99 protein-coding genes, 1 tRNA gene and 1 pseudogene (1 of these 101 running past the window's edge) are annotated in these 115,343 nt (G+C 32.7%); 21 read left to right on the top strand and 80 right to left on the bottom strand.

Annotated elements, in window-relative coordinates; translation table 11 throughout:
• Positions 1-227: 227 nt before the first annotated feature.
• The 7 genes from J5Y03_RS14635 to J5Y03_RS20120 all read left to right on the top strand — a co-directional run bounded on the left by J5Y03_RS14635 (position 228) and on the right by J5Y03_RS20120 (position 8,934).
• Positions 228-926: a class I SAM-dependent methyltransferase gene (locus J5Y03_RS14635; RefSeq protein WP_209406741.1), complete on the top strand. Its 699-nt coding sequence runs from the start codon at positions 228-230 to the stop codon at positions 924-926.
• Between the two features lie 86 nt (positions 927-1,012).
• Positions 1,013-1,750: a hypothetical protein gene (locus J5Y03_RS14640; RefSeq protein ID WP_209406742.1), complete on the top strand. Its 738-nt coding sequence runs from the start codon at positions 1,013-1,015 to the stop codon at positions 1,748-1,750.
• A 303-nt stretch (positions 1,751-2,053) separates the two neighbouring features.
• Complete coding sequence (locus J5Y03_RS14645; protein WP_209406743.1) at positions 2,054-5,194, top strand: serine/threonine-protein kinase; 3,141 nt, start codon at positions 2,054-2,056, stop codon at positions 5,192-5,194.
• Positions 5,191-6,930 carry a hypothetical protein gene (locus tag J5Y03_RS14650; protein WP_209406744.1) on the top strand — a complete coding sequence of 580 codons (1,740 nt, stop codon included), beginning with the start codon at positions 5,191-5,193 and terminating at the stop codon, positions 6,928-6,930. The genes J5Y03_RS14645 and J5Y03_RS14650 overlap by 4 nt, the downstream gene beginning before the upstream one ends.
• A 270-nt stretch (positions 6,931-7,200) precedes the next feature.
• On the top strand, positions 7,201-7,848 hold the full coding sequence (locus tag J5Y03_RS14655; RefSeq protein WP_209406745.1) for a DUF6037 family protein: 648 nt from the start codon (positions 7,201-7,203) through the stop codon (positions 7,846-7,848).
• A 521-nt stretch (positions 7,849-8,369) separates the two neighbouring features.
• Positions 8,370-8,663 carry a tyrosine-type recombinase/integrase gene (locus tag J5Y03_RS20115; protein ID WP_322099588.1) on the top strand — a complete coding sequence of 98 codons (294 nt, stop codon included), beginning with the start codon at positions 8,370-8,372 and terminating at the stop codon, positions 8,661-8,663.
• Positions 8,664-8,730: 67 nt separating this feature from the next.
• Complete coding sequence (locus J5Y03_RS20120) at positions 8,731-8,934, top strand: hypothetical protein (RefSeq protein ID WP_322099589.1); 204 nt, start codon at positions 8,731-8,733, stop codon at positions 8,932-8,934.
• A 1,570-nt stretch (positions 8,935-10,504) separates the two neighbouring features.
• Here J5Y03_RS20120 and J5Y03_RS14665 read toward each other — a convergent pair.
• The 4 genes from J5Y03_RS14665 to J5Y03_RS14680 form a co-directional block, all read right to left on the bottom strand.
• A complete protein-coding gene (locus J5Y03_RS14665; RefSeq protein ID WP_209406746.1) occupies positions 10,505-10,873 on the bottom strand; it encodes a DoxX family protein in 369 nt (122 codons plus the stop codon).
• Positions 10,874-11,214: 341 nt separating this feature from the next.
• Positions 11,215-11,388, bottom strand: a complete 174-nt coding sequence (locus J5Y03_RS14670) for a hypothetical protein (RefSeq protein ID WP_209406747.1) — start codon at positions 11,386-11,388, stop codon at positions 11,215-11,217.
• A gap of 249 nt (positions 11,389-11,637) precedes the next feature.
• Positions 11,638-12,036 (bottom strand): DUF4359 domain-containing protein, encoded by a 399-nt coding sequence (locus J5Y03_RS14675; RefSeq protein WP_209406748.1) that lies wholly within the window; start codon positions 12,034-12,036, stop codon positions 11,638-11,640.
• Between the two features lie 62 nt (positions 12,037-12,098).
• A complete protein-coding gene (locus J5Y03_RS14680; RefSeq protein WP_209406749.1) occupies positions 12,099-12,878 on the bottom strand; it encodes an undecaprenyl-diphosphate phosphatase in 780 nt (259 codons plus the stop codon).
• 124 nt (positions 12,879-13,002) lie between these two features.
• Here J5Y03_RS14680 and J5Y03_RS14685 point away from each other — a divergent pair, with 124 nt between their 5' ends.
• Positions 13,003-14,049, top strand: a complete 1,047-nt coding sequence (locus tag J5Y03_RS14685) for a class I SAM-dependent methyltransferase (RefSeq protein WP_209406750.1) — start codon at positions 13,003-13,005, stop codon at positions 14,047-14,049.
• Positions 14,050-14,200: 151 nt separating this feature from the next.
• Here the strand turns inward: J5Y03_RS14685 and J5Y03_RS14690 are convergent, their stop codons facing one another.
• Both J5Y03_RS14690 and J5Y03_RS14695 read right to left on the bottom strand, forming a co-directional pair.
• Positions 14,201-14,782: a DUF1700 domain-containing protein gene (locus tag J5Y03_RS14690; RefSeq protein WP_209406751.1), complete on the bottom strand. Its 582-nt coding sequence runs from the start codon at positions 14,780-14,782 to the stop codon at positions 14,201-14,203.
• Positions 14,779-15,126 (bottom strand): PadR family transcriptional regulator, encoded by a 348-nt coding sequence (locus J5Y03_RS14695; protein ID WP_209406752.1) that lies wholly within the window; start codon positions 15,124-15,126, stop codon positions 14,779-14,781. The genes J5Y03_RS14690 and J5Y03_RS14695 overlap by 4 nt, the downstream gene beginning before the upstream one ends.
• Before the next feature lie 311 nt (positions 15,127-15,437).
• Here J5Y03_RS14695 and J5Y03_RS14700 point away from each other — a divergent pair, with 311 nt between their 5' ends.
• A complete protein-coding gene (locus J5Y03_RS14700; protein ID WP_209406753.1) occupies positions 15,438-15,842 on the top strand; it encodes a hypothetical protein in 405 nt (134 codons plus the stop codon).
• A gap of 175 nt (positions 15,843-16,017) precedes the next feature.
• Here J5Y03_RS14700 and J5Y03_RS14705 read toward each other — a convergent pair whose 3' ends face one another.
• The 9 genes from J5Y03_RS14705 to J5Y03_RS14745 form a co-directional block, all read right to left on the bottom strand.
• A complete protein-coding gene (locus J5Y03_RS14705) occupies positions 16,018-17,553 on the bottom strand; it encodes an acyl-CoA carboxylase subunit beta (RefSeq protein ID WP_209406754.1) in 1,536 nt (511 codons plus the stop codon).
• A gap of 3 nt (positions 17,554-17,556) precedes the next feature.
• Positions 17,557-18,336 carry an enoyl-CoA hydratase-related protein gene (locus J5Y03_RS14710; RefSeq protein ID WP_209406755.1) on the bottom strand — a complete coding sequence of 260 codons (780 nt, stop codon included), beginning with the start codon at positions 18,334-18,336 and terminating at the stop codon, positions 17,557-17,559.
• A 3-nt stretch (positions 18,337-18,339) separates the two neighbouring features.
• The gene (locus tag J5Y03_RS14715) at positions 18,340-19,248 is read right to left on the bottom strand and encodes a hydroxymethylglutaryl-CoA lyase (RefSeq protein WP_209406756.1); all 909 of its coding nucleotides are present in this window, start codon (positions 19,246-19,248) and stop codon (positions 18,340-18,342) included.
• A 13-nt stretch (positions 19,249-19,261) separates the two neighbouring features.
• Complete coding sequence (locus tag J5Y03_RS14720; protein WP_209406757.1) at positions 19,262-19,480, bottom strand: acetyl-CoA carboxylase biotin carboxyl carrier protein subunit; 219 nt, start codon at positions 19,478-19,480, stop codon at positions 19,262-19,264.
• Between the two features lie 10 nt (positions 19,481-19,490).
• Positions 19,491-20,831, bottom strand: a complete 1,341-nt coding sequence (locus tag J5Y03_RS14725; protein WP_209406758.1) for an acetyl-CoA carboxylase biotin carboxylase subunit — start codon at positions 20,829-20,831, stop codon at positions 19,491-19,493.
• A gap of 12 nt (positions 20,832-20,843) precedes the next feature.
• The gene (locus J5Y03_RS14730; protein WP_209406759.1) at positions 20,844-21,989 is read right to left on the bottom strand and encodes an acyl-CoA dehydrogenase family protein; all 1,146 of its coding nucleotides are present in this window, start codon (positions 21,987-21,989) and stop codon (positions 20,844-20,846) included.
• A 148-nt stretch (positions 21,990-22,137) separates the two neighbouring features.
• Positions 22,138-22,860 carry an amino acid ABC transporter ATP-binding protein gene (locus J5Y03_RS14735; RefSeq protein ID WP_209406760.1) on the bottom strand — a complete coding sequence of 241 codons (723 nt, stop codon included), beginning with the start codon at positions 22,858-22,860 and terminating at the stop codon, positions 22,138-22,140.
• On the bottom strand, positions 22,857-23,513 hold the full coding sequence (locus tag J5Y03_RS14740) for an amino acid ABC transporter permease (protein ID WP_209406761.1): 657 nt from the start codon (positions 23,511-23,513) through the stop codon (positions 22,857-22,859). Before J5Y03_RS14740 ends, J5Y03_RS14735 begins: the two co-directional genes overlap by 4 nt.
• A 71-nt stretch (positions 23,514-23,584) precedes the next feature.
• Positions 23,585-24,397: a basic amino acid ABC transporter substrate-binding protein gene (locus J5Y03_RS14745; protein WP_209406762.1), complete on the bottom strand. Its 813-nt coding sequence runs from the start codon at positions 24,395-24,397 to the stop codon at positions 23,585-23,587.
• Between the two features lie 526 nt (positions 24,398-24,923).
• On the opposite strand from J5Y03_RS14745, the gene J5Y03_RS14750 reads away from it, so the two are divergent.
• Positions 24,924-24,996: transfer RNA gene (locus tag J5Y03_RS14750), tRNA-Ala, on the top strand.
• A 611-nt stretch (positions 24,997-25,607) separates the two neighbouring features.
• Here J5Y03_RS14750 and J5Y03_RS14755 read toward each other — a convergent pair.
• Positions 25,608-26,636 (bottom strand): WG repeat-containing protein, encoded by a 1,029-nt coding sequence (locus J5Y03_RS14755; RefSeq protein WP_209406763.1) that lies wholly within the window; start codon positions 26,634-26,636, stop codon positions 25,608-25,610.
• A 176-nt stretch (positions 26,637-26,812) separates the two neighbouring features.
• On the opposite strand from J5Y03_RS14755, the gene J5Y03_RS14760 reads away from it, so the two are divergent.
• Positions 26,813-27,505: a helix-turn-helix domain-containing protein gene (locus J5Y03_RS14760; protein WP_245208910.1), complete on the top strand. Its 693-nt coding sequence runs from the start codon at positions 26,813-26,815 to the stop codon at positions 27,503-27,505.
• Positions 27,506-27,991: 486 nt separating this feature from the next.
• On the opposite strand, the gene J5Y03_RS14765 is transcribed toward J5Y03_RS14760, so the two are convergent.
• Positions 27,992-29,704, bottom strand: a complete 1,713-nt coding sequence (locus tag J5Y03_RS14765; protein ID WP_209406764.1) for a peptide-N4-asparagine amidase — start codon at positions 29,702-29,704, stop codon at positions 27,992-27,994.
• A 633-nt stretch (positions 29,705-30,337) separates the two neighbouring features.
• Here J5Y03_RS14765 and J5Y03_RS14770 point away from each other — a divergent pair.
• A complete protein-coding gene (locus tag J5Y03_RS14770) occupies positions 30,338-30,658 on the top strand; it encodes a hypothetical protein (RefSeq protein ID WP_209406765.1) in 321 nt (106 codons plus the stop codon).
• A 50-nt stretch (positions 30,659-30,708) separates the two neighbouring features.
• On the opposite strand, the gene J5Y03_RS14775 is transcribed toward J5Y03_RS14770, so the two are convergent.
• From J5Y03_RS14775 to J5Y03_RS14785, 3 genes are all read right to left on the bottom strand, one after another.
• Entirely contained in the window at positions 30,709-31,362 is a 654-nt protein-coding gene (locus J5Y03_RS14775; protein ID WP_209406766.1) for a thermonuclease family protein, read from the bottom strand.
• Positions 31,363-31,815: 453 nt separating this feature from the next.
• Positions 31,816-32,028, bottom strand: coding sequence for a hypothetical protein (locus J5Y03_RS14780; RefSeq protein WP_209406767.1), 213 nt, complete (start codon positions 32,026-32,028; stop codon positions 31,816-31,818).
• 25 nt (positions 32,029-32,053) lie between these two features.
• Entirely contained in the window at positions 32,054-32,554 is a 501-nt protein-coding gene (locus J5Y03_RS14785) for a GNAT family N-acetyltransferase (RefSeq protein WP_209406768.1), read from the bottom strand.
• A 363-nt stretch (positions 32,555-32,917) separates the two neighbouring features.
• Here J5Y03_RS14785 and J5Y03_RS14790 point away from each other — a divergent pair, with 363 nt between their 5' ends.
• Both J5Y03_RS14790 and J5Y03_RS14795 read left to right on the top strand, forming a co-directional pair.
• The gene (locus tag J5Y03_RS14790; RefSeq protein ID WP_209406769.1) at positions 32,918-33,337 is read left to right on the top strand and encodes a MarR family transcriptional regulator; all 420 of its coding nucleotides are present in this window, start codon (positions 32,918-32,920) and stop codon (positions 33,335-33,337) included.
• A 14-nt stretch (positions 33,338-33,351) separates the two neighbouring features.
• On the top strand, positions 33,352-34,866 hold the full coding sequence (locus J5Y03_RS14795) for an MDR family MFS transporter (RefSeq protein ID WP_209406770.1): 1,515 nt from the start codon (positions 33,352-33,354) through the stop codon (positions 34,864-34,866).
• Positions 34,867-34,974: 108 nt separating this feature from the next.
• Here the strand turns inward: J5Y03_RS14795 and J5Y03_RS14800 are convergent, their stop codons facing one another.
• The 9 genes from J5Y03_RS14800 to J5Y03_RS14840 form a co-directional block, all read right to left on the bottom strand.
• Positions 34,975-35,313, bottom strand: coding sequence for a YmaF family protein (locus tag J5Y03_RS14800; protein ID WP_209406771.1), 339 nt, complete (start codon positions 35,311-35,313; stop codon positions 34,975-34,977).
• A gap of 203 nt (positions 35,314-35,516) precedes the next feature.
• Complete coding sequence (gene rbsB / locus J5Y03_RS14805) at positions 35,517-36,431, bottom strand: ribose ABC transporter substrate-binding protein RbsB (RefSeq protein WP_209406772.1); 915 nt, start codon at positions 36,429-36,431, stop codon at positions 35,517-35,519.
• Between the two features lie 12 nt (positions 36,432-36,443).
• Positions 36,444-37,418 (bottom strand): ABC transporter permease, encoded by a 975-nt coding sequence (rbsC, locus tag J5Y03_RS14810; protein WP_209406773.1) that lies wholly within the window; start codon positions 37,416-37,418, stop codon positions 36,444-36,446.
• Between the two features lies 1 nt (position 37,419).
• A complete protein-coding gene (locus tag J5Y03_RS14815) occupies positions 37,420-38,901 on the bottom strand; it encodes a sugar ABC transporter ATP-binding protein (protein ID WP_209406774.1) in 1,482 nt (493 codons plus the stop codon).
• Between the two features lie 18 nt (positions 38,902-38,919).
• The gene (gene rbsD / locus J5Y03_RS14820) at positions 38,920-39,315 is read right to left on the bottom strand and encodes a D-ribose pyranase (RefSeq protein WP_209406775.1); all 396 of its coding nucleotides are present in this window, start codon (positions 39,313-39,315) and stop codon (positions 38,920-38,922) included.
• Positions 39,312-40,196: a ribokinase gene (gene rbsK / locus J5Y03_RS14825; RefSeq protein WP_209406776.1), complete on the bottom strand. Its 885-nt coding sequence runs from the start codon at positions 40,194-40,196 to the stop codon at positions 39,312-39,314. The genes rbsD and rbsK overlap by 4 nt, the downstream gene beginning before the upstream one ends.
• On the bottom strand, positions 40,189-41,178 hold the full coding sequence (locus J5Y03_RS14830) for a LacI family DNA-binding transcriptional regulator (protein WP_209406854.1): 990 nt from the start codon (positions 41,176-41,178) through the stop codon (positions 40,189-40,191). The genes rbsK and J5Y03_RS14830 overlap by 8 nt, the downstream gene beginning before the upstream one ends.
• 351 nt (positions 41,179-41,529) lie before the next feature.
• Entirely contained in the window at positions 41,530-42,129 is a 600-nt protein-coding gene (locus J5Y03_RS14835; RefSeq protein WP_209406777.1) for a response regulator transcription factor, read from the bottom strand.
• Positions 42,130-42,149: 20 nt separating this feature from the next.
• Positions 42,150-43,244 (bottom strand): sensor histidine kinase, encoded by a 1,095-nt coding sequence (locus J5Y03_RS14840; RefSeq protein ID WP_209406778.1) that lies wholly within the window; start codon positions 43,242-43,244, stop codon positions 42,150-42,152.
• A gap of 201 nt (positions 43,245-43,445) precedes the next feature.
• On the opposite strand from J5Y03_RS14840, the gene J5Y03_RS14845 reads away from it, so the two are divergent.
• On the top strand, positions 43,446-44,126 hold the full coding sequence (locus tag J5Y03_RS14845) for a formylglycine-generating enzyme family protein (protein ID WP_209406779.1): 681 nt from the start codon (positions 43,446-43,448) through the stop codon (positions 44,124-44,126).
• A gap of 145 nt (positions 44,127-44,271) precedes the next feature.
• Here J5Y03_RS14845 and J5Y03_RS14850 read toward each other — a convergent pair whose 3' ends face one another.
• From J5Y03_RS14850 to J5Y03_RS14870, 5 genes are all read right to left on the bottom strand, one after another.
• Positions 44,272-45,012, bottom strand: coding sequence for an ABC transporter permease (locus tag J5Y03_RS14850; RefSeq protein WP_209406780.1), 741 nt, complete (start codon positions 45,010-45,012; stop codon positions 44,272-44,274).
• Entirely contained in the window at positions 44,987-45,919 is a 933-nt protein-coding gene (locus J5Y03_RS14855; protein ID WP_209406781.1) for an ABC transporter ATP-binding protein, read from the bottom strand. Before J5Y03_RS14855 ends, J5Y03_RS14850 begins: the two co-directional genes overlap by 26 nt.
• Positions 45,920-46,134: 215 nt before the next feature.
• Entirely contained in the window at positions 46,135-47,004 is an 870-nt protein-coding gene (locus J5Y03_RS14860; RefSeq protein ID WP_407648450.1) for a pentapeptide repeat-containing protein, read from the bottom strand.
• Between the two features lie 162 nt (positions 47,005-47,166).
• On the bottom strand, positions 47,167-48,051 hold the full coding sequence (locus J5Y03_RS14865; RefSeq protein ID WP_209406783.1) for a GNAT family N-acetyltransferase: 885 nt from the start codon (positions 48,049-48,051) through the stop codon (positions 47,167-47,169).
• A gap of 375 nt (positions 48,052-48,426) precedes the next feature.
• Positions 48,427-48,636: a hypothetical protein gene (locus J5Y03_RS14870; protein ID WP_209406784.1), complete on the bottom strand. Its 210-nt coding sequence runs from the start codon at positions 48,634-48,636 to the stop codon at positions 48,427-48,429.
• A gap of 247 nt (positions 48,637-48,883) precedes the next feature.
• Between J5Y03_RS14870 and J5Y03_RS14875 the strand changes: the two genes are divergently transcribed.
• Positions 48,884-49,786: an alkaline phosphatase family protein gene (locus tag J5Y03_RS14875; protein ID WP_209406785.1), complete on the top strand. Its 903-nt coding sequence runs from the start codon at positions 48,884-48,886 to the stop codon at positions 49,784-49,786.
• A 111-nt stretch (positions 49,787-49,897) separates the two neighbouring features.
• On the opposite strand, the gene J5Y03_RS14880 is transcribed toward J5Y03_RS14875, so the two are convergent.
• From J5Y03_RS14880 to J5Y03_RS14965, 18 genes are all read right to left on the bottom strand, one after another.
• Positions 49,898-50,419 carry an HXXEE domain-containing protein gene (locus J5Y03_RS14880; RefSeq protein WP_209406786.1) on the bottom strand — a complete coding sequence of 174 codons (522 nt, stop codon included), beginning with the start codon at positions 50,417-50,419 and terminating at the stop codon, positions 49,898-49,900.
• Between the two features lie 82 nt (positions 50,420-50,501).
• The gene (locus J5Y03_RS14885) at positions 50,502-51,980 is read right to left on the bottom strand and encodes an amidase family protein (RefSeq protein ID WP_209406787.1); all 1,479 of its coding nucleotides are present in this window, start codon (positions 51,978-51,980) and stop codon (positions 50,502-50,504) included.
• Positions 51,981-52,105: 125 nt separating this feature from the next.
• Positions 52,106-52,366: a hypothetical protein gene (locus tag J5Y03_RS14890; RefSeq protein ID WP_209406788.1), complete on the bottom strand. Its 261-nt coding sequence runs from the start codon at positions 52,364-52,366 to the stop codon at positions 52,106-52,108.
• Between the two features lie 299 nt (positions 52,367-52,665).
• Positions 52,666-53,439, bottom strand: coding sequence for a DUF4931 domain-containing protein (locus J5Y03_RS14895; protein ID WP_209406789.1), 774 nt, complete (start codon positions 53,437-53,439; stop codon positions 52,666-52,668).
• Entirely contained in the window at positions 53,440-53,721 is a 282-nt protein-coding gene (locus J5Y03_RS14900) for a DUF2087 domain-containing protein (protein ID WP_209406790.1), read from the bottom strand.
• A gap of 362 nt (positions 53,722-54,083) precedes the next feature.
• A complete protein-coding gene (locus J5Y03_RS14905) occupies positions 54,084-54,731 on the bottom strand; it encodes a hemerythrin domain-containing protein (RefSeq protein WP_209406791.1) in 648 nt (215 codons plus the stop codon).
• A gap of 168 nt (positions 54,732-54,899) precedes the next feature.
• Positions 54,900-55,172 (bottom strand): YokU family protein, encoded by a 273-nt coding sequence (locus tag J5Y03_RS14910; protein WP_209406792.1) that lies wholly within the window; start codon positions 55,170-55,172, stop codon positions 54,900-54,902.
• Positions 55,172-56,617: a lysine 2,3-aminomutase gene (gene kamA, locus J5Y03_RS14915; protein ID WP_209406793.1), complete on the bottom strand. Its 1,446-nt coding sequence runs from the start codon at positions 56,615-56,617 to the stop codon at positions 55,172-55,174. Before kamA ends, J5Y03_RS14910 begins: the two co-directional genes overlap by 1 nt.
• A gap of 52 nt (positions 56,618-56,669) precedes the next feature.
• The gene (gene ablB, locus J5Y03_RS14920; RefSeq protein ID WP_209406794.1) at positions 56,670-57,524 is read right to left on the bottom strand and encodes a putative beta-lysine N-acetyltransferase; all 855 of its coding nucleotides are present in this window, start codon (positions 57,522-57,524) and stop codon (positions 56,670-56,672) included.
• Positions 57,517-58,785, bottom strand: coding sequence for a peptidase (locus J5Y03_RS14925; RefSeq protein WP_209406795.1), 1,269 nt, complete (start codon positions 58,783-58,785; stop codon positions 57,517-57,519). Before J5Y03_RS14925 ends, ablB begins: the two co-directional genes overlap by 8 nt.
• 4 nt (positions 58,786-58,789) lie before the next feature.
• Positions 58,790-59,467, bottom strand: coding sequence for a 3-oxoacid CoA-transferase subunit B (locus tag J5Y03_RS14930; RefSeq protein WP_209406796.1), 678 nt, complete (start codon positions 59,465-59,467; stop codon positions 58,790-58,792).
• Positions 59,449-60,138 (bottom strand): CoA transferase subunit A, encoded by a 690-nt coding sequence (locus tag J5Y03_RS14935; RefSeq protein WP_209406797.1) that lies wholly within the window; start codon positions 60,136-60,138, stop codon positions 59,449-59,451. Before J5Y03_RS14935 ends, J5Y03_RS14930 begins: the two co-directional genes overlap by 19 nt.
• Positions 60,139-61,470 carry an aspartate aminotransferase family protein gene (locus J5Y03_RS14940; protein WP_209406798.1) on the bottom strand — a complete coding sequence of 444 codons (1,332 nt, stop codon included), beginning with the start codon at positions 61,468-61,470 and terminating at the stop codon, positions 60,139-60,141.
• 948 nt (positions 61,471-62,418) lie between these two features.
• Positions 62,419-63,528 (bottom strand): o-succinylbenzoate synthase, encoded by a 1,110-nt coding sequence (gene menC / locus J5Y03_RS14945; protein ID WP_209406799.1) that lies wholly within the window; start codon positions 63,526-63,528, stop codon positions 62,419-62,421.
• Between the two features lie 52 nt (positions 63,529-63,580).
• Positions 63,581-64,408 carry a GNAT family N-acetyltransferase gene (locus J5Y03_RS14950; RefSeq protein WP_209406800.1) on the bottom strand — a complete coding sequence of 276 codons (828 nt, stop codon included), beginning with the start codon at positions 64,406-64,408 and terminating at the stop codon, positions 63,581-63,583.
• A gap of 23 nt (positions 64,409-64,431) precedes the next feature.
• The gene (locus J5Y03_RS14955) at positions 64,432-65,913 is read right to left on the bottom strand and encodes an amino acid permease (protein WP_209406801.1); all 1,482 of its coding nucleotides are present in this window, start codon (positions 65,911-65,913) and stop codon (positions 64,432-64,434) included.
• Between the two features lie 38 nt (positions 65,914-65,951).
• Positions 65,952-67,091, bottom strand: a complete 1,140-nt coding sequence (locus tag J5Y03_RS14960) for an amidohydrolase (RefSeq protein ID WP_322099590.1) — start codon at positions 67,089-67,091, stop codon at positions 65,952-65,954.
• A 35-nt stretch (positions 67,092-67,126) separates the two neighbouring features.
• A complete protein-coding gene (locus J5Y03_RS14965) occupies positions 67,127-67,981 on the bottom strand; it encodes a MurR/RpiR family transcriptional regulator (protein WP_209406803.1) in 855 nt (284 codons plus the stop codon).
• 351 nt (positions 67,982-68,332) lie between these two features.
• On the opposite strand from J5Y03_RS14965, the gene J5Y03_RS14970 reads away from it, so the two are divergent.
• Positions 68,333-68,683, top strand: a complete 351-nt coding sequence (locus J5Y03_RS14970) for an ASCH domain-containing protein (RefSeq protein WP_209406804.1) — start codon at positions 68,333-68,335, stop codon at positions 68,681-68,683.
• A 12-nt stretch (positions 68,684-68,695) separates the two neighbouring features.
• Positions 68,696-69,136, top strand: a complete 441-nt coding sequence (locus J5Y03_RS14975; RefSeq protein ID WP_209406805.1) for a hypothetical protein — start codon at positions 68,696-68,698, stop codon at positions 69,134-69,136.
• Positions 69,137-69,511: 375 nt separating this feature from the next.
• Here the strand turns inward: J5Y03_RS14975 and J5Y03_RS14980 are convergent, their stop codons facing one another.
• From J5Y03_RS14980 to J5Y03_RS15000, 5 genes are all read right to left on the bottom strand, one after another.
• Positions 69,512-71,248, bottom strand: coding sequence for an aromatic amino acid hydroxylase (locus J5Y03_RS14980; RefSeq protein ID WP_209406806.1), 1,737 nt, complete (start codon positions 71,246-71,248; stop codon positions 69,512-69,514).
• A gap of 78 nt (positions 71,249-71,326) precedes the next feature.
• The gene (locus J5Y03_RS14985) at positions 71,327-72,679 is read right to left on the bottom strand and encodes a L,D-transpeptidase family protein (RefSeq protein ID WP_209406807.1); all 1,353 of its coding nucleotides are present in this window, start codon (positions 72,677-72,679) and stop codon (positions 71,327-71,329) included.
• A gap of 163 nt (positions 72,680-72,842) precedes the next feature.
• Positions 72,843-74,045 (bottom strand): hypothetical protein, encoded by a 1,203-nt coding sequence (locus tag J5Y03_RS14990; RefSeq protein WP_209406808.1) that lies wholly within the window; start codon positions 74,043-74,045, stop codon positions 72,843-72,845.
• Between the two features lie 34 nt (positions 74,046-74,079).
• Entirely contained in the window at positions 74,080-75,270 is a 1,191-nt protein-coding gene (locus J5Y03_RS14995) for a DUF58 domain-containing protein (protein WP_209406809.1), read from the bottom strand.
• A complete protein-coding gene (locus J5Y03_RS15000; RefSeq protein WP_209406810.1) occupies positions 75,271-76,221 on the bottom strand; it encodes an AAA family ATPase in 951 nt (316 codons plus the stop codon). It abuts the gene before it with no gap.
• Between the two features lie 285 nt (positions 76,222-76,506).
• On the opposite strand from J5Y03_RS15000, the gene J5Y03_RS15005 reads away from it, so the two are divergent.
• Complete coding sequence (locus J5Y03_RS15005; RefSeq protein ID WP_209406811.1) at positions 76,507-76,932, top strand: SRPBCC family protein; 426 nt, start codon at positions 76,507-76,509, stop codon at positions 76,930-76,932.
• Between the two features lie 263 nt (positions 76,933-77,195).
• Here the strand turns inward: J5Y03_RS15005 and J5Y03_RS15010 are convergent, their stop codons facing one another.
• The 10 genes from J5Y03_RS15010 to J5Y03_RS15055 form a co-directional block, all read right to left on the bottom strand.
• Positions 77,196-78,866 carry an immunoglobulin-like domain-containing protein gene (locus tag J5Y03_RS15010; protein WP_209406812.1) on the bottom strand — a complete coding sequence of 557 codons (1,671 nt, stop codon included), beginning with the start codon at positions 78,864-78,866 and terminating at the stop codon, positions 77,196-77,198.
• Positions 78,867-79,106: 240 nt separating this feature from the next.
• Entirely contained in the window at positions 79,107-80,834 is a 1,728-nt protein-coding gene (locus J5Y03_RS15015; protein WP_209406813.1) for a glycosyltransferase family 2 protein, read from the bottom strand.
• 2 nt (positions 80,835-80,836) lie between these two features.
• Positions 80,837-81,136, bottom strand: a complete 300-nt coding sequence (locus J5Y03_RS15020) for a hypothetical protein (RefSeq protein ID WP_209406814.1) — start codon at positions 81,134-81,136, stop codon at positions 80,837-80,839.
• 252 nt (positions 81,137-81,388) lie between these two features.
• A complete protein-coding gene (gene truA, locus J5Y03_RS15025) occupies positions 81,389-82,126 on the bottom strand; it encodes a tRNA pseudouridine(38-40) synthase TruA (protein WP_209406815.1) in 738 nt (245 codons plus the stop codon).
• Positions 82,127-82,181: 55 nt separating this feature from the next.
• Positions 82,182-82,790, bottom strand: coding sequence for a methyltransferase (locus J5Y03_RS15030; protein ID WP_209406816.1), 609 nt, complete (start codon positions 82,788-82,790; stop codon positions 82,182-82,184).
• 98 nt (positions 82,791-82,888) lie between these two features.
• Positions 82,889-83,785 (bottom strand): carbohydrate kinase family protein, encoded by an 897-nt coding sequence (locus J5Y03_RS15035; RefSeq protein WP_209406817.1) that lies wholly within the window; start codon positions 83,783-83,785, stop codon positions 82,889-82,891.
• A 90-nt stretch (positions 83,786-83,875) separates the two neighbouring features.
• Positions 83,876-84,340, bottom strand: a complete 465-nt coding sequence (locus J5Y03_RS15040; RefSeq protein WP_209406818.1) for a hypothetical protein — start codon at positions 84,338-84,340, stop codon at positions 83,876-83,878.
• Between the two features lie 453 nt (positions 84,341-84,793).
• Positions 84,794-85,126 carry a hypothetical protein gene (locus J5Y03_RS15045; RefSeq protein ID WP_209406819.1) on the bottom strand — a complete coding sequence of 111 codons (333 nt, stop codon included), beginning with the start codon at positions 85,124-85,126 and terminating at the stop codon, positions 84,794-84,796.
• 56 nt (positions 85,127-85,182) lie between these two features.
• Entirely contained in the window at positions 85,183-85,458 is a 276-nt protein-coding gene (locus J5Y03_RS15050) for a hypothetical protein (protein ID WP_209406820.1), read from the bottom strand.
• A gap of 65 nt (positions 85,459-85,523) precedes the next feature.
• On the bottom strand, positions 85,524-85,802 hold the full coding sequence (locus J5Y03_RS15055) for a hypothetical protein (protein WP_209406821.1): 279 nt from the start codon (positions 85,800-85,802) through the stop codon (positions 85,524-85,526).
• A 188-nt stretch (positions 85,803-85,990) separates the two neighbouring features.
• Here J5Y03_RS15055 and J5Y03_RS15060 point away from each other — a divergent pair, with 188 nt between their 5' ends.
• Positions 85,991-88,219 (top strand): alpha-galactosidase, encoded by a 2,229-nt coding sequence (locus tag J5Y03_RS15060; RefSeq protein WP_209406822.1) that lies wholly within the window; start codon positions 85,991-85,993, stop codon positions 88,217-88,219.
• 340 nt (positions 88,220-88,559) lie between these two features.
• On the opposite strand, the gene J5Y03_RS15065 is transcribed toward J5Y03_RS15060, so the two are convergent.
• The 4 genes from J5Y03_RS15065 to galU all read right to left on the bottom strand — a co-directional run bounded on the left by J5Y03_RS15065 (position 88,560) and on the right by galU (position 92,663).
• On the bottom strand, positions 88,560-88,988 hold the full coding sequence (locus J5Y03_RS15065) for a GtrA family protein (protein ID WP_209406823.1): 429 nt from the start codon (positions 88,986-88,988) through the stop codon (positions 88,560-88,562).
• Entirely contained in the window at positions 88,989-89,996 is a 1,008-nt protein-coding gene (locus tag J5Y03_RS15070) for a glycosyltransferase family 2 protein (RefSeq protein WP_209406855.1), read from the bottom strand.
• Between the two features lie 18 nt (positions 89,997-90,014).
• On the bottom strand, positions 90,015-91,703 hold the full coding sequence (locus J5Y03_RS15075) for a DUF6044 family protein (protein ID WP_209406824.1): 1,689 nt from the start codon (positions 91,701-91,703) through the stop codon (positions 90,015-90,017).
• A gap of 72 nt (positions 91,704-91,775) precedes the next feature.
• Positions 91,776-92,663, bottom strand: a complete 888-nt coding sequence (gene galU / locus J5Y03_RS15080; RefSeq protein ID WP_209406825.1) for a UTP--glucose-1-phosphate uridylyltransferase GalU — start codon at positions 92,661-92,663, stop codon at positions 91,776-91,778.
• A gap of 906 nt (positions 92,664-93,569) precedes the next feature.
• On the opposite strand from galU, the gene J5Y03_RS15085 reads away from it, so the two are divergent.
• Positions 93,570-94,709, top strand: a complete 1,140-nt coding sequence (locus tag J5Y03_RS15085) for an NAD(P)/FAD-dependent oxidoreductase (RefSeq protein ID WP_209406826.1) — start codon at positions 93,570-93,572, stop codon at positions 94,707-94,709.
• A gap of 132 nt (positions 94,710-94,841) precedes the next feature.
• On the opposite strand, the gene J5Y03_RS15090 is transcribed toward J5Y03_RS15085, so the two are convergent.
• The 9 genes and pseudogenes from J5Y03_RS15090 to J5Y03_RS15130 form a co-directional block, all read right to left on the bottom strand.
• On the bottom strand, positions 94,842-96,554 hold the full coding sequence (locus J5Y03_RS15090) for a methyl-accepting chemotaxis protein (protein ID WP_209406827.1): 1,713 nt from the start codon (positions 96,552-96,554) through the stop codon (positions 94,842-94,844).
• 443 nt (positions 96,555-96,997) lie between these two features.
• Positions 96,998-97,975, bottom strand: a complete 978-nt coding sequence (locus J5Y03_RS15095; protein ID WP_209406828.1) for an L-threonine 3-dehydrogenase — start codon at positions 97,973-97,975, stop codon at positions 96,998-97,000.
• Positions 97,976-98,024: 49 nt separating this feature from the next.
• On the bottom strand, positions 98,025-99,215 hold the full coding sequence (locus J5Y03_RS15100; RefSeq protein WP_209406829.1) for a glycine C-acetyltransferase: 1,191 nt from the start codon (positions 99,213-99,215) through the stop codon (positions 98,025-98,027).
• Between the two features lie 754 nt (positions 99,216-99,969).
• Positions 99,970-100,175, bottom strand: a pseudogene (locus tag J5Y03_RS15105) (type I-C CRISPR-associated protein Cas8c/Csd1); the annotation flags it as partial.
• Positions 100,176-100,319: 144 nt separating this feature from the next.
• Positions 100,320-109,706, bottom strand: coding sequence for an InlB B-repeat-containing protein (locus J5Y03_RS20020; protein WP_209406830.1), 9,387 nt, complete (start codon positions 109,704-109,706; stop codon positions 100,320-100,322).
• A gap of 569 nt (positions 109,707-110,275) precedes the next feature.
• Complete coding sequence (locus tag J5Y03_RS15115) at positions 110,276-110,791, bottom strand: DUF6933 domain-containing protein (RefSeq protein ID WP_209406831.1); 516 nt, start codon at positions 110,789-110,791, stop codon at positions 110,276-110,278.
• A gap of 23 nt (positions 110,792-110,814) precedes the next feature.
• Positions 110,815-111,783: a YbgA family protein gene (locus J5Y03_RS15120; protein ID WP_209406832.1), complete on the bottom strand. Its 969-nt coding sequence runs from the start codon at positions 111,781-111,783 to the stop codon at positions 110,815-110,817.
• A gap of 63 nt (positions 111,784-111,846) precedes the next feature.
• On the bottom strand, positions 111,847-114,927 hold the full coding sequence (locus J5Y03_RS15125; RefSeq protein ID WP_209406833.1) for an AAA family ATPase: 3,081 nt from the start codon (positions 114,925-114,927) through the stop codon (positions 111,847-111,849).
• 3 nt (positions 114,928-114,930) lie between these two features.
• Positions 114,931-115,343, bottom strand: partial view of an exonuclease SbcCD subunit D gene (locus tag J5Y03_RS15130; RefSeq protein WP_209406834.1) — the final stretch only. The gene runs 745 nt beyond the window's last position; 413 of the gene's 1,158 nt are visible here — the last part of the coding sequence; the start codon falls outside the window, past its right edge; the stop codon is at positions 114,931-114,933.

Raw genomic sequence — 115,343 nt, forward strand, 5'->3', positions numbered from 1 at the left:
CTTAAAAGTCTATATCAAAGATATGAATTTCTGCGTCAGACTTAATTTGAACCGCCGTATACGGAACCGTACGTACGGTGGTGTGAGAGGTCGGGAGTTAGTCGCTCCCTCCTACTCGATTTAATAAACTAAAATATGTTGAACAAGGATTATTGAATAACACTGTCTAATATCTACTTATATAAACTTATCTTAAAAATTTAGAAGAAAGTATAAAGGAGAATTTTATGAGTGCAACAATAAAAAATTATAATGATGTATTGGATATGCTAGATGATTTATTAAGAGAACCAAAAGAATTTTGGGAGAATTTCTATGAAAATAGAGATAAAGATATTCCTTTTTTTAAAGTAAAAGGTCCTGATGAAAATCTAGTTGAATTCTTTGATATTCTAAATGCTCCAAAAAAGGTATTAGAAATTGGATGTGGACCTGGAAGAAATGCTATTTATATGTCTAAAAAAGGTTGTAACATCGATGCTTTGGATATTTCAGAAAATGCAATTGAATGGGCTAAAGATAGAGCTGAAGTAGAGAAAGTAAAAATAAACTTTCACTGTAAATCTTTATTTGATTTTTCATATGAACCAAATTCTTATGATTTTATTTATGATTGTGGCATGTTACATCATCTAGCTCCACACCGAAGATTAACTTATCTAGAAATTGTAAAAAATGCCCTTAAGCCAAATGGACATTTTGGTTTAGTTTGTTTTAATACTAATGGCGCGCTGGATACAACTGATTGGGAAGTGTACAAATCTGGGAGTTTAAAAAGAGGAATTGGTTATTCAGAGGAACGACTAAAAGACATTTTTAAGGATGACTTTAACTTCATAAATTTTAGAGAGATGAAAAAAATCGAACAGCCAAGTGATGTTTTTGGTGAAGATTTCTTATGGGTAAGTTTATTGCAATTAAAATAGTTATGAAACAAATTATATGATAGTTGCATAACTAATTGCCGATTTTTTTGCTAATTTTTATTTGGATAAAGGGAGACAATAGTATAATGAAGACCTTAGATATGAATATAGATAATCAACTTAAACAAATTTTAAACTTAATTACTACCTTAAAAACTCCAGAAATAGATCTATATAAAAAGGGACTATTAGAAAGGATTGAACAAAATGTTAGAGCTACTAAATGTCTAATAGAAAATTCTTTTTTGTTAGACTCTTGTGCATTAATCCGTACAACAGTAGAGCATGCTTGTCGTTTATATCAATACATAAAAGATCCCGAGTCTATTTCAGTTGGAAGAAATAAATCAGCATTTCAAATGTTGGGAAGAGGACCTGGAACTACTTATACTTTTAAAGCATTAGGATCACAAGGTGATTTAGGTTTAATTTACGGGATACTATGCGCATTCGTTCATCCAGATATTATGAGTTTAATACTATCTTTAACAAAAGATGATAAAAATAATATGCTATTAAAAGTTGTAACTTCTATGGGGATATTATCAAGTACTCTTATTTTGTTAGAGTGTTATCCTGAAAGTAGAAGTGAAGAAATGGAAAAAGAAATAATAAATGAAGCTGAAAGTATAATGGGAATTTTTCAATCAGCTATAATAGCTTTTTCCACTCCTGAAAATATTTTAGGTATGACCCAGATTCCAGGTATCTGCCAATTATTTGCAAACAAAGAAATTAATCAGAATGTCCAAGAGTTCATTAAGATTGCCAATACTGATCCAAGGATGATAGAGATAGTATTAAAAGAGTTATTGAGGATTTAATATATGCTCTCTCTTTTAAAAATAAGTTCTATTAAAAAAAATGTACACTAGGTGTATATTTTTTTTGCCTCAAATATATGTACTTTCATTTTTCAGTATGTTGTTGGCAAATTTATTTCGGGTCTAATTTTGGGTTAAATAATAGGATTAATGAAATTAAGGATTTTTAGAAACATCCAAATTATTTACATAATAATACAATTTTAAAATTTTTATAGTTAATCATGGTAAAATATACCAAGATAAGAAAAATAAACAGATTAGTTTTTTCTAGCATTTTATTTTGAAGGGAGTATTGCTCGTATGATTCTGGCAAATAAATATGAATTAAAGGAAAAAATGTTGGGTAATTACCAAAGTACTATTTATAGTGGAATTACAATTAAAGGGAAAACGCCAATTGTCGCAAAAATATTAAATCAAAATTATAGTAATTTAGAGTTTCGTGACCTGCAAGAAATTTTTCATAGAGATTCTAAAGCTCTTTCGATGATAAACCATTCAAACATTATAGAGTACAAAGACTCAGGTATTGAGGGAGATAATTTTTATATAGTAATGGAGCATTTTCAAGGGGAAACCCTTGAAATGATTATTCAAAAAAATAATTTATCAAAAATAGAAAAATTACACATTATGTTTCAAATTTTAAATGGAGTTCAAGCAGCTCATGATAAGAGGATAATTCATAGAGATATAAAACCCTCTAATGTGTTAGTAAATTCACAAATGGAAGTAAAAGTTATAGACTTTGGGATTAGTAAAATTATGGATATGTATTCGTTCAGAACTGGTCATACATTAAAAGATCACATAACTAAACGCTATTCCTCTCCAGAACATTTACTGGGACAACAAATAGATTTTAGAAGCGATATTTTTTCTCTTGGAGCAACTTTTTATTATCTGATTACCGGAATTGAACCACCCGAAGATAAAGTAGAGTTAATTAATTCAGTAGATTTTCTACCTCTGTCTCAAAATTTAAAGGATATACTTAAAAAGGCTCTAGGGCATAGTAAGGAAGATAGATATAGAAGTTTAATTTCTTTTATTGAAGATTTGAAGCAAGAAATTAGTCTTAATGTCGTTGATGGTAATATTAAATTGTTTATCCCTCAGATTATTAATAGGAATCTACAGGATTTAGGGAAAGTGACTAATACACATTTTAATGTCGTCAAAGATTTTATTGAGCAGAGTTTAATTGATTCTACAATATACAAGACTGAAAATCATTATTATTTAATAGGTAATGGAATTAAGTACCATTTATTACCGGATAAAAAAAATGGGTACCTAAAAGTTATTAAGGTTTACTCTATTGATAAATATCATGAAAACGAGTTAGAAAAGTCAAAAGGTATCGAGATTAAATTGAATTTAGATATAACTCAAGAAAGATCGAGTGGCAATGAATCTTCCGATCTAAATAAGTTGTTAAATGATATCGATATGAGCTTTGATGCATTTAAACAAAAGATTAAAAAAACAGAACAAAAAAATAAGCTAATAGCTGATTGGGAGGAAGTATTAAAAATACTTAAACAAATCAACTTCAACAGGGAACGGATAGGAAATTATGAAGGTTTTGAATATGAAGTTTCTAATAACTTTCTAACAATAACAATGGATTCTAACTACGACTCCTCAATGTTACAAGATGGAGATTATATAAAACTACAAACAAAAACAAATAAGTTTGTAAGTGTGGGACCAATTAAAAGTATAAAAGAAAATAAGCTAAAGGTAGCACTACTTTCTGATGTGGAAGTTGAAAATCTAAGTAAACGTGGAGAAACAAGAGTTGATTTATCAATGAGTAACAAAATGTTAAAAAGATATAGTAATGCACTATATTCACTAAAAAATAACGAATCGGTCAATAGAAATTTAATAGACTTTCTTATTAATCCCGAGCAATTAACGATGAAAAAAATTGAGTTGAATTTAGACTTTGTAAATCAAAATATAGATGAAACTAATAAAGCTGTTGTTCAAAAAACTTTGAAGACAAATGACATTTTTATAATTCAAGGTCCACCTGGCACTGGGAAGTCTACAGTAATAACAGAATTAATAAATCAAATATTTTTACAGGATTCAAAGTCAACAGTTTTAATAACATCTCCTTCTCATGTCGCGGTAGATCATTTGCTAAAAAATGTGCATCAAACTCATGCAGATAAGAAAATTATTCGTATAGGAACGAGTGATAAAATATCTAAGGATGCAAAGAATTTACTAGCCACTGAACAAATTAAAGCTTGGGCTGAGAATGTAAAATCAAATTCTATCAGTAATACGATAGAATTTATTAATCAATTAAATGGCAAAGATAAAACTCTAAGTAAGTACATGCAGTTTCATTTAAATAAAAACACTTTCATCAAACCTGAAGAAATTGATTCTAGGTTATTTGATTCAAAAGTCGTAGATACAATAAATATTATCAAAGACTGGACAAATAGATTAGATTTATTGGATGAATTTGATGATATCTTCGCCAGAGAAGCATCAATTGTAGCTGCTACATGTGTAGGTATTGCATCAAGACATACTTTAAGAAACTTAACTTATGATTGGGTCATAATTGATGAGGCTGCTAGGGCAACAGCACCCGAGCTTATTCTACCTATGCTATTAGGGAAAAAAATAATTTTAGTAGGCGATCATAAGCAATTACCTCCAATAGTTAACTTAGTGCAAGACAAAGGTTTAGAGACTGAAATTAACGTAAAAAAATTAGAAAAAAGTCTGTTTGAAGATATTTTTGAATCTTGTTCACCTGATGCAAAGGAAACATTGACTTCACAATTTCGTATGCACCCCGAGATATCCAAATTAGTTAATACAAGCTTTTATCCAACATACAGGATAAATACAAAGGTTAAGGTGGAGGATCGGAAACATAACTTGGACTTTAATGAAGTTATTAGATGGATTGACACAGCAAATTTATCTGATAATATGGAAGAAAAATTTAACGACTCTTATAGAAATAATTTAGAAGTACGTGTAATAAAAAATGAACTCGAAAAAATTAACAAAATTTATAATGAAAAGAATTTACAAGCTAGTGTGGCAATAATTTCAGGATATAATGCTCAAAAACAGTTGTTAATTAATAAAATTGAACCGAAAAATCCAAAATGGACAAATATTGAAATTCAAATTGATAATATTGATGCATTTCAAGGGTCAGAATGTGAAATAGTTTTTTATAGTGTAGTTCGTTCAAATGAAGAAAATAAATTAGGATTTTTAAAGGATCAAAGAAGAATAAATGTTGCTCTATCTAGAGGGAAGAACTGTTTGTTTATAGTTGGAAACAAAGAGTGTGTGCTAAACAGCGATGTTAAATACAAAGAGGGAATTGGAAAGGTAGTTCAATATATTACTCGAAATCCAAATAGTAGTAGCGTAAAGGGGGCAGAGCTATGAAATTAGTCCTTGATGCAGTCAAGTCAGACTTTCCAGATTATAGAATTATTAATATTAAAGAAGTAGGTTTCCCAATCCTAAAAAAAACAGTCATATGCTTAGCAACATTGTATAAAGGGTTGCCTGTGGTAATGGACTTTACTTTAAAATTACTAAATCAAAGTTATGACACAAAACAAATCTCAGAAATGTTGTCTATTGATGAAGAGTTAATAAAGAATGCAGTGTTTGATTTAGAATTAAATAACATGTATGATTTAAAAACACAAAAATTAACAGACGATGGGAGAAAGTATATTAGTAATAATAAATATGAGCAATTACACAGAGTGGAATTACCAATTTCTGTTGATGGTTTTACAGGATTTATTAAAAAGTCAAGAAGTTATATTACTAATAAAAATGCAAAGTCTATAAACTTAAATACGTTAGAACCTATTATTGATAAAAAGAATAATAGTATTATTCATGGGCAAATAATAAAAAAAATACTGGAAGAGTACATAAAAGAAAGCAACTCTGAATATGAGGGGCAACTAGTAGAAATGGTTTCGGTAAATGAAAAGCCAACTGAATATAAAAAATATTATATTGTAGTAATTGAAGATCTGGATAGTAATAGTAGGTTAGTAGTTTATGACAGAAATACTAAGGTAAACTATTTCGATTCTGAATTGATAAATGCTGATGAAATTGGAATAAAAATATTTTCTGATAATACAATTAATAGCTTTATTGAAAATGTAAATGATATGGAAAATAAAGAATTAGAGCCTTATGATGAAATATATAATATATTAGATTATGATTACTATAACAGAGACTTCAGTAGTGTATATTTTAGCATACCAATGATTGAAGCTTACGAATTAAACGAAGTATGGATAAATAATTTAGAGAGATATTTAAAAAGAAAAAGAAATGTGATGATTAAATTCACGGGTAGTTGCTATCCAACAACTAATATTAAAAACAAGATTTTTAAGATAATAGAACTTAGTAATAAATATAATAACTTGAAATTACATCATAATATTGACTATGAGTATGCCATAGTGATTTTAAATAATAACTTTGGATATATTGATAGGATAGCTAAATATGATTTGAATTTTAGAAATAATCCTACATGTGTTAGTCATAATATTTTTAAATTAAATAACTTTAAGACAATAGAAGAAACACTTGGTTTGGAAACAGGTAACGAACTAATAAAACCTTTAAATAATCTCAATGAATTAAAAGGATTAATTAAGAATATTGTGGACGCTGCTAAAAGTCTTGACTCTGAAATGGAAGACTACTATGGGATGGGATGGCTCGATAATGGTCAATTCCTAAATGAATATAATTTTGAAAATATAAAATTAGCAAATAATGAAAAAAGTTATAGCAATTTTTCAAAAGATTTAAATGCTTCTATGGTTGAGTTAATAGATAGACGAGGTAAAGAACTTGGTATTATCCAATATTTTCATAGAGATTTTAAGAATAATTTTCCTAAATTACAATATGCATTAGATAGGCTGAGGGTATACCGTAATTCTATGCAACACAATAATTTAGACTCCCAAAATTTAAATAGGTATATAAACTATCTAAAAAGTGATTTAAATGGTTCATTCCCAGAGTTTTGTGCTAATGGTTATCTAATACTCCAGACAGTAATATTAAAAGAAATCTTTGATGCTATAATTGAAACTTCCAAAGATTTAAGAATGGTTTCCAATACATAATTTCTCTAAAATTTGATGGTAATGATTTGTAAAATAGCATTGAATTTTTAGTTATATCCGTTATCTGATGAAGATATAGTAGTTTGCAAAGTGTTTAGATAAATATTAAATCCTAATAAATACTAGATGAAATTTTTATAGGTATTAAAATAGATAAAAAATTAAACTGTTATCCAATATCTAATTTAACTCAACTTTTTAAAAATATTATCATTTAATAAGAAGATATAAATGAAATATATCTTCTGATAAATAATAAAGGGGTTATTTATGGCTATGGAAAAGAATAAAACAGAAATACGGTTTAAAAAATTGCCATTATTAATAAGCGATATGAAGAAAAAAGAGTGGATAATAGAGTCGTTTCCATTCAAGTATAAAGAAGTAGAATATATCGTAATACTTACATTATTTAAATTAAATGAGATCAAACCAAATAATTTTGCTATAGCTAAAGTAGAATTTATTTTAAGTAGTAATATAAAACAGTCAATCATGGCATATGTTGATTTTTACAATGTTCATTTTTATAGTACGAAAGATTTTTGTTATTTCTTTGGTGTAGAGTTAAAGAATATAAATAGAGATATATTTAATTACTTTTCTGAGGTATTCGCTCCTTTTATTCCCAAAGAAAAATTATTAATTAAAAGCAACGTAGAGCGTAGGCTAATTGGTAGTCGTGTAGAGGGGAATAATCCTAATGCAATATATTGCTATGATGTACGTCGTAATGGAACGAATAAGGATGGCTCTCCAAATAAACGAAGCATAGAAAACAGTAATAAGGCACGAATACTACGTCCATATCTATATGAACATTATTTTAAGGACTCAAACTTAAGTTTTTTCTTTTCTGATAAACAAGAAGATGAAAGAACGGATCCAGTAATTATGAAAATCTTTTCTAAACGATAGCATAAAATAAATGATCCATTAGTAAGAACTTCAAGAACTACTTTAAATTTGATAGAGGAATATAAAAATTAAAAATTTGTTAGTCTTAATAAAGTGATTGTGCTGTTCGTATATTTCATACACACGTTGCAAATCAAATGACAATAGAGAAAAAAAATCAACTTTTAAGCATTGTTGAATCAATAGGAAAAAAAACGAGTTGTTTTTCATATTTACAATAATATTCAGGATGGAGATTTACATCTAGTTTATTACTTAAATGGAATAGAACAGCGACAAACAATTGCTGAAACAGACGGACATGGTAAGTGGTTTAATATAGAATGAATTACAGCTAAAATAATTAGATTTTGAAAATTCCTTATTCAACTAACGCATGCGTTAGTTCAACAACAACAGGAGCTGAATGATCAGCTCCTGTTTTAATATCTGGCAGTTATTATATCCTGCATATAAAGTACTTCTATTAAAAAACAAACTTCTAATTCAAGTGTCTTAAAGCATATATAAATAGAAATGTAATGGCTAAAGTTGATTTGAATTTAATTAAAGAAGATCAGGAAACACAAGCTAATAGAATGGAAGGGAAAATTTTACGTGGAGATGAATTTGAGCAATTTAGGAACTTTGTAGCACATGAATATGGACTAAGAAATCAATCAAATAAAAAGGCTTTTAATTTTCATAAGTTGAAACAAGAAAGAGATACAGCGATTATTTCACTGATTCTTGGATCAGGTCTTAGGTTATCTGAAATAGTTGGTTTAGATTGTGATGATATTGATTGGAATAAGAATACAGTGCGAGTAATATGAAAAGGTAACAAAGAGCAATACGTTTACTTTAGTGATCTAGCAATGTTAGACATAAAAGAATATGTAAATGTTCGAAATGATAAGTATAAAGTATCAAATAACGATACAGCATTATTCATTGCTTCAAAAAATGGGACCAAAGGCATCTTCTAGAAGGCTAACAGAGCGGGCTATAGAAAAAATGGTTGAAAAATATGCCATATCTTTTGGAAAACCAGCATTATCAGTCCATAAACTTCGTCATAGCTTTGCTACAGAATACCACTTTTAAAACAATGATGTACCAAAACTTCGAAGACAATTAGGTCATTCATCAGTACAAACTACAATGATTTATACACATTTATCAAACGATGAATTAAAATCAGCGGTTAATCAAATTTATTTTTATATACTTGTTTAAATAACCACGCAGGATTTAGATTTTCATGTACTAGTTCTCGATGAAGCGCATTCAAAGATGTAGTTTCACAAATAATACTGTCGCAAAAGAATGTCGAAGTTTCTGAGGTGTTAATCCTTTTATGCCAAACACCTCAGAATATTTATTTATAATGATTTGAACTGATTTAGCGGAAATATTAGAATATGCTTTTTTATGTTTAGTTAAAAAACATATGAGGATGTAGTATCTAAATGTTCTCGAATTATCATATAATTTTTCAAATCAATTAATGCGTAATCATTTAAAGAAACTTTTCGTTCATATACTCAACAATAAACCAAGGAAAATCTAAATTATTCGACAGGGAATTATGGTTCTTCATAAATGATCCACCTTTCTGTAAAAAATAATATATTACTTCATATTATTTTACGCAGAGAAGTAGTGGTATTGAATACATTAAAAAATACCAAATATAAAAAAAAATTTTAGATTATGTATCACATTGGGTTCACAGTATCAAAGCAATGTAGGTTATGTATCATGTTTGGTTCAAAAAAAGGAGGAATTTAGGAGCGGGATAAAACTTTAAAACATTATGTACCACATTGGGTTCCAATATGTATACAAGTTTGGTTCAACGTATAGGAAGTGAGTACCTTTAGTTATTATTACGCATGGATTTTTTCTAGTTTACATAATATATATTATAGGAAGTTATTGAGAAATCGAATAATCTGTATCAATTGAAAAGTATTCTTTAAGTTTTGAGATGAAACAAGAAATTTTTAGAGCAAAACACTTTTTATATAAATTCCAATTAACCATAAATTTTTGAGCTGGATCAATTACAAATTTATTTATTTTAATCATTTGATCTTAATTAACTTTGTAATCATTAATTTAACCCCAGGAATTCTTTATCATTTACAGTCACATTTACTCAATCTATACTTGTCCACTTTATTAACATTTTATATATGATCATTTCTAATTAATTTTCATTTCAATTTCTATTATCAGAATTCTTTCACACTTCGTTAAAACTTTTCTTTGATATTTTAAGTTAATCAGCTATTAAAATGTCCTATTTGATCTTATAACATGATTTATTAATTTCTACTTTTTTTATTATTCCAAATTTCTAACTCTTAATTTCGTTATGTATCAATATTCATAAACAGATATACAAACCCCGTATTTTTTGGAAGAATATACATTTTTGTCTATATTTTTACAAAAACTCCCTTCTATTCTCATTATTTAACTCCAAATGTTTTTCGGTTACAAAAATAAATACGCGTGTATTACACAATAAATCGTGTAAACATGCGTATTTATTAAGCTATGCTTTTTTCTATACTATTTCGATTCATAATCCTTGAACTTAATTTAGGGATTCACCTTTTATCTGATTTTTTGTCCAGGTACGATAAAACAAATATGAATCTTCTTTTTATGAAAAAGGATGCATCATATCCTTTGTATTAATAATGATTAGTATGATATTAATTATTAAAAAAAATAATGAGGGTGCATTTTTGCTGAATGGATCTTTGACCCTAAGATGCACAATAAGCGCTATTAGCATCGAAATTCCTAGCCATATAGCACCCCAAGCGATTAACCCTGTATACCAGTATCCTATTATGAGTACTATTGCTCCTACTAATTGAAAGAAACCTGTGAAAACACGAAACCCTTGCGATAATTTAAGATGATCGAACATTTCGGTCCAATATTTGGCGCCTGCAATCTTTGCTACGCCTGAAACAATATAATATAAGACCAGCAAACTTTGAAGAACAATGGAAAGTACTGACATTTCAATTCCCTCCCTATAATTCAAATAATTCGCGTTTACTCAACTTACATTTTTTGAGTAGAATTCTGACTTCCTAAGATTGATTTGGCCTTTCATTATTAGCCAGGACCTTATGCAATCTTTATAGGTCAAATATATGCTTTGATATTTCCATTTAAGAACCTGTAAAATAACTAAATTTTGAATCCATTCCAACTATGCGAGAACAAAAAAAGAAAACCAGATTTACTCGGTTTTCTTTTTTTTTTCTATAAATTAACGCCTTTATCTTTAAATTGGTTTATTTTATTTTGGAAATCCTTCAAACTAATATTTTTTGGAATGTGTATTCACTTTAGTTTTTATCGTCCATATCCCAAAGCATAATAAATAACATAAAACCAACTAAATATTCCATGAATAATTGCCCATAATATAGACTTGTTTATACTCCATGAAATAACCATTGCAAGTGCTGAACCAAAACCTAATCCTTTTGATACTGCGCTTTTTGTTGCTTTTTTGTTTTCCGCCATTGATTTTCCCCTTCTCTATCTTTATTTTGAATGCAAAATATTCTTAGTAACATATATTCACTTTTACCAGGTTTATGTGTATATCATTAAGATTGGTGTTCTTTAATCTTGGACCTCCATAAAGATAGTATTACATCTTATTTCATTCTCCTTATTCATCAATTTTCCTGCTAGTCTAAAAATGGATTACAACTTTAAGAACGCAAAAAAAAGAAAACCTCAATTACTGGTTTTCTTAACTCATTTATTTTATAAACTAACACCTTTATCTTTATATTGGAGAATTTCATTTTGTAAATCTTTCAAATTAATATTCTTTGGAATGTGTATTGGTATATAGTGATTTAAGATTCCTATTGCTTTAACAGAATCTCCAGTTCCTGGTATCTCAGTGTTATATGTACTGAATAAATAAAAGTTTGTTCGTGATGTATTATGATTTACGAAAGTCGGTCCAATTGATGATACGATTCCATGCAAAAATTCTTTTGTAAAATTTGTTAAAATTGATTGATCAGCGGTTTCATTTATTTTTTTATCCATTAATACAATTACTTTATCAGTTAGCCAAACGCTATATTTTTCTTTAGTTGGATTAGTACCTATAAGTGCTAACACAACTATGATAAGTAAGATATATTTTTTCATCATTTCTCCTTATTTAGCCTGTTCGATTTTACAATTAGTATATCATGCATTTGGCGTTATTTCTAAAATATACCAACTTTCTGCAGCGCAATAATCGCCCCACCTAATATCCAGACATAATATGCAAATAAGGTTAGTGATTGCTTTTTTAGCAAGTCAATCATCCATTTGATTGCTATATACCCACATAGAGCTGCTGCAATTGTTCCTATTAATAAAGGCATCAATGTAATTTGCTCCACTTTTCCAGTCAAAACATCTTTCATTTGAAATACTATTCCGCCAAGTATTGCTGGTGTTGAAAGCAAGAACGAAAAATAAGCTGCACTCTTTCTCTCCATTCCTTTAAATAAAGCTGCCGCAATGGTTAATCCTGAACGAGAAATAGCTGGAAATATTGCTAAAGCTTGAAAACATCCAATAAACAATGCATCTTTCCAAGTTAAATCTTCCATTGATTTCTTTCCTAATTTTCGTTTGTCCGCAACGTATAATATAACCCCTGTGATCAAAAATTCCCAACCAATTGTCTTTCCTGATACAGAGATCGCATCGAAAAAATCTTTGAATAGTAATCCCACTACTACTGCTGGAATTGTACCTACAATTAATAACATTGTTAACTTTGAAAATGGTCTTCGTAATAGTTTTTTCCATTCATCTTGATAAAAAACAAATACAGCTAATAATGTTCCAATGTGCATTAAAGTATCTAATAATAACCCTGCCTCATCTAATCCGAATAAATGACGTCCTATGTATAAATGACCAGTACTACTTATTGGTAAAAATTCTGTTAATCCTTGAAGGATTCCGAGAATTAAAGCTTGAATAGTAGTCATATAGACTGTCCCCCCTTATTCATATGTATATGAATAAGATTCGAAAACTTGTCCATATTTGAAAAAATGAACTATTTTAAAAGCGCTTTCATAACACTTTATTGTAATAAAGGAGTGAAAAGTTATGTTTAAAATCAATTTACACGAATACAGTTTATTTGAAAGTTTCCCCGCTGATGAAACAGAGTTATTCCCCTCTTATCGTAAAGATACTCGGCAATATTCAGAAAGAGAATATAATAAATTTGTAAAATTAAATACAGTGAGTGATTGGTCTCAGCTTTCATGGAAAGATATTGGAAAGCCTTTTGAAGTTAAAAATTTAGCAAAGTCTCGTTTAGATTGGGAAAATGAGAATGGCCGCTCTATGGATCCTAAGACTTCTTGGCGGTTTTTTAATGAATCTTTTCATGAATGGTTTCAAAAAGACGTTCCTAAAGAAATAAAAGAAATACGAAAAGCATTTTTAAAGTCATTAGCATCTTTTAAAGCCTCTCAAGTAAAGCAGACATTGAAAGAACTAGGTCAAATTCATATATGGAATTATGCTCACCGGATTCAAGATGGAATTTGGGATCCACGAGGAAAAAGAGCGCTTTTTGAAGGATTAGATGTAAAGAAGCCTCGAATTTTATTTTTAGGTGCCGCTGAAGGCTATGAAGCTTTGCAGTTAGCTGCTATGTATCCTGATGGTGAAGTAATTCTTGTAGATTATGATGAATATTGTAAAACGCATCGTTTTAAGGATTTTCCTGAAAGCTATCCGTTTCTAGGTTCTAATCCACAAACTGGTTCTTCTAAAGTTTGGTATAAGGATCAAATGAATATTGAATATGTAATAAGTGACATACGTGATCTTCCTTACGGTAAAGAATTTGATATTGTGTTAAGTGTCGGTCTTCTAGAGCATTTTCCAGATGAAATTAAACCGGAAGTAATGGAATGGCATCGAAAGTTTTGTAAAGACAGCGGTTATGTTATTATGACTACCCCTCGTGCTCAGTTACATTCTAAATTGTATTATGAAATAATGGCAGATGTAATGAATCATACTTATCGAGAATTAATGACAATTGAACAAATGGGATTGTATGTATATGAAAATGGATTTGATATTATAAGGCACGGTTTCTTAAAGGTTCATAATGGGATTATTGCTAAAGTGAAATAAAGTCTTATATAGAATTAACAAACGAGTCCTCTTTATCTTGAGCACTCGTTTATCTTTTTATCTAGTTTTTTGAAATAAATTCTAAAATTTTATGCGAGTTCTTGAAGAATCTAAGGAGATAAATGGTAGTTTAAGTAGTATTAATATGTAGTTAGTAATTTTCATGATGGTGTGAAGTTGTGCTTTTTACTGGAATTACTTTACGATAACTAGCTGAAAGGAAATTTAAATAAACTCGAAGATACTTCCTACTAATATATGCGATACCTCCGATAATTCCGCCAACTATTAAAGAGTAGACCATGCTCCATTGCGTTGGTACAGATATATTAGGACCTATGTCCATATTGATCCAAGGAACACCAAAAGTACGAAGAATGCCTGCAATGAAGATTAGAACTGCACAGAAACCGAATCCGTACGCAATGGTTGCCAAGACTGGAACGATCATCACGCTAAGCAATCCGGTTGTACAATAAAAACCAAGTATGGCAAAAACGTCTTTAAAGGAACGAATCGATTTTCGGTGCATGATATACTCACTTCTATATGCTTTCGCGAGTATTTGTGGATCTCCAAGCTTTTTCAAAATTTCATCTTCTGACTGACCGTTAAGCACTCCATCCATAATATGACTTTCAATTTCAAGAACTGCATCTCGTCGTTCATCCTCTGGTAATTTATTTAAATGTTGATAAAACGTATCTAAATAGTTTTTCCCTTTAGGGCTCATAACTGTTCCTCTCCTTTGTAAGATTGAATTTGATGCACTGCTCCGCTAACTTTCCCCCACTCTAAAAACATCATCTCTAACAAATGATGTCCAGATGGTGTTAAGTTATAGTATTTACGTGGCGGCCCAGATTCTGATTCTCTCCAGAAGGATTCGATGTAATTTTCTTTGAGTAGCCTACGTAAAAGTGGATATAATGTTCCCTCTGTAATTGCGAATGGCTCCCATTTGTCTAACAAGGTCACTAATTCATACCCGTAACGCGGTTCCTTGCTAATCAATAACATAATACAATATTCCAGGATTCCTCGGCGAACCTGGGAAGTCCATTCTGACATTTCCATAAGATCTCCCCTTTGACTACATGTTACCACACAGTAGTGTGTGCAACAAGGTACTTTGTTGTATTTTTCCGAAAATTCCGTATCTAAAGAGGAACTATGCACTTTTAACACCTCGCATTTTAAGGAGATTTCTTGAAAACAATCCGCTCTCAACTATCTCCTTTTATTATTCGAAAACACTACATTATAAGAAATTGTCGATTTTTATGTATTCTCTACTATTTTTCCATATGATAGTCTAAAATTAATAAATTCTTCAAACTCTAAACAAATCACTTTTAAATCTTCAATTTAGGAGGTGTGATATTTAAATGATAAGACCTATTGGAGTAAATTTAATTAGCTGTTTTTATATATTTGGTTCTATCATATTACTGCTTTCCGCTCTTTTCTATGACCCTACTACCGCTGATGAAATTAGTATAGCTACTAGAATTGGATTATCAAATGCATACGTTCCTGAGCAATTAGTAAGGGTTTTAGTCGCTCTCTTTTCGTTAGTTCTTATCTATGGATATATAAGACTTAAAAAATGGGGATTTTGGTTGATGATTGGTTATTCTTTGATTTTCGGGCTAATAAGTTTTACGTTAGCAATTTCACATAAACAACAGCCTTTTATTGGGAATACGATATGGTCAATCATAGTTCTACTCTATACACGCTATGCATATAAATACTTTGATCAAAATAAAGCAATTGAAACGCATATTTAATTTATTTAGTTACCATTCAGAATTAACCGTGTTATTGAGGACTGCCTTTTCATATTAAGGTAGTCCTCATTTTAATTTGATAAACGATAAACATTTCATTCGCATTTAGTGGAGAACTTAAAAAGTCCCTCAAATAGACGAAATGCCTATCTAAGGGACTAATTTGAGTTGTGATTTATACTGGATAAACCCCGTGTTTCTTACCTTTTGATTTTAACTGATAAGATTGGTTGTAATAATTCATACGCTTAATTAGCTCAATGCGTAATTCCTCTGGATCAATGACTGCATCGACTACTAATTCTGAAGCAAGTCTATACAAGTCAATATCCTCAGCATACTCTTTTCTCTTCTCCTGGATAAAGGCTGCTTGGTCTTCTTTTGGAAGACTAGCAATCTTCTTCGCATATACCGCATTAACCGCTGCTTCTGGACCCATTACGGCAATTTGAGCAGAAGGTAAAGCTAATACGCAATCACTTTCAAATGCAGGGCCTGCCATCGCATATAAGCCCGCTCCATACGCTTTTCTCACGATAACAGAAATTTTTGGAACAGAAGCATCACTCATGCTAAATAACATTTTAGCTCCGTGACGGATAATTCCTGCACGTTCGACTTTTGTACCAATCATGAATCCAGGTACATCCGTTAGGAATATTAATGGGATATGGAAAGAATCACATAAGTTAATGAATTTTGCTGCTTTATCAGCGGAGTCGTGGAATAAAACGCCACCTTTTACTCTTGGTTGGTTTGCAATGATTCCAACGCTTTTTCCATCTAATCGTGCAAAACCAGTTACGATCTCTTGAGCAAATAGTTTTTTGATTTCAAAGAATGAACCTTCATCTACTAAGTAGTCAATGCACTCATGCATATGGAAAGGTGCATTTTGATTTGCAGGTATAAAATCTGTTAACGATTTTTCTTTCTTTATTGGCTGTTTTGCTTCATATGTAGGCGGTGCTTCATTTGCTGAGTTTGGAAGATATGATAAGTAATCTTTTGCTCTTAAGATAGCTTCTTCCTCAGATCCACATAAAATGTCTCCACACCCAGATACTGAGCAATGCATTCTTGCGCCACCCATTTCTTCTAATGTTACCTTTTCCCCAATTACCATTTCTGCCATACGAGGAGAACCAAGGTACATTGATGCATTTCCTTCAACCATGAAGACAACATCACAAAAAGCAGGAATATAAGCTCCACCTGCAGCAGATGGACCAAATAATAAACAAACTTGTGGAACTTGACCAGACAATTTGATTTGATTATTAAAAATTCTTCCTGCTCCTCGTCTACCTGGGAACATAAATACTTGATCAGTAATTCGTGCCCCAGCAGAATCAACTAAATAGAACAATGGGCATTGTAATCTTTCACAAGTTTCTTGGATACGAATAATTTTTTCAACTGTTTTTTCTCCCCAAGATCCAGCTTTTACTGTTGAATCATTCGCCATTACACAGACAGTTCGCCCATTGATTGTTCCAATACCTGTTATAACACCATCAGATGGAAACTCATCATTTACACAATTAGCAAATAGACCATCTTCAACAAAACTACCTTCATCTAAAAGTAATGCTAATCGATCTCTAGCAAATAGTTTACCTAGTTCAGCATTACTTTCATGATATTTTGATTTTCCACCTTTTTTAATTTCTTCTATACGTTCTTGATATGATAGCTTTGTATCGTTCATCGACTAGACCCCCTTATATTGCGGCTTTCTTTTTTCTTTAAACGCTTGTAATCCTTCTAAACGATCATTTGTATGTAAAATACTTCCATATGCTTCATTTTCAAATGAGAGTCCTTCTTCAATTGAGACTGAATAACCATCTTGAATAGCAGACTTAGCTGCCCTGATTGCCAGTGGGCCGTTTTGATTGATTACTTCACAAATCGAAAGTGCTACATTAAGAGCATCTTCGCTATTTGTTAATCGTTCTACAATCCCAATTGCAACAGCTTCATCAGAATCAATTTTACGACCTGTATAAATTAACTCTTTAGCCTTTCCAACCCCAATTAATCGTGCTAATCGTTGTGTTCCACCTGCTCCAGGAATAATACCAAGAGATGTCTCTGGTAATCCAAAAATAGCATTATGCTGAGCCACACGAATATCACAAGCTAGTGCTAATTCAAATCCACCACCAAGTGCGATTCCATTTACAGCAGCTATAACTGGCATTGGTAGTTTTTCAATTTTATAGAATAACATTCCAATCTTTCCAACAGTCTCTTCTACTTGTTCAATTGACATGTCTCTACGTTCTTTTAAATCCGCTCCACTACAAAAGTAAGATGATCCAACTCCTGTAATGATGACTGAGCGGACAGTTTTATCAGTTGATAGTTCATCAATTTCTTTATGTAAGGCATCAAGAAGTGATAGTGAAAGGGAATTGGCTTGATTAGTACGGTTTAATTTTAAAATTTTCGTGTATCCACTTTTTTCAATTAGCAACGTTTCTTCCATTCTCTAAAACTCCTTTGTCGTTTGAATGACGTTCCATAATTTACTTGTAGGTTGTTTATGCAATTTATCAGAAATAAATGTTGCAGCCCGTACGACGTCTTCTAAACGGACATTCGTTTCAATTCCTAGACTATGTAACAATGAAACAACATCTTCTGTTGCTACATTTCCACTAGCTCCTGGAGCATATGGGCATCCACCAAACCCACCAGTCGAAGCATCAAATACAGAGATTCCCTGTCTTAAAGATTCATAAATGTTACTGATGCCTCTTCCATACGTGTCATGAAAATGCATCGCACATTTCTCTACAGGAATAACTTGTAATAAATGTTCTAAAAAATGTCCAACTTGATATGGATTTGCAATCCCAATCGTGTCTCCAAATGAAATTTCATCAATTTCTAAAGCTAGTAAACTTTCAGCTAACGAAATAACTTTCTTTTCATCTACATTTCCTTCGTATGGACATCCGAATACAGTAGAAATGTATACTCTTGTAGTTTTTCCATAATCTTTACATTCGTTTACCATTTTTTTGATTTCATTTAAAGAGTCTTCGATTGAAACATTCTTATTTTTACGGTTATGTGTTTCACTCGCTGATAGAAAAAAGTTCACTTCATCAGCATCAACAACAAAAGCACGTGTTAGACCACGTTTATTCGGAACTAATGCAGCATACGTAATATCTTTCTTCTTGTTAAGAGCCATGAAAAGCTCTGATGAATCACTTAATTGTGGGATCCAATCTGGACGAACAAATGAAGAAACTTCAATATAACTAAGTCCGCTTTGTTCTAACAATTGAATCCATTTTAATTTGTCATTTGTTGAAACAAATTTCTTTTCATTCTGTAAACCATCTCTTGGGCCAACTTCTTTGATTGTTACCTTTTTAGGAAGCCTCAATAGTGTTCACCCCTTATAGTTTTTCAACTTCAATTAAAGGATCTCCTTCGTTTACAAAATCTCCTTCATTAACATATGTTTTTACTACTCTACAACTATATGTAGATGTGTGAGGAATCTCCATTTTCATCGATTCCAAAATAACAAAATCTTGATCACTATTTAATTGATCGCCTTCACTAACTAATAGTTTCCAAACACTACCTGCCATCATTGCTGTTAATTTTTCCATATCCATTACCTCATTTCACTTTTTGATATTCATTAATAAAATTAGTAGTATAGTTACCTTCTCTAAAACTATCTGTTTCTAATACTCTTTGTAAAAATGGTAGATTTGTTTTAATTCCTGTGATTTCAATTTCTTTTAAATAAGTTTCAAGAACTTGAATTGCTTCAAATCGATTATTTTTTGTAACAATAATCTTTGCTAATAATGGGTCATAGAATGGAGAGACACTCCAGCCATTATAAATATGTGTATCAATTCTTATATTTTCGTGTTCTGGGAATAGGCAAGATGTTATTTTACCTGGTGAAGGGAAGAATGTTGTTGGGTCTTCTGCATATAGACGTAGTTCGATTGAATGTCCTTCACTTGTTACTTCACTTTCATGAACTGGTAACCGCTCCCCAAAAGCCACTCGAAATTGCCATTCTACTAAGTCAATTCCTGTAATACCTTCTGTTACACCATGTTCTACTTGAAGTCTTGTATTCATTTCTAAAAAATAAATGTTTTCTTGTTCATCCATTAGAAACTCAATGGTTCCAACATTACAATAGTTCAATGATTTAGCAATATGAAGTGAATAATCTTTTAATTTTTTACGTCCTACTGATGATAAAAATGGAGATGGCGCTTCTTCAATAACTTTTTGGTTTCTTCTTTGAATTGAACAATCACGTTCAAATAAAAAGACTGAATGGCCATGTTGATCTCCAACAATTTGTGTTTCAATATGTCTTGGAGAAAGAATTGCTTTTTCAAGAAATACATCACCGTTTCCAAAGAATTGAGCAGCTCTTTGCTGAGTCGGTAAAAATTCTTTTTCTAATTGATCAGGATCAGAGATTAGCTTCATTCCGATTCCACCGCCACCACTTGATGCTTTTAGCATAACTGGATAGCCAATCTCTTCGGCAAGTCTAATAGCCTGGTCAATTGAAGTTAACGGATTTGAATCTCCCTTAATAACAGGAATGTTTAAGCTTTCCATCAGTTGTCTTGCACGGATTTTTTCACCCATTAATTCAATATGCTCTGGAGATGGTCCGATAAAGATAATTCCTTCTTCTTTACACCGTCTTGCAAACTCGGTATTTTCGGATAAAAAGCCGTATCCAGGATGAATTGCAGTAACGTTACTTGATTTTGCGATTTGAATAATCTTCTCTATATTTAAATACGTGTCTTTTGTTTGATTTCCTTCTAAAGGATATGCTTCGTCACTTAATGAAACATGTAAGCTTTCTTTATCAACATCAGAATAGACTGCAACTGTTTGATAGTGTAATTTTTTACAAGTTTTTAAGATTCGAACAGCAATTTCACCACGATTTGCAATTAATACCTTGATCATAAAGTCAACTCCTTATCGACAGCCTAATTGTCTTGCTATAACCATTCTTTGAATTTCAGAAGTTCCTTCACCAATTTCAAGAAGTTTCGCATCTCGTACTAATCGCTCAATACCGTATTCTTTCATATAGCCATATCCACCATGAATTTGTAGTGCTTCATTTGCAACTTTAGAAGCCATTTCAGATGCATACAACTTTGCAAAAGCCGCTTCTTTTGAAAAAGGTTTGTTATTGTCTTTTAACCAAGCCGCTTTATGTACCATATTCCTTGCTAATTCAACACCCATAGCCATATCAGCTAGCTTAAATTGAATTGCTTGGAAATTAGAAATCGATTTACCAAACTGCTTTCTTTCTTTTGCATATGCAAGAGCTTTTTCAAATGCTGATTGAGCAATACCTACAGCAAGAGCGGCAATTGAAATACGTCCACCATCAAGTGTATATAAAAATTGGCCAAACCCTTTTGTAGAATCTCCCAATATATTTTCTTTAGGGATTTCAACATCATTTAATACGATTTGGGTTGTATTCGAAGCGCGAACGCCCATTTTGTCATAAGGTTCAGAGATGCTTAAGCCAGGTGTATTAGTTGGTACGATGTAAGCACTTACAACTTTCTTTCCGTTTTCATTAATTGAATTGTAAGCTGTACAAATTACAGTATTTGAATAGCTAGCATTTGTTATCCAACATTTTTCTCCATTTAAGATAATAGTATCTCCGTTATCTGTAGCCTTCGTTTGTGTACCACCTGCATCTGATCCAGCATTAGGTTCAGTTAACCCAAATGCCCCAAGTGTTTGACCACTTGCCATTGGTTTTAAAAACTTTTGTTTTTGCTCTTCAGTTCCAAAATAATAAATTGGGGATGCACCAAGTGAAGTTGTAGCAGCAAAGCTTAATCCTGTACCTCCACAAGCACGGCCAATTTCTTCAACAGCTAAACAATAACTGATTGTATCAGCACCAATTCCACCATACTCCTCTGGGAAAGGAATACCTAGTAAACCTAATTCACCCATTTTTTTAAAGGTTTCGATTGGAAATTTACTTTCTAAATCATTTTCATGAGCAAATGGCTCAATTTCCTTTTCTGCAAAACTACGTACCATTTCCTTAATTGCTAATTGCTCGCTTGATAATGTGAAATCCATTGAATCATCCTCCTGATATAATAATTTTAATAGATAATTTGAAAGATTTTGTATTTTTATGATTCAAAGCCTTTCAATTATTCTTATATTAAAACCTTGTTTCCAAAGGGGGTATAAATCAGTACCTTCTGAAAAACAAAGTTTATAATCAAAGTACTTTACTTAAAAATGCTTTCGTTCTTTCGTGTCTAGGACCACCAAATAGTTCATTTGGGATATTTTCTTCAACAATATATCCCTCATCCATGAAAATGACACGATCTCCAACTTCACGAGCAAAACCCATTTCGTGAGTAACAACGACCATTGTCATTCCTTCCCTAGCCAGCTTTTTCATAACTTCTAACACTTCTCCTACCATTTCTGGATCAAGGGCTGATGTCGGTTCATCAAATAATAATATTTTGGGTTCCATAGCAAGTGCTCTTGCAATTGCAACACGTTGCTTTTGACCACCAGATAATGAATTAGGATAAGCATTTGCTTTATCAGCTAATCCTACTTTTCTAAGAAGTTCTAAAGCTTTTAATCTAGTTTTTTCTTTATCCAATTTTCGAACTTTTAAAGGAGCAAGCATGATATTCTCAAGTACTGTCTTATGTGAAAATAAGTTGAAATGTTGAAAAACCATGCCAACTTCAGTTCTAATTTCATTAATATTTGTTTTTTTATCTGTGATATCAACGTTTTCTATATATACTTTTCCATCGGTGATCGTCTCTAGCATGTTAATACACCTTAAAAAAGTGGATTTACCAGAGCCTGATGGTCCTATTACTACAACTACTTCCTGGGGTTTAATGTCTACGTTAATATCCTTCAATACTTCATGATTTCCAAATGATTTTTTTAAATTAGTAACCTTAATCATTCTGTCGCCAACTTTCTTTCAATGAGATTAAGTACTAAGCTTAGTGAAAGTGTTAAAATAAGATAAATTACAGCGGCTGTTAAATAAGGTTCCCAAACACGGAAATATTGTCCTGCTTCTGCTCTACTCCAGTACATTAGTTCGGGAGCGGCGATAATGGCTGCAATAGACGATTCCTTTATTAATACGATAAATTCATTTCCAAGTGGTGGAATCATTCGTTTTGTAGCCTGTGGTAATATTACATATCTCATTGCTTGAACATGTGTCAGTCCAAGAGAACGAGCACCTTCCATCTGTCCTTTATCAATTGATTGAACACCTGCACGAAAAATTTCAGCAATATATGCCGCTGAATTCAATGATAGAGCGAGAATTGCAGCGAGAATTGGATTCGTTTCACCAGTAAATAAAGGAACTAATCCAAAATGAATCAACAAAATTTGAACAAAAAGAGGAGTACCTCTAAAAAAAGCAATATAGCAAATAAACGGCCAGCTAAGGAACTTGTTTTTCATCATTTTTCCTAAACCAATGAATAAGCCTAAAAATGTTCCAATAAATATACCTGCTAAAGAAAGACCAATGGTATAGGCTGTTCCTTGTGCTAAATAAGGAGCGTATTCTTTAATGATCTCAAATCGAAAGTCCATTACTTGTCCCCCTATTAGATAAAAATTGCGCAACACTAGATTGTTAGAGTTACGCAATTCTATTCAACTGTTTACTTACTTTGTTCGTCTTTTAATCTCTTCATGTCTGGTTCTTTACCAAATCGATCTTTAAAAATTTTACGATACGTTCCATTATCCATAATTGCTTTAATCGCTTTATCTAAACTTGGTTTTAACTTACTTCCTTTTGGTAGCATTACACCATAGAATTCAGGCTGAAAATTACTCTTATCTGAAATAACCTTTAATTTTTGAGTAGGATTATTTTTTGCATACTCTTCAACAACAGTATTATCAGCAACAACTGCATCTGCACCGCCGTTCACTAACTCCATTATGGCAAGCGCATTACTTTCAAACTTTTTAATATTCTTACTTTTCTTTCCAAGAATTTTTTCGGCGTATGCTTGACCAGTTGTGGCATTTTGCACAGCTACAACCTTCCCTTTTAAATCTTTTGCGGACTTGATTTTACTATTTTTAGGAACGAGAATTTCATTGATTGATAGAAAGTAGGGGAGTGTAAAATCATATGTTTTTTGTCGATCTTTATCGATCGTTATGGAAGAAATTCCAGCATCCGCTCTTTTATTTCCTAGTTCAACAAAGATTGGATCCCAGCCAATATTTTCTACTTTTACTGAATATCCAGCTTGTTTACCTATTGCTTTTATAATATCTACATCAAAACCTACGATTTTTCCTTTATCCATGTATTCAAATGGAGCATATGTAGCATCCGTTACAATACGTAACGTTTTTGTTGATTTTGCACTTGCTAATTCTTGATTCGAACCAAATGTAGACAACATAAATGCAGTAGACAATGATAAAACAAGAGCAGTAAGGCCAACTTTTTTCATTTGCTTCCCTCCGATTTTTTTATAAAGGATCAAGTCAAACACATTATAAAATACTGAAAATTTTATATATTTTGACTTAACTAATTATATCTACTTTTAATTTTTTATGCAATATGGTATCTCTCGAATTAAAGAGAAGTAGGTTTGATTAATTCTGATTGTTATATAGAATAATTCTGCAATATCAACGATAAATTAAACACTATACCCAATAATATTGAGATATTATTAATTTCCAATATAGGATAACAGTAAACCACTTTTCACTATTTCCTATTAATAGATTTCATAAAAATTGTTTCCATATTGCTATAAGAACTGCAATCTATAGTCTATTTTCTAACTACATGGTGATCTATACAATTTTAAATGTAATTGAAAATATAATATTATTATGTAAACCTAAATCCGATTTGATTGTTCGAAGACAATTTCGTATATTATTGTAGAGCTATTTTTAATCATTGACCATCTTTTCTGAATAAACTAAAATTAAGTTGTTAAAATTTAATAACTTTATACATTCGGGGCATTAGCTCAGCTGGGAGAGCGCTACGCTGGCAGCGTCGAGGTCAGGGGTTCGAGCCCCCTATGCTCCATCGATATTCACTAAAAAAACCTTGATAAATTTCATGGTTTTTTTTTCTTTAAAGCACTACTGTGAATTTCGGACATTTTCACCAACAAAAACGACAATAATACAATATATCTTATTGATTTAAATATATCGGTTTATTTTTAAAATCTTATGATTACACTCTACTGACAAATTATGAAAAACTCCAAGTGTTAAGGGAATTCTCAATAATTAGAAGAAATCGTTATATCCTAAATGATGTTTCTTATCTTAAAATGGATTTATCGTCGAAGTGAGGAGTATGACGGACTTTTGTTCCGTTATTTTTGTCATTAAGGGGATTTTATAGGAGTAAAAGGACTATGGTTCCGTTAAAAGTCTAGAAGAGGTAATTCTTATGAATTATAATAGTATATCGATCTTGTGTCCTAAAATCTTTTCACTTTGAAGTGAATTTTGGAAGTAACGGATTGTCTGTCCTTGAGACCTTTGAGATTTCTAAAATACCCATTTCCTCATGACTACCCCTTAATAGATAATGTACATGTTAGATGCACATAAAAAAGCCAGCAAAAAATCACTGGCTATCTTTTACCTTTTTTCTTCAAAGGTAAATTTTAAAAATATAGACACTCATTTTCTTTTTGATACGGGAAGCGGATTTGTAATAAAGTAATAATATCCCTGGCCTCCATCTGCAACAACCGCAACTCCATTATTAAATGAATATCCCGAAAAATCATCCTTAAATTTAATCACTTCTTTGTCGTTTTTGTCGATATATCCCCCTTGTCCGTTAATTGTATTAACGTATGCTAATCCTTCTGAGAAACTGTATACTTCATTATATTTTAATTTAATAACTTCATTTCCTGTTTTATTTATGAAACCCCATTTACCTTTAATCTGAACTGGTGCTAGACCTTCATCAAATCCATAAACTGTATCATATTTTGACTTAATTATTTGTTTACCTTTTTTATCAATAAATCCCCATTTCCCATTGCTTTTCACACCTGCTAAGCCTGCATTATAGACATGAACATCCTGATATTGGGGAGTAATAACTTGTTTACTATTTTTATCAATAAATCCCCATTTCCCATTTATTTTTACAGGAGCTAAACCTTCAAAAAATCCCCAAACTTTTTCATATTGAGGTTTAATAATTACTTTTCCCGACTTATTAATAAAACCATACTTTCCATTATTTTTCACATGAGCTAAACCCTCTGAAAAAGAATTCGTATCTTCATATATTGTTGGAATTACAATTTTACCGGATTTATCGATATATCCCCATTTATTATTTTTTTCTACCTGAGCAAAACCTTCACTAAAACTAAAAGCAACCGCATCAAATTGTGGCTTCACAATTACTTTTCCTGACTTATCAATATATCCCCACTTATCACCAATCCTTACCGCTGCCAGACCTTCTTTAAAATCACATACTTCATCATATAAAGCTTTTATTACAATTTGTCCGTTGACATTGATAAAACCAGATTTATCATCTCCAGGTACATAATATTGCGCTAACCCTTCGCTTAAATCACCAACTTCTGCATATGGAAGATATTTAACTTCTTTTGCATACCCTGTAGATGTTATTCCAAACATCAGTAGAGTTGAGAAAAATGTAAAAATGAGTTTTTTCATTTAATTGTCTCCTTTTTTCCTAGTCTATTAGTACATCTGACTCATCTATCATACAAATGGTAGATTTCATATTTCTACGGACTATGAGTACCATTTTTGATTTTTTCGACAAAACCTTGATTTTTTTGCTATACATTCCGATAATAAAAATGAATTTTTTAAAGAGGAGTACTATTATGTTAATAGATATTCAAAAGGATTTTGGTTTACGTGTCAAAGAACTCCGTGCACGATGTGGAATGAGTCAAGAGGTTCTTGCTATACATGCTAATTTAGACAGGTCATATATCGGTGGCGTAGAAAGAGGAACACGAAATATTAGCCTACAAAATATCGAAAAAATAACCAATGCATTGAACGTGAGTCTGAGTTATTTCTTTTCTGAAGAAAGATTTTCAACTGAGCCTGCTTATTTGCAAAAAGATTTCAAAATTCCTTTTTCCGAGCGCTTTAAATATCACATTGATCGAGATAAAAAAATATTATCCTTCCAAGTGACTAACTTAGTAACTGAAGATGAGGTTGATTTCATAACCGCTTCTTTATCTAAAATTTGGTTAACTTTTAAAGAAGGAGATCTGAATATATTTGTCGATCATCGCGAAATGAAGGATTCTAACAGTGAGGTTGCTGTTTTTTCACCAGAAGTAGCAAAAAAATCTTTAATACTTCAACAAAAATTACTTCCATATACAAATAAAGCTGTTATTTTATGTAATTCGGAATTTATGGTTAATCAATTGAATTTTTTGACAAAAGTTAGTGGCGTCTATGATAAATCGCATCATTTATTTGGAGAAAATAAAAATATGTTTGGAGAGGCTTATCAATTATTAGAAATACATGGGCATGAAATGATTAAGGAGTAGTATATAGAATTTGATCTTATAGCTAAAAATTCAATCGTTACAGTAATAAATTTGTTTTTAATTCTTGATTGAAAATAACAGTGTAACTTCTGAATTCTTAACAAGTAACTCCTTAAACTAACAACCATTATTGTCAAATAAACTAATTTTCTTGTTGTGGCAGTGCGACTAACTACAGTGGGAGAGCGCTACGCTGGCAGCGTCGAGGTCAGGGGTTCGAGCCCCCTATGCTCCATACAAAATGAAGTAAAAAAACCTTGATAAATCAAGGTTTTTTCTTTTCACATTAAACTTTCTATGATAGACAAAACACTAATTAAAACTTCTTGGTCATAATTTGGTCATATACTAAAATAAGTATTATACCAACAAAAAGAAGAAGCAATGAGAATGCATATTTCGGAAACCTTTTATGTTGAGCTTTGTTTGTATAAGGCGTTGTCAAAAATAAGGGCCCTTCCTGTTTAGGAAGAGCCCTTAAAACCACTATTTATTTCCTTTCCCCTTTTTAGCTAATGACCCAAGCTCTAAATTGTAAGTCACTTGCCCTCCATGGGACATTAACACTTGATGATAAGAGTGTTCCATTGAATCTTTAAAATCAACCGTTGCGGTTGTGGCACCTTGCGCTGTATCTTTACTTGCCCGATTGAGAGATGCATAACCTTGGGTATTTAAATACAGTGTGCTTTCATAGGGTGCCTTCATGGTAGGACCATCAAGCACATTGTAAACATGCAAGGATTGAATTAAATTTGACGGAAGCAAGAATCCTGGTGTTCCATTATTTGGAGTCATATAGCCTGAACCGGAATCAAGGGTATAAACTGTTTCAGTATGCTTAGTTGCTGCCCCTTGGCCCCGCTTCGCAAACGATTCATCTGAAATAACAACCTGTGCATTATGAACGAGCTGAACGCCGCCTTCATTATAATTCGTTTGATCACTGGTCAGATTCCGTGACATTTGGATGCTAGAAGTATAACTTTCCCCTTTGGACTCAATAGTCCCCTCGATTTCATAGTTTTGGTTAGCATTTTCTCCGAACAAATTATTGTCATTTCCAAACAAATCATTTTTCGTTTTATCGGAATTGGTTGGGAATGATAATGTATTTTTTACAATTTTCCCTGTTGTTGGTTTCCCGTCATTTTCGTATAAAAATAAGGAACCGCTCAAGAGCCAATAATTAATATGCTGACCGACTTTCAGACTTAATGTATGTTTGCCCCCTAATAGTCCAGCAAATGGCGTTAAATTAACACGGTAAGATGGCATGTCTAGCGTATTAATCCCCTGGATCGGCCGCCATAAATATGGATTCACACCGCCCGTAAATAAGGTAGGCTCGGGCCATATTGCCCCGGCGGGCTGCCCGTCAACATAAACCTCTATCTCACGGAATGCTGGCTGCAATGACCACCAAAATTCATCATCATTTTGTGGAACCACATAAAGGTCGAGATATGCTCCAATCAAGTCGTTCGGTAAATCAAGCGGAACATCCATGGATGGATTATTATCATACAAATAAAAAGGGGCCGCATCCTTGGTGATAGAGACAATTTTTTCAGGTGTTTTGATTTTTAAAGGATCATCATCTTTTTCCTTGTTGCCCTTTTCCTCAGGGAAAAATTCAAGCTGTACGGACATTTCCGGTACACCTGTATAAGTGCTATTTACATAGTTTTCAAGCTTTGTTGTCAGCACTTGTTTCCCTTGGAGGATGGGGAGATATTCCGTAACATCCTTTTGAATCTTCCATTCAATTCCGTCTTTTGTCGGTTCAGGTGTAACCCCTACAAATAGTTGGGAGCTGCCGGCCCAAATTTGGAAAAGGCGGTCATATTGTCTTCCTTGCTGAGTCCCTGTAATGGTTAACAATACTTTTCTCCATTTTCCGGACGGCAGATCGACCTCACTTTTTACCGGAGGCACCGCATTTCCGAACTTCTGCTTATCCAGCACTTTTACAATGGTTGGTGTTGTTGAAGGAATGGAAAGGGGAACACCAATTGAAATGGGATTATCCGTTTTGCTGAATTGCTCCTTATTTGCAACCGTTAATGTTCCAACAACCGGTTTCTTCTGTGCGGCCTGCTTGTCAGCGAAGATGGATTGGGTGCTTCCCAACGCTACCAAGACAAGCGCCAAGCCTGTACATGCTGTACATGCCAGCTTCAGTCCTTTTTTCTTCATAAAAAAACTCCTCCTTAGTTATTTGAATATTATGAAAATTCTCTCTGATAGCAAAAACCACCTTCCGACTTTTGACTCATTTTTTAATGATTCATAAGTAGTAACCCCTAAAACGAAAGAATGCCCCCTTTAATTGTTAAAGAGGGGCATCCTTTTTAATATTGAACTATGACCACCGGGTAGTATTTTTAAAATGTCAAAGAAACTAGGAAAGATAACTGCTAAATGTGAAAGAAAACTTCACCGTATATAATCGCAATAATGATAAGAATATCAATAATAATCAGTGCCCATACTAAATATTTCATAATAATAAGCAACCTTACTAGAAACAACAACATTTCAACTACATTAATACTAAAAATAACTTACAAATAAATTGTTAATTCTAATTAGTTATTACGCTTCTGAAAAATGGTACAATCTATTTTAATTTCTAAGAACTTTTTTTTACTTCATTAGACTGAAAGCCATCCCAAATGATCAGGAATGGCTTCCTAATTTTTTACGGAAATGGAGCATAGGGGGCTCGAACCCCTGACCTCGACGCTGCCAGCGTGGGAATTGTAATATCCTTTAGTATTTTTAAATATCTTATAGTAGTGATATAACTATATTTAAGAGGATTTGTATATGAATAAAACCATTTATTTTGATAAATGCTTAAGAGAAATCACAGTTAGAAATGATTTAGTAACAGCAATTTTGTTTTTTGAAGTAGTCCCATATCATGAAAATTGCTATGCGAAAGATTTAAAAGGTGTTAAGACGCTTTTTTTAGATAATCAACCAATCAATGGTTTCTCAGGAAACTTTGTAACTTTATTAGCAATTCTTTTTTGTATTGGTTGTTTCTTCTATGAACCAATGAAATATTTATCCATCATCGCAATAATCCAAATCATTTACCGATTATATTCCTACTTCGTTTTTGAAAGACACATAGAAAAATAGCATAAAAAATACCCCTGCAGAAATTTCTCCAGAGGTTTTCTTCAAAAATATTATTTCTCACATGCCCAATTATCATGATCTCGATCCATCTTAGCTTGATAAGCTGGATGCCCTTTTGGAACACCATGAGGATATACTTTTCTTAAGTCTGTACAGTTCGCAAATACTTGAGTTTTGATACTTGTACTTGTTTTTGTAGTTACTGGTTTTTTGGAAGAAGAAGAAGTGGTTGTTTTTCTACTCCATAAGCCCACTTTATTTCTTTGTGCTTTTGCTTGTAAGCTTCTTAATTCAGATTCGTATGAATATGTACCATAGTCATAAAACTGTTTTACATATCCTTTATTAATTAGTGTTTTTTGGAAAAGTGATCCATTAACCCATACCCATGCTAATGTACGACCATATTTATCTTTCTTAGGTCCATCATATTGTAATTGAATTGATTTAGCGTGTTTTAAAACATTACAAGTGTATGTAGATGCTTCTTTTCCATAAGGTTCGATACGATTAGTAGATTCTGGTGTATCAACATATAAGAATCTAGTTTTTCCTACCTTTGTAAAATAAGCCGTATCACCGTCAACACACTTCGTTAATTTAACCGTGAACTTTGCTCCAGCTTGAGCATTTACATTTTGTACTTGAAATACGCCAAAAATAGAAATAATTGCTACGATAAGTACACTTAAAATTCTCTTCATCTTGTTGCTCCTTCTTAGTTGTAATATAGCAATTACCAAATTTTTAAGAAGTGATATTTTTTAGATTCCATATTATTAAGTTGTCATGGTACTATATTTGAATTGCTTTTATTGTTCAAAAATAACCGTTTAACAGTTAATATTAAAAGAATTCCATAAAATTTCACATATCCCAAAATTTGGTCAATATAATGTTAACATATTATTAAACTGTTTTCTTATAAAACTGTTTCAAATCAATTTAAAAAGACACTCATTGAGTGCCTTTTTGTTTTATTACTAATTTTATCGATCATAAAGCTTAAAAATACTTGATTAGGTTATTTAAACCAAGGCTAAATAATCTTACATTTATACCCGCCATCATTACCTTGAAATAACGTATGTATTTGGTGAATAATTAAAATGGATGTTTTTAGTTGTGGAAAAAATGTTTGATATAATCCTGTTCTTCTAAGTAGGTTTTCTTAGTGATCTCATCACCAGAATAAGTATAATACTTATCATTTTTTTAGGTATAGTAATGATAATCGTTTTCACTTCATTTTGATTATTTTTAAAGTTACTATTTATCCAATTACGTAATATGATTTCATCCGTTTCTTTATTACTTATTTTCATTGATTCAAGTTGATTAAGTAAATAGTTTAAATTTGCACTAGTCATTTCAATTCGTTTTATGTAATTCGGATTAACCAAGTCTATACTGTATTAGTTGACTCTCCACTCCTAAATATTCCTCTGTACCTTCTCGACTAATTTCTCTAAATCCTATTTTCTCAAGCATTTTTTGTGAACGACTATTCGTTTCATGTGTTTCTGCAGTAAAAACTTTAATTCCGAGTTTTTTGAAGCCATAATCAATCATACATAGAGTAGTTTTATACCCTATTCCATGTCCCCATAAAGTACTCTCTCCAATTGCAATTCCGTATTCAGCGGTATGTTCCTTAATATTCGCTAAGTCTACATATCCAATTAGTTTCTCATTATATTCAATTCCCTTTCGAATAAAATGTTCAGATTCATTATTCACACAACGGATCCACCAAGTGTATAATTCTTCTTCACTTCTATTTGTTTCCCATCCATTCGCTGTACAAAAATGATCATCTTTGCTCCAAATTAAAACAGTTTTAATATCATCTATTAATAAAGGTCTAATTTTTATTGAATTCTCTTTGTTAATCATGTAAATATTTCTCCCTTAAATAATAAATTTTACGATTAAAAGATTTTTATCTACATAATTTAAAGATATATTTTTAAAATCCTTTATTTCTTAAAATAAAAGATATTTTTCTTTCATAAATAAGTGTGGCTACTTAGAGCTTCTATTCTACAAATTTTGGATGAGAAATATTTTGTATTTGAACATTATCGTAAAACACTTTAATTGACATCAACTTTCCCCTTCTATATAGTTATCTTAGCAACTAAGATAATTAGTAAGTAAATCTTTTTTATGTATTCATCTTAAATAAAGAAGGAGGGAAAAAAACTGTCAAAAAAGCTTTTACATAAGAATGAATTTTTACCATTAATTCTTAAAGAATTGAGAAAGTTTAATACTACGATTCATATATTTAATGAAGGTGTTGCTACAAATCTTCATATAAATGCGACAGATTTAAGGTGTAGAGATCTTCTTAATCAAACTGGACCAATGACTGCTGGACAATTAGCAAAACTTACAAACCTAACAACTGGTGCTATTACTGGAGTGATTGATCGTCTTGAGAGAGCGGAGCTTGTTGAAAGAATGCAAGATCCGAATGATCGTAGATGTGTGATTATTCAACCTTTAACTCATCGGAATTCTGAGGTCATTCAATTATTTAAACCTTTGCGTGACTCTCTATCCCAATTATTTAAGAAATACAGTGAAGAAGAATTAAATTTAATACTAGATATTTTGGTTCAACTCAATTTATTGTTTTCAACAGAGACGATGAATTTTACAAGTACAGAATAATAAGGAGGCTTTTTATGGTTTCAAAAGAAAGTAAAGTTGGTTTTGTTGTAGCTGGCTTACTATTAGGAATGTTCATGGCTGCAATGGATAACACAATTGTGTCTGCTTCAATGCCAACAATTGTAGGAGATCTAGGTGGTCTTGATCAATTTGTTTGGGTCACATCTGCTTATTTAGTGGCTTCAATGGCGAGTATGCCGATTTTTGGTAAATTATCAGATATGTATGGTCGTAAACGATTTTATTTATTCGGACTTGCGATTTTCTTAATTGGTTCAGCACTTTGCGGAACAGCAGATACGATTATCAAATTAAGTATTTATCGTGCGATTCAAGGGATAGGCGGAGGATCGTTAATGCCAATCGCCTTTACAATCATTTTTGATATTTTCCCACCAGAAAAACGTGGAAAAATGATGGGGTTATTTGGAGCGGTATTTGGTCTATCTAGTGTAATCGGCCCATTATTAGGAGCTTATATTACCGACCAAATTAATTGGCGCTGGATTTTCTATATTAACTTACCTTTAGGTATCGTATCTTTCATTTTTATTTCTCTATTTTATAAAGAATCTCTTCAACTTAAAAAACTTAAAGTCGATTGGTTTGGTGCGATCACATTAGTTGGTTCTGTTGTCAGCTTAATGTTTGGGCTTGAACTTGGTGGAAATAAATATGCATGGGATTCTACGCAAATAATTTCTCTGTTTTCTATTTTCGCAGTGCTTTTCATTTCATTTATGATTATTGAAAGAAAAGTTCAAGAACCAATTATTTCTTTCAGTTTATTTAATAAACAACTATTTGCAGCAACACAAGGTGTAGCATTTTTCTATGGTTCAGCGTTTATTATTACAACAGTATTAATTCCACTATTTGTTCAATCAGTATACGGTGGAAGTGCAACAAACTCTGGGGTTATTTTAATTCCTATGATGTTAGGCTCAGTAGTTGGTAGTCAAACTGCAGGTCAATTAGTAAGAAAATTTAGCTACCGTAACATTATGGTAGTATCAGTAATTTTATTTTTCACAGGTATGTATTTATTAAGTACATTAGATCCAAGTACTTCTCGCTCTATTGTTACGATCTATATGATCATCACTGGGGTTGGAATGGGTTGTTCTTTCTCACTTCTAAGCATGGCAACACAACATAATATTGAGCCACAAAAACGTGGTATTGCAACATCAACAAATACATTCTTTAGATCATTAGGAATGACACTTGGTGTAACGATTTTTGGAACAATTCAAAACCATATCATGAAGAACAATCTTCAAGACGCATTAGGTAATATGAAAGGATTTGCAGGACATATCGATTCACACACAATATTTACAGCTCAAGGCAGAGCTTCAATACCGCCAGAAATTCTTCATAAAATTACAGATGCAATGGCAAGTTCTGTTACATCAACATTCCAATGGGCATTAATCCCAATTGCATTAGGATTTATCGCTATTCTTTTAATGGGTAACGAAAAACTAGTTGTTCCAGCGCAAGAACCGAAAAGAAAGCAAGCTTAATAGTTGAAAAAAACATTATTTTGATATTTTCATTCAATTGGAATTACCATAATTAAATTGAAAAAGTCTGAAGAAACTAAATCTCTTCAGACTTTTTTGTTATATAAGTCATTTATTCCCGGGTGCAGGTTGGTCTACTCCCTTTATATGATGTTTATGCCCATTATCTTCTGTTGTATAAAAATCATAATAATGAACATGCATTCCATTCCCAAGAGGTATGGCTGGACCCGAGTATGCCTTGTATTGATGAGTATGTCCATCCTCATATAATACGTACCCTTCTGTATAGTGGATATGACCACCATCTTGTGTTTGGATAGGTGGAGATGTTACATCTAGACATTGATGGACATGACCACTCACTACTGACGTGTAATCAACGGATCCATGGTTATGATGTGGTACAAAACCTGAAACAAAATCATCTTTACCTGCTCTATGCAATTTTCCCACCCCTATTAAACGTAGATAAGTTCTATAAACTGTATGTTTTTCTAAAAAAGGTTATTCTTGTTTACTTAGGTTAAAATGGAAAAGTATCATTCTTTAATTCTATTTCAGGGGGAACAGAAAAAAATAAATAACTTAATACAAAAGGGCTTCCCATAAGTTAGTTACTCTGACTTATGGGAAGCCCTTTACAATTATTATTTAGTCACAAGTTTTAAAGGAGCAGGGATATAATTTTTCACTTTTTTCCCTTTTAAAACATCTCCTGCAGCATTAATAGCTAATTTACCGATAAGCTCTGGTTGCTGTGCTACAGTAGCATTTAATTTTCCGTCTTTAATGGATTTAAGAGCGTCATCATTTCCATCGAATCCAACTACAACGATGTTTTTGCCTGAGCTATTAATCGCTTCTAAAGCACCTAATGCCATTTCATCATTTTGAGCAAAAACAGCTTGAATATCTGGATGACCCTGAATCAAATTCTCCATAACATTTAATCCTTCTGTACGGTCAAAATGAGCAGATTGACTTTCCACCACATTAAGCTCCTTATCGGCAATTTGATGGAAGCCCTTACCTCGTTCATTGGTTGCAGATGCACCTGGTACACCCTGTAATTCTACAACTTTTGCTTTCTTGCCAACTTGTTGAATAATATAATCTGCAGCCATCTTCCCACCTTTAATATTATCGGAAGCGACCAATGTTTCTACTTTTCCTTTGTCAGCAGAGCGGTCAAGAGTAATAACAGGTACACCTGATTCATTTGCTGATTGAACAGCTGTTGAAATCGCTGCAGAATCAGTTGGATTAATTAAGAGTGCATCTACACCTTGCTGTAATAAATCTTGAACATCATTTACTTGTTTTGCTGAATCGTTTTGAGCATCTACAACGATAACAGTCATACCTTTCGCTTTCGCTTCTTTAACAACACCGTTTTTCAACGAAACAAAGAATGGGTTGTTTAACGTAGATACCGATAATCCTATTTTGATATTTTTAAGATCATGCTTCTTTGCTGGCTTTGCCCAGTTTGGCGGTTCCATCGAGCATGCTCCCAATAACATCAGAGATAAAGTCATAAATAATAAGAGTAATTTTTTCATCCTGTACCCCTCCTATGCTGCTGCTTTTTTACGATCTAGTAAGACAGCAATTAAAATTACAATCCCTTTAACGACCATTTGATAAAATGATGACACGCCAAGTAAGTTTAGACCATTGTTTAGAGTACCAATAATTAATGCACCAATGAGAGTACCAAATATTTTCCCACGTCCACCTGATAAGCTTGTCCCACCTAATACAACTGCTGCAATGGCATCCAGTTCATAGGAAGTACCAGCTGTAGGTTGTGCAGAATCAAGACGTGAGATTAGGATAGCTCCTGCTAATGCAGAAAGCATTCCCGCTAATGAATAGATCATTACTTTTACACGAGATACTTTTATTCCTGATATCATAGCGGCTTTTTCATTTCCACCGATTGCATAGGTTTTACGTCCAAATGGTGTTTTTTGAAGAATAATATATAAAACGATAAAAGCGATAATCATGGTGATGGCTGGAACAGGAATTCCTAGCTCATAGCCACGTCCAAACAACTGAAATAATCGACTATTGCTTAATCCAGTAATCGGATTTCCGTTAGTATAAACAAGAGTTAACCCACGAAAAACTGTCATCGTTGCTAATGTTGCAATAAAAGGAGCCATTTTTCCTTTTGTTATAAGGAAACCATTAATCATCCCCATAACTCCACCTAAAAGTGTACCTATAATAATAGCTAAGATAGGATCCATGCCGGATACCATCATTCCACCCATTAATGCACTTGATAGTGCTAAAATGGAACCGACAGATAAATCAATTCCTCCAGTTAAAATGACAAATGTCATCCCGAAAGCAATTAAAGCATTAATCGCCACTTGTCGTAATAGATTTAATATATTTAGTGGCTGTAGAAAACTTGGATTTAAAATGGACACAATGATAACAATCATGATAAATCCAAGAAGTGGTCCAAGTTTTTGTATCGTATTACTTACATGATTCACCCGTCCAATTGACTTACCTTCACTAACTGATTTCATCTTACTGACCTCCTGTTGCTAATGTCATAATACGTTCCTGAGTTGCTTCTTCTTTTACTAATTCTCCGCTGATTTTTCCTTCGTGAACAACTAATACACGGTCACTCATACCCAGAATCTCTGGAAGTTCTGATGAAACCATAATAATCGCCACACCTCTATCAGTAAGTTCATTCATTAATTGATAAATTTCTCGTTTGGCTCCGACATCAACACCTCGTGTTGGTTCATCCATGATCAAAACCTTTGGTCCGATTCCAACCCACTTAGCAATGACCACCTTTTGCTGGTTCCCACCCGAAAGACTGCCAACTCTTGTCGTAGATGATTGAGTTTTTACCGTTAATCTCTTAATTAACAGTTCAACAAAATCACGTTCATCTTTTTCCTTAATGATAAAATTAGGTGCAAAACTTTTTAAGCTTGGAAGCACCACATTATCTGAGATGGAAAAATCTAATACAAGTCCTTCGTCTTTTCGATCTTCTGTGATGAAACCAATTCCTAGCTTAATGGCTTGATGAGGATATTTAATGAATTCTTGTTTCCCGTTAACCAATATTTCTCCTGAATCAAATCCATCTAACCCAAAAATAGCTCTCATGATTTCGGTACGTCCTGCACCCATTAAGCCAGAAACACCTAATATTTCACCAGTTTTGACTGAGAAGCTAACATTTTCAAACGAACCTTTTTTTGTTAAGTGCTTTATCTCAAGAATGGTTTCACCTAAGCTAGGGGTACGCTGTGGAAATCGTTCCGTCAATTCACGCCCAACCATTTTTCGAACGACCTCATCAAAACTAGTCTCTGGTATGTTTTTTGTATCTACGGTTTTTCCATCCCTCATTACCGTAATGCGGTCGCAAATAGCAAATATTTCTTCCATTCGGTGAGAAATATATACGATGGAAACGCCTTCTTTTTTCAATGCAGCGATGACTTCAAAAAGCTTTTGAATCTCTCTTTCAGTTAAGGCGGCCGTAGGTTCATCCATAATGATTACTTTCGCATCAGTTAATAATGCCTTTGCGATTTCAATCATTTGTTGCTGACCAACCGAGCATTGACCCGCCTCAAGATCTAAAGGGATGGATACAGACAATTTTTTAAATTGTTCTTCTGCTAACGCTTTCATTTCACTAGTTTTTAAAAAACCAAAAGAATTTTTGAGTTCTTTCCCAATAAATAAATTTTCTAATACCGTCATATCTGGCCATATGTTCAATTCTTGATGAATAAACGTAATGCCAAATTTTTCGGCCTCTTTTGGATTGGAGAAATAATGTTCCTTTCCATCAATCGAAATGGATCCTTGATCCAATTTATGAAGACCTGTTAGGATATTCATGAGTGTCGATTTACCGGCACCATTCTCACCCATTAGTGCATGTACTTCCCCATTACGTAGCTCAAAATCAACTCCAGACAATACTTGGTTTGATCCAAATGCTTTATGAATCTCTCGCATTGTAATCTGCATTTCGTTCACCCCTTTTTACTAAAAAATGACTCCAGCCTGTAAAATACAATTGGCATATGGTGTTCCCTCACCGGTACGAATAATGGCCTTTGCCTTTTTTGTAAGTTCTTTAAATTGTTCGTGAGAAACCATCTCCATAGATAAATATGAGAATTGTTCTTTCATATATTGATAAGTTGCTGGATTATTTGCTTCAATTTCATTTGCTAATACAACTTGTTCAATTTTCATATCGTCTGCAATGATAGTAACAACTTCTTTAAAGCTTGGAACACCAAGCTTTAAAGCTAAATCAATTTTTTTAACACCTTCAGGAACTGGTAATCCAGCATCTGCAATAACGATCAAATCTGTATGACCCAAATCAGATAGTATTTTTGAGATATGGCTATTTAAAATCCCATGTCGTTTCATGATGAAATACTCCCTTCAACTTCAGCTCTCAGCGGCATTCCGCCTTGTGCTCCAAATTTCGTAACAGAAAGTGATGCGGCACGATTTGCGAAAAGTACGCTGTCTTCGATGTTTTTTCCTTCTGATAAAGCAACAGCAAATGCAGCATTAAACGTATCACCTGCACCAGTTGTGTCTACTGCCTCTACCTTGAAAGAAGGAATGAGCATTTCTTTTTCACCATTAAAATATCGAACACCTTGCTTACCTTCCGTAATAAACAACTTGTTTGGATATTTTTTTAACGCTTCTTCCTTTGTTAAATCCTCAAACAATATTGATGCTTCATGCTCGTTAGGAGTCAGATAAGTCGCTTTTTCGATAACCGTTTGACTGATAACACGTGCTGGAGCCGGATTTAATAAAAGTGGAACACTGTATTCATGACAAAGGTCCACCACATACTCAACCGTTTCTTCAGGAATTTCCTGTTGAATCAGTACCATTTCCGCCTTCTGAATAATCTCTTTTGCTTTTTCAACATATTTTGGGGTTACATTGTTATTGGCACCCTTTACAACGATGATGCTATTGTCGCCTTCTGCCAATATAATATGTGCTGTACCAGTTTCTATATATGTAACCGGTTCCACATAGTCAATAAGCACATTATTTTGTTTGAAATTCTTCAAAATAATGTCCCCATAATTGTCGCTTCCGACACAGCCTATCAAATAAACTTCAGAACCTAATCTTGCGGCGGCCACCGCTTGGTTCGCACCTTTTCCACCAGGAATTGTCTTGAACTGTTCTCCAATAATCGTTTCTCCTGCACTTGGTCGCTTCGATGCCGAAACGACCAAATCCATAGATGAACTCCCAATCACTACAAGCTTAGACATGCTCATCAACCTTTCTCGTTGTACTTCTTTCAATAAATGAAACAGGTAATTGTATGTTATGATCTATTTTTTTATCATTCTTAATTAATCTTATTAATAATTTCGCAGCTTCTCTTCCCATCTCATAGGCTGGCTGCCTAATCGTTGATAATGATGGATATAATAAACTACTTAGCGGAATATCATCGAAACCAATAATTTGAATCTCATTTGGAATCGATTTTCCAATCCGCAATGCTTCATGTAAAACTGCTGTCGCTACAATATCATTACTTGCAATGATACCATCTGTATCAATATATTTTTGAAAAAGATCCTTTGCCCATTTTTCTGCATCCTTAAAGGAAAACGAGGTTGTCGACATCACATTGAAATTAACATCTGATGAACTCAATACCTCAAGAGAACCTTGGAATCGGTCTAGTGCGGTTTGTAAATGGGCAGGCCCTTTAATTAACGTAATACATTTACTTCCTCGTTTGATTAATTCCTGAGCAGCTATTCTCCCGCCCTCTTTCCCATCTGCATACACTGAAGGAAGACTAGAAGCTGTCCGATCGAGAAAAACAACTGGAATTGATAAATCATTATAAGTTGTTTTACTCAAAGTATTAGTCATTGAAATAATTCCAATTACATTGTTTTGCTGAAAGGTTTGAATATAATCTTGTTCCTTTTCAGCGTCTTCATCAGTGTTCCCAAAGATTAATCGAAAGTCATGGTCTCTCATTTCATCCTCAACACCACGAGCTAGCAATGGAAAAAAAGGATTGGTGATGTCAGGAAGTAAAAGCCCAATTAGCCGTGATTTTCGTTTGTACAGGGATCGAGCCACTTCATTCGGACTATAATCTAATTCTTTAATTGCTAAATTTACAGCTTTTTTTGTATCTTCATGCACGTAACCTGTTTCATTTAACACTCTCGAAACCGTCGCAACCGATACTCCAGCCGCTTTTGCTACATCACGAATAGTTGCCAGCTGTTTTCACCTCTTTCATATGTAACCGTTTACACATAAAGAATAGCACACTCTTTTTAGGATGACAAGTATAGAAGAATGGAATTTTGAATCTTTTTAGAACTGTTCGTATTAGTAATTGGGAATCAAGGAGGTTAGCCATGAGGTCAATGAAAAAATGGGGAGTCATTGCTAGTGTATTTCTATTAGCATAATCGAAATTAAAATATTTGTTGGTCCTTTAAAACGGAAAAGTAACAAGCATTTATTCTAATTTCAGCGGAAACAGATCAAAATATATTACGACATAACAAAAACGGTCTTATTTTTTAAGACCGTCTTTTCTAGTTTGAAAGAATTTTTAACGAAAACCTATATCCAACCATTCTCTTTCGCAATCGAAACCGCATCAATTCGGTTTTTCGCTTCAAGCTTTTGCATGATTTCAGATATATAATTTCGAATTGTTCCTTGTGAAAGAAACAAGGTTGTAGAGATATCCTTTACAGTTAATCCATCTGAAAGTTGTTTTAAAACATCTTTTTCTCGTTCAGTTAATGGGTTTTCTTCTTCCCAAGCAAAATAAGTTAGTTCTGGACTAATGACTCGATTGCCCTTATTAACTTTTCTTAAGTAATTCGCTAACTCTGAAACTGGGGTTTCTTTTAGAAAATAGCCTTGTACACCGGCTTTCATAGCACGTTTAAAATATCCAGATCTTTCAAAGGTGGTTACGATGACAACTTTACAAGGATTTTTTTCTGACTTCAATTTTTCTGCAAGATCTAGTCCTGTTAACACAGGCATTTCAATATCTGTTACGCAAATATCAGGTTTGTGTTGATCAATTAACTTAAGTGCCTCTTCTCCATTTTCAGCTAATGCTACCACTTCAATATCATCTTCCATGTCGAGAAGAGTAGCCATTGCTCCACGCAGCATTCCTTGATCTTCTGCAATGATTATTTTCATTTTCTCTCCTCCGAACTACGCTATTTAATGACAATAGGAACTTGCAGTGTTACACATGTCCCCTTATCACTTTTACTAACTATGTCTAATTTTCCTTCAATTAACGTTAATCGTTCTTTCATACCTAACATCCCATTTCCTGGATTCATTGTTTCAAAGCCTTTACCATCATCCTCAATTTTGATGATGAAAGATTCAGGAGTAGTTTGAAAAGTAATTTTACAATGCTTAGCAGAGCTATGTTTAACAATATTAACGATTGATTCTCTTAAACACATTCCTAAAATATTTTGCATTATGGAACCATCAGGCAGGACTTCTACTTTATTAATTTCACAAGTTATTCCCGCTGATTTAAGAATCTCTAATGCATTTTCCAATTCTTCCTCAATCGTAACTGTCCGCATATCTGAAATCAGTTCACGAACTTGTTTTAATGCAATTCGTGAAGTTTTATGTACTTCTTGTATTTCTTGCTTCGCTTTTTCAAGATTTGTATCAAAGAAACGTTCAGCAAGTTCGCTCTTTAAAGAAATTAACGATAGGGTATGACCTAATGTATCGTGTAAATCTCTTGCAATCCGCTGTCTTTCTTCTTGCTTTATTAATCGAGAAATCTCTTCGTTCGCTTCAGCAAGTTGTTTTTTTAACTCCCTTTGTTTTCTTGCTGCTCTCATTCCAAATGGAAATACACACAACACTAAAATAGTAGGGATTAACTGTAACAGAAGGTTATTTGGCTGATGTATATAATTCCAACCTAATAAAGCCGAAAAAAGGACTGCTGTAATTAAAACAAAATATCTTACTTGACGATCACTTTTTAACGTAGAAATGACTGCCATTGGATAAAAGCCCATGTATACGAAAAAAGGATCATAAAGAATACTCAAGGCTGTAATAATGGCCAGTTGAAGAGTGATATAAATTGGCTTTCGATTCTCTTCCCACCAACTTTGTCGATAGAAAAAAATAAGTACAAAAGTTAATAAATAACCGTACCAAGATTCACTGAATGGTAAGGAAAGGAAATTCATGAGCGGAACTAGAAAATAAAACATCCAGATCCAACCTACATTACCAACAGACTCTGGAAAAAACTTGAATGATTTCATTAAACACAATCCTTAATTACAATTTTTATTTTTTTATTATACTATACAATTCTGAAAAATAGAGTCATTCTATTTACATATATATAAATTACCAACGAAAATTTGAGTGTTTTCTATATCAACTAGAAACTGTCGATACAGTCTCAATTATTTTGACAAATGTTCTTTAATAAAGTTTTAGACCTTTAGGAGGATGATAGAATGTCCAATGAAATAAAGAGTTTCAATGACTATCCAATGGTAAAAATTCCAGAAGGAGAATTAGAATTAAGAGACGATAGAATAAAAAGCACATGGAAATCTGAAATAAAACCATTTCTACTTGGCCAGTATCCTGTAACGTTAGGTCTTTACAATTCTATTACTAATAAATCTCCTATTTCTTTGGACACAGATCTAAAACCGGTTGTGAATATTTCTTGGAATGATGCAATTTCCTTTTGTAATCTCCTTTCACAGAAAGCAGGACTAAAAGAGTGTTATTCTATAAGTAACGATGGTGAAAACATACTATGTGATTGGGAGTCAGACGGGTATCGACTTCCTTTAGAAGCAGAGTGGCAATATGCATGTAAAGCAGGGACTACTGGTTATAGATATGGAGAGCTCGATAAGATTGCCTGGTATAATGAAAATTCAGGAGGAAAAATCCATTCAGTAGGAAGAAAGGAACCAAATGCATGGGGTCTGTACGATATGATAGGAAATGTTTGGGAGTGGTGCTTTGATTTATATGATGAACAAGTGTACGGATCCTACCGAATTTTCCGAGGAGGTAGCTGGGCTGAAGAGGCTAGAGGTTGTGGGGCTTCGTGTCGTCGTCGAAGTCATCCTTCATTTAGTATAGACGACCTTGGATTCCGACTTGCTAAGTCTTTTTAACTTTTACATCATGCCAATTTAGGGTTTTTACCGTTCAATTAATGGAGTGCTTAAATAAACTTTAAGATAAAAAAGATAGTATGGATAATCAATCCCTACTATCTTTACTTATACTTTTTATATGTCTTGCTCTATTCAGACCCTATTACTCTGCGTTTTGCTTTTTTAAAATGAATGATGATAATAAGAAGAATAAAACTAAATATCCAGCAAGAATCCAGATGTTTTTCATATCAACTGACTGACCAGCTAAAATTCTCCAAGGACCTTGTGCAAAATTGTACGTAGGCATCCAATGAGCAATATCTTGCATCAGTTTTGGCATTGTTACAACTGGCATCCAAAGACCACCTAACATCGCAAGACCAAGTTGGAAAATACTAGCGATTGGCTGTGCTGTTTCAGGTTTTTTTGTTGTCCCTACTAAAGATCCTAAAGCTAAGAATACGATAGATCCAAGTAACAACCATCCTCCACAACTAACCCATTTCGTTAAGGAAAGATCTACTCCTTTTCCAAACTTTCCAACTAAAAACATCATAATAATAATGCCTAGATTAATAATAGAAGTTGCTATAATCTTTGAACCTACATATGCAATAGATGATAATGGCGTAATTTTTAGTAAACGCACCCAACCTTGGCTTCGTTCTTGAGCCATTTTTACCCCTAATGAACTAATACTTGAATTTAATAACCCGAATGCCGTCATTGACATTAAATAATAAGCTTTCCATGCAACACCATTAATTTTCATATTTGAATCGTTAACACTAGTAAAAATGAAATAAAATGCTACTGGGAATAGAATTGTAAAAATAAGGAAACGTTTGTTACGAATTGATCTTAATAATTCTGCTTTACACTGTGCGATAAATGCTTGCATAGTTTTCCTCTCCCTTCGAATCACTTGATTCTATTAAACTTTGGAACGCATCTTCTAAGCCGCTTTTATGTGTTTCGATATCTCTAACTTCAATATTGTTTCGAATGACAGAGAATAAAATTTGGTCTGTATCTGCTCCGTATACTTTCACTCTGCGACCACTTTGTTGTACGTCCGTAACTCCAGGTAGACGAAGTAATTGGTCACTTGTTACATTTTCTCCAACTGTGAATGAAACATGTTGCATACCTGTTGAAGCTTTAATTTCATCAAGTGTTCCATCCGCTATGATTTTACCTTGATTAATAACAACCACGCGGTCAGCAAGGTTATCGGCTTCTTCTAAATAATGCGTTGTTAAAATGATCGTTTTCCCACTTCCAGCGAAAGAACGGATTGTTTCCCAAAAAATTTGACGAGAAGTAATATCCATACCTACAGTTGGTTCATCTAAAAATAAAACATCTGGATTACCAGCTAATGCAAGTGCAAAACCTAAACGTCTTTTTTGACCACCAGATAAGTCAGATGAAAACTTATCTTGTTCAGCTTCTAAGTTCGAGATTTTAAGTAGTTCATTAGTCGATAAAGCATTACTATAATAACTTCTAAATAAATCAATCGTTTCTCTTACTTTTAAACCGTCAATCACACTAACTTCCTGTAACATAGCGCCAATTTTATTTCGAACAGATTTTTCTTTTGGTGATTTACCAAGTAGTTTAATTTGGCCTGATGTTGGTTCTGTTAAACCTAAAATCATATTAATTGTTGTACTCTTACCTGCTCCATTTGGCCCTAAGAGAGCAACAATGCTACCTTCATTAATTGTTAAAGATAAGTTATCAACTGCTTTTTTATTTTGATATTGTTTTGATACATTTTTAATTTCAATTGCGTTTTTCATCTTTCACACTCCGTTTCTGTGTAACTCATTTCTTGATACTATCTTATGATTTTTCCATTTCATTCCATAGTGATTTGTATCACCACTTTCACATGATAAATATCATATTTTTTAGATGATAAATATGATGAAATTAAAAATCCCAAATTCTTTATAGTTTAAAGAACTTGGGATTTTCTAGTATATTACATATAACATTTTAATGTATTTATTTACTAGATTGACCAGTGCCCTGGTCGAATTAGTATTGGTGGTAATTTTGTAGCAGCATCACCTTTTGCAGCATTAATCTGGACTTGAGTAAGAAAGATACTTCCTGTAAGGTCTGCTCCTCTAATGTCTGCATCACGGAAATCTGCTCCAATTAGATCCGCCACTCTCATATCTGCATTTCTAAGATCAGCGGCAATCATATATGCTCCTCTTAAATTAGCTCCACTAAGATCGGCGCCTTTAAGTTTAGCACCAATCAGATCGGCGCCTCGGCTATATTTTTTCTGATTCCCTCGAGACTTCTTATCTTGGCGACGGAAGTCAGATCGCACGAGTTCACTAGTTTTTAGGAGAAGTTCATTGATATTTGATCTGTATGCAATTAGATCAATTTCTAAAATAGATTCAGGACTGAGATAAGTTAGTCTTTCTGTTTCTTCAAGAGCTAATTTGATCTCCTTATGAATCGAATTTGCCGCTTTTAATGACAGTGCTTCATTTAAATACCAAAGCATTTCATGAAGTTGTCGCATAATCGAGAATGCATCGTACATTTGTTTAGCGGATTCAGGAGCTTCTCTCCAGTCTTTTCCATTGAAGGTAACTTGAGATATCTTTTGACCTGCACCAAAGCAATCAAAGACAGTACAGCCTTGAAATCCTTTCTGTCTAAGGTTTTTATGTATGCTGCAGCGGAAGTCCTCTTGAAGGTTGGGGCACGGCTTGCCTCCTTCTTTATCGATTGCAAAATCTGCTGACGCAGCAAATGGTAATGCAACACAGCACAAAGCGAAGCAGTTCTCACAATCAGCTTGTAAACTGTGGTGTTTTTTATCTATAGTAATTCCTTGATTCTGAGACAATTTATGGATCTCCTTTCATTTCGGTGAAATTTACTACTAACTTAAGTAAGTTTATAAGTTTAATAATAATTTTTATGAAAAAATGATTTTTCTCATTTTTTAAAATAGCATTGTATGATTTTTTCGTCAATTATTGGTAATTGGTAAATATTTTAATATCGGAAATACTTTCTAAGCCTGTGATGTGACTGGATGTTTACTAAATGTTGGTAAAGTCATATCACTAGTATACCTTACAAAAAAGACCGTATCATCATGAAACTCTACTATTTCATAGTTTAATCCCTTGTAATCTGGCATGTAATGAAAAACTATTTTTTGAGTCTGTTCATTTGCAATAGCTTGTAAGACATTTACAATATCAAACTTTTCTTTGCTTACTATGTCAAAAATATGTAAAACATCTTCTTTTATTTGATAAATGACAATCACATTTTCATCTTTTATGTAATAAAGGTCATTAGTAAAAACATTTAAGCAATAGAACATAAATAGTTCCCTAGTATTTTTTGATCCAAATTTCATCGAAACTGGTAGTCTTTCAGAGACAAATTGATAGATAAAATGTAAGTCATCTATGTTCTGAGAGTCAAATTTATGAATACTAGCATTATTACGAAGGCTTAAATTAAACTTCATCGAATATTGATATTCTGTAACTGGTTTGAAGTCGAATTTCGGATAAAAATCTAAAACACTATGGTTTGCAAACAAATACATAAGATCATGTTTATTCTCATAATCTGATAAAACTCTGTTCATTATTTCCCTTGAAAGTCCTTTATTCCGATAATCCGGATGGGTCATTACCGTTCCGATTTGAATTGCTCTTTTTTCTTGACCATCAATAACTAAATCAATTTCATTGACAGAAACATTTGCCACAATTTTATCCCCATCTAATAATGAATAAGGATTATATTTATCCGTCCAATAACCAGCTTTATACCAATTTTCAAAATTGATACCTCCAAAAATGTACCCAGCTAGTTCATTAAAACTGTTTCGAACTAATGTATTATCTCTGTAATCCTTCATAAATTTCAAATCTTTCATTTAGAACCATTCCTTCCATTAAACCTATATCATTTATTTAATAGAACTAAATCTAAATACTTTAAAAACTTTTTCTTAAATTTTACAAGAACCGATAAAACTTTATACTTTGTTTATCAGTCTTTTTATTATTAATTTTATTTTAGTTTATTTTTTTCATTTTTCAAATAATTTCGGTATGTGAAATTTCATAAATATAAATGAATTTTTCAATCGGAAATACTAAAAACAAAAACTATTATATTTATATAAAGCCTACTGTAAATTTTTATTTTCGTTTCAATTATGTAAATTTAACTTATTAAAATTTCCATTCCATTCGAAAAAGGGATCCAAAATAAGGAACCCTTTTTCGGTTATATTTTTTGTTTGAAATTACATTTGTCCAGTTGTAGTTGTTCCCGTATGATGGTGGTGATGATGGTGGTGGTGTGTATGATGATGAGTGTGTGTATGTGTATGTTGGTGAGTTTCTTGCGGCATAGTTCCTGGTTGAGTAGGCATTTGTCTTACATCATAATTGTTGTAAGAAGGATTGGCAGTGACTTGATAAGGATTTTGGTATACACCGTATGTTCTATCCATGCGATTGTCCCTCCTTTCTCATGTACTCTAAGGCATAATATGATTTCTAGAAAATATAGTGCTTAGTCAATCAGTTATTCTCGCCAGTTAGAGACCCAAAAATACGTCATAAATACAAAGAATAAATCCTCTTTTTTATATTCTTTCCATATAAAACATGTCTATTTCCATTCCGATATTTATGAATGTAATTTATTTGACTTTGGAAATACTACATTTCATAGCAAATTGAGAAAGAAGGTATTTTATGAAAATAAAATGGATTTTGTCTTTTACTATATTAAGCATTTTTATTTTAACTTCATGTTCATATCAGTCACAAGAAAAACAACAATCTACTGATCATTCTAAAATAGTCCCACAGCAAATAAAGTTTACTAAAACTCCTCTACCTAAAAAGGTTGATCGCATTGTAATCGTTATAGAAGAAAATCACTCTCTTCAAAGTATTGCTGGAAATCGTAAAGCACCTTATATGAACTATTTAATGAACAACGGAGCAAATTTAACAAACTATAGAGCGATCGAACATCCAAGTCAGCCTAATTATTTAGATATTTTTTCTGGTTCCAATCAAGGAGTGACATCTGATAGAATGCCAAATAGAAAATTCAGTACTTCTAATTTGGCTAGTGAATTAGTTGACAAAAAATACACATTTGTAGGTTATTCTGAGAATTTACCTTCGATTGGTTTTAAAGGAGAAACAGATTCACAGAAATTATATGCCCGAAAACATAACCCTTGGGTAAATTTTACAAACGTACCAAAAAATGATAATCAACCATTCAGCAATTTTCCAAAAGACTATAGTAAGCTTCCAACTGTTTCTTTTGTCATTCCAAATTTAAATAATGACATGCATGATGGCACGATTAAACAGGCTGATATGTGGCTAAAAAAGAATATTGATCCATATGTAGAGTGGGCAAAAAAGAACAATAGCTTATTAATTGTTACATTTGATGAAGATGACGGCTCTCAATCCAATATCGTTCCAACCTTCTTTGTTGGGCCGATGATAAAAAAAGGGACATATGATACTCCTGTTAATCATTTTAGTTTACTTCGTACAATAGAGGATCTATATGGTCTTGCACATGCAGGTAAAAGTAAAACGACTTCACCAATCTCTAATATTTGGAAATGATAAACATATAACTACATTTAAAATAAATCAAACCGCTCCAATGGGCGTTTTGATTTATTTTTTATTATACCAACGACTCAAGCTCTATTATCTATAGCTAATTTTTCATTCCTATTTTTCAAATTTTTTCCCTAAGAAAAGTCCTAATTGATTAAAAATAACAAGAATAATTATACCAATCGGCACACTCAACCAAATCATACGCCAATCAATCATTTGATGAGTTAGACCAAAATGATAAAAATAAAGAGAAAATGGAATTAGTAGTATAATTGCTGTAAAAACACCAGGTGTGTATCTTTTTAACATGATGCTCTGTCCAATATGTGTAAAACAATGCAGAAACAATATAGAAACAATTGATAATACACCAATCACTGCCCATTCATGCTGTTTATCAAAAATTGCGATAAAAGTACAAACCATTATGACTACGTATTCTACTAGAACTGCTAAAGCAAATCCTGCGGTGTTTTTAGGAAATAATTTTTGAAAATATCTATGAAATTTTAGTGGTAGTTTAGTTAGTAAATCTTTTTCGTTTTTTTGTATCCATTTTTCCATTACGATAATCTCTTCAAAGTCGTGTATGATAAAGACACATGAAACTAACCAAATAAGAGAGGTAAACAAGTAGATTCCTCCTTATGATTTAGAAAACAAATTTTACAAAGTTACTATTCTACTCGTCTTTATCTATTAGATTCAAATCTTTTTAATGTTCATTAAGTAATTCAGGCTTTTTTCGATGCTTTGTTGCTTGTTCATAACAATAGCCAAGTTTAATTAATAGTCCTTCGCTAAATGCTGTCCCAGCAAATGTAATTCCAAAAGGTCGACCATTTTCCATATAACCTGCAGGAAGAGCGATTGATGGATACCCTGCTTTTGCACTAATCGTAGAACCTGCATATGCTGGGAATAGAATTGCATCAAGATTATATTTTTTCAAAGCAAAATCAATTCCTTCATTTTGCGAGTAATATAAATCTTCTAGTTTAGCCATTAAATACTCAGGACTTCGTAAAGTGTTAGGAAATGAATTTCTATATTCAAGCATATTTTGCCCGTATTTTAAAGCTCGATCTGAGTTCTGTTTATTAAACTCAATAAGCTCCCCGAAAGTATGTACTGGTAAATGTGATGGCAATTGGTGTAGAAAATTTCCTAAACTGTGCCTCATCTCATAAACAGACACACCTCTTTTCCACTCTCGATTGAAAGAAGGAATATCGATGTCTTCAATAATTATTCCGCCTGCCTCACGAATTGTTTGAATGGCTTCGTTAAATAACTGTTCATTATACTCCCCAGGCATGAAATAATCATCAGGTATATGTTGAAAAATACCAATACGTGCTCCTTTCAACCCATAAGCATCCAAATAAGTTGTATAATCTTCTAAAGCATTGCCTTCACTTTTATTTGTTGCTGGGTCTAACTCATCAACTCCCGTCATCAACCCTAACAAGATAGCTGCATCTGTTACAGTACGAGCGATTGGCCCTGCTGTATCTTGTGAATAAGTAAATGGAATAATTCCTGAACGGCTTATTAATCCAACAGTGGGTTTTATACCAACGACTGAGTTTTGAACGGCTGGACTTAGAATTGACGCATCTGTTTCTGTTCCAATAGATGCAACAGCGAAATTAGCTGCAACTGCTGCTGCAGAGCCTGAGCTTGAACCACCTATAAAAAACTCACCTGGTCCATATGGATTTAATACAAGTCCACCTCTTGCACTGTATCCTGCCCACATATCGAGTGACATTCCATTTGCAAGCTCAGTCATGTTCGTTTTACCAAGTATGACCGCTCCTGCTTCCCTAAGTTTTTTGACTAAAAATGCATCGTTCTTACCAATATGATTTTCTAACGATAAAGTTCCTGCACTCGTGTGCATATTGTCACTTGTTTCAATGTTATCTTTTAATAAAATAGGAATGCCATGAAAAGGGCCTCTTGAACCTTTTGGTTTTCTCTCATTATCTAATCCCTCTGCAATAAAAATTGCAGAGGGATTAATTTCAAGTATAGAATTTATGTTAGGCCCACTTTGGTCAAATTGAGCGATTCGGTAAAGATAATACATAACAAGTTCTTTTGAAGTGTACTTTCCTTCTTCTAATGCGTTTTGAATCGATTGAATCGTTTGTTCTTCAATATTTAAATTATTTAAAAAGTCAATCATCCTATCCCTCAGTTTCTCATTATTTTTTTCTATTCGATTTAACTATTCATTAATAATTGAATTAAAAAGATCCTTTTGTTCGATTTGAAAATAATGTCCAATTAGATTCCTATAATAAGTTACTGTCAATTTATTAAGAGTCCAATTATCATCATTACTAAACCAAAAATAGAAGCTTCACGTTTTATTTTTTTATTCTCTAATGGTCTAAATAAAAAGCATAATGGAAAGCCTAATGGTATAATGAGTCCATTTAAATTAAGGTAAAAACTGCCTAATAAATAATAGCCTACAAGTTTTAATACTAATAGATCCTCTCCCACTTCTCGATTTGAATAGAGATAAGCGATACCTAATATCCAAACTAATATAAAGAAAAAAAACATAATTTCTTCCTCCTCTCATAAAATAATTTTTCACAAATTAATTACTTTAATAAAGGCTGTTTCGGTATACATTGTTGCAATTTCAGAATGTGTAATTTCCACTCCAGGATGCTCGCTTTCCTAGGGGCGTGAGCTGAGCCTCCTCGTCGCATACGCTCCTGTGGGGTCCCAGCTTCCCGCATTTCCCACAGGAGCCCTTCACCCTTCCGTTCCAATCAACTTCTGTCTTTTAAATAATAAAACTAAAAGCAGCAATCTTTTAAAAAAAAGCATTAAAAGATCAATAAGTCAAAAGCTCTTCAATCAATTTTATGTTTCTGCTGATGAAATTTTTTCAGTTTCTCAGCTACTTGTTCAATATCATCTGTAACTTGTGGTATGGAGTATCCTATATATAAAGGAGACGTAACAAATCTAGGAATAATTTTACAGCTTATAATTCCATTTATATGATAAAAAAACAAATTATAACTTTCACATTTATAATGGAAGTGGTTTAAAATATAATCAGCTGCAGTTTGAATACAATCTGCCATGTTGTTAATTGCAGTCATATCATGCAGCACTACATTAAACTCATAAAATCCCATCTTAGGTTTTGATGAGATGTTAAATTCAACATTTTTATCTTTATAAATTGTAGCTCCTTCAAAGCATTCCAATTGAATATTCTCTTTATAATCAACTTGTTCTAATCCAACTATTTGCATGTGAGAATGACGTATTGTTCCACCTGATAATGGACCATGATTTTTAAATAAGATGACTGATTTAAAGTCTTTTCTAAGTTCAAGCTCCAACCAATTCTTGATCGCAAAATGGATTACTTTGTACAAATGGTCTTTTTTATATGTAGATAATTCAGAGTCACAATCATCACTTTCAATTATTACTGTCTGTAATGTGTTTTTTAATGTTGAGTATTTATTTTTTAAAAGAATAATAGAATCCTCTCTCGCGATAATGTTTTCTAACCCATCAACATCGCAAAATGGACATGAATTACCATTATTTACTATCGTTACTGGTTTTTGAGTTCCTATTTGAGTAGAAAAATATAAATGAGTACCCATTTATTTCTTTACCCAATACAATCTACAATCTTTACTTCTTTCTAGTAATTTATAATCAACTAAATATCTTCTTAAAATAGCAAAATCAGGATAGAATGATTTTAAAACTTCATTAATTTCTCGTTCAGTATATTGTTTTTCTGGATTGAACGATTCGATTAAAAAATTCAAAATTGCAATTTTATATTTTTCTTTGCTCGGTATTACCTGTAGTTTATTATTCTTAATATATTTTTTTAAGATCTCCAATTTCTCTTCATCTGTTATATGAACCTTTTCCATTTGATAACCTCCAAGCATTACATATTAAATTCGTTTTTTAATATTCCAAGTCTTTACGAAAGGGAATTTTGTTTTCCTTACAAAAATCATAGTATTTTTATAGACGGTAAAAATATCATCTTGTCCGATTACTTGATTTACTTCATCAAGAAAACATCTTCAACAATTTTATTCATTCTAGTTCCCCTTTAATATCATTTCTCCTTATAAGATAACCTAAAATTCAGAATATTAGCAAGAAGTATAATTTTGGATAATCATTATATCTAAGCATTAATATTTGTTATTGCCTCTTCGATTATCCGAATATAAAAAATAACTTAAAGGATTACCAAAATCCCTTGAGTTATTTTTTTAAGTTTCTATTGTTTATTTGTAAAATGAGGTGTAAATTGAGACAATTCATAAATACCAAAAGCTTTTTCGAGTTGTTCAACCTGCTTCAATATCCTCTGAAATCCATTTTTCCCAAACATCGTTTCTTCAATTTTTTCAAACTTTTCTCCTAACGCTTGCAATTCCGCTGGCGTTACGATTTCACGGAAAGTAGGAAATAACACTGTATCCTCCCATGCTTCATGTGGCTCATACATTTGTTTATAAAGTGAAAGTAAGTGAGCAAGATATTGTCTACTTTGCATATACTGATCACCTTGACTTACAGACTGTAAAATAAGCGACGTTAGATTGATAGCAGCATCATGTTGCTCTTGTAAAGTACGTACTAAATCAACTTGAATTTGCTCTTTTAAGAATCTCTTGAATAGATACTTTTCCTCTAATTCTTGGTGATAATTTTCGATAAAGTTTCTTGCAATTGTAGCTGATTGCAATATAACAGGATAAGTGATTTGTGGTTCAAGAGGTTTATACCCGAGTAATCGTTTCCCGGCATCCTCATAGATTAAAAGCAATCTTTTTAAAATGCCATGTTCCCTCATCAAGTCTTCTGTTGGTGGAATTTCGATTTCTGGTTGTGAAGATTCACGTTGTCTATTTGTATGAGACACCTTAAAAACCTCCTTTATATTTGCTGAATAATATATGTTTATGTGATAGATTTTCATTTTACTAATACCTATATCATTTAAGCGACTTAAACAAAAAAAGATGAGTAACTTTGAAGGTTACTCATCTTTTTGAATATTTAGATATTTAATCGGATAATAAGGTTGAATTTAAAATTTAAAATAATTTTTCTTCAATATTTTCTCAACACTCATTAAGTCAGAATAAGAAAGTTTTCTTTCTAAATTTTTTGTATTAATAAGAAAGAGATGGTCTTCAATTTCCTGTACAAGTGCTTCTGTTTGATATTCCATTCCACAATCATTACACTTCACACTTGGGGTATCAAAGATTTCAACTGTTCGACTGCCATCGGGTAATTCCCAATAAACAGTATTCATTGTATCTTGAACATTGTTTGATTGACACCATTCACAAGTCATTATACTTTCTCCACTTCTGTTTCTGAGGTTATAGCTCTTTCTTTACTTTCGTTCGTAGTAGTCATTTTTGCTTGTTGAGATTGAAATTTCTTTTCCTTCATCTCATCTCGTTTTTCACGCTTATTTTTTAAGCTAGCGTGCTCTGGATTGGTTGTATATTGTTCACGACGATCTAGACGAGATAGTCCTTCAGGAACTAAATTAAAATGGTGATCCTGGAAGATTCCAGAAATACCAACAACTGAGTTTTTCTCTTCCATATCTGGATAGATTTCTTTAAAGTAATCATCTGCACGTCCTGCAACATAGTTTTCAGGTTCTGGATAAGATGTGATAACACCTTCAAAGTTACGTAATACTACTTTATTTACACTTTGTGCTAGTAAGTAGTTTGGTTGAAGGGCAATTTTACCTCCTCCACCTGGAGCGTCAACCACAAAAGTAGGTACTGCATACCCAGATGTATGACCACGTAAACCTTCGATAATTTCTAATCCTTTTGCTACTGGAGCTCTGAAGTGACCAATACCTTCTGATAAATCACATTGATAAATGTAATATGGACGAACACGGATTTTAACTAGATCATGCATTAATTTTTTCATAATCGGAATGCTGTCATTGATTCCAGCAAGGATAACTGATTGATTACCAAGTGGAACACCTGCATTAGCTAACATTTCACAAGCACGTTTTGATTCTTCTGTAATTTCAATAGAAGTATTAAAATGTGTATTTAACCAAATTGGATGATAACGCTTTAAAATATTACATAAATTCTCTGTAATTCGTTGCGGGAATACAACAGGTGCACGAGTTCCAATACGAATAATTTCAACATGTGGAATTTCTCGTAAATTTTTCAAAATGTATTCTAAAATGTTGTCATTAATTAATAATCCATCTCCACCAGAAATTAACACGTCACGCACTTGTGGAGTATTACGAATGTATGCAATTGCATCGTCAAGCTGTTTCTTAGGTACACCCATTCCAACTTGCCCTGAGAAACGACGGCGAGTACAATAACGGCAATACATTGAACATTGGTTTGTTACTAAGAATAACACGCGGTCTGGATAACGATGAGTTAATCCAGGTACCGGACTATCTTCATCTTCATGAAGCGGATCTTCTAAATCATATTTCGTTTTATGTAACTCATTGTGTACAGGAATTGATTGCATACGAATTGGACATCTTGGATCATCCGGATTCATTAACCAAGCATAGTAAGGAGTAATATTCAACGGAATTGTCATTGCTGAATATTTAACACCTTCTTCTTCTTCAGGAGTTAAATTTACAACTTTTTTTAAGTCGTCAAGTGTACGAATTGTATTCGTTAATTGCCAAATCCAATCATTCCATTGCTCTTCCGTTACATCCTTCCATAATTCAATATCCTTCCAATGTCTCTTCGGTTTATACAATGTTTGATTCATTTTAACTCCCTCCAAGCCTTTTTTAGTTTTTATATAGACTAGCAAGCAAAAATTACTTAGCTAGATCTTTAACCCATACATTCATGTCTTCGATCTTATCGAATATGTAACAATTATTTGCCATTCTACCAGTATATTCATATCCTAACTGATAAAATGCAGCATTCATTCCATATGAAAGTGATCTAGCAATTGTATATGAACAATAAATTGATCGCTTAACTAATTCTTTTTCTAGCTCTCTTAAGAGTAATTTCATCCACCCGTGTTTACGATAACTCGGCAGTGTAGCACAGTTTGTTAATTCTGCATTACATTGCTTTACATTTAGTTCTGCAGCTGCAGCACTAACCACTTTCCCCTCATGTTCGATTACATAATAAATTACATCTTCATCTATCGATTGTTTAACATACTCAGAGTCGTCTAATGGTGTGGGATAAATCTCAAAAACTACTTTATATAAATTGGCAAGTTCAATTGCATCTTCTTTCGTCGCAATTCTCATTTGATAATTGCTATCTAAAACTCTATTATCAGATGCAACTGGCTTTTCAATTATATTTTTTATAATCGTATCTTCTTCAATCCAAAATTGGCTATTTCGTCTTTCATAGTCTCTGAATTTCGAATAAAAATACATCGGGCTTCCTTGAAAATATCCAGGTATCGAAGACTCTAAAACATAGCCGTATTTAAACATTGTTTCTTTATCAGAATGCTTAACTTTAATAATTAATTTTGTAAAATCCTTTGTTTCACTAATATTTTCAATATCGTGTAAAAGACTCCTAATATTCCCGCGGTAATCGTCTACTCGAATTCTTTTGTTAAAGTAGTCAAAACAAGCATCTGCGTAAAATTCTTCTGTTTGAATGATTTTACTTTCATAAAATTCATTACTCATTCACTTCACACCAATCTAATATTGTATAAGCCATAATCTCTGCGCATCTAAACAATTCGTCTAAATCAATATATTCGTCAGGATAGTGAGCTACCTTGGTTTCTCCTGGCCCAAATACAATTGTTGGCATTTGTTTGATTTGAGTGAATAAGCCACCATCTGTTCCCCAAGGAGATGCTTCAATGATTGGATCTTTTTCGAAGACATTCATAAATGCATTCGAAAGTGTTGACATAAATGGGTGATCTAGTTCTATGCTTCCTGGCACCCAACGTGCTCCGAAATATTCTATTTCAACATGATAATCCTTAAACCATTCATCTTGTTCAGCTAATCTACTAATCCAATTCTCTAACTCTTCTTTTGCGTTCTCCATTGTTTCATCTGGTGCTACTCCAAATCTACCTTCAAGAGTTACTAAATCAGATACTGATGAAGGCCATGTTCCACCTTCAATTCTTCCTATATTAATAGGAATTGGTATTGGTACACCTTTATAAAGAGGATCATTTAGTAATCTTTCATTTCGAAGAGACTCAAGTTTCAAAATATGCTGTATGACAGCTATACTTTTCTCAATTGCACTTACGCCTTCATACCTCGTACCCCCGTGGGCCACTCTTCCCTTAACTTTTAAGCGAAACCACATACTTCCTTGTTGTTTAGGGAAAATTTTCATTTTTGTTGGCTCTGGAATTAGTACAGCATCAGCATCATACCCACGTAAAATAGCTGCTAATGTACCAGCCCCACCACTCTCTTCTTCGATTACACTTTGGAAAATGACAGATCCTTTTAGCTGAACATCACTCATTTTAATCGCTTCAATCGCTAAAAGAGCTGCAACATTTCCACCTTTCATATCTGTAGTACCTCTACCATACATCTTATTATCGATAATCTCTCCACTATAAGGATCCGATGTCCACTGACTTCTTTCACCTTCTGGTACAACATCGATATGACCATTGATAATGATCGACTTACCTTTACCTGTTCCTTCCAATACACCAACTACATTTGGGCTATTCGAAAATGAATCTCTTTGTGTGATAAAAAATGGTGAACTTTTCATTTCATCAATATCTGGATCCCATACATCTACTTTTAACCCAAGATGATTTAAGTGATGTATAACAATTTCTTGTGCAGGAGCTTCATTTCCTGAAATACTTCTCTCTTGGACTAACTTTTGTAAAAGAGTAACAGTTTGATTTCGATTATCATGAATATATTTTTTTACTTTTATTTTTACATCCATTTGATCAAACTCCTTCGTAAACAAGTATGTCTCCTTCAATAACCAGAGGCGCTCCAGTTTTCTCAATTACTTCTTCTACAGAATATGGAGCAAGTACTTCTATTAAATGTAATTTTTTTGTTTCTTTATTTACTCTGATAACAGCCATTTCAGTGATAATTAAATCTACACAAGCTTTAGATGTTAAGGGGAATGTGCAGTTATCTAGAATTTTTGGTTCCCCATCTTTACTACAATGATTCATTAACACAATTACTTTTTTAGATTTTTGTGCTAAATCCATTGCCCCTCCAATTCCAGGAACTCGTTTCCCTGGAACAATCCAATTTGCCAAATCACCTTTTTCACTTACTTGTAATGCACCAAGAACTGTCAAATCAAGAAGTCCTTTACGAATAATTCCAAATGCTAGGCTACTATCAAAATAGCTTGCTCCAGGAATAATCGTGACAGGTAATCCTGCTGCATTACATAGATTTTCATCCTCTTGTCCTTTTTCAGGAGTTGGTCCAATTCCAAGGACGCCATTCTCTGCATGAAACATAACGCGTATATTTTCAGGAAGGAAGTTTGGAATGAGTGAAGGAATCCCGATGCCTAAATTTACGATCATGCCATCTTTCACTTCTTGTGCAGCACGTTTCGCCATTAATTCACGTACACTTAGTTTTCCCATGCCCATTTCCAATTCACTCCTTCCGTTTTGACTATGTAATGAACAAATGCACCTGGTACGATAATTTCTTCAGGATTTAGTTCTCCTAAAGGTACAATCTCTTCTACTTCAGCAATTGTGATTTTACCAGCCATTGCTACAAAAGGATTTGAATTACGTGCACTTTTATCAAAAATTAAGTTCCCAAATTGATCAGCTTTTTGTGCGTAAACAATTGCAACATCAGCTGTTAATGGTGTTTCAACGAGATACTCTTTTTGAGCAACAGTCACTCTTTGTTTATCTACATCGATAACACTATCAATCCCAACGTCAATTAATACACCACCTAAGCCTACACCTGCTGCTCGAATTCGCTCAATAAATGTTCCTTGAGGATTAAATTCTACTTCAAGTGTTCCTTCAGTCATTTGTCTCCCAGCATTAGGATTCGAACCGATATGGGTCGTAATCATCTTCTTCGCTTGATTTGCTGTTACTAATTGGCCAATGCCTATATTAGGAAAACCTGCATCATTTCCAATTAAAGTTAAATTTTTTATCCCTTTTTCTAGTATTCCCTTAATCAATGTAGGTGGATTTCCAATACCACCGAACCCACCGAACATAAGAGTCATTTCATCATGAAAATATGAAAGAGCATTTTCAAGTGAAATAATTTTTCCAAATTCATTCATCTAACAAACTGCTCCCTTCGTCTCCGTTTGAAGTTGTGTAAATACATCCTTCAAAATCGATAAAATTTCTTCAACTTGTTCATCAGTTATTACTAGAGGTGGAGATAATAAGAAGCTATTCTCTGATCTACCTTGTGGTCCACTTACTGACGGATAAAGTAACAATCCTTTTTCATTAGCTATTTTTAAAACACGTCCCGTTAAGCTTTGTTCATTAAATAACTCTTCTTTTAACTCGACGCCAATCATTAATCCTTCGCCTCTGACATCAAAGATGAAATCATATTCTTCTTTCCATTTCATTAAGGTTGATTTCAGTTTTGCTCCTTGTGTTTTTGAATTTTCTACTAATCTATTTTTTTCAACATAATTTAAAACAGCTAATGCAACTTTTGCTGATAGTGGATTTGCGCTAAAAGTATGTCCAGCCATCACGATACGACTTCCTTTTAAAATTGGCTCCATTACTCGATCACTTGCTACTGTTGCTGCGATTGGAGAATAACCAGCTGCAAGTCCTTTTCCTAAAACCATGATATCTGGTATAACGTTCCAATGATTTATTCCAAACACTTCACCAGTACGCCCAATACCAGTCATCACTTCATCTGCAATAAATAACACATCATATTTTGAACAGATTTCACGAATTGTTTCATAATATCCTGGAGGAGGTGTTAGCGCTGCTCCAGCAGCTCCAACGATTGGTTCTGCAATAAATGCTGCAACATTTTCAGCTCCTAATTTTAAGATGCTTCTTTCTAAATCTGTGGCACATAACATTTGGCAAGAAGGATTTTCTAAACCATATGGACATCTCTTACAATATGGAGCTTCTACCATTGGATAATCTTCTAAAAGTGGTTCAAATCTTTTTCTACGTAATGCATGACCAGACATTGATAATGCTCCAATTGTGATACCGTGGTAACTCATCTTTCTTGAGAGAATCTTTGTTTTTGTATGGATTCCTCTTTCTTGAAAGTGTTGTATCGCCATTTTCATTGCTGTTTCTGTAGCCTCTGTCCCACTGTTTACAAAAAAGCTCCAATTTAAATCTCCAGGAGTTAGTTGACTAATCTTCTCCGCTAACCCCTCAGCTGCTTCACTTGTAAATTGTGAACGATAGACAAAAGCAACTTCAGAAGCTTGTTCAACCATAGCGTCAATCACTTCTTTAACACTGTGTCCAATGCTAGTTGTCACTGCTCCAGAAGAACCATCTATATATTTTTTTCCATTTTGATCCCACATATAAATATTTTGGGCTCTTGAAATCATAGGATATTGTTCCCCAACCATTGGCTTAATTAAATGTTCTCTTTTTTCCATCATATCCACCCACTCTTTCAATTTTTATATTGTGAATTATGTAAATTCTTATTTTTTTATTAAAAAATAAGACTGAAGAACAATATACTAATTAACAACATTATCAACTTCAAAAAACCTTGTTGTATTTTAGAATGCGTCAGTTGATTACAATTCCAGGTTTCTCTCTTTCCGCGTGGAGTAATCTAGCCTCCTCGGCAAGCCTACGGGGTCTCAACCTTCCAGCTACTCCTACAGGAGTCTCGCAACTTCCGCTCGAATCAACTTCTCTATATAAAATTAAAAATCTCAAAAACAACAATCTTTTAGAATAAAGCCGATTTTTTTATATGTATTTTCTAAACAAAAAATTTACTTATCAACAAAATTATTTGAAAAATAACAATTAATTAAATTGTTTGATTTTTCAGTAGATTATACTATTTATTTTGATGAATCTAGTAAGGAAAGTCAAAAAAATACTTTCGACAATTATCGATGGTTCGACAATCCTTTCATTTTTGGTTAATATCAATAGAAAAAAAGATTCTTGAAATATAGGAATTCCCTAAATTAACAAGAATCTTCTTTTCTACTTTCCAAATGGAATTGCATTTTGTAATATTTTTCTTTTCACCTTGCTGTCATAAATTTTAAATTTGTTTGTAAATACAAATAACGATGTAACATTGTTAACTTTAGAAGTTGATTTCCGCTCCAGGATGCTCGCTTTCCTTGGGGCGTGCGGTGAGCCTCCTCGTCGCTATCTCTCCTGCGTGGTCTCACCTGTCTCGCTTCTCCCACAGGAGTCTCGCACCTTCCGCTCCAATCAACTTCTTTATCAAAAGTTTGCTCTAATAAACTCTTCTTTAAATACAACATACTTCAATAAAGAGCAAAATATAAAGAAAAACTCAAACAATAACGTAGTTTGAGTTTTTCATAAAATAATACTTAAATTAATCTAAATTATCTATACTTCCTACTAGAAAGGGTATACTTACTAATTTTTTCCATATCTGGATCATAACCAATTCCTGGAGATGTAGGTACAAGGATTGTCCCATTTTCAACCGTAACTTCAGGTTGAATAATATCTTCCGCCCAGTAAAGTGAAGATGCTGCAGTATCTCCAGGTAATGTAAAGTTTGGCAAAGATGTAATTGCAATATTGTGCGCTCTACCAATACCAGATTCAAGCATACCTCCACACCAAAGTGGGATATCATTTTCCTGACATAGGTCATGAATTTTTCTAGATTGTGTTAAACCACCTACGCGGCCAATTTTAATATTAATAATTTTACAGCTACCCAATTTTATTGCCTTTCTTGCATCGTCTAATGAGTGAATGCTTTCATCTAAGCAAATTGGTGTCTTTAACCTAGCTTGTAAATCTGCATGATCAATAATATCGTTGTAAGCTAGAGGCTGCTCAATCATCATTAATTGGTAATCATCTAAAGCTACTAACTTGTCAATGTCTTGTAATGTATAGGCAGAATTTGCATCAGCCATTAGAGGAATATCTGGATATACTTTGCGAACCTCATCAATTAGTTCTACGTCCCAACCTGGCTTAATTTTTAACTTAAACCGTTTATATCCTTCCTCTAGGCGCTCTTCAATTGTTTGTAGCGTTTCATCAAACGAATCTTTAATACCAATACTTACACCAACATCTATTTCTTTTTTTGTACCACCTAGCAAGCTAGAAAGAGAAGCATTTTGCTTCTTTGCATACAAATCCCAAACTGCACCCTCAATTGCTGCTTTCGCCATATAATTCCCGCGAATATAACTATAATATTTTTCGGAAAGTTCATCAGGGTGGCTAATTTCATTTTTTAATAGAATCGGAATTAAGTAATCTTCTAACATATGCCAGTTTGTTTTGACAGTTTCTTCATTATATAAAGGGTCTAACATTGCAACAGACTCTGCAAAGCCAGAAATTCCATCTTCACTCTTTACTTCTACAAGAATAAACTCACGATCATATTCTGTTGCAAAGCTTGTTGTAAAAGGATGAAGTAAATCGAGCTTCATATGTCGCAAAATAACTTCCTTAATCTTCATTCAATAGATTCTCCTTTTCTATGAGCAACAATTAATTTATCCATTGTAACTACTATTTCTTTGTAACAATGTAATATTGAACAGGAATATCCGTTAAAGTATTCTTTTTAAACCCAGTTACTTGCCATCCTTCTTGAAATAGTTTAGTGAAAATTTCTCTAGTTTTCATTCTCCACTCGTTCGCTATATCCAAATTTTTTTCTTTTATTGCGCGAAAATTTTTTGGAATCGCTACAAAGACAGGTTCATATTCTGTTTCAATTTTGGAAAGAGACAAAGAAGGAATTGGTAATCCCTCTTTCACTTCCCATTGAATGACAGATTTCTGCAAAGCATACTCCTGTTCGTATTGTTCACCAGTTGTATCAAAGCTATTTTCTTTTCGAATATGCCATTCCACAAGGAAACGATCAGACGGTATTCCACTATTAAGGAGATCTTCCATCTCTCCATAACAGTTTTCAAGATAAGTCGAACAGACGCCTCCAAGTTTGGCAATATTTAAATAACCATTTATGCTTTCTAATGGATCATATGTCCAATTTATTTGTGAATAGCCAAGTTTTAAACCTTCTTCACGTTGAGCAAGTTTTAGTTTTTCACCTATTTTTTTATTACGAAATTCTTCGTCTATACCGAGAATATGGGAACAAAGATAGACTTCCTTTCCATTAAAGCCAGGAAAGCTATATTGAAAACCAACTAACTGTTCATTTAAATATGCACCTAGTACTAAACCACCATTTTTTACTGATGTAATGGTTTGGTGTGTTGGAATTGAGTCTTCTTCACCCCATATCTTACTCTCAAGTTTTCTTACATTTTCAAGTTCTTCTGTTGTATGAAGGGATCGAATTCCGATTTCATTTAAAGTTACCAAAGTGACTCCCCCCTTAATTAAGTTTATTCTTGACTAAAATCAGCTTCTTTTAATGGCACTAATTTAGTTCTTTTTACTATTTTATAACCTATATAGATTAATATAAAGAGTGGAAGACTAACATAAGATACTAAAATTCCATACCAATCAATATTTGGACCAGTAAACGCAGAGTAATTTTGCCCTAATATTGCAACTACACATAGAATCGTAGCCATGATTGGACCGAACGGGTACCATTTCGAAACATATGGTAAATCATTCATATCTCTTCCTTGAGCAACATAAGCCTTACGGAATCTTAGATGAGCAATTGAAATACCTAACCATGATAGAAATCCAGATAAACCTGCTGCATTTAATAACCAGTTATAAACAGTTCCATCTCCGAAAAGTGAGGTTAGAAATGCTGACATCGCAATAATAGTAGTTAAGTACATTGCATTTGCTGGGATACCTTTCGAATTAACTTTTTTAAGAAATGCAGGTGCCTTTCCTTCTTTTGCAAGCACCCAAAGAACACGTGATGCAGCATACATAGACGAATTACCTGCTGATAAAACTGACGTTAAAATGACAGCATTCATAACTGACGCAGAAAAAGCTAGTCCAGCATTCTGGAATACAAGCGTAAATGGACTGACGGCAATATCTGTAACATCTGAATTTAATAATCTAGGATCATTATAATTGATTAAAACACCAATAATCATAATAGAAAGGATATAAAACAATAAAATTCGCCAAAAAATTTGTTTAATTGCTTTTGGCATATCCTTTTTAGGATTTTCACTTTCACCAGCAGCTACTCCAACTAACTCAGTTCCTTGGAAAGAAAAACCAACAATCATAAATACGCTAACAATGGAAAAGAATCCTCCTTTAAATGGCGCATCGCCTTTCGTTAAATTAGAAAAACCTGCTGGATTCCCCTTCATAATACCAAAGATCATTAGTAAACCAATTCCAATGAATATAACAATTGTAATTACTTTAATTAATGAAAACCAGAATTCTGATTCCCCGTATCCTTTTACTGTTAAAATATTTAAACCAAAGATAATCGCAAGGAATATACTACTCCAAACAATACCTGGTACAGATGGAAACCAATACTTCATAATTAATGCGGATGCAGCTAATTCTAATGCAACTACAATTGCATTGTTATACCAATAATTCCAACCAACTGCAAAACCTAAAGCTGGATCTACGAATCTTGACGTATAGGTACTAAATGAACCAGATATCGGTATGAATGCTGCCATTTCACCTAAACTTGCCATCAAAAAATAAACCATTATCCCAGCAATTAAGTACGCGGCAATTGCTCCACCTGGCCCTGCCATATGAATAGTTGATCCACTTGCCAAAAAAAGTCCTGTTCCGATTGTACCACCAATCGCAATCATTGAAAGGTGTCTTGTTTTTAATTTTCTCTCCAAGTGATTATCAGTAGAATAAGCTTGTACTTCGTGCTCTGTTTCAACTTTTGCATTTTGCATGAAAACACCTCTTCATTAGATTAATTGAACAAAACCTTCTATTTATCTGAAGCTATAACTATCGTTTCTGTCAATATTTTCGTTCCATATATTAATGCTTCTAAATTAAATTTCATTTGTGGATGATGTAATCCAGGTGCTAAGTCACAACCTAATCCAACCATTGTTGCAGTGAGTCCTGGTGTTTTGGCAGTATAAAAATGAAAATCTTCACCCCCTTGAGAAATACACACTGGAATAACATTTTCTTTACCAAGAATCGTTTCAATCGCTAATTGAGTAATTTCCATAGCATCCTTATTTACTATTGCTGCAGGAACTAGCTCTTCCAAGGTCCATGTAATCTTTGCTCCTGTTTCATGAATTATTTGATCAACTGTTTCTTGTGTAAGAAGTTGCAATTGATTCATTACATCGTTTGTTTGGGCTCTCGCATCCAACGAGAAGAAAGCGGTTTCAGGAATGATGTTTGTTGACTCATTTTCAGTGTGTAATTGCGTCATTTTTATCGAATATGGAACCTCAGTTTGAATTTTTATTTGCTTAAATTTATCCACTAATTGAGCCGCAACTTCTATCGCATTAATCCCGGCTTCTGGGTGGGAAGCATGTGCTTGAACTCCTTGAATTTTCCCTTTAATTGTTGCTGCAGATCCATGTACAATAACTGTGGATGCTTGATTAAACGGAACTTCTACTTTTGGGCGGACGTGCACTCCGAATAAATAACTTACATTTTCAAGCACACCTTCCTTCATCATTTGTAATGCGCCTTCTCCTTTTTCTTCTGCCGGTTGAAAAATAAATCGAATTGTATTCTTTGGCTTAATACCACTAGAAGCAATAGCGAGTGCAGTAAATAATCCCATTGTACTATGTGCATCATGTCCACAAGAATGATTCGCTTTCACTACCCCATCAACTTCTTGAAGAAGTGCATCCATATCTGCTCTTAATGCAACTACTTCATTTGTTTTACCAGGAATCTCAGCAACAATTCCATAATGTCCTTGAAATATTTTCGTTTTTATACCTGCTTTTTTTAAACAATTCAATATATATTTTGACGTTTTTTCTTCTCGCCAACTTGGCTCAGCAATTGCATGAAGTTCATGATAGGTCTTTATTATTTCATCTCGTTGTTGATCAATATAATCAATTGGATTCAATAAAACCACACCTTCCTTAGGTAACTTTTTTGTAAAACTTTTGCTTATTCATTAAATACTTCGTAACTTGAGTAAAGGTTTTCTAATTTTTGTTGATGAACTTGAATTCTTTTTTTATCCTTTTCAAATATCCCTGTAATTATCAAGTCTAGTAAACTAATAACTGGAGCTGTTGAATTAATTCCAGTTTCTACATTCTCTTCCGTTGTTAACGTAATATCAGAGATACTTCCAACCGGAGAAAGTAGACGATCAGTGACAGAAATCAAATAGATTCCTTGCTCCTTTGCACAATTTGCAATTCTTATTGTTTCATTTGCATACCTTGGAAATGAAAACACAACCACAACAGACTTATTTGTGAGATTACAAAATTTCTCAAAAAAATCTCCAGCTGTCGTACATAAATTCACATTTTCCCTTAAACAACTGAGTGAATAGGAAAACCAATAAGCCGCGGAAAAGGAAATACGATGACCTACTATAATAATCTGATCAGCTTGAATCAATTTATCTACTGTTTTCCATATTTCTTGAACATTCTCATGGTTTAATAAGTTCCTTAAAATGTGCACTCCATGTTCGATTTGTTTTGTAAAAGGATCATTGTCTACATCAAGTCCAAGTGATTCATCACGATAAACTAACTCTGTATGATTTTGCCTGAGTAACTCCTTTTGAATTTTTGCCTGCATCTTACTAAAGCCTTCAAAACCTAAAGCATATGAAAGCCGGATGACAGTTGTTTCACTTACTTCAGCTTCTTTTCCGATTTGAAACGCGGTTTTAAAAACAGAATTATCCAAATTTTCAAATAAATAATTTGCCACTTTTTTCTGTCCAGCTGATAATAGAGGGAATTTTTCTCTTACTAAATTTTTAAAAGATACAATTTCCATAAATTAACCTTTCGAAAAAAGAATTTTATACTTCATTTTTTCAATTTGAAGAAGGAAAAACTTCGTTTGATATTACCATACCATAATTGCTCAATAAAACAAACAAAAAATTAGATTTTTGAGAGTTTTCTGAAAGTAAATTAAATTTAAATGAAAAAGAAGGGAAACATTTTTAATATAATAGTAGAAATTGGTATACTTAAAGCTAAATTAACTATGATTAGCGACCTAGAAAATTTAATAATTATAATTTTTTAGTTAATCATTCCATATTTTTACTTATATTGGGTTCTAGTCTTTTTCAAAGTATGATAAATTGGAAAAGACACAAATTGAAGGGAGTTTTTTAAAGTGACAAATCATGAAGTAAACAATTCATTACCACCAAAAACATGTACAATTGATCGACTTATAACTGTGCCAGAGGATATTAAAAAAGTCATCGAAGGTAAAAAAACAGCAACTCGCCGAAATGGACGATACGCTGATGTAGGCGAGGTTATGGTATTACAGGATCAAAAATTTAGAGTTGATAACGTTTATTCACAGTCCCTAGGTGAACTAACTGACGAACATGCGCGCCAAGAAGGATTTGAAGGTTTAGAAGATTATAAAGAAACGATTTTATCTTTCCATCCAGGAATGCCTTGGCTTCCACAAATGCGAGTTTGGGTTCACGAGTTCAGCCCGATTAACGAGTAATAGGTCAATGTAATGTATTTATTGTATCGTTTTTTAGTATACATTCATATTCTAAGTGTTATTGTATCAATTGGCCCATTTTTCATCCTATTTCCAATCGTAAAAAAACTTCAAAAAGCAAAAGAAGAAAATATGAGTGTGTATTTAGATACATTCCAGTTTGTTGTTTTTCTAGCTAAGCATGCAGGTCATGTGTTGGTTGGTTCTGGAATACTTCTTGTTGTTTCTGGTCCTTGGACATGGCATACACCATGGATTCTCATGACACTTTTCACACTGTTTTGCTCTTTGTTATTTCTTGCACGTGCATTCTCACCATCTCTTAAGAAGCTACGTGAAGGTAATGAAGATCGCGAAAAACTGGTAGCCAAATTAAAAAGAGCAATTTGGATATATCTCTTTCTATTACTTATGATGCTTTGGTTCATGGTTGGAAAACCGACTATTTGGTAAGATGACATGTTTATAGTTTTAATCTTTAAAAGAGAAACCCTTGTCACGAAAGCAATGACAAGGGTTTCTCTTTTTCAGCAATTCGCAAGACTATTTTTCCATACTACTTTGGTTCTTCTAACTCTTGATAAGCATCTTTGTATTCTTTTAAATTAAAATTGTTGCTTGCCGAGATTATTAATTTTAAAGATAGATGTTGATTACAATTGAAGGTGCGAGGGCACCTGTGGGAATAGCGGGAAGGCTGAGACCCCGCAGCTTGCCAAGGATGCTCAGCTCAAGCCACGCGGAAAGCGAGTATCCTGGAGTTGTAATCAACTAAGACATTCTAAAATAGAAACAATATTTACGAAAACAGCCTTTAATTTTAAACCTTTAAATTAATGCCAATCCATTCTTAATTAGATTAGTTAAAGAAGAATCATTTTTTAATTCATTTAACTTAACTTTTAAAGGTTCTACTAGTGATTCCAACTTCTCGTTAGTTATTGCCATTTCTAACAGTTCTAATCTTAAAAGCCAGTCTTTTGGATGTTCTAAATCAAGTTCTTTATTAATTTGGTTCAATTGATTTATATCATTATCATCAAATCTATTATTCTCTCTTATATTTCGAACATGCTGGTAAAGATGATCTAAGTCTGTTAAATTCACTTGTAACTCTTCTGTTTTTTCTTCCTCAATTACAATGTCATCAAAATATGAAGATGGATCTGCAGCTCCTGGATATGCTGATACAACATTTGAACCTACTGCCATATCATATGTTCCCCATTCTTTTTTAAATAATTCTGTTCCATTATATGAAACAGTGCAATCTTCGAATGAGATTAGGACTATCTTATTATTATGCTTAGTTATATTTAACACTCTTCCGGAAACGCTTACATCACTAGTATATGTTAAATCAACAAAGTTTCCTTCCACAACACCTATCTTAGCTAACTCATCTGAATCACATTCTTCTATAGAAATATTTCCTTTTAATTGCCCAATAGGAGTACCAAATCCTTTTGAATGATAATCTTTCCCATGACCTTCAAGTTGTTGATTTTCAACTGAAAGAGCTGTTTCGCCCTTTGTATTCACATAGATTGCTTCGCCATTTTCATCTTTTGTGAACGAATGAACTACACCTGTTACATTTAATCCAGAATTCATTTCAAATGTTGCTACACTTTTCGAGCGTAGTGCTTTTTCTAGTGCTTCAGTTCCACCTGTACGGAATGCCATCGTTTCAGATAAGGATTCGACTCCTTCCATTAATTCCTCAAAGTTTTTACAAACAAATAATTGTGCTTGCATTTCAGTTACATTTTTAGGTTTTTCGATACAACCCTCAATTGAATAGTGTGTTTTTTCAACTGCATCAGTAAAGCAATGTATGCTTTCACCCACTGAAGATAATAACCCAGCACCATAAATTTTTGGATCATCTAACTCACCAATTAAACCATACTCAACAGTTCTCCAAAATAATCGGGATATTTGCTCAGCCTCAGATAAACCAACAATTGCATTTTGTTTTTCTTCTACAAGTTTTTGAGCAGCCTCTTTTTCTTCAGGCGTTGATTTTGGATCTTCCATAACAATCGTTAAATTTCTAACTGCTTCAAAAAGCTCTTGTTTCTCCTTTGTTGCAAATGCCTTCGCTCCAATTGACCCAATTTTCTGAACATAAGATGCAAAATAAGGATCAAATAAAATTGGTGCATGGCCAGCAGCTTCATGAATAATATCAGGTGCTGGGGTATATTCAATGTTTGTAATTTTTCTAATTTCGGTTGCAATTGGTAAGACTCGATTCGCTTGAAGTTCAAAAAAGGCAGATCCAGGAATTAAACCATTAACAATAACTGCTCCCCATCCAATTTTTCCAAGACATTCATTCATTTCTGAAACACGAGGAATTTTTTCAGTTTCGATACCTGATTTTAAAAGACCTTCTACATAAGCAGGATGAGCTTTCCCTTTTAGAAAATGACGATTTTGTCTCATTACATAACGCCATACAGCATGATCAATCGGTGTATACTGATCATAGTGTTGTTCAGATACATATTGTTTCAAATGGTTTGGTAACTTACTATTTTGGATTGTACTTTTTTCCATTTTCATTACCCCTTTTAATTTTAATTTCACTTAAATTTCTATAAAAAAGACAGCAAAAGCTGTCTTTTTCTAATTTTTTTACTGAACAGTATAGGTTAGTTCTTTCATATCATCATATTCTTTTATCGAAATTTTATTTTTTACAAGTACCCTTATCTTGTATATACCTAGGTCAGAAGGTGTATTCCAATTATATGTGTTTGAATTTGAATAATTTTGTAATGTAATCCACTGAGTACCTTGTAAAATATCAAATCGATATTGTATTTCATTGCCACCAGTAGCGTCAGCAGTTATTTGTACAGGTGTATTTATTGTGAAAGGACCAACGTCAGGTGAAATTGTGTCTAGTTTAGCCGGCTGATAAATTAAGTAAGGTATAACTTTCGAATCATCCTCTAATCTTTTTGAAAGTTTATGTTTAACTTGTACCTTAATTTTATAGTTTCCAGGTTTAATAGGTTTCCAGTTAAACGTAGAAGTTGTCGAATATTTTTTAAACACTGTCCATTTCTTACCATCAAATAACGAAAATTGGAATAAATTATTTTGATTCTTATTTGATTGGGCGGAAATCATAATATTCGTATTATTTTGTTGTGGACTGACTTTATCCAAATTGATTGTTTTCAATGACGCTGATTCAAAATATAGATAACTAATCATCTTTTCATCATCAAAAACTTTCTTAGAATTTTTGCTTTTTACTTGAACCTTTACTTTATAAGTACCTTCCTTATCAGGTTTCCAGCTAACTGTCGGACTAGTTGAATAGTCTCTTAAAGTTACCCATTTTGTTCGGTCAAGTATATAAAACTTATACATTGTTGCATAGCCATTAGTAATCTTTGCTGTTATTGTTAGTGATTTATTTTGATTACTTGGGCTAGGCTTTACAAATTCAATACTATTAATCTTGCTCTCTACAAAGTAACCATTTTTGCTCGCAATTGTATAGAATTTATCCTTAGAGTATGTAATAATTACAGGTGTATATAATTGGACTTTACTATAAAGACTACGAATCTCATCATCGTACATACGAACACACCCCGAGCTTGCGTATTTCCCTATTGAGCTCGGTCTATTATTTCCATGAATTCCATAGGTTGTACCATAAGTACCTAAAGCATTTAATCCCATCCAACGATCACCTAAAGGATTACGAGGATCCCCACCAGGAATGTGTTCTTTATAATATGGCCTATTTACAATCTTAGATACAATTTGAAACTTCCCTTCTGGGGTTAAGGATCTTTCTCTACCAGTAGCCACTTTGAATGTCTGAACTAACTTTCCATCTTCATAAAAAGCTAGTCTGTTAATCGCTTTATTAATGATAATTAACTGATCATGACTTACTCCCTGAGCTAGACTAGTAAATGGAAAAAGACTAAATAATAAAATAAAAACTAAAGCTATTTTTCTCATAAATTTTCTCCCAAATTTTTCAATTTCAACATTAACTTACCATATCCATTGAAAATAATTTGTAGAATAATGATGAAAAATCACTTATAAATTTCGACTTTTATCTATTTCTTGAAATAAATAGAGAACTTGCTTTTAATTTTCAGAAGAATCCGGGTTGAACTTATTTTTCTTCACTTTCTTTCATTAATTTTGAGCGCTCTTTTATTTTTCTTTTAAGATCTGCAATGATACTTTCAAAATGTGAAGCCTCACTTCTCGCTAAAACACCTTGTCCATATCTTACATTCTCATAAGCTAGTAAAAACTCCTCATTAATAGGAAGTTCTACTCTTTTAAACCATTCTTTTACCGTCTCATGCTCATACCTACCCATCTCATTTTTATCTGCGTAAATTTGAAGCTGATAGATCAATTTACGTACATATTCATGCGGAGCAGGTCCTCTGAAAAAACGTGACTTTTTATTCTTTTTTAAAAATGAAGGAACATGTTCTATTACAAACTCTGACGATTTAATCATATCGGTTTTTGTTTTACTTTTCTTTTTTATAAGAATCCATGCGGTAACTAGAATGATAACTAGTATTAATATCCTTATCCAAATTTGTGAATGATCTGTAATAGTACCATCATGACCAATAGCTAATTTTTTTCCTGTATTCATCATAAAATTACTTCTATTATTTTTAGGTAAATTATGCATTCCTCTATACAATAAATTTATTAGATAGTTTATAAGTGGATATACAAGAAAAATTAACCCTTCAAACAATTTTAAAAATAGCAACTTAGTTAAGGGTAGTAATAATGTTATTACACCGGATATTAGAAACACGATTCCAAACAAACCAGATATCCCATCAAAATTTCTAATTGTATGACTCTCTTCAATTTGTTGTAAAAATCTACCAACACTATATAGAACTGTGAAACAAATTAGCATACTATAAAGCCATTTCATATGAGGATATTGGTTAACCCAACCATAAAAGAACACGAAAATACTACTACTATAGAATAAAATAACCAAATCTGCTCGTTCACTTTTCCATGAGAAGGAATTCTTTAAAAATGCCGGAATTCGAAAAAAAATAAATAGTGAACTAATTAAAGCTGATATTTGAGAGAGACCAAGAAAATATCCAATCATCCCCCCAATTATTCCGCCTAGTAGAAGTAGCACATTTGAAACTTGTTGTTGTCTAAGGGCTAATCCTAAAAACAAATTCCCAATTACTAAAACTACAATATAAGGAATAATTGGTGGAAGAAATCCCTTGTTTATATAGAATAAAAACAAAATAAAATATACATAAAAACCTTCTAGTGAAAAAAAATATGCTGGTAGTATACGTCGAATCATTATTTTATCCCCAATCTCCTACAACTTTAAATTATCAATAAGGTACGATAGCTGGAAACTGATTATCAGCATGGAGAAAATATACTTTTTGACCATTTTTCTGCATTTGTGCGAAAGATCGTTTCCCTTCATCTCCAATTGGACCACAAAATATGACAATTGGTGACTTAGCTTGTTGTTTATCAACATAATAAAGTAACTTATTTATAGGTTGGGTATAGCTATACCTGTTAATCCTTGCAAGGATATCAAGTACTTTGGCTAATTGGTGAGCTCCTCCCCCTTTTGGTAAATGATAAATCGAAGGTCCCGTTACTGTATGTAAATTTATAAATAATTCGTATTCAATTCCTTTTTTTGATGCAGTCTCCGCTAAAAATGCTACATTACTTGCAATTTCCTCAATATTTTCAACTACACCTATATGAAAGTTTGGCGTATTTGGCTCGCGTAAATTGATAATAAATGTCCATGAGTAATCAGATGTTCTTTCGAAAACTTTCGTCTTTAAAGACTGTGTTTTTGCAGTAGCCTTCCAATGAATCCGCTGAAATGGATCTGTATATACATAATCTCTTGTTCCTATTGGTGATAAAACTTGTTCATAAATGCTTGAAGGAGACGTATAATGGCCATGAGATTTTGTAGCAATTAACTTTTCAGTTTGAGGAACTTGGATTGGAATTGGAAAAATGACGAGTTCTTTTTGATAAAAATGATAATGTGTTAGATATACGGAGCCTACTCCAAAGAAATTTTGAATTGTTATTTCGATTGATTTAATTTTTGTTACCCCTCGAGTAACACCCTTAAGTTTAAGGGGAATATGTATTCTTCCTTTTCCTTTTATGCTAATTGGAATTTGAATATACAAGTTTTCGTTTAAAATAATAGTAGGTATTCCAACCCCTTCGACAATTGGTTCTAACTTAATTCTTAAGATTGCATTATAAATCGGAATTCTGTTTAGCTGTGAAAATTTTAATATTAAACTTGATTCATCACCTACAGATAAACGAATCGTTTCTTTTTCATTCTCGAGAACAAGAGCATCAGCAACATGATTTAAGTAGTATACGCTTAGTCTGCAAAGAACAAATATGATTGAACTTATAAACATAAACAAATAGGAACTTTCGAAAAAGCTAATAATTAAAAGGACAAATGCAATAATTGATAATCTTTCAAGTTCAAAGCCTCCACTAATTTCCTTTTTCCAGATCATTTAACGATTTCGCCCCACTTCAACAGGCACTTCTACCCTTTCCAAGATAGACTCTAGTACTTCTCTATTTGTTTTCTTGATTGATGCATCAATCGTTAAAACTAATCGGTGAGCTAAAATATAAACTGACACATCCTTAACATCTTGAGGCGTAATGTATAATCGATTGTTAATGTAAGCTTTACCTTGAGCTGCCCTCATAAGAGCTAATGTGGCTCTTGGACTTGCCCCCATTTCAATATCTTCATGGTTACGTGTTAAATGGACTAATCTTAGAATATAGTCTTCAACATCTTCTGATAAAGTGACTTCCTTAACTTCATTTTTCATTCGATCAATCGCTTCTAAAGTTAGGACGGTATTTAATTTATTGAAAGGTGAGTTTGTTCGATAAGTTTGCATGATTTTCTTCTCTTCTTCAAAAGTCGGATAATCTAAATGGATTTGCATGAAAAAACGGTCCATTTGAGCTTCTGGCAGGGCAAACGTTCCTTGTTGTGACTCAATTGGATTTTGTGTGGCTATAACAATAAATGGATTTGGAAGTGGAATCGTTTCCCCATCAATCGTAACTTGTTTCTCTTCCATTACTTCTAATAAACTTGCTTGTGTCCTTGGTGTAGCTCGGTTAATTTCATCTGCTAACAAGATGTTTGTCATTACAGGGCCTATTCGAAGCTTGAATTCTTGCTCTTTTGGATGGAAAAATTGAATACCTGTTACATCACTTGGCAATAAATCCGGTGTAAACTGAATTCGTTTAAACGAGCCATTTATCGTTTTCGCAAAACTTTTCGCTAATTGTGTTTTACCTGTTCCAGGAACGCTTTCAAATAACACATGTCCATCATTTAACAAGGCAATGAAAAGTAATTCAACGATATCCTCTTTGCCGATTATAACATTGCTGATTTCTTGCTTTAGTTGGGATACATTTTCTGTTATATTCATTCTTACTCTCCTTTGAATTTAAATTTAACCGTAAAAAAAAAGCTTAAAATTGTTCTCGTAATTATTGATTAAATATTCTAAATATTCATTTTCTACTTATATTATATTATATTAATAATTTAGTCTATTTTTTTGGGTTATATTTTTACAATTCTCGACCTTTAATTTTAAAACCAAAATGTAAATATGAAAGTATTATTCCAAAAGATTAGAGTTGTAAAAAATAAAATCTGTTACATATAATGTATAGTTCTGATAAATAGTTAAGAGGGGGAATTTACGTTTATGTGGACTATTTCAGCAACTGCAAGAACAAGCGCTACCACATCACAGGTTTGGAAAATTTATTGTGATGTTATCAATTGGCCTCAGTGGGATCATGGCCTCTCTCTATATCAGCCAGAAGGACCATTTGCTACTGGCACAACTGGGGAATTACAACCAGTTGGAGGACCAAAACTACCCTTTTCACTAATTCAAGTCAATGAAGAGCAGAGCTTTGTAGATCGTACCCCAATCGGACCAGATCATGCAATAATCGGTCGCCATGAGTTGACCGCTATTAGTGAGGGCACTCAGATTACTCACACTATCGAAATACACGGACCAGATGCTGAGCGTCTTGCACATGAGATGGGCTTTAAAGAAGAAGAATTATTTGATACAGTTTCCTCCCTAGCTAAATATGCTGAAGAGATTCATCAAAACTAATTTCTTTTCATCAGAAGGATTTACAGGTTACAATCCAAAAAAGCAAAAATATGAGCAAGCATACACTGTTATCTTTCATTGTTTTCGATCTCTTTAAAGTGAAATTGTTATTTATAACTACTTAGATAATACAGTTTTAGAGATCTTGTATGATTTATTATTAAATTGAAATGAAATAAGAAAAATTTAAAAGGATTGAGCCCTCGTACCATTCAGGGTTCAATCCTTTTAAAAAAATATTTTTATTCACCTTAAAGGTGTAGTTACTTAACAATTATTATTCTTTTAACTATAGCCTGATTACCGGATTTATCTGTCACAATGTAAGTTAGTGAATAAGTACCTCTTTTCTTTGTATTAACATTACCACTAACTTTAATAAAACTCGTCAAATTACCATCTACATTGTCATATGCAGTTACGCCTTTTTTATTATTGAACGCTTGATTTAACTTAATTGTCTGTGTTGTTGCTCCGAAAATTTTTGGTGGTATATTATCAACCACTTTGATATTACAGTAAGCAAGAGTAGTGTTACCTGATGAATCTGTAACAGTATATTTTACTTGATAGGTTCTCTTTACTTTTGTATTAACTTGACTTGAGATGTTTATGTTTTTCGTTAAATCTCCATCTACATTATCAATGGCTGTTACACCTTTTTTTGGATCAAAAGCCGAGTTAATATTAATTGATTTATTTTTTACTCCAAAAATGATGGGTTTTATATCATCAATCACTTTGATATTACGGGTTACTGTAGTTGTGAGACCCGATGAATTTGCAACTGAATATACTAAACTATAGCTATTTGGTCTATTCTTATCCACGGTTCCCGTTACCAAAATCTTAGATGTTAAATCTCCATCTATATTATCATTTGCAGTTACCCCATTAAATGGATCAAAAGCTTCCCCTACTTTAATTGTCTTATCAATCGCTCCAATTATCATTGGTTTTTCAAGACTATCCTTGTTTTTGGTAATGTATGAAGAGGAAACATACCCTTCAAGTTTTTGATCAGCTGTTTTTACAGGTATCCAAACAAATTGATTTTTACTATCTTTGGATTGATCAAACGTAATTTCCCCATTTATGATTAAGGTCGTATTCTTTGTTATCTTATCAATTATGTTAGTCGTACCATCCTGATTTTTAGAAGTACTTGGCTTTGATCTTAAATTTATATCCTGAGTTGCAACTACCTTATCTCCAGTTTTAAAAAAGTATACAGAAGAATGCTGGTCAGGAACAATATATTCCTTCTTTAAAAACTCAATATTTTTATTGCTATTTTTATCATAATTAAAATCATTTATCGTAAATGAAAATTGACCTAAATGAGTAGTCTCATTATATTGAAAACTATCATTTTCGATCCACCTAAAAACTTTTTCTTGATAAGCTTTTTCATTTTTATTACCAGTGTCTTGATAGATAGGACTGTTTTCTGGTTTAGTACCGTTATAAGCCATTACAGGAAAGTACCAATTTTCTATAACATGTCGGTCTGCATCTTTAATTTTTGGAAGGTCGGTCCGATCATACATTTGGTTAAGGATTTGAACACCTGATTCTATATTATATGAAATATCATCTTTTAGTTTCTGTTGATCAAATTCAGGATGATTCGTAATTTGCATAATGCCAATCCCATTATCACCTATACCATTAACCTTAAATTGATCCCATCCACTCTCTTGATAAGCAACAGATTTAACGACTTCAGGAGGAATATCCGCATTAATGGCTGCATTCGTTAGTAAGCAATTTATTTGTTGAAAGGATGGATTTTGATTGTTCTTTATTTCTCCATATGAAGTACATTTTGAAGACAAATCTGAGGACAAGTTTGATTCAGCGGAACTATAATTAGTAAAAAAACCAAATGTAAAGCAAGTAATTACCCCTACTCCCAATAATGTTTTTTTCAATAATCTATACTCCCTTCTACTTAGCTACTTAATTTATATCCATATTTTAACATAATAGATTTGTACATTAATATAAAATAAAAAAAATAGAAGAATAATAAATTACCATTCAGACAGATTTTAAAAAAATACAGTTTCATCCTATCTAATAAATAAAACTTACATAAAAAAACGTTCCTACATTTTAAAGGAACGCTTAGTTAAATCGTATTTTACTTCATTAAATCTATAATCTTACCTTTAACCTTCAGCTTGATAATATTGCTTCGGAAGAGTTGGCTGGGTACTAATTTTCGCTTTCTGTAAAATGATGTTTTTCAATTCCTGAATTGGGAAATTCTCTGACATACTTTTCAAATGATTTTCATTTGAAAAAATGATTTCATCCGCAAAAGCAAATGCTAAATATTCAGCCCAAAATAACAGATTGTTATTCGTTGACTCCGGTAGGTTATTTTTCTTCATTAGTGAATTAATTTTACTAAGAAATTTTGGATCAACAATTGCAGAGTTTCCTTCTTTTCCATTAATATCTATTAAAACAGGTTCAGAAAATTCCGTTGACCACTTTACATTTGAATTCTTCATTTTATATTCAAATGCTAAAAAGTTAGAAGCTAGACAATTTGTGCTGCTATATATTTTATGATAAGCTCCATTTTTTCTTTCATTTTCTTTGATTTTCTCTAAGGAAAACTTGATATATTTTTTCATACTATCCCATTGGTTAACGTTCGGATTTGTTGAAACCTCAATCCGATTCTTGATGTATCCATCAACTATTGCATTTAACCGGTAGTCAGTTTCCTTTGTTCTAGATATTTTATTATAAATAACATCTACAACTTCATTCTTTTCAATAATTCGTTTTGCCAATACACTCACGTAATCATCAACAAAAGGTAGAAAAGAATTTGAAATTACTAGTGAACGAGCATCTGACTTATTGAATAGAAAGAAAGGAAAATAAACAAATGAGTACTTTTGAATTTCTTCCTCAATTTTATTTCTCATCTCTTGATGACTTGCTAAGAATCGAGAAATGAAACTATACTGTGCCTGTATTTTTACTTTGATGAAATGTTGTAATGAAAGATCATTAATTTCACCTAACAAAGCATCAAGTCGTTTTATTACCTCTAATCTTTGACTAATATTAAAGTCAAATGAATCTTCTTTTCTTGAAACTGAGTTTTCTCTTAAATAGCGGTAATAGATTACATTCTCTTCAACTGGGATCACTTTTACATTTAGGAAATTAAGAACAAATAATGTTGTAAAAAACACGACATCTTCGCCACTTTTTAAATCGACATCGTACCTTTGAGTTTTAATTACCCTTGTAGGAATTATTTTACATGCATTCATCGTTAATACACTATGTAACTCTTGATGAGAAACTAATTTAGAACCTGCTGCCCTTTTTATTTTTGTATTGATTATAGTGTTTGAATTTATATTTCCATTCTCATTTACATCTACCACTTGAGAAATAACAACAGAATTTTCATCGACGTATTCCAATAATTTCTCAAGATAATTTGCTGAAATAGTGTCATCATCATCTAAAAATGTAATAAATTTTCTTGATGCTTTTTGAATTCCTTTATTTCTTGCCAAGGAAACACTTGCTTCCTCATTTTGAAGGAGGATAAAATTTGTAATATTGTTTTCAGCTACAAAATCATTAATAATTGATTCTGTATTATCTTTTTCACCATTTAGAATAAAAATTACTTCAAATAAATTTGGAGATAAACTTTGCTCTTTTAGTGACTCTAAACATCTTTTAATTACTTTTTCCCCTTTAAAACTAGGAACAATAACGCTAACTCCATTTGACAAATGGTTAGATTGATATTTATATGATACTAACTCCTCAGAGAACGTTTTATTTAATCGATTATAAATTTCTACCTTCTGTTTCTCTATTTCTTCAAGTCTTTTATAAATATCACTTTTATTCAACTTTACCAACCTCTTGTTTTTCGTAAGATTCTTCTTTCTATTTTCCAATATATTTGGATGATTTTCCCCAGTTTCGAATCCATTACTTTTGAATAACGATCCTCTAAAAGCTGAACCTCATTTTCTAATTTTTCAATTCGATTCAAGTATTTCAATTGCAATTCTAATGCTGCTTCTTCATTTTTTAATGCGGTTAAAAGCTGTTCATTTAAATCAGCATCAGTTATCCTACTATGTATTTCTAACTCACTATTTTCTGTATCGTTTGTTTGATTTTTTGATGTTGAATCAAAAGACATCATTTCGGAAATTCCTCCGTAAACTCTATATATTATTTTGATTAAACTCTTATTAATTAATTTTAAATTTAATTAAAGGCTGATTTCGTATACATTGTTGCTATTTCAGTATGTGTATGATTTCCACTCCAGGAAATCAACTTCTGTCTTTTAAATTACAAAACCTAAAAGCAACAATCTTTTAAAAAAGAGCCTTTAGAAAAAGACATCCATGCTAATACAATTCGTACTATAATTATTTTCTTTTAAGATTATTTAAAAATCAACTTTTTCCAAGAAAAGACCTTCTGCATCAGCAAGGCAACTAACTTGGCTTCGATCTTTCGAATTGATGATAGCTGGTATATTTTTGCCATCTAATTCACCTAGCCCTACATCAATTAATGTACCAACAATCTTTCTAACCATATTATAAAGAAAGCCATCGCCACGAACTCGAATTTGAATGAAACCATCATTTTCTTCCATATCGATAGCATATATTTCACGCACCATCGACTTTTTCTTAGATTTAGCATTTGAAAAAGCCGTAAAATCATGTTTACCAATAAAATATTGAGATGCACTTTTCATTTTTTCGATATCCAGCTTTTTCTCAACATGCATACTATATTTTCTCATGAACGGATTCGACTGTTCTTCGTTCCAAATTTTATACAAATAAGTTTTATCCTTTGCATTATATCTTGCATGGAAACGGTCTGAAACAGACATAACCTCTAATATACTTATATCTTGTGGTAAATATTTATTTAAATAAGTCTTTACTTCAGATTCAGTTAGATTCTCACTTATTTTGAAGTTGGCAATTTGAGATAGGGCATGTACACCAGCATCTGTTCTACTGCATCCAATTATTTCGATTTTTCTACCTACCATTTCAGATAATACATTTTCTATTTTCCCTTGAATTGTATTTTCGCCACTTCCAAGTCGCTGCCAGCCTTTATAGCGACCTCCATCATATTGAATTACCAATTTATAATTGTTCATCGTTTTCTCCTTATTTATATCAAATTTCATCGGTCATATTTAGATAGCTTGTTTATTAGTAGTTTAATTGGTAAATTAAAAATCGTTCTCTCGGATTCTGTTCATATTTACCTTCTAAAATAATTTCCTCTTTCAGTTCGAATGCAGTCTGATTTTCTAAAAAATAAATATAATCTTCTGATCCATAATATACAATCAACTCTATTTTACGTTCGTAATTTTCAACTGAAATCAAAATATTATTAATCACATTCATAAAAATTTGGATAGAGAATGGATTAAAAAAATAAAATCGATTATCTAAGTGTGTAATTTTGTACTCTTCTGCTAAACAGCAGTGAAATTGAATATTATCAATACTTCGTCCCATTTTTTCTATATACCGCTCTCGATTTTCAATTGCTTCTTGATAAAATTCTTCATTCATCTCTATTCCAACAACTGATGAATCAAACAAGTAATTGATAAAAAAGTTTAATCTTCCTTTCCCGCATCCAAAATCAACCACACAGTCATTACTATTCAGTTTATATTGTTTAAATAATTTCTCAAGGTCACTATAAGGTGTTGGTTCATAACGGTGATAATGAAATGACTGATTAAATCCCTCTTGTTCTCCAACTGTTTTTATGTTTAACAGTTCATCATAATACTTTTCTTTCATAAGAATTACTCCTAATAAAACAATTATTTATTTGAATAGGTGCTTAAAGCTCATAGACCGTATTATGTCGCGTTTATATTGAACGAACTATTATTCACTTATAATGCACCTATCTTAGTTGTTGTATCTGCTGCTGTTTGATTAGCAAACTGTAGATACTCTTTTAATTGGCTATGTGTTGTAGGCAATCCTTTTTCATGAAAACTATACAAAATAGCTGCTAAAAAGGCGTCCCCTGCACCAGTTGTATCTACCACATTTACATTTATACCTGGTACGTCTATTCTGTTTCCATCATGTAGTACAAATGCTCCTTCATTTCCCATTGTAATGAAAAGATATGGTATGTTTAATTCAGCTATTTTTCTAAGTCCTTCATCAATAGTTTGCGTTTCCGTCAAGAATAATAATTCATCTTCTGCCATTTTAACGATATCTGCATGTTTAAAAAAGGAATAAATTGTTTCTCGGCACTTCTCTTCACTTTCCCAACGTTTTAATCGAATATTCGTGTCAAACGCAGTCAACAGATCATACTTTCTGGCAAATACTAAAGCCTGTTCTGTCGTTTCTCGAGATACTTCATGAAATAATGTTCCTGAACCATAAGATAATATTTTCCCTGTTTTAAATAATTCTTCCTCAAGTTCTACATTTGTAATCCATTCATCAGGAGTTTCATTTACATATGAATGGAAATATCTCTCCCCATTATCATTTAAATGGACATAAACGCAACAAACTTTTTTGGTGGAAGTGTGAACTGAATAGTCAATGTTAACCTTTTCTTTTTTTAGTTCTTCTTTTACAAAATCACTAATGTCATCCGAGCCTAATTTACATAAATAATAAGAAGGAACTCCCAATCTTCTCGTCCCTACAACTAAATTGACCGTCGCACCACCTAAAAACTGATCATATTTTGTATTCGTCTGATCTTGAGATATTAAATCGACAAATGCTTCCCCTAGTGAAATAACCCCTTGCCTATTCATGATTGTCTCCCCTCGTTGAATCACAACTATAAAAATGATGTATCGCTTTTTTCTGTTATATTTAAAGTCTAATAGAAATTAACAAATCTGTTACTTATGAATCAACTCATTGAATTGATCTTCCCACTTACCATCACCAAATTTTGCTTTAGCTACTTCTTCTGCAATCGATGGTGGTAGTGGCTCAATTTTCCGAAGTGTTTCCATATCTTTTTCAGATGCTTTTCTTATAAAATTCCCATCAATATCAGTCACAACAATGCCATCTGCTTTTTCTAACAAATAATTTGTCACAAATTCAAATTTCTCAGGAACATTCGCTTTACCAAATAAAGACCATCTTCGACTAAGTAAATAGTCATCAGTTGTATTGATGCAGAATAAAATGTCTTGTTCGATCAATTCCATGAGATCAGGGACGTTTTCAGAACAATAGTTAAATAGTATAATTGTATCCACTAAGGTTCCACGATGAACTAATTGTCCATAAGCTTTCTTTTTATCATCAACTGGTATCGTAAAGATCGTACCAATCTTAATTTTATTTTGATTCATTATAAATTCACCTCAAGAAAATGGTTTTCTCCCTTAGCCATTAAACGACTTTTTGAAGTTTTAGTAAATAGTTTTGAACCGCTTTTTTTAATTTATTAACCATTTTAACAAATATTATCGCTTAAAGTAGGGTTTGAGTGTTAATTTTACATGTATGACAGCTTCTCTATTTGAAAAGTTGTCATTCTCTCTTTAGTATTAGCAAATACAAAATCTAAATTGGAATAGAGTATTTAGTTTTTCTGTAAATATAACCTGTACACAAATAATATTTATTACCGCTACATCGACTACAATAGATAGTAGTAAAAGCAAAAAATTTGTAAATCAAATCTAAAAAATTAAAAAACCAACTACTTTAATGTAATTGGTCCTTCAATCTGTATTATTCAACTATTGCATACATTAGGTGAACACCTATTTTATAACTATTCTTATTAAAAATTTTTTTAATTAGGCATTACCATAATAATTAGCTATATAAATGAAACCTTTTTTGCGAACAATATAATTTTGCAAAAAAGAATCAGTTAAATCATCTTTTGGTGGTTTTGTTAAAGAATAGCATTTTGCATGTTCATTTCTTAAAAATTCCTTGTCCATTTGATTATGTTCTTGATCATCTACGATTTTCGTAGTTAGCGCTACAATAGGATGACCATCCATAAAGACATGTGTTCTTAACGCGATTGATGGAGATAAGTGTAAGAGTATAAACAGTAGCAACGGTATTAAAACCAAAGGACTAAATAAAAAAGTAATCTGTCTCCATTTTAGTTGTTCCATTTCACTTCCCCCTATGTTATTCAATCTATTTTTAATATTAATGTATTGGCTAATAATTAACCTCTTACAATTCCAATTGCAAACCCATCATAACCCTTACTTCCAACAGTTTGGATAGCAGTGGATTCAATTCGTGAATCTTCCGATAATAAATCAATAAATTGACGAATTCCCTGCACACTCAAGAATTTCCCTTGATTAGGTGAGACATCAATTGCAGGTAAGTTTGCTTCTGAGTTAGCTTTAAGAACTGAATCCATGATCGAATCACTTGCATGAAGTTTAGATGTAAAATATTGATCGACATCTACCCATTTTTCATTATTTTTCATAAAATTCACTCCTAAATAAATTTCAATCGTTTAATGATTTATGTAAACATCAAAAAATTTCCAAATTAAAGAACTACCGATACAAAAATACTTAAAGACAATGAAATCATTAAAGAAAACAAACTTCTAAATTTTCCTTTCCATGTAAAAGCTCCTGTAAAACCAATCAAACTTATTAAGATCGTTAAAAAAGATAAAACTAAAACAGCGTTTAATGGATGAAAACCTAATAATTTTTTTAAAAATAGTAAGCTTTCATGTGATGTTGCGACTAATAAAAATAGACTTAAACAAACTAATAAAAGGAAAAATGAAATCATATTTATTGCTTTTGCTTTACCCAATCAAATTCCTCCATTTCTATCAAGTTCCCCCCTCTTTTTCTCCAATATAATGTATGTGTTTAATTACTGTATGAATATATTAAGAATAATTGAACTAAATTCATTAATTGAGGAACTTATTACTATTCTCTTATTTCAATAAAACTCTTAAAAACCCTTCTATTAATTGTATTTAGAGGAGTGCTCATATGCTGATTTATGTAGATGAACAGAAAAAACAATTTCATCTTACAAATGGAATAGTAAGTTATATTTTCCATGTAATGCGAAATGGACAACTTGGTTCGTTGTATTATGGGAAAGCAATACATCCAAATGCACATTTTTCGTATCTCCATCAAAATGATTTTCCGACAACATATAGCTCATATGTTGAAGATGATCGAGCATTCAGCCTTGAGACGTTAAGACAAGAATATCCTGTTTATGGAACAACCGATTATCGTGAACCAGCACTTAGTATTATTCAACCTGATGGTAGCCACATCACAAATTTTACATATCAATCTTATTCCATCACAAATGGAAAACCTGCTTTACATGGTTTACCTGCAACTTACACTGAGGATGAAAGTGATGCTGAAACAATTCAGATTATTTTAGAAGATACAATTCTTCAAGCAGAACTAATTTTAAGCTACACTATATTTAAGGATTTATCCGTCATTACTCGCAGCTCTTATATTTTCAATAAAGGACCAAACCCTTTTTATCTTGAACGTTTTATGAGTGCATCAGTTGATTTTCCTGATAAAGATTTTACGATGGTTCAGTTAAGTGGTGCCTGGTCAAGAGAGTTTTATGTGAAGGAAAGGAATTTAGAAGTTGGAATTCAATCAATATCAAGTATTAGAGGATCTAGCTCACACCAACATAACCCTTTTCTTGCGTTAAACAGAAAATCAACAACAGAATTACAAGGCGAGGTTTTTAGTTTTAATTTTATATATAGTTCAAATTTCATTGCACAGGCTGAAGTAGACCATTTTGATTCAACGAGAGTTACACTTGGTATTCATCCATTTCGATTTTCTTGGAAGCTATCAAAAAATGAACATTTTCAAGCTCCTGAAGTTGTGATGGTTTATTCGGATACAGGTTTGAACGGTATGAGCCAAACTTATCATGATTTATATCGAAAACATTTAATAAGGGGATTGTGGAAAAATACTGAACGCCCAGTATTGCTAAATAGTTGGGAGGCTACCTATTTTAATTTTGACGAAAGAAAGCTAATTGAAATTGCGATAGAAGCGAAAAAACTTGGTATCGAATTATTTGTGTTAGATGACGGTTGGTTTGGTAAACGCAACGATGCTACCTCTTCCCTTGGAGATTGGTATGAGAATCGCGCTAAATTGCCCCATGGAATTAAGTATTTGTCACAAAAAATAAATGATCTCGGACTTAAATTTGGACTATGGTTTGAACCAGAAATGGTTAGTCCAAAAAGTGAGCTGTATAACCTTCATTCAGATTGGGCTGTTAGAACACCTAACCGCTTTACTTCTCTAGGAAGAAATCAGCTAGTATTAGATTTTTCAAGACAAGAAATTGTCAACGAACTCTTTCAAAGAATGTCTTCTATTATAAGAGAAACAAATTTGTCCTATATCAAATGGGATATGAACCGAAATATAACAGAAGCCTATTCATTCTGTTTACAAGCCGATCAACAAGATGAGTTTTTTCATCGCTATATTTTAGGAGTTTACGATTTATATGAGCAATTAATCTCTGAGTTTCCTCACATTTTATTTGAATCTTGCGCTGGCGGTGGAGGTCGTTTTGATCCCGGACTATTATTTTATGCTCCTCAAGCATGGGCAAGTGATGATACGGATCCTGTTGAACGATTAAAAATTCAATATGGTGCTTCATTTCCTTACCCTATTTATAGTATCGGTTCGCACGTTTCTGCTATACCAAATCATCAAACGAAACGCTCTACCCCTCTTTCATTTCGAGCAAATGTCGCATACTTTGGAACTTTCGGCTACGAATTAAACCCTTTATTGCTAACAAATGAAGAGAAAACGATTGTAAAGAAACAGATTGAATTTTATAAGAAACATAGAGTATTAATTCGAACAGGTGATTTTTTCCGATTAAAAGACCCATTTACAGGAAATGAATCCGCGTGGATGGTCGTCAGCAAAGATAAAAATGAAGCATTAGTTGGTTGGTACAAAATTTTAGCAACTCCAAATCCTAAAAAGATTCAAATGTTAAAACTGACAGGATTAGATCCTAACTGTGAATATATAATCAATCACATAGAAGGAAGTTATTTTGGTGATGAATTGATGTACAATGGCATCCCTCTACCTCCTGAATTCAACGGACCAAATAAAAAAACTGCAAAAAGAGCGGGAGATTATCAATCGGAAATCTTCTATCTTGTGAAAAGAAGATAGAAATTTTTATACAAAAGACAAAGATATTGTTTATATAAACAAGACAGACGGATAGTTAAAGCAAAGTATACTCTGCCTTTTCTTTCCTTTTTTATATGAAGTAACAATGTTTTTAGGACTGTTATACAGTTGCTCTACGAAAGAGGATATACAATACGATTTCATAAATTGCACATACGGGTATGTTCCATATAGAAAGTAGATTTGATGCTACTTAACAGCTAGATTAGTTGATATACATTTTAAGTTGCTTACAATTCTCTTGATGATCAACAATGTAGTTTAAAAGATCAAAACAAAAAAACACACCACTACTTGAGTGATGTGCCATATCCAATGGTTATTCTTCTATCCTAATTGATTGATTTTCATATTCCCTAAAGACAAAAACCTTTTGCCCGAAATAATTTAATATCGTATATAATCCAGTACCAACAAGAATACTTAAATCTTGTATTGTTTTATTAGAATTTATTTGTATGAATGCTAATCCACATTTAACTACTCGTATCCCAATAAAATAGGATAAAAAGTAGCATAATCCTATTACCAAAACAAATCGAAGAACACTAGATAAATGAGCATTTCTACTCCTAAAAGTAAACATTCTGTTAAGAAAATAACTTACTGTTGCGCCAAACGTATTGCCAATAAAGGTTGATATCCAATAAGAGAAACCAACTAAATGCAAGAGAGCATACATAATAGATAAACCAACAATTGTATTTATAATCCCAACCATTAAAAAGCGAATAAACGAATACTTCATTTAAATCTCCTTATTCGCTAATACTTTTTCTAATAGAGTAGAATACTTCATATTTTCAAGAGAATATAAATCAGTTTCGATTGCATACTTCGGTCGTCGTTTTACTTCAAAATAGATTTTCCCAATATATTCACCAATAATTCCCATTCCTACAAGTTGTAATCCTCCAATTAACCAAATTGAAATGATTAAAGAAGTCCAACCAGAAATTGTTTGACCTAACATATTTTGGACTAATGCATAGATTCCTGTAAACCCACTTAACACTAAAGAAATAAATCCAATTACTGTTACGAATCTTATTGGAACAACACTAAATGAAGTGATACCATTCATTGCAAATGCAATCATTTTTTTTAACGGATATTTACTCTCACCAGCAAAACGTTCTTTCCGATCATACATTACTTTAGTAGAAGGAAATCCAATTAATGGAACAATCCCTCTAAGAAACACATTTGTTTCCTTATATTTAGTCAGTTCTTGTAAAGCTCTTTTGCTCATTAAACGAAAATCAGCATGATTCGGAATTAGATTAATGCCAATTTTTTTCATAAAATTATAAAAGCCAATCGCAGTAGTCCGCTTAAAAAACGTATCAGTATCTCTCTTATCTCGAACGCCGTAAACAACATCGTAGCCTTCCAAATATTTTTCAACAAATGTACGAATTACCAAAATATCATCCTGCAAATCAGCATCGATCGAAATTGCACAATCAGATTGATGCTGAGCTGATTCTAACCCTGCTAATAAGGCATTTTGATGACCAACATTATGTGCAAGCTTAATGCCTTTCACATAAGGGTTCCAACTATTTTCTTCTTCAATAATTTTCCATGTTTGATCCTTACTTCCATCATCTACAAACAAAAGACTACTCTCGTTCGTAATGAGATTATCTTTAATAAGATCCTCCAAAACATTGGTTAACTGATTGATTGTTTCTTTTAGAACTTCTTCTTCGTTATAACATGGAACAACTATTGTCAAATTTGGAGTATTAATATGAATGCACCTCTTTATTTATTGAACTTTGTATAGATAAATTTTCCAGACGGATTCTTTATCTTCAAATGCTTTTAAGAAAAGAAGGTTATTCTCTTTTGCATTTTTTATAGGTACAGCAGAAAATAGATATTGCCCACCCATATCTTTTAATACTTTTGTATTTAACTGTAAATGTTGAATCACAGTATTGGAATTTTTTTCATAATCATAATTTTTCCCAAGTTCGCTTACAAAAATGTAACATCTACCACCCCAATGATCAAAATAATCCTTTAGGGTTGGGCTTTTATCTAATTCTTTAGATATAATTTTACGGAACTCATGTTTATAAGTCAGAGGATAAAAATTATTGTAAGTATCTAATGTATAATAACCATTATATTGAGCAATTGCAGGATGGATTCCAATACTAACAACTCGATACGAGCTTTTTGGTTTCCCGATATAATCTGCTATTTCATTAAATTGGTGCACTGCATAAAACTGTTTAAAGGATGGTTCTTTAAAGATTCGATAATACACTTCTGGATTAGCTCCAAACATGACAAGAACTTGAAGAATTAATCCCACTTTTACAATTATTCTCCATTTTTTTCCTAATCCCCATAAAATAGAACTTCCTACTGCAAAAATGAGGTAGATGATTAATGGACGTAAAAAATGAAATCGTGCAAAATTGAATGTATTTAAAAGTGATATTTTTTCCTTTAATGGTTCCCATCCTGTATAAAACCAAAAAGCATACCAGATAGATAAAAGAATATTGAGAATAAAAAGGTAGACAAATTGTTTTTCATTTTGCCAAGTTTTTAGTTTTATGATCTTCCATATCGCAAGGAACGATATCGGTACAATAACTAGAGTATGTAATGTCATAACATGTGTATGACCTAAAAAATAATTTTTAATTGAGAGTCGAATACAATGCCAAAATGTCAAAGTTGAACTTAAATATTCATCTCTACTCGTAGGACCTGTATTAAAAATTAATGAGTAAACTAGACGATATTCAGTTAGTAGAAAAATACAAGTCATAAAAGCAATACTGCCTAAAAATACAATGTTCCATCTACGGGTTACAATTAAATCTCGTAGCCAGATGATTCCTATAAAGAAAAGAAAGAAGAAAAACCCAAGAACAAAGCTAGAATAAAACGGTATTAATAATAAAGTAACCCAATCTTTCCAAGAACTTTTACCTTTACGAATATTTAAAAAGGCCCAAAGTGCCAATGGTTGGCCTAATGTACTTAGCATTCCAGATGGCCAAAATGGCGTTAGAGCAAAAGCCAAGGATACCCAAACTCTAATTAAATAAGTATCATTTGATTTAACAAAATGGTCTTTTAAAAGTAAATACATTCCAATAAAAGCAAAAACTCTCGTAATCGTTTGACTAAGACTATATGCAAGCATACTTGGGAGTAATGCATGGAGCCAAACAATTCCACTAAACCCAGTACCTAAAGCATTTCGTGGTAATCCATTAATAATTTGAGGTATTGTTCCATTTATCGGTCCGAATATTTGACCACTTTCAGCTAAAACTTTGTACCATGCAATGTTTGAATCCATATTGTCATGGATACGGAAATGAGAGTTTTCTCCTAGAATAAACATAGGTAAGATATAGATTACTAGTAATACCCAGGCAAAAAATAAATGTTTTCTTTCATTACTAATCTTATTTTCTAAGCTAAACATATTAGGCACCTATCTATTCAAAAATTGAACAATTAATCATATTTTTTCGCTTCCCGTACTTATATAAGATTTTTAAATATAAGTGTTTTCAACTTCATTTAATAAATTTTGTAAATATTTTATTAAAGGTTGTTTTAATTCCATATTTTTCAGTGCAAATTCTATATTTGTTGTAATAAAGCCAAACATTTCTCCAACGTCGTATCGATTCCCTTCAAATTCATATGCATAAACAGGTTGTAATTGTCCTAGTCTCTGAAGTGCATCAGTCAATTGAATTTCTCCGTTAGCACCTGCTTCCAAATCCTCAAGAAATCCAAAAATTTCAGGAGTTAAGACATATCGGCCCATAATAGCCAAATTTGATGGAGCATTACCGATAGTTGGTTTTTCAACTAAATGTTTTACTTGATTTAATTTTTCACCTTTATTCAATAAATCAATAATTCCATATCGATTGGTTTCAGAATCAGGTACAGGTTTAACTCCAATTATGGAAGATCCCACTTGATTATACTGATCAATCAGTTGTTTAATACATGGATATTCAGATTCAACTATGTCATCACCTAACAATACAGCAAAAGGTTCATTTCCTATAAATTTTCTTGCACACCATACTGCGTGTCCGAGTCCTTTTTGCTCTTTTTGACGAATATAATGAATATCTGCAAGCTTGGAAGATCTTAAAACCTGTTCTAGCAAACGGTCTTTTCCCTTATCGATAAGATTTTGCTCCAAATCAAATGCATGATCAAAATGATCTTCAATTGCACGTTTACCTTTACCAGTTACAATAATAATGTCCTCAATCCCTGCTTCTATTGCTTCCTCTACTATGTATTGGATTGTTGGTTTATTTACGATTGGAAGCATTTCTTTCGGCATAGCTTTTGTCGCTGGAAGAAAACGGGTCCCGAAACCAGCTGCAGGGATAATCGCTTTTTTAACTTTTTTCATGATCTTTCTCTCCTTTTATCTGCAAGCAAAAATATATTTATTGAGAAACCCTTCTCATCCAATTATTCAACTAAAAACTTAAAATCTCATTCAATAATAATTGAAATCAATTAAACATTCAGTTATTTTATTTGATATTTAAAGTAATGATCTATTTACTTCCTTAGAAAGATAGCCATCATCAAACCAAATTTTTATACAAAAATAGGTAGATGATAACTTCATTAAAGAAAATTATTGATTACATACTTCATATTCAATAAAGTGCTGCAAAAAACCTTCTTTTTCAAAAAAATAGGCACTGATATATGTTATTTCCCTATAAAATTGCTCGGGTGAATTGAAATTTTCCTAGTAATTTAACCGAGACAAAACAACTAAGGAACCAATTAGAAATAATCACTTAACAGATTAACTTCACCTGTACTAGCGTTCACACAATAACGACTATCTAATTTTCCTCATAAAATATATTACTTTTGTTTAATATCATAAACATAGTAAGGTGTTAATTCAATTTTAGCTCGGATTTTCTCACATCCCACTTCTTTATGAATAGAAATATCTTCATTTACTAGGAATTGATTAAAGATATCGATAAAAGTCTTATTATCCTAGTTAAATGCCCTGAAGCTCTTATCTATCAAAATCAAAAGTTTCCGCTGAAAAACACATCTGTCCTGATTATTTAGTTATAATGTTGCACTAATAGAACCATTGTAACGAAGCAACTTTTAAGCACCAATTTTGTAAAAAAGACAGATTTCCATTTACATATTTAAGAGGTCATCATCTCACATTTTTGAGTAACAAACTAAGTTAATGGATAAAATATCGACATTCATAATTAATTAAATTTAGATTGACTGCCAGTATACTTACAATTGAAAATTAAAGGTGATATTTATGCGAATTGTTATTTTAGGTGGAGGATTTGGTGGATTAAATAGCGCTTTATGGTTAGGAGAAAAACTTCAAGACAGTCATCACGAAGTCATTTTGATTTCTGATAAACCAGAGTTTTTATTTCGTCCATCACTTATTTGGGTTCCATTTGGTTCTCGAAAGATAGATGACATCTCATTTCCTTTAAGCAGTACTCTTGAAAAAGCTGGTGTTCAATTTATTTTGAACAAAGTTGAACAAATTTTTCCTAAAGATAAAAAAGTTGTACTTCAAGATCAAACGACACTTGATTTTGATTTCTTAGTAATCGCTACTAGTGGATTTCCTGATTATGAGAGCATTGATGGATTAAAAGGAAATACTTCATCAATTTATCATAGAGAAGATTCCTTAAAAACTAAGGAAAGGATTGAGTCACTAAAATCGGGAGAACCGATTGTAATCGGTATTTCACAAGGTAATCCTGGTCCATCTATTGCATATGAATTTTTATTTGAAATGGATGCATTTCTAAAGCAAAACAAAATTGAATCACTTATTACTTTTTTTACGTATGAAGAAGAATTATTAGATCTATCTGCCGAAAAAGCGTCTAAACGTTTAGAAAAGCATATGGAGGAAAAAGAGATTCTCTACTATTGCAATGTTACTTTGGAGAAGGTTGATGAAGAAAAAATATACTTAAGTAATGGTAAATCAATACCCTATTCTTTTTCACTAATTTTACCTATGTACAGAGGAGCCGACTATATTTTCAACTCAAATCATATTGAACACGAAAATGGTTTGATAATTGTCAACCATCACCTTCAATCCATCAAATGGGACAATATTTATGCAGTAGGCGATGCCATTCTAATTAAAGACATGCCAATGCTCAAAAATGGAAGGGCCGCAGAATTAGAAGGACATATTGCTGCGAAAAACATCTATTCTCAATTGCAAGGTGAACCACCAAAAGAAGAATACCAAGATAGTTTACTTGGACTAATGGAGCTTGGAACAGATGGCGGTATGTTTATGGTTAAGTATCCAACCTCAAAATTGGCATCATCCTTTTTTGAATGGGCTTCGGATGGAGCAATTCCTCATTTGATGAAAATTGCTTATGAGAAGTATTATATGTGGAAGCTTAGTTAAATTAATTAGAGATTCTTTTATACATATATTGAAAAAAGCTCTTTGACAAGATTAAAACCCACAAAGAAAAATACTTTTTTCTTAAGTGGGTTTTCTTCATTCCCAATGAGTTACTCTTCTATTAAGCACACTTTATATTTTAAATTTGTTAATTTTTAATTGTAACTCTTCTGCAATAGTTGCTAAATTTGTCGAAGAAGATGTGATTTCCTCTGAAGAAGCTGACATCTCTTCAGCAGAAGCTGCAACTGTTTGGGATCCAACTGCTGAAACTTCTGCAATTTGTGCTACATTGTTTATGGCTTCTTTAACTTCTTCAGTTCCAATCGCCATTTGTTCCATTGCCACTGATACTTGTTCTACTTGTTTTGAAATCTCTTGAATAGAGTTTTGTATCACATTAAAGGTTTCCCCAGCTGTCCCTACAATACTTATTCCATTATTAACTTCTATTACAGTTTCTTCCATTGATTTTACAGCGAAGTTTGTTTCTTCTTGTATTTCAAAAATAAGTTCAGAGATTTGGTTTGATGATTTAGAGGACTGCTCAGCTAATTTACGGACTTCATCAGCAACTACAGAAAACCCCTTCCCATTTTCTCCAGCTCTTGCCGCTTCAATTGCAGCATTTAATGCAAGCAAATTTGTTTGAGAAGTAATGCCAGAAATTACTTTTGTAATTTTACTAATTTCATTTGAACGATTACCTAAACTTAATATTACATCTGAAAGCTTGGTAACATTCACGTTGATATGATTCATCTGATTGATAGAGGTTTCGATCGTATTTAATCCTTCAATTGATTTATTCGAAGTTTGTAATGTTGTATTTGTAACACTTTTAGCATTAGTAGCTACTTGATTCACACCTAATGCTATCTCAATAATAATTTTTGATGTTTCTAATGAACTTTGTGCCTGTTCATTTGCTCCTACTGATAACTCTTGAATACTTATTGACAACTCCTCATTAGCCGAACTACTTGCCTCCATATTTGCTGCTAATTCTTCTGAAGAAGCTGCAATTTTTTCGGAAGTTATATGTACAGTTCGAATAATTTCTCTTATGCCTGCAATCATATTATTAAGAGAAATTGTTAATAAACCAATTTCATCCTTAGATTGATAGATTCCTTGAATCGTAAAATCACCAAATTCAGCTTTTTCCATTAGGTTTTGAATTTCTTTGACAGGACTTACAATCAATCTTGTAATGAGAATACCCACAAGAATACATAAAGTCACTGAAGATAAAATAATTATGACTAGAAAAAGAGCGGCCTCTTTTGAGTCACTTTGATTTTCCTTATATAATTTTGCTGCAAGATTTTGATTTATACCTACTAGTTGATCAACAATATTTTCTAATGAAACCCTATTTTGCTGAATTTGATTTGAATACAATGAATAAGCTTCCGTATTTCTATTTTCAGTTGCTAATTCTATTACTTTTTTGCGAGATTCCCTAAGTTTATTGAGATTTTCTTCATATAAACCTAAAAGTTTCTTCTCTTCAGGTATTAATTGGGTATTCTTGTAAGAAGTGTAGAACTCATTATCTTCTTTTACATTTTGTGTAATTTTTTCCTGAAGCACCTTCATTTGAGACTCATCAGATGTAAGCATTAATTCTAATGTATATTCATCAATTCCACGTGTATTTGATGATATTTTTCCTAACCATAAAACGGGTAATAATCGATCGTTATACATGTCTTTAGATTTTTCTGCCATTGTATTCATATATTTATAGCCGGTAAATCCTACTATTATTAGTGCAATTACTGAAATAGAGATTAACAAAATTAATTTATTACCAATTTTTAAATTTTTTAGCAATTTCAATATTTTATCCTCCATTAGTTTCCATGTTTCTATCTTTAGACAAAAATTTTTATTTACTTGTTAAATAGTATAATTACCTCCTATATATGAAAACGAATCATTTCTACATCATCACCGGTTACGCCAAAATCTATAAAACTTATTACCAAAACAAATCATACACACTCTAACTCTCAAATTTCTCTCAAACAAAAATGACATGACTTACAAAATTCGTATCTATAAACAATATTTAGTAGATTGCTGTTAATCTAAAACGAATCATGCCCTCTATGAAGGGAATATACTAAAGAATAATATAAAAAAAAGCGATTTTCGTTTCATACTGAAACGGAAAATCGCCTTTATATTATTCATTCAAGATTAGGATTAAAAATGAAAATTTTATAGTGTCTTCACCAAAATCCTCTTCTTTTTAACATTCATTCAAATCTTTAATCTTTTTATGCTTTAATTGCATCATCATTAGATAGATTCAATTTTACAGATAGATTTTCTAACATATCTTTAGTCATGCGGTCTAAATCAAATTTAGGATCAAATCCCCATTCTGCTTTTGCAGCAGAACAATCAATTGAATTTGGCCAAGAATTCGCAATACCTTGTCTAATTGGATCAACATCAAAATCAAAAGTAAATTCTGGGATGAACTTACGAATAGAATCAGCAATCTGCGTTGGCTCAAATGACATTGCTGTAATATTAAATGCATTTCGATGTATTAATTTTGTAGGATCTGCTTCCATCAATTTAACTATCGCATCAATTGCATCTGGCATATACATCATGTCCATAAAAGTACCTTCACCAATGAATGAAGTATATTTTTTATGTTTAAGTGCCTCATAGTAAATTTCTACAGCGTAGTCAGTTGTGCCTCCACCTGGAACTGTATCATATGAAATTAACCCTGGAAATCTCACACCACGAGTGTCTACACCAAATTTTTCGAAGTAGTAATCACAAAGTAGCTCACCAGCCACTTTTGTTACACCATACATCGTCGTTGGACGTTGAAGGGTATCTTGAGGTGTATTATCTTTTGGTGTATCAGGTCCAAATGCTCCAATTGAACTTGGTGTAAAGAATTTTAATCCTAATTCTCTTGCAACTTCTAGCGCATTAACTAATCCGCCCATATTTAAATTCCAAGCCAATGTTGGTTTTGCTTCAGCAACTGCAGAAAGCAAAGCAGCTAAATGAATAAATGTATCAACTTCATATTTTTTAGCAATTTCTAGCATTTTTTCTTTATCCATTACATCTAATATTTCAAAATGGCCATTTTCAGTTATAGGACTTCCTTCAATTCGGCGAATATCTGTAGCTACAACATTTTCTACACCATAGTCTTTTCTTAAGCGCATTGTTAATTCTGAGCCAATTTGTCCAAAACAACCTGTTATTAATATCTTTTTCATTTCTTACTCCACCTTTAAAAATAATAAAGAACAATACTATCTTGTATGATTAGATTACCCCTAGTTCACGTCCAACTTTTTCATATATTGCTATTACATCATCTAACATTTCTTTAGTATGTAAAGCTGTTGGCATATTACGAATACGTCCTGTTCCTAATGGTACTGTTGGGAACACAATTGATTTCGCATATACGCCTTCTTCATATAAGCGCGCTGAGAATTTTTGTGTAAGATTTTCGTCACCTATAATACAAGGCGTGATTGGAGTTTCTGAATTACCAATATTAAATCCAAGTTTCGATAAACCTTCTTTTAAATAATGTCCATTTTCCCATAACTTTTCAATCTTTTCAGGTTCTTCAGACATGATACGAATTGCTTCAATACATGCTGCCGCTGAAGCAGGCGTTAATGAAGTTGAAAATAAGAAAGGACGAGCACGAACTTTTAACCAATCGATTAATTGCTGTGACCCTGCAACATAGCCACCTACTACTCCAACAGCTTTAGAAAGTGTTCCAATTTGGAAATCTATTTTATCAGATAAGCCAAAATGTTTAACGGTTCCAGCACCTGCTCCCATAACACCTGAACCATGAGCGTCATCAATATATGTAATCAAGCCGAATTCTTCAGCAATTTTTACGATTTCAGGAATATTAGCTACATCACCATCCATTGAAAAAACACCATCAGCTATGTACATTACTTTCTCATACTGACCACTTGTTGTTGCTTCTTTCGCTTTTTCACGTAAATCATCCATATCCTGGTGCTTTACTCGAATGATTTTAGCACCTGATAACCTACATCCATCAATAATTGATGCATGGTTCAATTCATCCGATAATATAGCATCCTTTTTACTCATAACAGCTGAGATTGCTCCCATATTACAATTAAAACCAGATTGGAAGGCTATCGCTGCTTCAGTATGTTTAAACTTAGCAATTGCTTTTTCAAGTTCATCATGGATATCCATTGTTCCATTTATTGTACGTACTGCTCCAGCTCCTACACCGTACTTTTCAGTAGCATCAATAGCTGCTTTTTTCAAGCGAGGTTCTGTTGCAAATCCCAAATAATTGTTTGAAGATAAATTTATAAAATTTTTCCCAGCAATTTTTATAGTAGCTTCATTCGATCCTTGTAATGAATTGATCTCATTATAGAGCCCTTTCTCTTTTAACTCAGCCAACTGAGGAGATAAAAACGCTTCCAAAGTATTGCTTGACATAATACCAGCTCCTTAAGCGATTAATTAAATTCAATATTATAAAAGGAGTAACCTCCCTTTATATCTTTAACTATTATTAGTAAGAAATTTTATTAATAAAATAATTTCACATTTTCACTGTGATTGTCCCCATTGTTTTATACTAAGTTCACTTAATTCCAATGATGCTCAACTATTATCTAAATTGAAATTTACTACTAATAATCAGTTCATTTAGTATTTTACTCTTTTTTCGTTTAAAAGTTAATACTAAGTTTTTCTACTCGAAATGTTTTAATAGTATTAATATTTTATCAAATTTATCCCTGTTCAATAATACCCTGGTTCCTATTTGGTTCAAGGGCTTTTTCAAATATATTAGTTTTCTTTTGTTATATTTCTTGCCCACTCTAGCATTTCTTGAAATACTAAGGAAATTGCTTTAAGAAAGGCCAATTCATTGAATCTTTAAAATTTCATATGGACCCTACCCTGTCAATTTCAAAACATTATCAATATACAGTATTTTTGTACAAAAAGAGTCCGTTAAGTCCATTAAATCAAGAATGAATTATATTTATATGCACATCTAATCTACTAAATCTATTATTTCCAGTAATTCTGTGCAATTTATGTGCAATGTTAAAATGAATATAAGTTAAAATGAAGGTAGGGTGTCCTTATAGCTTTACATACATATGTTCATAATGAATGTGACATTGTTTATAATACTATCGCGCCAAACTCTGTTATTTCAATCCACACATCCATAGTGAATTAATGTACTGGCAGTATTTTTATCAATAACAACCGCTGAGTGAAATTCACCATCCTCTGTAATTTGAACTTCAATATGTGCATTTTGTCTCGTATGTGAAATAGGCAGTAATGTAAATTCCTGACCGTTATATTTTTTTCAATCACACCAATCTGACCTAAATTAGATTCATAGGTCTCATATAAATTTAATAACCAACTCATATATTTTTTTCGTGACTTCTATAGGGGAATAATATCATTTTGGAGTAATTATTTTAAATTAATATGATATTTTACAAAGCTATTGGTTATTATTGCGTACTATAAAAAAAGCTGTCGACTTTGTCGACAGCTTCAAACGATTTATTACTTAATTATTACAGAACGATTTACTACACTACCCTTGTTTCCTGCTTTATCAACTGCATATAAAGTAATTGTATTCTTTCCTTTACCTACTTTTGATAAGTTTACAGTAAATGTTCCGTTACTTGATACTTTAACATTAGTTACTACTTTATTACCAATTTTTACAACAATTGTAGAATTAGCTTCAGCAGTACCTTTAATTTGAATTTGGTTTTTATTTTTTAGAATGAAGCTTGAAATCTTAGGTGCGTTTGGTGCTGTTTTATCTAGAACTTTGACATTTGTAGCAGCACTTTGATTTCCAGCTGTATCTTTTGCATATACAGATAACTGTGTTCCAGCTTTTTGTTGTTTAATTTTGATACTAAATAATCCTTTAGAATCGGCTTTTCCTGTTGCAACTACAATATTATTGATTTTCACAATGATTATTGCATTTGCTTCTGTGATTCCAGTAATCTTCGTATCATTGTCAGCAATTAAATTAATAATTGGTGCTTTTGGTGCTGTACGATCTAATATTGTAATTGATGATGCTTCACTTTGATTTCCTTCAACATCTTTAACAATTACTGTTAATACAGTTCCTGCTTTTTGTGGCGTGATTTCAATACTATATATTCCTTCTGCATCTGCTTTTCCTGTTGCAACAACTATATCTTTGTTTTTTACAACAACAGTGGCATTTGCTTCTGTCTTACCTGAAATCAATCTATCATTGTCATCAATTGGATTAATAACGGGTCCAATCAGTAACCATTTTGCATAAAGCGTTACAGAACTCGTCACTTTATCTGTCGCAAAATTCCATGCAGTTTGACCTATAGTATCCTTATACCAACCAACAAATGTGTAACCTTTTCTTGTTGGTGCTGTTGGTTCTCCAACAGTCGTATTAAAGATTACTGTCTTAGAATCTACTACACTTCCACCTTGGCTATTAAATGATACTGTATACGAGTTACTACTCCACCTCGCATATAATATTGTGTTTGCTGTTACTTTATCTGTCGTAAAATTCCATGCATTTTTTCCTTCAGCATCTTTATACCAACCAACGAATGTATAACCAGATCTTGTTGGTGCTACTGGTTCTCCAACAGTCGTATTAAAGATTACTGTTTTAGATTCTACTACACTTCCACCTTGGCTATTAAATGATACGGTATACGAGTTACTACTCCACTTCGCATATAATATTGTGTTTTCTGTTACTTTATCTGTCGCAAAATTCCATGCATTTTTTCCTTCAGCATCTTTATACCAACCAACGAATGTATAACCAGGTCTTGTTGGTGCTGCCGGTTCTCCGACAGTCGTATTAAAGATTACTGTTTTAGAATCTACTACACTTCCACCTTGGCTATTAAATGATACTGTATACGAGTTACTACTCCACTTCGCATATAATATTGTGTTTTCTGTTACTTTATCTGTCGCAAAATTCCAAGCAGTTTGACCTTCAGCATCTTTATACCAACCTACGAATGTATAACCAGGTCTTGTTGGTGCTGTTGGTTCTCCAACAGTCGTATTAAAGATTACTGTTTTAGAATCTACTACACTTCCACCTTGGCTATTAAATGATACGGTATACGAGTTAATACTATTATTACTACTCCACTTCGCATATAATATTGTGTTTTCTGTTACTTTATCTGTCGCAAAATTCCATGCAGTTTTTCCTTCAACATCTTTATACCAACCATCGAATGTATAACCAGTTCTTGTTGGTGCTGTTGGTTCTCCAACAGTCGTATTAAAGACTACTGTTTTAGAATCTACTGCACTACCACCTTCGCTATTAAATGATACTGTATACGAGTTACTACTCCACTTCGCATATAATATTGTGTTTTCTGTTACTTTATCTGTCGCAAAGTCCCATGCATTTTTTCCTTCAGCATCTTTGTACCAACCATCAAATGTATAACCAGGTCTTGTTGGTACATTCGGTGCAGTGATTGTTGTTTTATATTCTGCTGTCTTACTTTGTACTAATCCACCATCTTGTCGATCAAAAATAACAGTGAATTTAGTAGGTGACCATTTTCCATAAATTGTTTTTGCAGAATAGATGGAATTTGTGAAATCCCAAGGGATTGTGCATTCTTCATCAGCAAACCAAGTTAAATCATAACCATGAACAGTTGGTGTTGTGATTCTGCGTGCAACAATTTGATCCTTAGTTCCTTCTTTTAGTTCAGCCGGAGCATCTCCTGGAAGGACGAAATGCACAATATATCCATTTACTACTTTTTGAACGAATGTCACATCAGAATAGTCAGTAGCCTTAATCGTAATCGTATAATCTTTTACTCTTGTGAAAAGACTATTATCTAAAGTAATTGTTCGGTTCACTTTATCCACATCGAATTTCGATCCATCTACTGCACTACCGTTGATGGCAATACCAGTAATTGCATTTGCCCAATCTTTGTCGACGTACTCTAACACAATATTGTTCCCTAATGCATTATCCGTTGTATCTGGTGTCACAAAAGACCCAGCTAACGCATATTTCGCGTAAAGGGTGATTGGTTTTGTCACAATGTTATCAAAATCATATGGGATTGTTAAATTTTGATCCATATACCAACCATAGAATTTGTAGCCTACCTTTGTCGGATCGATTGGTTTTGACGCATTTCTATCCACGATTTGTGATGGTACTGGATCTCCACCATTTGACTCAAACGTAACTGTATAACCGATGACTTGGTCAATCACCACAACATCTTTATATCCTTCTGAAACAATCGTCACATTGACCTTTTGTCCATTTGTGAAAAGTGAAGCTTTAAGGGTAATATTATTATTCGAAACCGTGTAATCTTTATTTAGTTCTAGAGTTTTAGAACCTATCATTACAGCTTTGATATTATTTTTCCAAGTGCCAACATCAGTAAATGTTAACGTAATGTCGCTACCTACAATATTTCCTACAACGTCTTTATTCACTGTTGGTGGAACTTTAATCCAAGATAAATAGAAAGTTGAATTATCTGTTAGGACTTTAGGGTTTGTTGTAATATCAGATTTCTTATCACTTGAACTCGCTGCATCCAAATAAAGGTCGTTACTAATCGTTAAATTTCCATTCGTTACGCGTGTTGAACCTGTAGACATATTTGGCGCTGTTGTTTTCCCATTAACCAACATATCGGCAAAATATAGGTCATTTGCATTCTTTAACGTACCGGCATTTAAATCAATATGACGTCTATACCCAAGTTGTATATTTGGAATTACGACATTTTCACCTGAAGTAGATGTTAACGTTAATTCATACCCTTTGATAGCGCCAAAATTTGCAAGCGTTGGCATTTCACTGAAAGCAAACTTTTCTCCTAAATTACTTTGACCTGCTTGAACAGCTTGATCATGTGTTGCAGTTTTGAACGATAGGATTCCGTTACTTTCATTTGACGACAAGTCATAAGTACTTGGGTCTAAAGTATACTTCGTCGGTGTCGTTTCTGTTGTGCCATCGCTCTTCATTGCATAGAATTTCGCTTCTATTTTTGCAATTTTGTCTTTTCCTGTTAACCAAGAAACATTCGTTAAATAATCAGGGATATTAATTTTTAAATCGCCTTCTCCAAGCACCCATCCTATTCCACTTACAGAACCGTTACTTCCGTCAAATTTTAATCCATTCGGGTTCGCTTTATCAACTGGTGAATAACTTTGTGTCGTATTCATTTGCCATTTTGCATAAACAGTTTTGTCTGCTGTTAAAGCACGCGATGGATCCCACAGTGTTGTACCAGTTGGTTCATTAAACCACCCAAGGAACTTATAACCAGGTTTCGTTGGTGCAGGCCTCATATATGAAACCAAATCACTACTCGGACCATTCGATCTACTTGAATCAGCCTTGTATCCTACTGCCATCGGGTTAATTACTGTACCGCCTTGGCTGTCAAAATTAATAGTGAATCCAACTGGCTGTTGACCTGTGTAAACAGGATCGTAACCTGCGATGGAATCTGGATAAACAGTGCCATCTGTTCCTATTGAGCCGATCGTAAATCTGTAAAGTTGTGGCAGATAGCTTTTTCCACCAGGGTTGACAGTCGCTTGATTATACGTTGAACCATTATTCGGATCAAGTGTCGAATCTGTCATAAATGTTTTCGCATTGAACGTAATTTTACCTGGCATACTGATGTCATAATATTTTTGATTTGTATCTGGATTGATTAAATTACTTATATCCATACTTTTTCCAGTATTTGTCGTCACAATCACTTTATTGATACCATTTCGCCAGTTCGCATTTTCTGGGAATGTTAATGTTAAATCCTGTCCGATATGCGCTACTGTTGGATCAGTAATGATTGGAATCACAGGCGTTGGAATTGGAACCGCTGAGACTGTGAAAGCCTTAGTTACATCTTGGTATCCTGTAGCCTTTACTGTCATTGTGTAATTCGTTGCCGTTGGGAATAACGATCCAGGGAACGTAATTTTAGATGGCATAGTCTGTTGAACACCATTTTGATCATAATACATATATGCTGGTGATATATTCACTAAATTTGTTACATCAGTTGTACCTAGCATGATTGTTGTAATTGATTTTCTCCATACTACATCATCTACGAACACCGTACTTGTAGGAACAAGTGAGATTGTTGCGCCATTTTGTAAGTCTTGTAGCTTTGGTGTTGTTACGATTTGTTGACTTGGAGCTGTAAAATTAAGTTTTTGCATAACTTGCTGTAATGTATCTCCGGCATTTAACGTGATTGAGCCTGCAAAGTCTGTTGTAATCGTTTTATCTTGATCTACTGTTAATTGTGCAGTTGGAACAGTTACCCCTGCATCAATTGCACTTTGATTTTGTTGACCAAAGTTTTTAAAGATGAAATAGAAGTCATTATAATCAATTCCGTAACCAAATCCACTTGGCTTAATCCAATATATATCTGCATCACGGTTCGTGTTTAAGAATGCAGTTTTATTAGCTAATGTATTCGCTGGATTATTAAAATTATTTAAGTTTTTATATTGGTAATAGACATCGATTTCTTTCAGTAAATCTTTCATATCGATTACGTTGTCACCATTTACATCCCCACCTAAAAGGATAGGGAATAGACCTCGAATATCCTTTACAGTACCTGATTGATAACCGAATTTGTTTTCACCAATTACAGGTGTTTTTTCATATCCTTTAAAGTGTCCTGGTACACTTGCTTCGACAGAATACGGCTTGTCACTAACATCCATTGTCAAAGCATAATAAGGGTTTATAAACGTATAAGCCATTGTATTATTAAATGATGTTGGTTGGTCCGTTGTAAATTTTTTACCTTTATCATCAATAGCAGTTACCTTCGCACCAGAATCAACCGTGAATTGAGGATATTGGTTATTTACATTATTTCTTGCGAAAGATTCCGCTGCCACTTGCCCTCTAAGTACAGAGATATTCTGTCTTACATAAGGTACATTTGTTGGAAACCATGCAACACGTGTATCCTCACCTGACAAAGTTAAATTCGCTTGCAGTAATTGATACTCGAATGGTCCTGTTATTGGATCAGGGCTGTTATAAGTCACATCTGCTTCAATAATCGGCATATCATGGTCAAGTGCACCAGCTGGGCCTATATTTGAAATTGTCACATCTGTTGTTTTACCCTTTTGATAAATTGGATGAACATAAGGTTGACTGACTGAAAGTACTTTAGTTGGATCAATCCCCTTACCGATCAGGTAATTTTTATACTCCTCCGTTAGTCGGATATTGCTAAATTCGTAAACACTATTACTGTTCAGCATAAATTTACCGCCAGTCATTCCAACACCATACTTAGTTGTGATAGTCGTTTTGAATGGTTTATTCGCATCGATGACCAATTTATCTTCGTTACCTAGACCTGCGTCTATTCCATTAGATGAAGTTAATGTAACATACGGATTTCCCTTTTTGATAAAATAATAAGTCTGTCCGTTTATACTTCCATCACTTTCACCTGAATAATCAACAGGGTCAATATAAAATTCACTACCCAATTTATTTGCAACGTCCTCAGCCGTCACACCAAAATGAAAACGACCTTTCGCATCAGTATTAAAGTAAACTGTTGGGAACATACTATCTTGATAACCTATAACACTGTTCAATGCTTGATCAACTGGAACTGGTGTTATGCCATCCTTAGGACTTGGCACTGACGTTTCTCCATTATTTTTCATCACATCTATGTTCGAGTCATAAACCGTACCATAGAATCCTTTTATTTCTTGTCCAGGCAAATATCCTGTCGTATCAATTTCATAAATTCCACCATTGGAGTCTTGATCCATCTTCATTGTTGGTGGTGTACCGTCAACATAGACCGTATCTTCCGCTGTGTAACGTTTTCCATCTTTACCAGTTGCGATCAACTCCAGCGAGTAAGCACCTTCTTTTAGCACTTCCACTTTGTTTGAGATGCCAGACTGATCATACGTTCCATCATATGTTTTTGTAAATGGAAGATAAAATCCTCTAAAAAGTGTTATAAGTGGTCCATATTGAACACCTGGGATCAAATTACTACCGTTTGATAACGTGTTAGCTATACCTATATATTTTCCATCCTTGTCTTTTATGGCAATATATAAGTTTTCCATTTCATTATTTACCGATAAATAATAAGCTGAAAGATTTCCTTCTGCCGCCGCTTTTATCGCTACTTGGAATTTATTAATTCCTTTTTCCGCAACTGTAATCGTAAACGGAATACGATAAGACTCAGATGAGTCCTGAGAGTTTACTAGGCTAATATAACCCTCGTAAGTTCCCTCTAACGAATTTGACGGTACTGTAATTTTTGCCATTGCTTTAACAGTACTTTCTCCGCCAACATTAATAGATGACACATTTTTCCCATCTACAGTAAAATCAATATTAACATCATTTCCTGTACCCGGACACACTTTATTCGATCCAGCAAATTTTGTTGAAATATATTCAGTACTTACATTAAATGTTTTACTGCTAGTTCCTTGATTGATTACATTGAAGTCTTTTGATGCAATAACGTCATCAGAACCGTTCGTTGAACCTTCTCCTCTGCCTTTAAAACCAAAGAACATGCTTCCAGTAAGATTATCAACTTCATGTAATGTTGATGCGTCTGCTAGATTATCTTGCGTAATTGCTTTATCTAAAACTTGGATTCTAGTATCTGCATTAATCGCACGAGCTGGGTCAACACGTCCTGCACCGACCTGGTATACACTATAAGTCTTTGAATCTGTATTAATATCTTTTGCTGTGTTCATTAATGCCGCCTTTACATCTGCTGGAGTGTAATCTGGATGAGCAGCTAACACCAATGCTGAAATACCTGCAACGTGAGGAGTTGCCATAGAAGTACCTGACATAATCTGATAATCATATTTATAATCATGTGTTGTATTGTCTTGTGGCTCCCAAATATCGTATGGAGCTGTTGAAGAAATATCTACACCAGGTGCTACAACATCTGGCTTAATCGACCAATTCGAAACAGGTCCTGTTGAGCTAAAGCTTGCCAATTCGTCTCCATTCTTAGAAATTGCTGGATCAAGTGTAGATGGGAACGTAATGCTTGCTGATTTAGGATCCTTCTGAATTTCATCTGAAAGAGCTTGCCCTTCCGCTTGAGTCAATGAAATAGAGTATACATTATCCATACTTACACCTAAGAAACTTGCAATATATCCTTGGTTATCGGAATCCTCAGTGTTATCCCAGATAATCATACCCTCTGCTCCGGCTTTTTTAGCATTTGCCATCTTTGTCTGTAAATACTCTCCGCCACGTTTTACAAGAGCAAGTTTACCAGACATATTAATTCCATCGTAAGCTGCTACACTACCTAAACCAACATCAACGATAGGAATTGTTTTCCCTTTAAATTCATCATCTGCTTGTGCGAAGTTTTTACCAAACAAACGAGCTTTATAGGAAGCTGAGCCATTATTTATTGTCATCACTGGAATGTCTTCCGGAATTGTACTTGCTCCAACTGTTATTGCTAACGGTGATGTTCCAGGTGAGCCCACAGTAGCTGTACCTGGACCACTATTACCTGCTGCAACATCACATACAACACCTGATAAAGTAGCGTTGTTTATAGCGATACTAGTTGGATAAAGCGGATTATTAACCGATGCGCCAAGTGAAAGATTGATGACATCCATATGATCCTTTACTGCTTGATCAATGCCATTCAATACAGAGTCTGATGTACCATGTCCACCTGGTCCTAAAACACGATAAGCATAAAGGTCAACATTTGGAGCTACTCCGTTTGCTGAATAGACATTATTATTATCTGTCGTATTAGCAGCAATTGTTCCTGAAACGTGAGTACCATGTGATGTTATATACTGCTTATAATCCCCAGGTGGTGGTCCTACAGTTGGATCCGGGTTCGACTTAGCTGCTTTCCAATCATTATAAGTTGTTTCCATTGGGTCATTGTCATCCACATAAATTACATTACCTTTTGAATCGATTCCTGAATTATTGACAAAGTCATGTCCACCCTTATATACAGCTTTTAAATCAGGGTGATTGTAATCGATACCTGTATCTAGTACCCCTACTTTCACTCTCTTGCCAGCACGAGGACCAGATTTAATAATACCTGTGTTTCCTTCTGCTTGAAGTTTATCAATACCCAATAAAGTAAGTCCTGATGTAGGCTTACCCACATTATCACTTGTACCTGAAGATTGTGATGTACTATCTTGATCAGCTACAGTATATTCAACCGCTGACCATATAGAAGCAACTTCTGGATTTTCCGATAATTTTTCAACGAGATTTGAAGGTAAAGATAAAGCTACTCCATTAAATGCCTCTGAATATTCTCTCGAAATACTCATAGTTGTGTTAACAGATTTTCCGCCAACAACTGTAGTTTTAGGTTGAGTGTTCACAAAGGTTTTAAATTTAGTATGAGATTCTTCAACTTTGTTTTGTGCGTCTGAATATTCAGCTGCAAAATCTTGTCTATTTAAAGTTGCTCCACCATTTGCCAATGATTGCTTAATAATTTGTATCTTAGCGGGATCTTCTTTAAATTGAACAATTACATTAATATTTTTTGAGCTATGTAAATCTTTTTGGTCCACATGGATTTTTTGTGCATTATCTGCACCAGTAAGCTTGTTAATATTTGCTTTTTGCTCGGTAGTAAGTCCGTCAAGAATACGGTTTACTTCATCGGCAGTAAAAGTGCCATTAGATGCAGTTTGCTGAGTTAAGTTAGTATCAGCAAATGCTTGTTTCAAACCAAGAGGCAATACAACGTTTGAAAGCATTGCACTCAACGCAAAGATCGAAAATACTTTCCATATCTTTCTCTTACTCATCTTTTTTCTTTGCTTCATGGTTTCCCCCCTGATAGAGCGTAATGAATGTGAAAATCATTAGCTCAAACCAAATTTTTGATTTCCGTTAGAAATGTTCGTAATATTCCTAATATTAAAACATTAAAATCATTTTACTGGAGTTTTCTAATTTTGTGTATTGGGGGAAAATCAAATTTTACCAACGATATTTTACGACAAAAATACCTTCATTTGGCCAATTTAGATAAGGAATTAAACAAAATTTATTGCGAAAAAAATCTAATTTAAAGGATTATCGAATAATGTTTTCCAAAAATTTGGGGGAATTTAGCGTTTTAAAAAAAAGAAAAGTATAAACATCCAGAAAATTCCTTTTACATCAACTCTAACTAAAGAAAAAGCTATCAATCTCCTAAAACAAATAGGAATGATAGCTTTTAAAGGTAGAGGATATCCAAATATAAGATAACGCTCAACCCCTTATATATCAAGGGTTTGAGCCTTCTCGACTGTATGATCCCAACTGGACTTGAACCAGCGACCCCCTACCCTGTCAAGATAAATCCTAAGAAGATTTCCATATTCATGGGATTTATTAAATAAACTATTTAATTTTTCGAATATTGTTCATTTAAAGCATCAATCATCATTTTATTAGGATACTTTGGTATTTTCATCATTGGTGTACAGTTAAGATCACGGTTAATTTCAAATATATCAATGGTATTACCTCTCTCTGCTTCATAATAAATAATATATTCTAATGATAATATCGAATCATTCATTTGTGATATGATACTTCTGTCACTTGTAGCGTAAAATTGAATATCACCTAGTTGATTAATATACCAATCAACATGATCAGGGTTAATCCCATCTGCAAGAAAGTTTGAGACAATATTCATTTTTACAATTTCTTCAAACATAACAAAATCCTTTTTTACTAAGCCATATAAAACAAAATGATACCTTGTCACATTGTTCATTACTAAAACACACTTTTTTCTTCCAATTTTAAATAAATGTGCATGCCAGCAATAAATTTGATTTACATTCAGTAAATCTGGTTTAGATACTTTTAATTTCATTTCATCTGCTAATTTTTTAGTACATTGAATGATCATCTTTTTCTTTCCCCTAATCCCCTCTAATAATCCCTTCCCTTCCCAGAATCCGATATAGCAACTAATTCCTCTGGGTAAGGTTCAAAATATGTTTGACTGAGCAGATATTCTTGGTTAAATCGAATCGCCCACGATTTTAGTAACGAAACAACTGCACTTAAAGGAACTTTTTTATCAACATACTTGTCCAATAAATCTAAAAAGTATTTTCGTTCTTTGTCTGATAAAGACTTAGAATAGTAGCCAAATATATGCTGACATGTATTAACGTGAGACCTATATTGTGGAGTTTTGCTTAGTAATTGATATAGTAGTTGTTCATATTTATTGTAAATTATCTCTAGATCTATTTTTCTGTGCTCAGCAACGATTCTTCCTAATTCTTTTAATTTTGTTTGGCTGTAGGTCATGAACAAATATTTATTAGATGCTTGAAAATCTTGCAGCTTTTGATAGGTTGGTTTTTCTTTCATTTTTCTCCAATGAGCAAGTGTAAATAACTTTATAAAGAAATGCTCACGAATGGTGAAATTTTTCAGGCGCCCCTCTTCTTCTACCGCTGCATGTCCAAATTGTGCCAAAACTTTGCGTCCAAACATACCACTACCTTTAGATAGAACTGGCATTTTCCCATTATTAGAATAAATCTTTACGTCCCGGGTGCCACAGCTCGGCGAACGATTTTTTAGAATAAATCCATCCACATCAGTAAGAGAAGCTAGAAAATTTTCACTAAATGCATTCATTTTGTCAGTTAAATTCATTCCAGTACTAGGCTGAATTAATCGCTCTACCCCGTTAATCTCAACAATTCGAATCGTGTCTCTCGGTGTTCCAAGTCCAATTTCAACTTCTGGACAGATTGGGATATAGTCAACAAAAGGTTCGAGCTGTTGAACGGTTTCGTCGTGCAACAGCTCTCCATTATATCTACAAGCTTCAAATTCGATACATTTACTAACTACCACTCTAGGTTTTGCAAAATTCCTCATTGATCCTCCTGGAAAAGTGCTTTTACAATTAGTGTATTTTCTATCTATCTTTTCACTTGCAACTTATTTTAATACGACTGAAAGCTCAGAATGACCTTGATTTGTTTTACGGACTTCAATAATTGCAGGCATTGCATCCTTCACTTCTTGAACGTGTGAAATAACTCCGATTAGTCTTCCTGTTTTTTGTAACTGGATCAATGTATCAATCGCTTTTGTTAAAAGCTCATCATCTAATGAGCCAAAACCTTCATCAATAAATAATGTATCAATTGTGACGCCACCTTGATGTGCTTGGATGATGTCAGCCATACCTAAAGCTAGACAAAGGGATGCATTAAATTGTTCCCCACCTGATAATGTTTTTACATCTCGAGCAAGTCCAGTGTATGAATCATATACTTCTAATCCAAGTCCACTTTGTTTTCGGCCTTTTTCTACCATATCTTTTCGCTGAAGCTGATATTGTCCATTTGATAAATGATCTAGACGTAAATTCGCAGATTCAATGATTTGTTCAAAATAATCTAATAGAACATATCTTTCAAAAGAGACCATTTTATCATTATCACCTTTTGTAACATTATATAGTGCTGTTAGATTACTTAATTGTTGTTCACTTTGAAGAAACTCTGAATAGTAATTTGTTAACTCTTCTTTTAGATGAATCGTCTTCTTATTTTGTTCTTCAATTTTGATCAGCTCATTTACAATTCCATCAACCTGTATTTTCAATAACTTCAATTCTTCACTTAAGAGAGTTGTATCAATTAATTCCATTGAAGTTGATTGTTTTTCACGAACGTCTTTCTCTGTTTCTAAGCGTGAACGCTCTTCATCAAATTTTGTTATGTCTTTCTGATACTGATTAATAAATGAAATGTATTTTACTGCTTCTTCAAACTGGCTGGCATCTTTGAAATCATATTCATTTAATTTCATATCAAATAAATTACTTGATTGCTTTACTTCATTTTCTAAACGTAGCAGTTCAGTTTGTAAATGTTGGCATGTCGTTTCTTTGATCGTTTTTTGCTCAGTTAATTCAGTGGATGTTTTTTCAATCGTTTGAATGTATGTTGATAACTCTTTAATCTTTTTCTCAAATTCCAGAACACGTTTTGTCCACTCTTCTAAAGTTTTGAGGTCTTCAGGAAGTTTTGATTCGAGTTGAACAAGATTTAGCTTTAGTTCATTCACTTTTTGATGATACTTTTCAACTAAATTAGTTTTTTCTGAATGGACTTGACTTAGTTTTTCTAAGTCCATTTCCATTGATTTAATTTGTTTGTTTAGTTGTTCAGCAACAGCCTTTTTCTCTTCCAATTGTTTAAGTTCTAAAGCAACTTGATTGTATTCATCTGCAAATGCAAGCAAACTCTCTTTCGTAAATTCAAATTCTCCAAACTCTTCGTAAAAATGAAGTTTATCTGTTTCGATTGCAGCTTGTTGTTGAGTTACTTGTCCAATTAGTACTGACAATTCGTTTTGAAGGTTAATTGTTTTTTCCTTCTTTACATTGTATTCTTCTTCATGAATATTCCCAGTAAATGTTGCTGGAACAGGATGATGCAAACTTCCACACACAGGACAAGCTTCATTTTCTTTTAATTCTTTCGCTAAAACAGCAGATTTTTGCTGTAGTATTTCAGCTTCAATTTTTTGAACTTCAGCCATTGATTCATCAACTTGTTTTTTTAATGATTCCTGCTTAGAAAGTGTCTGAGATACTTCTGTAATCGCAGTAACAATTCGTTTTACAAGTCCACCCTTAAGATGCATTTTCTGTTTCAAAATGGACTTTTCTGTCCAAAGATCATTCACATTTGATAAGGATTCTAGTTCATTCTTTAAACCCGTAACTTTTTCTTTGACGACTTCAACCTTTACTTTTATCGCCTTCTCTTCCTGTTCTAGGACTTGAAATTGAGTATTTGCCTTAGAAAAGTTTTCTTTCAGCAGATCGTATTCAACTAGTACGTTTTTTACTTCTTGTAATGTCGATATTTGATTTTCCGCACTAAGTAGATCTTTCTTTTTAAGAGGAAGTGTAGTCATTTCATTTGCAAGTTGGTCAATTTTTATCTTTACTTCTTCTAGTAAATTGCTCTCATGCATCAATTTTTCGTTTGTTTGTTTTAGATGATTAGTTAGGCGTTTTAGATCAGCTTCATAAGGAACAACCTTTTCTGCTTGTTGTGCTATGATTAACTGCTTCTTTTTCTGTTGAATTTGAACTTCCTCTTCAACTAGCTTTCCAAGCAATTCTTTAATGACATTTAAACGATTAATATTTTCATTATGTTTTTCTGCAGAAAATAGTTTTTGTTGTTTCGACTCTACTTTTTCTTTTAAAAGTTTTTCGTTCTCAGCCATTAATTTCAATTCATCTGTTAAGATAGTTGAATGGTCTGTTAAAATTGACTGAATTTGATGAATGTTTAGCTCTTCACTTTTTGAAATGTCAATTCCATTTTCAAATAGTAATTCTTGTACGACCTCTAATTTAATTCGAATGATCTGTTTAATTTGTTCATTTTCTTTACTAATTTGACTTTTAACAGTTCCAATCGCATCTTTAACTTTGTCATATAACTCTGTTCTAAATATTTTGCGTAATATTTCTTCTTTATCTTTTGTATCTGAAACTAATAATTTTCGAAACTCACCTTGAGGTAATAGGACAATTTGCTTAAACTGGTCAGCATTAATCCCTAAAAGTTCTTCTACCTTCTTATTTACAATCGATGTTTTATTAAACTCTTGGCAGTAGGGTACTTTTTCATCGTTCTCGATTTTATAAAACTCGATTTTATCACCAGTTACCCCTTTATTTTGTTTCTTTTGGTGTCCTCTTTGTCTAAAAATAATATATTGTTTTCCTTTTAATTCAAATCGTAATTCAACGCTTGTATACACTTCATCATCAGCAAAGTGGCTTCTTAATAATGCTTGGTCATTTCTGTTTTCTCCACTTGCTTCCCCAAACAAAGCAAAACAAATTGCATCAAAGATTGTTGTTTTACCAGCTCCCGTAGGACCAGTAATTGCAAACAGTCCTCTTTGTTGGAGGTTCTTAAAATCAACATTTACTCGATCTTTATATGGTCCAAATGCAAGGAGTTCAAGATTGATTGGTTTCATTTTTTACTCCCCCTTTACAAAAATCTCATTTAATAGATTTTTCATAAATTCATTATTTTCATCACTTAACCCTGTATTTGTCATTTCTTTATAAAACGCTTGAAATAGCTCTATTTGGTTTTTTTTCTCTTTTTCTACGAGTTGAAGCCGCTCTGCCTTGTCTAGTGAAGTTGGCTGTTCTCTCTTTCGAGTTACGTGCATTGCATTAGGATAAACTGTTCGAATTTGTTCCATTGGATGCAAAACGGCATGTTGATCAGTTAGTTTAACAAAAACATAATCATCATTTTTTGGATGTTTTCTAATTTCTTCTAATGAACCTTCTACCGTACGAAGGTCACGAAGAGGTGCAAATTCTCTTTTATGAATTGATTTCAAACCATTTTCATCTAATTCAATAAGAAAACATCCCTTTT

Origin of the sequence: Gottfriedia endophytica, from assembly GCF_017814275.1 — a bacterium.
Lineage (GTDB): Bacteria > Bacillota > Bacilli > Bacillales > Bacillaceae_G > Gottfriedia > Gottfriedia endophytica.

Excerpts from the sequence above, each read along its gene's own strand:
- J5Y03_RS14850 (WP_209406780.1), bottom strand. The coding sequence starts at position 45,012 with ATGCAAGCATTTATCGCACAGTGTAAAGCAGAATTATTAAGATCAATT.
- J5Y03_RS14705 (WP_209406754.1), bottom strand. The coding sequence starts at position 17,553 with ATGAACGATACAAAGCTATCATATCAAGAACGTATAGAAGAAATTAAA.
- J5Y03_RS14650 (WP_209406744.1), top strand. The coding sequence starts at position 5,191 with ATGAAATTAGTCCTTGATGCAGTCAAGTCAGACTTTCCAGATTATAGA.
- J5Y03_RS14700 (WP_209406753.1), top strand. The coding sequence starts at position 15,438 with ATGATAAGACCTATTGGAGTAAATTTAATTAGCTGTTTTTATATATTT.
- J5Y03_RS15065 (WP_209406823.1), bottom strand. The coding sequence starts at position 88,988 with ATGAAGTATTCGTTTATTCGCTTTTTAATGGTTGGGATTATAAATACA.
- J5Y03_RS14785 (WP_209406768.1), bottom strand. The coding sequence starts at position 32,554 with ATGATTAACAAAGAGAATTCAATAAAAATTAGACCTTTATTAATAGAT.
- J5Y03_RS14875 (WP_209406785.1), top strand. The coding sequence starts at position 48,884 with ATGAAAATAAAATGGATTTTGTCTTTTACTATATTAAGCATTTTTATT.
- J5Y03_RS14795 (WP_209406770.1), top strand. The coding sequence starts at position 33,352 with ATGGTTTCAAAAGAAAGTAAAGTTGGTTTTGTTGTAGCTGGCTTACTA.
- J5Y03_RS14925 (WP_209406795.1), bottom strand. The coding sequence starts at position 58,785 with ATGGATGTAAAAATAAAAGTAAAAAAATATATTCATGATAATCGAAAT.
- J5Y03_RS14725 (WP_209406758.1), bottom strand. The coding sequence starts at position 20,831 with ATGATCAAGGTATTAATTGCAAATCGTGGTGAAATTGCTGTTCGAATC.
- J5Y03_RS15100 (WP_209406829.1), bottom strand. The coding sequence starts at position 99,215 with ATGTCAAGCAATACTTTGGAAGCGTTTTTATCTCCTCAGTTGGCTGAG.
- J5Y03_RS14755 (WP_209406763.1), bottom strand. The coding sequence starts at position 26,636 with ATGAAAAAACTCATTTTTACATTTTTCTCAACTCTACTGATGTTTGGA.
- J5Y03_RS14935 (WP_209406797.1), bottom strand. The coding sequence starts at position 60,138 with ATGAATGAATTTGGAAAAATTATTTCACTTGAAAATGCTCTTTCATAT.
- J5Y03_RS14940 (WP_209406798.1), bottom strand. The coding sequence starts at position 61,470 with ATGGAAAAAAGAGAACATTTAATTAAGCCAATGGTTGGGGAACAATAT.
- J5Y03_RS14740 (WP_209406761.1), bottom strand. The coding sequence starts at position 23,513 with ATGGACTTTCGATTTGAGATCATTAAAGAATACGCTCCTTATTTAGCA.
- J5Y03_RS14670 (WP_209406747.1), bottom strand. The coding sequence starts at position 11,388 with ATGGCGGAAAACAAAAAAGCAACAAAAAGCGCAGTATCAAAAGGATTA.
- J5Y03_RS14720 (WP_209406757.1), bottom strand. The coding sequence starts at position 19,480 with ATGGAAAAATTAACAGCAATGATGGCAGGTAGTGTTTGGAAACTATTA.
- J5Y03_RS14640 (WP_209406742.1), top strand. The coding sequence starts at position 1,013 with ATGAAGACCTTAGATATGAATATAGATAATCAACTTAAACAAATTTTA.
- J5Y03_RS20020 (WP_209406830.1), bottom strand. The coding sequence starts at position 109,706 with ATGAAGCAAAGAAAAAAGATGAGTAAGAGAAAGATATGGAAAGTATTT.
- J5Y03_RS14745 (WP_209406762.1), bottom strand. The coding sequence starts at position 24,397 with ATGAAAAAAGTTGGCCTTACTGCTCTTGTTTTATCATTGTCTACTGCA.
- J5Y03_RS20120 (WP_322099589.1), top strand. The coding sequence starts at position 8,731 with ATGTTCGAAATGATAAGTATAAAGTATCAAATAACGATACAGCATTAT.
- J5Y03_RS15000 (WP_209406810.1), bottom strand. The coding sequence starts at position 76,221 with ATGAATATAACAGAAAATGTATCCCAACTAAAGCAAGAAATCAGCAAT.
- J5Y03_RS14635 (WP_209406741.1), top strand. The coding sequence starts at position 228 with ATGAGTGCAACAATAAAAAATTATAATGATGTATTGGATATGCTAGAT.
- J5Y03_RS14870 (WP_209406784.1), bottom strand. The coding sequence starts at position 48,636 with ATGGATAGAACATACGGTGTATACCAAAATCCTTATCAAGTCACTGCC.
- J5Y03_RS14780 (WP_209406767.1), bottom strand. The coding sequence starts at position 32,028 with ATGACTAGTGCAAATTTAAACTATTTACTTAATCAACTTGAATCAATG.
- J5Y03_RS14710 (WP_209406755.1), bottom strand. The coding sequence starts at position 18,336 with ATGGAAGAAACGTTGCTAATTGAAAAAAGTGGATACACGAAAATTTTA.
- J5Y03_RS15075 (WP_209406824.1), bottom strand. The coding sequence starts at position 91,703 with ATGTTTAGCTTAGAAAATAAGATTAGTAATGAAAGAAAACATTTATTT.
- J5Y03_RS14695 (WP_209406752.1), bottom strand. The coding sequence starts at position 15,126 with ATGGAAATGTCAGAATGGACTTCCCAGGTTCGCCGAGGAATCCTGGAA.
- ablB (WP_209406794.1), bottom strand. The coding sequence starts at position 57,524 with ATGAGTAATGAATTTTATGAAAGTAAAATCATTCAAACAGAAGAATTT.
- J5Y03_RS15050 (WP_209406820.1), bottom strand. The coding sequence starts at position 85,458 with ATGAAAAATAATGAAAAATGGGTAGATGTCGATCAATATTTTACATCT.
- J5Y03_RS15005 (WP_209406811.1), top strand. The coding sequence starts at position 76,507 with ATGTGGACTATTTCAGCAACTGCAAGAACAAGCGCTACCACATCACAG.
- J5Y03_RS14955 (WP_209406801.1), bottom strand. The coding sequence starts at position 65,913 with ATGCAAAATGCAAAAGTTGAAACAGAGCACGAAGTACAAGCTTATTCT.
- J5Y03_RS14890 (WP_209406788.1), bottom strand. The coding sequence starts at position 52,366 with ATGTTTTTTTTCTTTATATTAGTTTGGATATTAGGTATCGCTTATCTC.
- J5Y03_RS15095 (WP_209406828.1), bottom strand. The coding sequence starts at position 97,975 with ATGAAAAAGATATTAATAACAGGTTGTTTTGGACAAATTGGCTCAGAA.
- J5Y03_RS15120 (WP_209406832.1), bottom strand. The coding sequence starts at position 111,783 with ATGAGGAATTTTGCAAAACCTAGAGTGGTAGTTAGTAAATGTATCGAA.
- menC (WP_209406799.1), bottom strand. The coding sequence starts at position 63,528 with ATGAAGATTAAGGAAGTTATTTTGCGACATATGAAGCTCGATTTACTT.
- J5Y03_RS14760 (WP_245208910.1), top strand. The coding sequence starts at position 26,813 with ATGTTAATAGATATTCAAAAGGATTTTGGTTTACGTGTCAAAGAACTC.
- rbsD (WP_209406775.1), bottom strand. The coding sequence starts at position 39,315 with ATGAAACGACATGGGATTTTAAATAGCCATATCTCAAAAATACTATCT.
- rbsB (WP_209406772.1), bottom strand. The coding sequence starts at position 36,431 with ATGAAAAAATTACTCTTATTATTTATGACTTTATCTCTGATGTTATTG.
- J5Y03_RS14680 (WP_209406749.1), bottom strand. The coding sequence starts at position 12,878 with ATGACTACTATTCAAGCTTTAATTCTCGGAATCCTTCAAGGATTAACA.
- J5Y03_RS14665 (WP_209406746.1), bottom strand. The coding sequence starts at position 10,873 with ATGTCAGTACTTTCCATTGTTCTTCAAAGTTTGCTGGTCTTATATTAT.
- J5Y03_RS14655 (WP_209406745.1), top strand. The coding sequence starts at position 7,201 with ATGGCTATGGAAAAGAATAAAACAGAAATACGGTTTAAAAAATTGCCA.
- J5Y03_RS14910 (WP_209406792.1), bottom strand. The coding sequence starts at position 55,172 with ATGACTTGTGAATGGTGTCAATCAAACAATGTTCAAGATACAATGAAT.
- J5Y03_RS14675 (WP_209406748.1), bottom strand. The coding sequence starts at position 12,036 with ATGAAAAAATATATCTTACTTATCATAGTTGTGTTAGCACTTATAGGT.
- J5Y03_RS14765 (WP_209406764.1), bottom strand. The coding sequence starts at position 29,704 with ATGAAGAAAAAAGGACTGAAGCTGGCATGTACAGCATGTACAGGCTTG.
- galU (WP_209406825.1), bottom strand. The coding sequence starts at position 92,663 with ATGAAAAAAGTTAAAAAAGCGATTATCCCTGCAGCTGGTTTCGGGACC.
- J5Y03_RS15035 (WP_209406817.1), bottom strand. The coding sequence starts at position 83,785 with ATGAATAGGCAAGGGGTTATTTCACTAGGGGAAGCATTTGTCGATTTA.
- J5Y03_RS15125 (WP_209406833.1), bottom strand. The coding sequence starts at position 114,927 with ATGAAACCAATCAATCTTGAACTCCTTGCATTTGGACCATATAAAGAT.
- J5Y03_RS14855 (WP_209406781.1), bottom strand. The coding sequence starts at position 45,919 with ATGAAAAACGCAATTGAAATTAAAAATGTATCAAAACAATATCAAAAT.
- J5Y03_RS14835 (WP_209406777.1), bottom strand. The coding sequence starts at position 42,129 with ATGAAAATAATCATTGCAGAAGATCAAGGAATGCTGCGTGGAGCAATG.
- rbsC (WP_209406773.1), bottom strand. The coding sequence starts at position 37,418 with ATGAAATCAGTTAGTGAAGGTAAGTCAATTGGACGGGTGAATCATGTA.
- J5Y03_RS15020 (WP_209406814.1), bottom strand. The coding sequence starts at position 81,136 with ATGATGTCTTTTGATTCAACATCAAAAAATCAAACAAACGATACAGAA.
- J5Y03_RS14845 (WP_209406779.1), top strand. The coding sequence starts at position 43,446 with ATGTCCAATGAAATAAAGAGTTTCAATGACTATCCAATGGTAAAAATT.
- truA (WP_209406815.1), bottom strand. The coding sequence starts at position 82,126 with ATGAACAATTATAAATTGGTAATTCAATATGATGGAGGTCGCTATAAA.
- J5Y03_RS14995 (WP_209406809.1), bottom strand. The coding sequence starts at position 75,270 with ATGATCTGGAAAAAGGAAATTAGTGGAGGCTTTGAACTTGAAAGATTA.
- J5Y03_RS14645 (WP_209406743.1), top strand. The coding sequence starts at position 2,054 with ATGATTCTGGCAAATAAATATGAATTAAAGGAAAAAATGTTGGGTAAT.
- J5Y03_RS14735 (WP_209406760.1), bottom strand. The coding sequence starts at position 22,860 with ATGATTAAGGTTACTAATTTAAAAAAATCATTTGGAAATCATGAAGTA.
- kamA (WP_209406793.1), bottom strand. The coding sequence starts at position 56,617 with ATGAATCAAACATTGTATAAACCGAAGAGACATTGGAAGGATATTGAA.
- J5Y03_RS14930 (WP_209406796.1), bottom strand. The coding sequence starts at position 59,467 with ATGGGCATGGGAAAACTAAGTGTACGTGAATTAATGGCGAAACGTGCT.
- J5Y03_RS15040 (WP_209406818.1), bottom strand. The coding sequence starts at position 84,340 with ATGAATCAAAATAAAATTAAGATTGGTACGATCTTTACGATACCAGTT.
- J5Y03_RS14685 (WP_209406750.1), top strand. The coding sequence starts at position 13,003 with ATGTTTAAAATCAATTTACACGAATACAGTTTATTTGAAAGTTTCCCC.
- J5Y03_RS14965 (WP_209406803.1), bottom strand. The coding sequence starts at position 67,981 with ATGGAAATTGTATCTTTTAAAAATTTAGTAAGAGAAAAATTCCCTCTA.
- J5Y03_RS14840 (WP_209406778.1), bottom strand. The coding sequence starts at position 43,244 with ATGAAATCATTCAAGTTTTTTCCAGAGTCTGTTGGTAATGTAGGTTGG.
- J5Y03_RS14895 (WP_209406789.1), bottom strand. The coding sequence starts at position 53,439 with ATGGGTACTCATTTATATTTTTCTACTCAAATAGGAACTCAAAAACCA.
- J5Y03_RS14885 (WP_209406787.1), bottom strand. The coding sequence starts at position 51,980 with ATGATTGACTTTTTAAATAATTTAAATATTGAAGAACAAACGATTCAA.
- J5Y03_RS14990 (WP_209406808.1), bottom strand. The coding sequence starts at position 74,045 with ATGATTCGACGTATACTACCAGCATATTTTTTTTCACTAGAAGGTTTT.
- J5Y03_RS20115 (WP_322099588.1), top strand. The coding sequence starts at position 8,370 with ATGGCTAAAGTTGATTTGAATTTAATTAAAGAAGATCAGGAAACACAA.
- J5Y03_RS15060 (WP_209406822.1), top strand. The coding sequence starts at position 85,991 with ATGCTGATTTATGTAGATGAACAGAAAAAACAATTTCATCTTACAAAT.
- J5Y03_RS15085 (WP_209406826.1), top strand. The coding sequence starts at position 93,570 with ATGCGAATTGTTATTTTAGGTGGAGGATTTGGTGGATTAAATAGCGCT.
- J5Y03_RS14815 (WP_209406774.1), bottom strand. The coding sequence starts at position 38,901 with ATGCAGATTACAATGCGAGAGATTCATAAAGCATTTGGATCAAACCAA.
- J5Y03_RS15115 (WP_209406831.1), bottom strand. The coding sequence starts at position 110,791 with ATGATCATTCAATGTACTAAAAAATTAGCAGATGAAATGAAATTAAAA.
- J5Y03_RS14730 (WP_209406759.1), bottom strand. The coding sequence starts at position 21,989 with ATGGATTTCACATTATCAAGCGAGCAATTAGCAATTAAGGAAATGGTA.
- J5Y03_RS15030 (WP_209406816.1), bottom strand. The coding sequence starts at position 82,790 with ATGAAAGAAAAGTATTATGATGAACTGTTAAACATAAAAACAGTTGGA.
- J5Y03_RS14980 (WP_209406806.1), bottom strand. The coding sequence starts at position 71,248 with ATGGAAAAAAGTACAATCCAAAATAGTAAGTTACCAAACCATTTGAAA.
- J5Y03_RS14865 (WP_209406783.1), bottom strand. The coding sequence starts at position 48,051 with ATGAAAGATTTGAAATTTATGAAGGATTACAGAGATAATACATTAGTT.
- J5Y03_RS14775 (WP_209406766.1), bottom strand. The coding sequence starts at position 31,362 with ATGAAGAGAATTTTAAGTGTACTTATCGTAGCAATTATTTCTATTTTT.
- J5Y03_RS14770 (WP_209406765.1), top strand. The coding sequence starts at position 30,338 with ATGAATAAAACCATTTATTTTGATAAATGCTTAAGAGAAATCACAGTT.
- J5Y03_RS14690 (WP_209406751.1), bottom strand. The coding sequence starts at position 14,782 with ATGAGCCCTAAAGGGAAAAACTATTTAGATACGTTTTATCAACATTTA.
- J5Y03_RS14985 (WP_209406807.1), bottom strand. The coding sequence starts at position 72,679 with ATGAGAAAAATAGCTTTAGTTTTTATTTTATTATTTAGTCTTTTTCCA.
- J5Y03_RS14900 (WP_209406790.1), bottom strand. The coding sequence starts at position 53,721 with ATGGAAAAGGTTCATATAACAGATGAAGAGAAATTGGAGATCTTAAAA.
- J5Y03_RS15045 (WP_209406819.1), bottom strand. The coding sequence starts at position 85,126 with ATGGAACAACTAAAATGGAGACAGATTACTTTTTTATTTAGTCCTTTG.
- J5Y03_RS14975 (WP_209406805.1), top strand. The coding sequence starts at position 68,696 with ATGTATTTATTGTATCGTTTTTTAGTATACATTCATATTCTAAGTGTT.
- rbsK (WP_209406776.1), bottom strand. The coding sequence starts at position 40,196 with ATGTCTAAGCTTGTAGTGATTGGGAGTTCATCTATGGATTTGGTCGTT.